Origin of the sequence: Halorubrum sp. CSM-61, from assembly GCF_003781945.1 — an archaeon.
Taxonomy (GTDB): domain Archaea; phylum Halobacteriota; class Halobacteria; order Halobacteriales; family Haloferacaceae; genus Halorubrum.
In genome coordinates, this window is the sequence record NZ_RJJW01000002.1 from 1 (window position 1) to 112930 (window position 112930).

The 112930-nt window shown below is 69.9% G+C and carries 105 protein-coding genes, 1 tRNA gene and 1 pseudogene (1 of these 107 cut by a window edge); 60 read left to right on the forward strand and 47 right to left on the reverse strand.

Annotation, left to right across the window (positions count from 1 at the left end; translation table 11 throughout):
• Nucleotides 1-1160 (reverse strand): ATP-binding protein (locus tag EDM04_RS03195; protein WP_164471076.1); only part of this gene is annotated, 1160 nt, incomplete at its 3' end.
• Between the two features lie 95 nt (nucleotides 1161-1255).
• On the opposite strand from EDM04_RS03195, the gene EDM04_RS03200 reads away from it, so the two are divergent.
• Nucleotides 1256-1732 (forward strand): carboxypeptidase regulatory-like domain-containing protein, encoded by a 477-nt coding sequence (locus EDM04_RS03200; protein WP_123619717.1) that lies wholly within the window; start codon nucleotides 1256-1258, stop codon nucleotides 1730-1732.
• A 24-nt stretch (nucleotides 1733-1756) separates the two neighbouring features.
• Here the strand turns inward: EDM04_RS03200 and EDM04_RS03205 are convergent, their stop codons facing one another.
• From EDM04_RS03205 to EDM04_RS03230, 6 genes are all read right to left on the reverse strand, one after another.
• Nucleotides 1757-2560, reverse strand: coding sequence for a protein-L-isoaspartate O-methyltransferase (locus tag EDM04_RS03205; protein ID WP_123619718.1), 804 nt, complete (start codon nucleotides 2558-2560; stop codon nucleotides 1757-1759).
• Between the two features lie 67 nt (nucleotides 2561-2627).
• Nucleotides 2628-3260: a protein-L-isoaspartate(D-aspartate) O-methyltransferase gene (locus EDM04_RS03210; RefSeq protein ID WP_123619719.1), complete on the reverse strand. Its 633-nt coding sequence runs from the start codon at nucleotides 3258-3260 to the stop codon at nucleotides 2628-2630.
• Between the two features lie 75 nt (nucleotides 3261-3335).
• Nucleotides 3336-3764 carry an Hsp20/alpha crystallin family protein gene (locus tag EDM04_RS03215; RefSeq protein ID WP_123619720.1) on the reverse strand — a complete coding sequence of 143 codons (429 nt, stop codon included), beginning with the start codon at nucleotides 3762-3764 and terminating at the stop codon, nucleotides 3336-3338.
• A gap of 120 nt (nucleotides 3765-3884) precedes the next feature.
• A complete protein-coding gene (locus EDM04_RS03220) occupies nucleotides 3885-4385 on the reverse strand; it encodes an Hsp20/alpha crystallin family protein (protein WP_123619721.1) in 501 nt (166 codons plus the stop codon).
• 106 nt (nucleotides 4386-4491) lie between these two features.
• A complete protein-coding gene (locus EDM04_RS03225) occupies nucleotides 4492-6000 on the reverse strand; it encodes a stage II sporulation protein M (protein WP_123619722.1) in 1509 nt (502 codons plus the stop codon).
• Nucleotides 6001-6051: 51 nt separating this feature from the next.
• Nucleotides 6052-7497: an MATE family efflux transporter gene (locus EDM04_RS03230; protein ID WP_123619723.1), complete on the reverse strand. Its 1446-nt coding sequence runs from the start codon at nucleotides 7495-7497 to the stop codon at nucleotides 6052-6054.
• Nucleotides 7498-7645: 148 nt separating this feature from the next.
• Here EDM04_RS03230 and EDM04_RS03235 point away from each other — a divergent pair, with 148 nt between their 5' ends.
• The gene (locus tag EDM04_RS03235; RefSeq protein ID WP_123619724.1) at nucleotides 7646-8119 is read left to right on the forward strand and encodes a gamma-glutamylcyclotransferase family protein; all 474 of its coding nucleotides are present in this window, start codon (nucleotides 7646-7648) and stop codon (nucleotides 8117-8119) included.
• A 272-nt stretch (nucleotides 8120-8391) separates the two neighbouring features.
• Nucleotides 8392-9603: a threonine ammonia-lyase gene (ilvA, locus tag EDM04_RS03240; RefSeq protein ID WP_123619725.1), complete on the forward strand. Its 1212-nt coding sequence runs from the start codon at nucleotides 8392-8394 to the stop codon at nucleotides 9601-9603.
• 509 nt (nucleotides 9604-10112) lie between these two features.
• On the opposite strand, the gene EDM04_RS18670 is transcribed toward ilvA, so the two are convergent.
• From EDM04_RS18670 to EDM04_RS03260, 3 genes are all read right to left on the reverse strand, one after another.
• Nucleotides 10113-10217 carry a zinc ribbon domain-containing protein gene (locus tag EDM04_RS18670; RefSeq protein WP_394338974.1) on the reverse strand — a complete coding sequence of 35 codons (105 nt, stop codon included), beginning with the start codon at nucleotides 10215-10217 and terminating at the stop codon, nucleotides 10113-10115.
• A gap of 170 nt (nucleotides 10218-10387) precedes the next feature.
• Complete coding sequence (locus EDM04_RS03255) at nucleotides 10388-11143, reverse strand: ABC transporter permease (RefSeq protein WP_123619728.1); 756 nt, start codon at nucleotides 11141-11143, stop codon at nucleotides 10388-10390.
• Nucleotides 11140-12222: an ABC transporter ATP-binding protein gene (locus EDM04_RS03260; RefSeq protein ID WP_123619729.1), complete on the reverse strand. Its 1083-nt coding sequence runs from the start codon at nucleotides 12220-12222 to the stop codon at nucleotides 11140-11142. Before EDM04_RS03260 ends, EDM04_RS03255 begins: the two co-directional genes overlap by 4 nt.
• Before the next feature lie 134 nt (nucleotides 12223-12356).
• Here EDM04_RS03260 and folP point away from each other — a divergent pair, with 134 nt between their 5' ends.
• The 3 genes from folP (at nucleotide 12357) to EDM04_RS03275 (ending at nucleotide 17671) form a co-directional block, all read left to right on the forward strand.
• Nucleotides 12357-15038 (forward strand): dihydropteroate synthase, encoded by a 2682-nt coding sequence (folP, locus tag EDM04_RS03265; RefSeq protein WP_123619730.1) that lies wholly within the window; start codon nucleotides 12357-12359, stop codon nucleotides 15036-15038.
• Nucleotides 15039-15074: 36 nt separating this feature from the next.
• Nucleotides 15075-16511 carry a bifunctional oligoribonuclease/PAP phosphatase NrnA gene (locus EDM04_RS03270; protein WP_123619731.1) on the forward strand — a complete coding sequence of 479 codons (1437 nt, stop codon included), beginning with the start codon at nucleotides 15075-15077 and terminating at the stop codon, nucleotides 16509-16511.
• Nucleotides 16512-16600: 89 nt separating this feature from the next.
• Nucleotides 16601-17671, forward strand: a complete 1071-nt coding sequence (locus EDM04_RS03275; RefSeq protein WP_123619732.1) for an NAD(P)/FAD-dependent oxidoreductase — start codon at nucleotides 16601-16603, stop codon at nucleotides 17669-17671.
• Between the two features lie 355 nt (nucleotides 17672-18026).
• Here the strand turns inward: EDM04_RS03275 and EDM04_RS03280 are convergent, their stop codons facing one another.
• The 3 genes from EDM04_RS03280 to EDM04_RS03285 form a co-directional block, all read right to left on the reverse strand.
• The gene (locus EDM04_RS03280; protein WP_123619733.1) at nucleotides 18027-18494 is read right to left on the reverse strand and encodes a pyridoxamine 5'-phosphate oxidase family protein; all 468 of its coding nucleotides are present in this window, start codon (nucleotides 18492-18494) and stop codon (nucleotides 18027-18029) included.
• Between the two features lie 199 nt (nucleotides 18495-18693).
• On the reverse strand, nucleotides 18694-18846 hold the full coding sequence (locus EDM04_RS18405) for a hypothetical protein (RefSeq protein ID WP_164471077.1): 153 nt from the start codon (nucleotides 18844-18846) through the stop codon (nucleotides 18694-18696).
• Between the two features lie 136 nt (nucleotides 18847-18982).
• Nucleotides 18983-19618, reverse strand: a complete 636-nt coding sequence (locus EDM04_RS03285) for a helix-turn-helix domain-containing protein (protein WP_123619734.1) — start codon at nucleotides 19616-19618, stop codon at nucleotides 18983-18985.
• A 258-nt stretch (nucleotides 19619-19876) separates the two neighbouring features.
• Here EDM04_RS03285 and EDM04_RS03290 point away from each other — a divergent pair.
• From EDM04_RS03290 to EDM04_RS03315, 6 genes and pseudogenes are all read left to right on the forward strand, one after another.
• A pseudogene (locus EDM04_RS03290) lies at nucleotides 19877-21086 on the forward strand (RNA-guided endonuclease TnpB family protein).
• A gap of 253 nt (nucleotides 21087-21339) precedes the next feature.
• Nucleotides 21340-21729: a helix-turn-helix domain-containing protein gene (locus tag EDM04_RS03295; RefSeq protein ID WP_123619735.1), complete on the forward strand. Its 390-nt coding sequence runs from the start codon at nucleotides 21340-21342 to the stop codon at nucleotides 21727-21729.
• A gap of 70 nt (nucleotides 21730-21799) precedes the next feature.
• A complete protein-coding gene (locus EDM04_RS03300) occupies nucleotides 21800-23506 on the forward strand; it encodes a PAS domain-containing protein (RefSeq protein WP_123619736.1) in 1707 nt (568 codons plus the stop codon).
• A 192-nt stretch (nucleotides 23507-23698) separates the two neighbouring features.
• Entirely contained in the window at nucleotides 23699-25837 is a 2139-nt protein-coding gene (locus tag EDM04_RS03305) for an acetate--CoA ligase family protein (RefSeq protein ID WP_123619737.1), read from the forward strand.
• Nucleotides 25834-26895, forward strand: coding sequence for a phosphotransacetylase family protein (locus tag EDM04_RS03310; RefSeq protein WP_123619738.1), 1062 nt, complete (start codon nucleotides 25834-25836; stop codon nucleotides 26893-26895). Before EDM04_RS03305 ends, EDM04_RS03310 begins: the two co-directional genes overlap by 4 nt.
• A 111-nt stretch (nucleotides 26896-27006) precedes the next feature.
• On the forward strand, nucleotides 27007-28014 hold the full coding sequence (locus tag EDM04_RS03315; protein ID WP_123619739.1) for a hypothetical protein: 1008 nt from the start codon (nucleotides 27007-27009) through the stop codon (nucleotides 28012-28014).
• A 35-nt stretch (nucleotides 28015-28049) separates the two neighbouring features.
• On the opposite strand, the gene EDM04_RS03320 is transcribed toward EDM04_RS03315, so the two are convergent.
• Nucleotides 28050-29159, reverse strand: a complete 1110-nt coding sequence (locus EDM04_RS03320; RefSeq protein WP_123619740.1) for a DUF373 family protein — start codon at nucleotides 29157-29159, stop codon at nucleotides 28050-28052.
• A gap of 123 nt (nucleotides 29160-29282) precedes the next feature.
• Entirely contained in the window at nucleotides 29283-29990 is a 708-nt protein-coding gene (locus EDM04_RS03325; RefSeq protein ID WP_123619741.1) for a DUF6517 family protein, read from the reverse strand.
• 151 nt (nucleotides 29991-30141) lie between these two features.
• On the opposite strand from EDM04_RS03325, the gene EDM04_RS03330 reads away from it, so the two are divergent.
• Both EDM04_RS03330 and EDM04_RS03335 read left to right on the forward strand, forming a co-directional pair.
• A complete protein-coding gene (locus EDM04_RS03330) occupies nucleotides 30142-31140 on the forward strand; it encodes a radical SAM protein (protein WP_123619742.1) in 999 nt (332 codons plus the stop codon).
• A gap of 551 nt (nucleotides 31141-31691) precedes the next feature.
• Nucleotides 31692-31988 carry a hypothetical protein gene (locus tag EDM04_RS03335; protein WP_123619743.1) on the forward strand — a complete coding sequence of 99 codons (297 nt, stop codon included), beginning with the start codon at nucleotides 31692-31694 and terminating at the stop codon, nucleotides 31986-31988.
• Nucleotides 31989-32392: 404 nt separating this feature from the next.
• On the opposite strand, the gene nreA is transcribed toward EDM04_RS03335, so the two are convergent.
• Together nreA and EDM04_RS03345 are read right to left on the reverse strand one after the other, a co-directional pair.
• A complete protein-coding gene (gene nreA, locus EDM04_RS03340) occupies nucleotides 32393-33718 on the reverse strand; it encodes a DNA repair protein NreA (protein WP_123619744.1) in 1326 nt (441 codons plus the stop codon).
• A gap of 95 nt (nucleotides 33719-33813) precedes the next feature.
• Entirely contained in the window at nucleotides 33814-34815 is a 1002-nt protein-coding gene (locus tag EDM04_RS03345; protein WP_123619745.1) for a transcription initiation factor IIB family protein, read from the reverse strand.
• Nucleotides 34816-35023: 208 nt separating this feature from the next.
• Here EDM04_RS03345 and rnhA point away from each other — a divergent pair, with 208 nt between their 5' ends.
• Entirely contained in the window at nucleotides 35024-35620 is a 597-nt protein-coding gene (gene rnhA / locus EDM04_RS03350; protein ID WP_123619746.1) for a ribonuclease HI, read from the forward strand.
• Complete coding sequence (locus EDM04_RS03355) at nucleotides 35607-36299, forward strand: hypothetical protein (protein WP_123619747.1); 693 nt, start codon at nucleotides 35607-35609, stop codon at nucleotides 36297-36299. Before rnhA ends, EDM04_RS03355 begins: the two co-directional genes overlap by 14 nt.
• A gap of 118 nt (nucleotides 36300-36417) precedes the next feature.
• On the opposite strand, the gene EDM04_RS03360 is transcribed toward EDM04_RS03355, so the two are convergent.
• Complete coding sequence (locus EDM04_RS03360) at nucleotides 36418-36777, reverse strand: PadR family transcriptional regulator (protein ID WP_123619748.1); 360 nt, start codon at nucleotides 36775-36777, stop codon at nucleotides 36418-36420.
• A gap of 466 nt (nucleotides 36778-37243) precedes the next feature.
• Between EDM04_RS03360 and EDM04_RS03365 the strand changes: the two genes are divergently transcribed.
• Complete coding sequence (locus EDM04_RS03365; RefSeq protein ID WP_123619749.1) at nucleotides 37244-37777, forward strand: inorganic diphosphatase; 534 nt, start codon at nucleotides 37244-37246, stop codon at nucleotides 37775-37777.
• 252 nt (nucleotides 37778-38029) lie between these two features.
• Here the strand turns inward: EDM04_RS03365 and EDM04_RS03370 are convergent, their stop codons facing one another.
• From EDM04_RS03370 to EDM04_RS03380, 3 genes are all read right to left on the reverse strand, one after another.
• Nucleotides 38030-38827, reverse strand: coding sequence for a winged helix-turn-helix domain-containing protein (locus EDM04_RS03370; RefSeq protein ID WP_123619750.1), 798 nt, complete (start codon nucleotides 38825-38827; stop codon nucleotides 38030-38032).
• 97 nt (nucleotides 38828-38924) lie between these two features.
• The gene (locus EDM04_RS03375) at nucleotides 38925-39173 is read right to left on the reverse strand and encodes a hypothetical protein (RefSeq protein WP_123619751.1); all 249 of its coding nucleotides are present in this window, start codon (nucleotides 39171-39173) and stop codon (nucleotides 38925-38927) included.
• A gap of 337 nt (nucleotides 39174-39510) precedes the next feature.
• Entirely contained in the window at nucleotides 39511-41628 is a 2118-nt protein-coding gene (locus EDM04_RS03380) for a caspase family protein (protein WP_123619752.1), read from the reverse strand.
• Between the two features lie 167 nt (nucleotides 41629-41795).
• Between EDM04_RS03380 and EDM04_RS03385 the strand changes: the two genes are divergently transcribed.
• From EDM04_RS03385 to EDM04_RS03395, 3 genes are all read left to right on the forward strand, one after another.
• Nucleotides 41796-42752 (forward strand): succinylglutamate desuccinylase/aspartoacylase family protein, encoded by a 957-nt coding sequence (locus EDM04_RS03385; protein ID WP_123619753.1) that lies wholly within the window; start codon nucleotides 41796-41798, stop codon nucleotides 42750-42752.
• On the forward strand, nucleotides 42752-43969 hold the full coding sequence (locus tag EDM04_RS03390) for a pyridoxal-phosphate dependent enzyme (RefSeq protein ID WP_123619754.1): 1218 nt from the start codon (nucleotides 42752-42754) through the stop codon (nucleotides 43967-43969). Before EDM04_RS03385 ends, EDM04_RS03390 begins: the two co-directional genes overlap by 1 nt.
• 74 nt (nucleotides 43970-44043) lie before the next feature.
• Entirely contained in the window at nucleotides 44044-44973 is a 930-nt protein-coding gene (locus tag EDM04_RS03395; protein WP_123619755.1) for a ketopantoate reductase family protein, read from the forward strand.
• A gap of 46 nt (nucleotides 44974-45019) precedes the next feature.
• On the opposite strand, the gene EDM04_RS03400 is transcribed toward EDM04_RS03395, so the two are convergent.
• Nucleotides 45020-45241, reverse strand: coding sequence for a hypothetical protein (locus EDM04_RS03400; RefSeq protein ID WP_123619756.1), 222 nt, complete (start codon nucleotides 45239-45241; stop codon nucleotides 45020-45022).
• Nucleotides 45242-45594: 353 nt separating this feature from the next.
• Between EDM04_RS03400 and EDM04_RS03405 the strand changes: the two genes are divergently transcribed.
• The 3 genes from EDM04_RS03405 to EDM04_RS03415 are packed head-to-tail and all read left to right on the forward strand — an operon-like array spanning nucleotide 45595 to nucleotide 48887.
• The gene (locus tag EDM04_RS03405) at nucleotides 45595-46443 is read left to right on the forward strand and encodes a CBS domain-containing protein (protein ID WP_123619757.1); all 849 of its coding nucleotides are present in this window, start codon (nucleotides 45595-45597) and stop codon (nucleotides 46441-46443) included.
• Nucleotides 46444-48240, forward strand: coding sequence for a glycine--tRNA ligase (gene glyS / locus EDM04_RS03410; RefSeq protein WP_123619758.1), 1797 nt, complete (start codon nucleotides 46444-46446; stop codon nucleotides 48238-48240).
• A gap of 2 nt (nucleotides 48241-48242) precedes the next feature.
• On the forward strand, nucleotides 48243-48887 hold the full coding sequence (locus tag EDM04_RS03415; protein WP_123619759.1) for a dolichol kinase: 645 nt from the start codon (nucleotides 48243-48245) through the stop codon (nucleotides 48885-48887).
• A gap of 141 nt (nucleotides 48888-49028) precedes the next feature.
• On the opposite strand, the gene EDM04_RS03420 is transcribed toward EDM04_RS03415, so the two are convergent.
• Nucleotides 49029-50240, reverse strand: a complete 1212-nt coding sequence (locus EDM04_RS03420) for a cation:proton antiporter (protein ID WP_123620168.1) — start codon at nucleotides 50238-50240, stop codon at nucleotides 49029-49031.
• A gap of 78 nt (nucleotides 50241-50318) precedes the next feature.
• Nucleotides 50319-50798 carry a cation:proton antiporter regulatory subunit gene (locus EDM04_RS03425; protein ID WP_123619760.1) on the reverse strand — a complete coding sequence of 160 codons (480 nt, stop codon included), beginning with the start codon at nucleotides 50796-50798 and terminating at the stop codon, nucleotides 50319-50321.
• Nucleotides 50799-50929: 131 nt separating this feature from the next.
• Here EDM04_RS03425 and EDM04_RS03430 point away from each other — a divergent pair, with 131 nt between their 5' ends.
• The 4 genes from EDM04_RS03430 (at nucleotide 50930) to EDM04_RS03445 (ending at nucleotide 55001) form a co-directional block, all read left to right on the forward strand.
• The gene (locus EDM04_RS03430) at nucleotides 50930-51238 is read left to right on the forward strand and encodes a hypothetical protein (RefSeq protein ID WP_123619761.1); all 309 of its coding nucleotides are present in this window, start codon (nucleotides 50930-50932) and stop codon (nucleotides 51236-51238) included.
• A 50-nt stretch (nucleotides 51239-51288) separates the two neighbouring features.
• A complete protein-coding gene (locus EDM04_RS03435) occupies nucleotides 51289-52161 on the forward strand; it encodes a hypothetical protein (RefSeq protein ID WP_123619762.1) in 873 nt (290 codons plus the stop codon).
• Nucleotides 52162-52223: 62 nt separating this feature from the next.
• A complete protein-coding gene (locus EDM04_RS03440; protein WP_123619763.1) occupies nucleotides 52224-53525 on the forward strand; it encodes a ribonuclease R family protein in 1302 nt (433 codons plus the stop codon).
• A 96-nt stretch (nucleotides 53526-53621) separates the two neighbouring features.
• Nucleotides 53622-55001, forward strand: coding sequence for an MmgE/PrpD family protein (locus EDM04_RS03445; RefSeq protein ID WP_123619764.1), 1380 nt, complete (start codon nucleotides 53622-53624; stop codon nucleotides 54999-55001).
• A gap of 51 nt (nucleotides 55002-55052) precedes the next feature.
• On the opposite strand, the gene EDM04_RS03450 is transcribed toward EDM04_RS03445, so the two are convergent.
• The 3 genes from EDM04_RS03450 to EDM04_RS03460 all read right to left on the reverse strand — a co-directional run bounded on the left by EDM04_RS03450 (nucleotide 55053) and on the right by EDM04_RS03460 (nucleotide 58123).
• Nucleotides 55053-55505: a universal stress protein gene (locus EDM04_RS03450; RefSeq protein WP_123619765.1), complete on the reverse strand. Its 453-nt coding sequence runs from the start codon at nucleotides 55503-55505 to the stop codon at nucleotides 55053-55055.
• Nucleotides 55506-55552: 47 nt separating this feature from the next.
• The gene (locus tag EDM04_RS03455; protein ID WP_123619766.1) at nucleotides 55553-56821 is read right to left on the reverse strand and encodes an MFS transporter; all 1269 of its coding nucleotides are present in this window, start codon (nucleotides 56819-56821) and stop codon (nucleotides 55553-55555) included.
• A 108-nt stretch (nucleotides 56822-56929) separates the two neighbouring features.
• Complete coding sequence (locus tag EDM04_RS03460; protein WP_123619767.1) at nucleotides 56930-58123, reverse strand: MFS transporter; 1194 nt, start codon at nucleotides 58121-58123, stop codon at nucleotides 56930-56932.
• A 158-nt stretch (nucleotides 58124-58281) separates the two neighbouring features.
• Between EDM04_RS03460 and EDM04_RS03465 the strand changes: the two genes are divergently transcribed.
• Nucleotides 58282-59484, forward strand: a complete 1203-nt coding sequence (locus EDM04_RS03465; protein WP_123619768.1) for an acyl-CoA dehydrogenase family protein — start codon at nucleotides 58282-58284, stop codon at nucleotides 59482-59484.
• A gap of 645 nt (nucleotides 59485-60129) precedes the next feature.
• Here EDM04_RS03465 and EDM04_RS03470 read toward each other — a convergent pair.
• From EDM04_RS03470 to EDM04_RS18935, 5 genes are all read right to left on the reverse strand, one after another.
• Nucleotides 60130-62448, reverse strand: coding sequence for a TRAP transporter fused permease subunit (locus tag EDM04_RS03470; protein WP_123619769.1), 2319 nt, complete (start codon nucleotides 62446-62448; stop codon nucleotides 60130-60132).
• 45 nt (nucleotides 62449-62493) lie between these two features.
• The gene (locus tag EDM04_RS03475; RefSeq protein WP_123619770.1) at nucleotides 62494-63615 is read right to left on the reverse strand and encodes a TAXI family TRAP transporter solute-binding subunit; all 1122 of its coding nucleotides are present in this window, start codon (nucleotides 63613-63615) and stop codon (nucleotides 62494-62496) included.
• Nucleotides 63616-63769: 154 nt separating this feature from the next.
• Nucleotides 63770-65284, reverse strand: coding sequence for an acetyl-CoA hydrolase/transferase C-terminal domain-containing protein (locus EDM04_RS03480; protein WP_123619771.1), 1515 nt, complete (start codon nucleotides 65282-65284; stop codon nucleotides 63770-63772).
• Nucleotides 65281-65871: a MaoC family dehydratase gene (locus tag EDM04_RS03485; RefSeq protein ID WP_123619772.1), complete on the reverse strand. Its 591-nt coding sequence runs from the start codon at nucleotides 65869-65871 to the stop codon at nucleotides 65281-65283. Before EDM04_RS03485 ends, EDM04_RS03480 begins: the two co-directional genes overlap by 4 nt.
• Before the next feature lie 62 nt (nucleotides 65872-65933).
• Complete coding sequence (locus EDM04_RS18935; protein ID WP_277424139.1) at nucleotides 65934-66062, reverse strand: hypothetical protein; 129 nt, start codon at nucleotides 66060-66062, stop codon at nucleotides 65934-65936.
• A 252-nt stretch (nucleotides 66063-66314) separates the two neighbouring features.
• Here EDM04_RS18935 and EDM04_RS03490 point away from each other — a divergent pair, with 252 nt between their 5' ends.
• Nucleotides 66315-66458 (forward strand): DUF2080 family transposase-associated protein, encoded by a 144-nt coding sequence (locus tag EDM04_RS03490; protein ID WP_123619773.1) that lies wholly within the window; start codon nucleotides 66315-66317, stop codon nucleotides 66456-66458.
• 236 nt (nucleotides 66459-66694) lie between these two features.
• The gene (locus EDM04_RS03495) at nucleotides 66695-67924 is read left to right on the forward strand and encodes an RNA-guided endonuclease TnpB family protein (protein WP_123619774.1); all 1230 of its coding nucleotides are present in this window, start codon (nucleotides 66695-66697) and stop codon (nucleotides 67922-67924) included.
• An 81-nt stretch (nucleotides 67925-68005) separates the two neighbouring features.
• On the opposite strand, the gene EDM04_RS03500 is transcribed toward EDM04_RS03495, so the two are convergent.
• Entirely contained in the window at nucleotides 68006-69541 is a 1536-nt protein-coding gene (locus EDM04_RS03500; RefSeq protein WP_123619775.1) for an FAD-dependent oxidoreductase, read from the reverse strand.
• A gap of 611 nt (nucleotides 69542-70152) precedes the next feature.
• Between EDM04_RS03500 and EDM04_RS03505 the strand changes: the two genes are divergently transcribed.
• Both EDM04_RS03505 and EDM04_RS03510 read left to right on the forward strand, forming a co-directional pair.
• Nucleotides 70153-70401 (forward strand): antitoxin VapB family protein, encoded by a 249-nt coding sequence (locus EDM04_RS03505; RefSeq protein WP_123619776.1) that lies wholly within the window; start codon nucleotides 70153-70155, stop codon nucleotides 70399-70401.
• The gene (locus tag EDM04_RS03510; RefSeq protein WP_123619777.1) at nucleotides 70391-70783 is read left to right on the forward strand and encodes a type II toxin-antitoxin system VapC family toxin; all 393 of its coding nucleotides are present in this window, start codon (nucleotides 70391-70393) and stop codon (nucleotides 70781-70783) included. Before EDM04_RS03505 ends, EDM04_RS03510 begins: the two co-directional genes overlap by 11 nt.
• 241 nt (nucleotides 70784-71024) lie before the next feature.
• Here EDM04_RS03510 and EDM04_RS03515 read toward each other — a convergent pair.
• A tRNA-Ala gene (locus EDM04_RS03515) sits at nucleotides 71025-71096 on the reverse strand.
• Nucleotides 71097-71376: 280 nt separating this feature from the next.
• On the opposite strand from EDM04_RS03515, the gene EDM04_RS03520 reads away from it, so the two are divergent.
• Both EDM04_RS03520 and ribB read left to right on the forward strand, forming a co-directional pair.
• Nucleotides 71377-72132, forward strand: coding sequence for a DUF120 domain-containing protein (locus tag EDM04_RS03520; RefSeq protein WP_123619778.1), 756 nt, complete (start codon nucleotides 71377-71379; stop codon nucleotides 72130-72132).
• Nucleotides 72132-72842, forward strand: a complete 711-nt coding sequence (gene ribB / locus EDM04_RS03525; RefSeq protein ID WP_123619779.1) for a 3,4-dihydroxy-2-butanone-4-phosphate synthase — start codon at nucleotides 72132-72134, stop codon at nucleotides 72840-72842. Before EDM04_RS03520 ends, ribB begins: the two co-directional genes overlap by 1 nt.
• Before the next feature lie 153 nt (nucleotides 72843-72995).
• Here ribB and EDM04_RS03530 read toward each other — a convergent pair whose 3' ends face one another.
• Together EDM04_RS03530 and EDM04_RS03535 are read right to left on the reverse strand one after the other, a co-directional pair.
• On the reverse strand, nucleotides 72996-73145 hold the full coding sequence (locus tag EDM04_RS03530; protein WP_095635394.1) for a 50S ribosomal protein L40e: 150 nt from the start codon (nucleotides 73143-73145) through the stop codon (nucleotides 72996-72998).
• 105 nt (nucleotides 73146-73250) lie between these two features.
• A complete protein-coding gene (locus EDM04_RS03535) occupies nucleotides 73251-73520 on the reverse strand; it encodes a co-chaperone YbbN (RefSeq protein ID WP_008002506.1) in 270 nt (89 codons plus the stop codon).
• 172 nt (nucleotides 73521-73692) lie between these two features.
• Between EDM04_RS03535 and EDM04_RS03540 the strand changes: the two genes are divergently transcribed.
• From EDM04_RS03540 to hisE, 3 genes are all read left to right on the forward strand, one after another.
• On the forward strand, nucleotides 73693-73857 hold the full coding sequence (locus EDM04_RS03540; protein ID WP_123619780.1) for a preprotein translocase subunit Sec61beta: 165 nt from the start codon (nucleotides 73693-73695) through the stop codon (nucleotides 73855-73857).
• Between the two features lie 112 nt (nucleotides 73858-73969).
• Nucleotides 73970-74563 carry a pyridoxal 5'-phosphate synthase glutaminase subunit PdxT gene (pdxT, locus tag EDM04_RS03545; protein WP_123619781.1) on the forward strand — a complete coding sequence of 198 codons (594 nt, stop codon included), beginning with the start codon at nucleotides 73970-73972 and terminating at the stop codon, nucleotides 74561-74563.
• Nucleotides 74560-74907 (forward strand): phosphoribosyl-ATP diphosphatase, encoded by a 348-nt coding sequence (gene hisE / locus EDM04_RS03550; RefSeq protein ID WP_123619782.1) that lies wholly within the window; start codon nucleotides 74560-74562, stop codon nucleotides 74905-74907. Before pdxT ends, hisE begins: the two co-directional genes overlap by 4 nt.
• A gap of 54 nt (nucleotides 74908-74961) precedes the next feature.
• Here hisE and EDM04_RS03555 read toward each other — a convergent pair whose 3' ends face one another.
• A complete protein-coding gene (locus EDM04_RS03555; RefSeq protein ID WP_123619783.1) occupies nucleotides 74962-75582 on the reverse strand; it encodes a hypothetical protein in 621 nt (206 codons plus the stop codon).
• 98 nt (nucleotides 75583-75680) lie between these two features.
• Between EDM04_RS03555 and EDM04_RS03560 the strand changes: the two genes are divergently transcribed.
• On the forward strand, nucleotides 75681-76094 hold the full coding sequence (locus tag EDM04_RS03560) for a transcriptional regulator (RefSeq protein ID WP_123619784.1): 414 nt from the start codon (nucleotides 75681-75683) through the stop codon (nucleotides 76092-76094).
• A gap of 28 nt (nucleotides 76095-76122) precedes the next feature.
• Here EDM04_RS03560 and EDM04_RS03565 read toward each other — a convergent pair whose 3' ends face one another.
• Nucleotides 76123-76557 carry a hypothetical protein gene (locus tag EDM04_RS03565; RefSeq protein WP_123619785.1) on the reverse strand — a complete coding sequence of 145 codons (435 nt, stop codon included), beginning with the start codon at nucleotides 76555-76557 and terminating at the stop codon, nucleotides 76123-76125.
• A 174-nt stretch (nucleotides 76558-76731) separates the two neighbouring features.
• Here EDM04_RS03565 and EDM04_RS03570 point away from each other — a divergent pair, with 174 nt between their 5' ends.
• The 4 genes from EDM04_RS03570 (at nucleotide 76732) to EDM04_RS03585 (ending at nucleotide 86730) form a co-directional block, all read left to right on the forward strand.
• A complete protein-coding gene (locus EDM04_RS03570) occupies nucleotides 76732-78963 on the forward strand; it encodes a hypothetical protein (protein ID WP_123619786.1) in 2232 nt (743 codons plus the stop codon).
• A 112-nt stretch (nucleotides 78964-79075) separates the two neighbouring features.
• The gene (gene leuS, locus EDM04_RS03575) at nucleotides 79076-81766 is read left to right on the forward strand and encodes a leucine--tRNA ligase (protein ID WP_123619787.1); all 2691 of its coding nucleotides are present in this window, start codon (nucleotides 79076-79078) and stop codon (nucleotides 81764-81766) included.
• A gap of 74 nt (nucleotides 81767-81840) precedes the next feature.
• Nucleotides 81841-83250 (forward strand): kynureninase, encoded by a 1410-nt coding sequence (kynU, locus tag EDM04_RS03580; protein WP_123619788.1) that lies wholly within the window; start codon nucleotides 81841-81843, stop codon nucleotides 83248-83250.
• Nucleotides 83251-83811: 561 nt separating this feature from the next.
• Nucleotides 83812-86730 carry a DEAD/DEAH box helicase gene (locus EDM04_RS03585; protein WP_206424417.1) on the forward strand — a complete coding sequence of 973 codons (2919 nt, stop codon included), beginning with the start codon at nucleotides 83812-83814 and terminating at the stop codon, nucleotides 86728-86730.
• A gap of 475 nt (nucleotides 86731-87205) precedes the next feature.
• Here EDM04_RS03585 and EDM04_RS03595 read toward each other — a convergent pair whose 3' ends face one another.
• Complete coding sequence (locus EDM04_RS03595) at nucleotides 87206-87847, reverse strand: MBL fold metallo-hydrolase (RefSeq protein ID WP_123619790.1); 642 nt, start codon at nucleotides 87845-87847, stop codon at nucleotides 87206-87208.
• 128 nt (nucleotides 87848-87975) lie between these two features.
• Between EDM04_RS03595 and EDM04_RS03600 the strand changes: the two genes are divergently transcribed.
• From EDM04_RS03600 to EDM04_RS03645, 10 genes are all read left to right on the forward strand, one after another.
• Complete coding sequence (locus EDM04_RS03600; protein ID WP_123619791.1) at nucleotides 87976-88158, forward strand: DUF5786 family protein; 183 nt, start codon at nucleotides 87976-87978, stop codon at nucleotides 88156-88158.
• Between the two features lie 4 nt (nucleotides 88159-88162).
• Entirely contained in the window at nucleotides 88163-88750 is a 588-nt protein-coding gene (locus tag EDM04_RS03605) for a DUF99 family protein (protein ID WP_123619792.1), read from the forward strand.
• Between the two features lie 107 nt (nucleotides 88751-88857).
• The gene (locus EDM04_RS03610) at nucleotides 88858-90327 is read left to right on the forward strand and encodes a glycerate kinase (RefSeq protein ID WP_123619793.1); all 1470 of its coding nucleotides are present in this window, start codon (nucleotides 88858-88860) and stop codon (nucleotides 90325-90327) included.
• A gap of 437 nt (nucleotides 90328-90764) precedes the next feature.
• A complete protein-coding gene (locus tag EDM04_RS03615) occupies nucleotides 90765-91403 on the forward strand; it encodes a uracil-DNA glycosylase family protein (RefSeq protein ID WP_123619794.1) in 639 nt (212 codons plus the stop codon).
• Between the two features lie 102 nt (nucleotides 91404-91505).
• Nucleotides 91506-92654, forward strand: coding sequence for a phosphate/phosphite/phosphonate ABC transporter substrate-binding protein (locus tag EDM04_RS03620; RefSeq protein WP_123619795.1), 1149 nt, complete (start codon nucleotides 91506-91508; stop codon nucleotides 92652-92654).
• Between the two features lie 28 nt (nucleotides 92655-92682).
• On the forward strand, nucleotides 92683-93468 hold the full coding sequence (locus EDM04_RS03625; protein ID WP_123619796.1) for a phosphonate ABC transporter ATP-binding protein: 786 nt from the start codon (nucleotides 92683-92685) through the stop codon (nucleotides 93466-93468).
• 22 nt (nucleotides 93469-93490) lie between these two features.
• Nucleotides 93491-94582 carry a phosphonate ABC transporter, permease protein PhnE gene (gene phnE, locus EDM04_RS03630; RefSeq protein WP_123619797.1) on the forward strand — a complete coding sequence of 364 codons (1092 nt, stop codon included), beginning with the start codon at nucleotides 93491-93493 and terminating at the stop codon, nucleotides 94580-94582.
• A gap of 77 nt (nucleotides 94583-94659) precedes the next feature.
• On the forward strand, nucleotides 94660-95319 hold the full coding sequence (gene hisH / locus EDM04_RS03635) for an imidazole glycerol phosphate synthase subunit HisH (RefSeq protein ID WP_123619798.1): 660 nt from the start codon (nucleotides 94660-94662) through the stop codon (nucleotides 95317-95319).
• Nucleotides 95320-95328: 9 nt separating this feature from the next.
• Nucleotides 95329-97467 (forward strand): hydantoinase/oxoprolinase family protein, encoded by a 2139-nt coding sequence (locus EDM04_RS03640; protein WP_123619799.1) that lies wholly within the window; start codon nucleotides 95329-95331, stop codon nucleotides 97465-97467.
• Nucleotides 97464-99197, forward strand: coding sequence for a hydantoinase B/oxoprolinase family protein (locus EDM04_RS03645; RefSeq protein ID WP_123619800.1), 1734 nt, complete (start codon nucleotides 97464-97466; stop codon nucleotides 99195-99197). The genes EDM04_RS03640 and EDM04_RS03645 overlap by 4 nt, the downstream gene beginning before the upstream one ends.
• A 12-nt stretch (nucleotides 99198-99209) precedes the next feature.
• Here EDM04_RS03645 and EDM04_RS03650 read toward each other — a convergent pair whose 3' ends face one another.
• Both EDM04_RS03650 and EDM04_RS03655 read right to left on the reverse strand, forming a co-directional pair.
• Nucleotides 99210-100223 (reverse strand): aldo/keto reductase, encoded by a 1014-nt coding sequence (locus tag EDM04_RS03650; RefSeq protein WP_123619801.1) that lies wholly within the window; start codon nucleotides 100221-100223, stop codon nucleotides 99210-99212.
• A gap of 83 nt (nucleotides 100224-100306) precedes the next feature.
• Nucleotides 100307-100849, reverse strand: a complete 543-nt coding sequence (locus tag EDM04_RS03655; RefSeq protein WP_123619802.1) for a CDP-2,3-bis-(O-geranylgeranyl)-sn-glycerol synthase — start codon at nucleotides 100847-100849, stop codon at nucleotides 100307-100309.
• A gap of 150 nt (nucleotides 100850-100999) precedes the next feature.
• Here EDM04_RS03655 and EDM04_RS03660 point away from each other — a divergent pair, with 150 nt between their 5' ends.
• The gene (locus EDM04_RS03660) at nucleotides 101000-101839 is read left to right on the forward strand and encodes a proline dehydrogenase family protein (RefSeq protein WP_123619803.1); all 840 of its coding nucleotides are present in this window, start codon (nucleotides 101000-101002) and stop codon (nucleotides 101837-101839) included.
• Nucleotides 101840-101982: 143 nt separating this feature from the next.
• A complete protein-coding gene (locus tag EDM04_RS03665; RefSeq protein WP_123619804.1) occupies nucleotides 101983-102705 on the forward strand; it encodes a DUF502 domain-containing protein in 723 nt (240 codons plus the stop codon).
• 6 nt (nucleotides 102706-102711) lie between these two features.
• Here EDM04_RS03665 and EDM04_RS03670 read toward each other — a convergent pair whose 3' ends face one another.
• The 4 genes from EDM04_RS03670 to EDM04_RS03685 form a co-directional block, all read right to left on the reverse strand.
• On the reverse strand, nucleotides 102712-103641 hold the full coding sequence (locus tag EDM04_RS03670; protein WP_123619805.1) for a branched-chain amino acid transaminase: 930 nt from the start codon (nucleotides 103639-103641) through the stop codon (nucleotides 102712-102714).
• A 103-nt stretch (nucleotides 103642-103744) separates the two neighbouring features.
• Nucleotides 103745-104191, reverse strand: a complete 447-nt coding sequence (locus tag EDM04_RS03675; protein ID WP_123619806.1) for a DUF302 domain-containing protein — start codon at nucleotides 104189-104191, stop codon at nucleotides 103745-103747.
• Between the two features lie 152 nt (nucleotides 104192-104343).
• Entirely contained in the window at nucleotides 104344-104640 is a 297-nt protein-coding gene (locus EDM04_RS03680; protein ID WP_123619807.1) for a DUF5789 family protein, read from the reverse strand.
• Nucleotides 104641-104842: 202 nt separating this feature from the next.
• Nucleotides 104843-105979: a Xaa-Pro peptidase family protein gene (locus tag EDM04_RS03685; RefSeq protein ID WP_123619808.1), complete on the reverse strand. Its 1137-nt coding sequence runs from the start codon at nucleotides 105977-105979 to the stop codon at nucleotides 104843-104845.
• A gap of 96 nt (nucleotides 105980-106075) precedes the next feature.
• Here EDM04_RS03685 and EDM04_RS18410 point away from each other — a divergent pair, with 96 nt between their 5' ends.
• The 3 genes from EDM04_RS18410 (at nucleotide 106076) to EDM04_RS03695 (ending at nucleotide 107966) form a co-directional block, all read left to right on the forward strand.
• Nucleotides 106076-106219 (forward strand): hypothetical protein, encoded by a 144-nt coding sequence (locus EDM04_RS18410; protein ID WP_164471078.1) that lies wholly within the window; start codon nucleotides 106076-106078, stop codon nucleotides 106217-106219.
• Between the two features lie 74 nt (nucleotides 106220-106293).
• A complete protein-coding gene (locus EDM04_RS03690; RefSeq protein WP_123619809.1) occupies nucleotides 106294-106524 on the forward strand; it encodes a hypothetical protein in 231 nt (76 codons plus the stop codon).
• Between the two features lie 104 nt (nucleotides 106525-106628).
• Complete coding sequence (locus EDM04_RS03695) at nucleotides 106629-107966, forward strand: PQQ-binding-like beta-propeller repeat protein (RefSeq protein ID WP_123619810.1); 1338 nt, start codon at nucleotides 106629-106631, stop codon at nucleotides 107964-107966.
• Nucleotides 107967-108006: 40 nt separating this feature from the next.
• Here the strand turns inward: EDM04_RS03695 and EDM04_RS03700 are convergent, their stop codons facing one another.
• Nucleotides 108007-109398 (reverse strand): tRNA(Ile)(2)-agmatinylcytidine synthase, encoded by a 1392-nt coding sequence (locus tag EDM04_RS03700; RefSeq protein WP_123619811.1) that lies wholly within the window; start codon nucleotides 109396-109398, stop codon nucleotides 108007-108009.
• A 208-nt stretch (nucleotides 109399-109606) separates the two neighbouring features.
• Between EDM04_RS03700 and EDM04_RS03705 the strand changes: the two genes are divergently transcribed.
• A complete protein-coding gene (locus tag EDM04_RS03705) occupies nucleotides 109607-110578 on the forward strand; it encodes a transcriptional regulator (protein ID WP_123619812.1) in 972 nt (323 codons plus the stop codon).
• Nucleotides 110579-110630: 52 nt separating this feature from the next.
• Here the strand turns inward: EDM04_RS03705 and EDM04_RS03710 are convergent, their stop codons facing one another.
• Nucleotides 110631-112259 carry a P-loop NTPase gene (locus tag EDM04_RS03710; protein ID WP_123619813.1) on the reverse strand — a complete coding sequence of 543 codons (1629 nt, stop codon included), beginning with the start codon at nucleotides 112257-112259 and terminating at the stop codon, nucleotides 110631-110633.
• Between the two features lie 156 nt (nucleotides 112260-112415).
• On the opposite strand from EDM04_RS03710, the gene ahaH reads away from it, so the two are divergent.
• A complete protein-coding gene (gene ahaH / locus EDM04_RS03715) occupies nucleotides 112416-112772 on the forward strand; it encodes an ATP synthase archaeal subunit H (RefSeq protein ID WP_123619814.1) in 357 nt (118 codons plus the stop codon).
• 4 nt (nucleotides 112773-112776) lie between these two features.
• Nucleotides 112777-112930, forward strand: partial view of a V-type ATP synthase subunit I gene (locus EDM04_RS03720; protein WP_123620170.1) — the start only. It continues 2033 nt past the right edge of the window; 154 of the gene's 2187 nt are visible here — the first part of the coding sequence; it begins with the start codon at nucleotides 112777-112779; the stop codon falls past the right edge of the window.

Genomic DNA, 112930 nt, shown 5'->3' on the forward strand with positions numbered 1-112930 from the left:
GGGGGGSCCCCCGVGCCCGCCTCTGCACGGCTCGCGCGTGGGCTGCCGCCGCCGTGCGGAGTCCGCCGCTCGCGGACTCGAACGGTGTGGGCGGTCTCGGTCGCGTCGTCGACGACGAGCGCCTCGCCAGTCCCGCCCGGGAGACGGGAGGCGAGGTCGCCGGCGAGGTAGGTCGCCTCCGCCTCGGCGAGCCGGTCGAGGTCGCGCTCGGCGGTGAGTCGGTGAGCGACGATGAGATCCGACTGCGAGACGGCGACGCTCGGCAGCGCGCCGGGGCGCTGCGTCGCACAGACGAGCGAGACGCCGGGCGCGCGGCCGCGGGTCAAAAGCGTCCGGAGCGCGGGGTCGGCGACCCCGCCGAAGAAGGCGTGCGCCTCGTCGACGAGCAGCCACGGGAGCCGGCCGAGGTCGCCGTCGATCCGAGCGTCGTAGAGCCCGCGAGCGACCGCCCTGACGACCGCGGCCGCGGCCGCCTCCGGGGCGCCGGCGAGGTCGAGCACGGTCGGGTCCCCGTCGCCGACGAGTCGGACGATCGGCGGCGCGTCCGCGTCGAACACGTCCCACGACTCGGCGAGCCGCAGGTGGTTCGCGGCCGCACGGCGGTCCGCCGCGGGCGCGTCCGCGTCGTCGACGCGATCGCGAAGCGCCGCGATCGAGAGCGACGGTTCGCCGGACCCCTCCGAGCCGTCTCCGGTAGCGTTGCCGGCGGCGTCGAGGGCGTCGGCGACGACCCGCCACAGCAGGCTCCCCGGGCCGCTCGACGGATCGAGGCCGAGCAGATCCGGCCACGCCTCAGGTGGGATCGCAGCCGGACGGACCCGCGGTTCGACCACCTCGCCGCCGGCCGCCCGGAGCCCGCCGAAGACGCCCATGGGATCGATCACGACCGGCGCGACGCCGCGCAACGCGGCGAGCCCCTCCGCGAGGACGCCGAGCGTGTACGACTTCCCGGTGCCGCGCTTGCCGAAGACGACGCCGGCGTGCGGGCCGTCGGCGTCCACGCCGACCGGGGCGCCGGCGCTGCCGTCGCGCGCGAGAAACGATCCGAGCCGGACGGTCGGGAGCCGTTCTCCGTCCGTCCCGTCACTCGCGCCGGTAGAGGCGGTCCCATCAGGGGCGTCCCCGTCGTCCGAACCGGAGTCGCGTCCGAGCACGTGCATAGCCGCGGTGGCCGCGGTATCGCACAAAAAGGTCGGGACCGGACGCCTACCGATCCGTCCGACCCTTTATCAGTGATACCGCGGCCACCGACGGTATGTCGCACTCGAAACGGGACGGACGCACCGCGAACGACCGATCGTTTCGCTCTGACCGTCGGGCCATCGAGGGCCTGCCGGTCAGGCTGGTGATCGCCCTCGTCGTCGGCGTCGCGAGCCTCAGCGTGATGATGGGGATGATCGGCGACATCGAGGGACTGTCGGCGACGGAGCTGGACGCGCAGCCGCAGCCGGAGGTGACGACGCCGGGCGACCAATCGATCGAGGTCGCCGTCCTCGATCCGGACGGGTCTCGGGTCGCGGACGCGACGGTGATCGTGCGAAGCGGATCGGCGCAGATAGACGGCGTGGCCACCGGAACGACGAACTCCGACGGGGTCGCGACGATCGACGTCGACCCGGAGCTCGGACCGAACCAGCCGGACGGCACGCTCACCGTCGAGGTGAAACCGCCGGCGGAAGGGGACTACGTCGACGAGCGCGGGAACACCGAGGTGCTGGTGGTCGCGGAGTGACCAGAGCTGGTGGTCGCGGAGTGATCAGAGTCGGTCGTCCCAGTCGATCCAGTCCTGCTCCCAGCCGTGGCGCGCGAAGTGGCCCTGCTCGGCGCGCTCGGCGTCCTCGCGGCGCGTGCGGTTCCGCTCGACGCCGCGCTGCTCGCCGTCGACGAGCATCGGCTGGAGCCGCGCCGGGCCGCCCGTCTCCACCGTCCGGAACCCTTTCGGTGCGTCATCGTCGTCCGCCGTGCCGCCGGACGCCGCTCCCTCCGGATCGGGTTCGATCGCGGCGATCGTCTGGACCGCGGTCCCGCGGGGGTAGACGATCCGACCCCTCTCGGCCAGCTGGTCGCGGAGCGCGCGCGGCGGCTCGACGACCCCGGCTTCGAGGAGGATCCGGTCGTACGGGGCGTACTCGGGGAGTCCGTTCGCACCGTCGCGCCGGTCGACGAGGACGGCGCCGTATCCGGCGGTCGAGAGGTTCGAACGGGCGATCGCGACCGCCTCGCGGTCGATGTCGACCGCGTGGACGCGCTTCGCGCCCGCGATCTCGGCGAGCAGCGCGACCGAGTAGCCGACGCCCGCGCCCACGACGAGCACCTCGTCGCCCTCGGCGGCGTCGAGCGCGGAGATCAGTCGCACGACGGTCGAAAGCTCGAGCGACCGGTCTCCGTTCCCGCCGCCCCCGCCTCCCGGGCTTGTCTCGTCCCCGGTCGTCGAGGCGTCGTCGACGAACGGGTCCCGGGAGACCCGCTGGAGCGCCGCCAGCACGGGCTCGTCCAGCGTCTCGCCGATCTGGTGTTCGAGCCCCTCGATCATGTCGGCCCGAAGCGACGCCTCGTCCATGGCCCGACTCGGTGCTCGGTCCTCTAAAACCGCTCGCTCGGCGCCGTGTCGCTTGCCACCACGCGCCTCACTGCATCGGGACGAACCGGACGCCGCCGTGGTCCTCGCGGTCGACGCCCTCATCGCCGATCGTCAGTCTGACGAGCCGCTGTGCGCCGGCGCGGCCGACCGGGGCGACGATCCGGCCGCCGGTCCGCACGCGGTCGACGATCTGGTCGGGAACGCCCCCCGTCGGTGCGCAGGTCAGATACGCCGCGTCGAACGGGGGCTCGTCCGGGAACGCCGTCCGCCCGTCGCCGGCACGGACGGTCACGTCGTACCCAAGTCGTCGGAGCCGCTCGCGGGCCGTCTCGGCCAGCTCCGGGACGTACTCGACGCTGTAGACGTTTCCCGGCCCGACGACTTCGGCGATGACAGCGGCGTGGTAGCCGCAGCCCGTGCCGACCTCGAACACCCGGTCGCCGGGTCCGACGTCGAGCAGATCGGTCATGACCGCGACCATGTGGGGCGCGCTGATCGTCTGGTCGTGGCCGATCGGAAGCGGCCGGTCCGCGTAGGCGCGCGACCGGTCGCGCTCGGGGACGAACGCGTGTCGCGGCACCGACTCGATCGCGGCGAGCGTCCGCTCGTCGACGTCGAGCCGACGGCGGAGCCCGGCGACGAGCGCGCGGCGCGCCGCGTCGTAGTCGGCGTCGTCCATGGGTCGATGTAGCACGCGACGCGTGGAGAAAGTGTCGGGGGAGGGGAGAAAGCGGGAGGCGGGGACAGACCGGTCCTACGCCACGTCGATCCGGTGGCCGCCGTCTGCCTCGTCGGCGGCCTTCGGAAGCGTGACCGTGAGCACGCCGTGGCGGTACGTCGCGCTCGCGTCCTCGTCGACGACGTGTCCCGGAAGGTCGACGGACCGGGTGATCGACTCGTGGCGTCGCTCGCGTCGGAGGTATCGTCGGTCCGCGTCCTCGCTCTCCGCGGCCTCTCGCTCCGCGTCGCGCTCGGCGGTGATCGTGAGCCGCCCGTCCGTCGCGCGCACGTCGATGTCCTCGCGGTCGTATCCCGGGAGGTCGGCCATGACGACGAACTCGTCGTCGTACTCGGCCACGTCGATGTCGGTGGTCCGGAGGTCACGTCCCCACGCGCGGTCGCCGCCGAAGGAGGTGCGGCCGAGGAACTGCTCGATCTCGTCGAAGGGGTTGGTTCTGTTCATAATTGCTCACCCTATAGACGAACTCTGTGGTATTAAAGACGACAGGATAAGTGATAGCTCGCGTCAGCCGGCTCGGAGGGCGCGAAACGACGGCGACGAGAGAATCCGATCGCGGGCCGATCAGTTCACGTCGATGCTGTGGCCGGCGGAGTCCGACGGCGATCGCTTGGGGAGGGTGACGGTGAGCACGCCGTCGTCGTACGAGGCCGTCGTCCCGTCGCGGTCGACCGGCTCGGGGAGGGATATCCGTCGCGACACCGCTCGACGGCGGCGCTCGCGGCGGTGGTAGCGAACGTCCCCGTCGCTTGCTGCGTCACCCTCGGTCGCGTCGCTCTCGCCGACGGTCGCCTCCGCGTCTCGCGTCTCCTCGCGGGTGGCCGCGATCGAGAGGGCGTCGTCGTGGAGCTCCACCTCGATCTCGTCAGTGTCGAAGCCGGGGAGGTCGGCGCGCACGGTGATCTCCTCGTCGTCCTCGATCACGTCGACGGCGACGTCGCGGCCGGCCGGGTATCCGGGGACGCCGGGTCCCGGGGCGTCGAGCGTGCCGCCGAGCTCCTCGAACTCCCGCCCCATTCGTTCGATCAGGTCCTCTATCTCGGTGAACGGATCGCGTCGCGTCATACAGGTCAGGATTCGGGACGGAGAGACTTGAACGTACGGGCGGGAGTCGAAGGCACGCGTCGAACGCGCGGAAACGGGCGGCGGCGGACCGCGAGGCGCCGGGCCCTTAGAGGAACGGCCGCCAGTAGTAGGGGCTGACGAATCCCTCGATGAGCGCGGCGACAGCGATCAACGCGCCGACCCCCATCAGCACCCAGAAGCCGTTCTCAAGCGCGTCGGCGAACGCCTCGCGGGACAGGCGGCCGCGGAACGCCCGCCACGAGACGATCCCGAGGTGGATCCCCAGCGCGCCGGAGACGAACAGCGCGGGGATCTCGAGGATCCCGTGGGGGACGACGAACGCGAGCAGCGCGGCGAGGTTCTCCTCTAACGCCGCGGTGGCGCCGAGCGCGAGCCCGTTGAACGCGATCGACGAGAGCGCGGGGACCACGAGCGCGACGCCGCCGAAGGAGGTCGCGATCGCGACCGACCAGTTGTTTCCGAAGAAGTTGAGCGCGGCCGCCGGCGGGAGATGGCCGACCAGCCGCGCCTCGATCGACGTGGTGACCGCGCCGACGAACGGATCGACGGCGAGCCAGCCGAGCGCGCCGAATCCGACGCCGACGAGGATGGTGATCGCGTGTAGCCCCGGCGTTCGTCTGACGAATCCGGTCATCTCACGCCAGCCGCGGCGGACGCCGCCAACGAACTGGTCGCGGAGGCGGGCGTCGACCGGCTCAACCGGGGCGACCGCGCCGCGGTGGTCGCCGTACAGGACGGTCTTGAGCAGGTCGAGCGCGGGGGCGACGACGACCGCGCTGACGAGCGCGACGACGGCTCCGCCCCCGAGGAACGCGAGCGCGGACGCCGCCGAGGAGATCGCCACGAGCACGCCGACGGCGACGACGAGGTACGCGAGGGCGTCGACGGGGTTCGACCGGATGAATCCGCCCGCGCCCTTGACGGCGCCGACCACGCCGGCCTCGTCGATGACGACCGCGGCCGGCGCGAAGGCGAACACCGCGCGGACGAGGAGCAGGACGACCAGCCCGACCAAGAGCGCGACCAGCGCGACCAGCGCGCCGAGGAAGGGATTGACGAGGAACGCCCCGGCGATCGCGAGTCCGGCGAGCAGTGACACCCCCACCCACAGCAGGAGCTCGGCGACGTAGAGGCCGAGGAACGTGAGCCAGCGTCCGCGCACGCCGGCGATCCCGGCGGTGAGCCCGCGGCCGCCGCGGACGCGTCCCGCGACCGCCGACATCTGCCCGGCGGAGACCGCGGCGTACGTGAGGATCGCCAACAGGAGGGTCGCGAGCGCGCCGACGGTCACGAGGAGGATCGCGGTCGGCGACGCGAGGGGTTCGAGCGCCGGGGCGACGCTCTCGGCCCAGGCCTGGACGGCCTCTGGGTCCTGCGCGTCGGGCGGCGTCAGATCTAGCTCGGCGAGCGCCCGGCGCGCGTCGTCGAGCCGACCGGTCAGCTCGTAGTGGAGGTACGTCCCGGCGAGGGCGACGAAGAGGCCCATCCGGGCGACGACGGGGACCGACATGCCGAGGAAATAAAACGGGAGCAGGTCGGCGGGGCGCCGTCGGAGGGTCGAGGCGGTGGCGGAGACCGCGGATGACAGATCCATGCGAACCGGTTCGGCCGTCCGGTACTTAAGAAACCCGAGCGATTCGGTCGGTCACTCCGAGGCGCGGTCCGGCGGATCGTCCGGCGCTGGGCCGTCCGCCGACGACCCGTCGCCGGCGTCGCCGCTCCCGCGCTCTGCCATCATCTCCGCGGCGCGATCGGCCCACTCGGAGTACCGGAAGCCGGCGACGACGACGAGCGCCATCCACGCGTACGCGAGGAACACGCCGACATACGCCCCCTGCGGGCCGAACCCGGCCGTGCGCCCGAGCAGCCACGATGCCCCGAGGAAGAGGCCGAACATCCCGGAGACGCGGGCGACGAGCGGGATCCGCGTCTCGCTCGCCCCCTGTAGCGCTCCGGAGAGCGCGGAGAAGCAGACCAAGGCGGTGCCGGCGAGCCCGTAGACGCGGGCGAAGTCGATCGCGTACCCAATCGTGGGGCCGTCGTCGGTGAACAGCGGGACGAGCCGGGGTGCGAGCGCGACGAGGGCGAGCCCGATCGCCCCGACAGTGAGCGCGCCCAGCCCGGCGACGGCCCACCCGTTGAACCGCGCCTCGCTCGGGTCGCCAGCGCCGAGCGACTGCCCGACCAGCACCGAAGCGGCGACGTTGTACCCGCGAGAGAGCGGCCCGGTCACCTGCTGGTACACCCGCCGTCCGATCTGGAACCCGGCGTTGACCGACTCGCCGAAGCCCAAGAGAAGCGCGTTGAAGGGGAACTCGGCGATCTCCGAGCCGAACCCCTCCAGCACGCGGGGGGCGCTCACCCGGAGGAGCTGGCTCGCGATCGTGAGGTCCCGGGGACGCGCGAACGACGCCTCGGTCCACGGACCGCGGATGGCGAGACAGAGGAGCCCGGCCGTGAGCACGTTGGCGCCGGCGGTCGCGAGGCCGACGCCGACGACCTCCAGCCGCGGGAGGCCGAACAGCCCCAACCCGAGGGCGACCGACCCGGCGATGTTGACGGAGTTGGCGGCGACGTTGACGTACATCGGGGTTCGGGTGTCGCCGGTTCCCTGCAGCGCGCGGGCGGCGACCAGGGCGACGTGGCGCGCGGGGGCCGTCGCGAAGACGATCCCGAGGTACGTCGAGCCGAGGGAGACGACTTCCGGCGAGGTCCGCTCGCCCACGAGCCGCCCGAACACGTCGATCGCCTGCTCGCCGAAGAGGAGCCCGAAGAGCGCGAAGGGGATCCCCGCGAGCGCGCCGACGAGGATGGCCTGCGTCACCGCCTCGTCGCGGGTGTCGGTCGCGCCGGCGCCGGTGTCCTGCGAGGAGAGCGCGATCGCCCCGCCGCCGAGCCCGAGCCCGATCCGGAGGGGAAACCGGGCGTAGAGGTCGGCGAGGCCGATCGCGACCACGGCCGCCGGCGAGAACAGCGCGGTGACGAGGACGTCGGTCGTCCGCATCGCGGTGCGGAACGTCTGTTCCGCCATGACCGGCCACGCGAGCGAGAACACGCGCGTCCAGACGCGCCGCAGCCGCGGGAGGTCCATGTGTCACCGCGGAGGGACGGCCGGGGTTTTTACGTGTCGGAGCCGGCGGCCCCCGCCGATACGGCTCGCTCGCCGAAAGCGGCTCGCTCTCCGCTCCGAGACGCCGCGCCGCCAGAACGTTGAAGCGTGTGAACGACACACATGGAACATGGACGTCTTCGTGTACGGAACGCTCACCGAGCCGGAGCGGGTCGCCGAGGTGCTCGACTCGTACGTGTACGTCGGGCCGGCGACGCTGTTCGGACTCCGTCTCGTCGAAGGGCGATATCCGACGCTCGCGCCCGGCGGCGAGACGGCTGGGCGGCTCCTCCGCACCGAGGAGCTGGAGACCCTCGACGAGTACGAGTGCGTCGGAGAGGGTCTCTACCGTCGGATATCGGTTCCGCTCGACGCGTCCGATGGGCATCCCGAGGAGGCGGCGGTGTACGTCGGCGACCCGGATCGGCTCGACGCGGACGCGACGTGGCCGGGCGAGGTGGACGGCGAAGCGGGAGCGGCGGAGAGCGACGGCGGCGAGGGTTACCGCGAAGGTGGCCAGGGCGGCCGCGAAAGTCTCGGGTTCGCCGAGCGGGTCGATCGCTACCTAAAACGAGAGGACGTCCGGGTCCGTCTGACCCCCTGAGATCCCGTCTGACGGAGGTATGACGGCGCCGCAGTCGTGCGGTTTCACTTTCACTCCGCTAGCCCTACCTTTTTGTATTCGGCACGTTTCGTTCTACTTGCACGTCACACGCGTGCATTCCCCCTTTCACAAACGGCGAGCCTTTGGCTCGGTCACGGACGGCGAGCCCGCGGATCGGCCTCCGCGCGGTCTCGGCTCGCCCCGTTCGTGCGTTCGGCGGCGAGACGGAACGGACCGGAACCGATTAGCGCCCGGCGTAGCGATACCCGCGCATGATCAGCCTCTCCGACGTTCGCGAGGCGCGCGAGCGCGTCGGCGACGCCGCCCGCCACACCCCCTTAGAGCGGTCGCGGACCTTCTCCGAGATGAGCGGCGCGGACGTCCACCTCAAGCTGGAGAACTTCCAGCGCACCGGCGCGTTCAAGATCCGCGGGGCGATGAACCGGATCGCGACGCTCTCCGAGAGCGAGCGCGAGGCCGGCGTGGTCACCGCGAGCGCGGGCAACCACGCACAGGGCGTCGCCCTCGCGGCCGACCGCGCGGGCGTCGACGCCACCGTCGTGATGCCGAAGTTCGCGCCCGTCTCCAAGGTGAAGGCCACCCGCGGGTACGGCGCCAGCGTCCGTCTGGAGGGCGTCGACTACGACGAGGCGCAGGCGTACGCTCACGAGCTGGAACGCGAGGAGGGCCGGACCTACGTCCACGCGTTCGACGACCCCCTGGTGATGGCCGGGCAGGGGACGCTCGGCTTGGAGATCGTCGACGACTGCCCCGATCTCGACACGGTCGTCGTCCCGATCGGCGGCGGCGGGCTCATCTCGGGCGTCGCGGTCGCGATCAAAGAACAGCTCCCGGACGTGCGGGTCGTCGGGGTGCAGGCCGAGGGCGCGGCCTCGGCCGGCGAGTCGCTGAAGAAGGGCGAGGTCCACGAGATCGACAGCGTCGACACGATCGCCGACGGGATCGCCACCCGGTCGATCGGCCAGCAGACCCTCGAAGTCATGGCGGAGTACGTCGACGAGGTCGTCACGGTCGACGACCGCGAGATCGCCTTAGCGCTCACGCTCCTCTTGGAGCGGTCGAAGACCCTCGTGGAGGGGGCCGGCGCGGTCGCGCTCGCGGCCGTCCTTTCGCAGGCGTTCGAGTACGACGACGAGGAGACGATCGTCGCCGCGCTCTGCGGCGGCAACATCGACCTCAACCGCCTCGGCACCGTGATCCGGCGCGGACTGGTCCAGATGGGCCGGTACCTCAAGATCACGATCGACCTGAAGGACCGCCCGGGGGAGCTGGAGCGGGTCTCCAGCATCGTCGCGCGCACCGGCGCGAACGTGTACGCGGTCCACCACGACCGGACTTCGCGGGACGTGGCCGTCAACGCCGCGGAACTGGAACTGGAACTGGAGACCGACGACGCCGAGCACGCCGCCGACATCGTCGATGCCCTCGAAGCCGACGGGTACGTGGTCGAGATCCTCTCGTGAACTCCGACGACTACTTATAAACATATGTGCGGTGGCGCGTGCCTCTGAGCGCCCCTCTGGGCGCGAGGAGCACGCGCGAGGGACGCCGCGAGCGCTTTTAAGCGCGAGCGGCGAGGCTGGGGAGGTGTGAGGTGCTGTGCGGCGCGGTCGGGGTGGGACTCAAAGGGGCAGCCGGCGAGGGCGACGCTCGACGACGTAAGCACCGCAACGAGGGAGCGAACAGCGTGAGCGACCGAGTGAGGAGCACAGCGAGTCGCGCGAGTCGTCGCCGGTGGGGCTTTGGAGGTGTTCACCGCGTGGTTGACGACGTGTGAACAGTTGACAGCAGCCACTTATAAGCGAGCGGCTGGGGCTTTGGAGGTGTTCACCGCGTGGTTGACGACGTGTGAACAGTTGACAGCAGCCACTTATAAGCGAGCGGCTGGGGCTTTGGACGTGTTCACCGCAACATCGGCGATCACTTATAAACAGCCGAGCGCAAAATCACCCGCCTATCGACGCTAAAGCCGCTACTCGTCGTCGAAGTCCTCCTCGCTGGCCGGGGTCGTACAGACCGGGCAGCCGGTGGCGAGGATCGTCTCCCGCATCTCGTCGTTGACCTCGATGGTCTGCATGCAGTCCGAGCAGGTGAATTGAACGGTGGGCAACGCTTTCCCTCTGGTTGTCGGGGACGGCGTCGGCCGATATAAATGACCGGCTTCCGTGTCGGGACCTGAAAATCCCGCGTCGGGATCGAGAGGAACCGCGGCGCTCGCGTCCGAGAGCTCCCAGACCGACCCGTCTCTCAGTCCGTCCGCGGGACCGCGTACGCCCCCAGCGCGAGGAACGCGACGGCGAGGCCCGACAGCACCGCCAGATCGCCGACCCACGGCCCCGGCTCGTAGACGATCGCTCGCGTCCCCCGCGCGAAGTACGTCAGCGGCGAGGCGGCGACGGCCGGCAGGAACCACTCCGGCAGCATCTCGGGCGAGACGAACGTCTCGGAGAGGAACAGCAGGGGGAGCGCGACCGTGTTGCTTGCCGCGATCACGCCGTCCTGCGAGTCCGAGAGCGCGCCGAGTAACGCGCCGAGCCCGCAAAAGAGCGCGACAGCGACCGCGACGAAGACGGGGAGCGCCGCGAGCGCGGGCGATATCACGAGCTCCGCGTCAGTCACGACCACGACGAGCCCGAGGATGAGCAGGCTCGCCGCGCCGATGATCGCGACGTTGACCAGCGTGTGTGCCAGCAGCCACTCGGCGCGCGAGAGCGGGGTCGTCGCCAGCTTCTCGAACCGACCCCCGTCGCGGTGGCGAGCGATCTCGGAGCCGACGCGCGACAGCGGCGTAAAGAGCACGACGACCGCGAGGTAGCCGGGGACGTAGTAGCCGGCCGGCTCCGCGAACAGCCCGCCGCCGGTCGGTTGCGTCTGAACCAGCGCGCCGAAGATCACGACGAGGATCACGGGGAAGAAGAAGGTGAAGAACACCGCCGTCCGCCGGCGGAGGAACGACCGCGACGCCGCGCTCGCCTCGGTCGCGATCCGCCCGAACCGGCTCATCGGTCGCCCCCGTCGGGGCTCTCCTCATCGACCGCCCCCGACCGCGGCGAATACTCTTCGCCCGTGAGCCGGAGGTACACGTCCTCGAGCGAGGGCTCGGACCACGCGAGCGACTCGAAGGCGATCCCGGCCGCCTCCAGCGCGTCGACCGCGTCGCCGATCCCCTCGGGTCGGACGCCCGCGATCCGGAGGCCCGCGCGGGTGGACTCGACTGCAGACGAGGACGCGCCCGCGACCCCCTCTGAGATCGTCCCCCGAAGCGCCTCCCGAACCGCCTCGGCGTCCGCCTCGGACGCGGGCCCGTCGAGCGTGACGTCCAAGCTCGGCTCGCCCCCGTGCTCGGCGACCAGCTCGTCGGGGGCGCCGACCGCGACGACCGCGCCGTCCCGGAGGAGCGCGACGCGGTCGGCCAGCCGCTCGACCTCGTCCATCGCGTGGCTCGTGAGGAAGACGGTGGTCCCGTCGTCGGCGAGCCGCTCGATCAGCCGGTGGATCGACCGCCGGCCGGCCGGGTCGATCCCCGTGGTCGGCTCGTCCAAAAAAAGGAGATCGGGGTCGTTGACGACCGCGGTGGCGACGCAGGTCCGGCGCTTCTGTCCGCCCGAGAGCGTCTCGTACCACGCGTCGGCGTCGTCGGCCATCCCCACGTCCCGGAGGACGGAGTCGGTGTCGCGCGCCGCGTCGTACAGCCCGCCGTAGTAGTCGACCAGCTCGGAGGCCGTGAGCCGCTCCGGCGGGTCGAACGACTGCGGGAGCAGCCCGATGCGCTGCGGGGCGACCTCTCGCGGCGGGGCGCCGAACACCCGCAGGTCGCCCTCGGCCTCGGTCGTCCCCGTCAGCGCGCGGACCAAGGTCGTCTTCCCCGCGCCGTTGGGACCGATGAGCCCGAACACCTCGCCGGGCTCGACCCGGAGGTCGACGCCGTCGAGCGCGACGACCTCGCCGTACGTCTTGCGGACGCCCTCGCCGACGACGACCGGGGAGGAGTCGGTGGCGGCGTCGGAACCGGCGGCGTCGGCGTCGCGGTCCGGGTCCCCGTCCTCGGCCGCGGACGTCGACGCGGCCGCACTCTCGTTCATGTGAACGCGTCGGGATGCCGCGCGCGTAAGGGTTGCTCTTCCGAGCGGGGCGGGTCGACGAGAGAAGCCGGGGCGTAGGGCCGCGATCGCCCCGGTCCGTTACGCATAAGCGACGGCGAGCCGACCCACGGCGTATGCACTACCACGAGGCGGCGGCGTTCCTCTTCGACCTCCGCCGCTTCTCGGTGAAGCCGGGGACCGAGCGCGTGGCGGCCCTCCTCGACCATCTCGGGAACCCGGAAGAAGACGTGTCGTTCGTGCAGGTCGCCGGCTCGAACGGGAAGGGGAGCACCGCGCGCATGACCGAGTCGGTCCTGCGCGAGGCCGGGCTCTCGGTCGGCCTCTACACATCCCCGCACCTCTCCGCGCTCGCCGAGCGGATCCGGGTCGACGGGCTGGCGATGACCGAGGCGGCGATCGCCGACTTCGTCGAAGAAGCGAAACCGTGGCTCGTCGAGCGCGCCGCGGCCGGCGAACCGCTCACCTTCTTCGAGGTCGTGACGGCGATGGCGATCCACGACTTCGCGCGCCGCGAGGTCGACGTGGCGGTCTTGGAGGTCGGGCTCGGCGGCGAGTACGACGCCACCAGCGCGGTCGACCCCGTCGCGACCGCGGTCACCAACGTCTCGCTCGAACACACCGCGGTCCTCGGCGACACGATCGCGGAGATCGCCCGCACCAAAGCGCGGATCGCCGGCGCGGGCGCGCCCCTCGTCACCGCCTGCGAGGGCGAGGCGCTCTCGGTCGTCCGCGAGGTCGCCGACGACGCGGGCGCCCCGGTCGCGACGGTCGCGAGGGCGGGCGAGGGCGGGGACGCGGACGGGAACGACGAGGCCGACCCCGCCCTCTCCGTCGCCTACGAGGGGCGCGTGAGCCCGACCGACGCCGAGGTGACGCTGTCCGGCGAGGTGACCGGGACCTACCGGATCCCCCTCGTCGGCGGCCATCAGGCGACGAACGCGGGGATCGCGGTCGCGCTCGCCCGGCGCACCGTGGCCGCCCTCGGGGGCAGATCCGGCGGTTCCTCCCCCGCCCTCCCCGACGCCGCGGTCCGCGACGGCCTCGCGCGGGCGACGTGGCCCGGCCGGTTCGAGGTCGTCGACACCGCCCCGCTGACGGTGCTCGACGGCGCGCACAACCCGGCCGCCTGCCGGACCCTCGCGGGGACCCTCGCCGAGTACGACTACGACGACCTCCACCTCGTGTACGGCGCGATGCACGACAAGGACCACGCGAGCGCCGCGAGCGCGCTCCCCGACGCCGCCTCGGCGGTCACCTGTCGCCCCGACCTCGACCGCGCGGAGGACCCCGAGGTGTTGGCCGCCGCGCTCCGGACCGCCGGCGTCGACGGCGTGACCGCCGGCGGCGACGTGGCCGCCGCCCTCGAGACCGCGGTCGAGCGCGCCGGCCCCGACGACTGCGTGCTGCTCGTCGGCTCGCTGTTCGCGGTCGCGGAGGCGCGCGCGGCGCGCATGCGGACCGTGACGCCGCGGTCGGTCGGGGGAGGGAACGACCCGGCCGCGAAGGCGGCCCGCGCGCTCGACGCCGGGGGAGTGCCGCCGGACGAGATCGAATCCGGCGCGAACCGACGGCGACGCGACGGGATCGACCACCGCGTCCTCTCCCTCCGGCTCCGCGGCGACCGGGCGGAGCGGATCGCCGCCGCCCTCCGCGGAGTCGGCGGCGCCGCCGCGATCGGCGGGCTCGGCGCCGGCGAGGGGCGCGTTCCGGGCGGCGAGCGCGTGCCGGTCACGCTCGCGGGGACGGTGGCCGAGTACCGCGAGCTGCTCGACCGGCTCCGCGAGCGCGAGGGGGAGGGGTTCGACGGGATCGCGGACGACATCGCCGACCGGCTCGGGATCGGCGGTTCCGACGGCGGCGCTGTCGGCGACGACGACTCCGACGCCGACGATTCCGCCCCCGACGACTACCCCTGGACCGACGGCACCGCGGTCATGGGCGTGCTCAACGTCACGCCCGACTCGTTCCACGACGGGGGACGACACGCCGGTCTCGACGACGCGGTCGCGGGCGTCGAGCGGATGGTCGAGGCGGGCGTCGACGTCGTCGACGTGGGCGGCGAGTCGACGCGACCGGGCGCCGAGCCCGTCCCGGTCGACGAGGAGATCGACCGGGTGGTTCCGACCATCGATGCGATCCGGTCGGTGCCGGCGGTCGCCGACGGCGACGTGCTGGTCTCGGTCGACACGCGGAAGCCGGCGGTCGCGGCGGCGGCGCTGGAGGCGGGCGCCGACGTCATCAACGACGTGACCGGGCTGGCGGACCCGGAGATGCGCGAGGTCGTCGCCGACGCCGGCTGCCCGGTCGTGGTGATGCACAGCCTCGACGCCCCGGTCGACCCAACGAACGACCCCGAGTACGACGACGCCGTCGACGACGTGATCGCGGCGCTCCGCGAGCGGCTCGCGCTGGCCGAGACCGCCGGGATCGACCGCGAGAAGGTGATCGTCGACCCGGGGATCGGCTTCGGCAAGTCGGCCGCCGAGGCGTTCGAACTGATCGACCGCGCCGGGGAGTTCGACGCGCTCGACTGCCCGGTGCTGATCGGGCACTCCCACAAGTCGATGTACGGCGCGGTCGACCGAGGGCCGGAGGACCGCGAGCACGCCACCGTCGCCGCGACCGCGCTCGCCGCCGATCGGGGGGCGGACATCGTCCGAGTCCACGACGTCGCCGAGAACCGCGCCGCGGTCGACGTCGCGGCCGCGGTGAACGGGTCCCTGCGCGGGGGCGGGGAGCGAGGGGTCAGGGAGGGCCCCGAAGACGACGCCGAGGGGAACGGCCCCGCGGAATGACGGCAGCGTTTTGCGTCGCGGACCCCTCTCGCCGGTATGGCCCGGCGTCTGCTGCTCGGCTGTAGCGCGGTCGGGAACACGCTCGTCGAGCGCACCCGCGAGGAGCGCGGCGAGCTCGTCGCGATCACCGACGACACCGGGTGGGTCTCGACCCTGCGCGACCGCAACGTCGCCACCGTGGAGGCCGATCCGACCGACCCCGCGACGTACCCCGACAGCGCCGCTGTCGTGCTGGTCGCGAGCGACGACCCAGCGCGGAACGTCGCCGCCGCGGAGGCCGCGCGGCGCCGCTACCCGGACGCGATGATCGTCGCGCACGTCGGCACGAACCCGACCGCGGCCCAGCAGGAGGCGCTGGAGGCGGTCGCCGACCGCGTCGTCGACCCCGTCGAGGCCGTCGTCTCCCGGGTCCGCGAGGCGACCGGCGTCGACGCCGACGAGGAGCCGGTCCGGCTGCTGCGAGCGCTCCGGAACCTCTCCGGCCCCCTCCTCGTCGTCGCGCACGACAACCCCGACCCCGACGCCATCGCGAGCGCGATCGGGCTGGCGCGGGTCGCCGAAGAGGTCGGCGTCCCCGCCGACGCCTGTTACGGCGGCGAGATCGCCCATCAGGAGAACCGCGCGATGGTGAACCTGCTGGACCTCTCGTTGCGGACCTTCGACGACATCGACCTCGACGACTACGACGGGGTCGCCCTGGTCGACCACTCCCGCGCCGGGATCAACGACAGCCTTCCCGAGGGGTATCCGGTCACTATCGTCGTCGACCACCACCCGCCGCGGGGGCCCGTCGCCGGGGAGTTCGTCGACATCCGGCCGGACGCGGGCGCGACGAGCACGCTGATCGAGGAGTACCTCTCGCGGCTCGGGGTCGAGCCGGACCGGGGGCTCGCGACCGCGCTGTTGTACGGGATCCGGATCGACACGAAGGACTTCACGCGGTCGACCTCGATCCCGGACTTCGAGGCGGCCGCGTCGCTGTCGACCTACGCCGACGAGTCGACGCTCGAGCGCGTCGAGAGCCCGAGCGTGAGCCCGGAGACGCTCCGCGTGCTCGCGCGCGCCATCGAGGGACGCGACGTCCGCGGCTCGACCGTCGCCTCCTGCGTCGGCGAGATCGCCGACCGGGACGCCCTCGCGCAGGCGGCCGATCGTCTCCTCGATCTGGAGGGGATCGCGGTGACGTTCGTGTTCGGCTACACGGACGGAGTGATCTACGGGTCCGCGCGGGCGCGCAGCGCGGACCTCGACGTTGGGGAACTGCTCCGCGACGCGCTCGATCCGGTGGGCTCCGCCGGCGGCCACGCGACCATGGCCGGCGCGCAGGTCCCGCTCGGCATCCTCCAAGAGGTCTCGGACGAGGAGTCGCTCGAAGACGTCGTCGAGGCGTTCGTCGCCGGGCGCTTCTTCGAGGCGCTCGACGACGCCCCCTCGCCGCCGACGGGCGGGCTGCCGGAGTTCCCGACCGACTGAGTCGGTGCGTCTCGGACGCGGATCCCGGTTTGCCGCCGCCAGCGTCCGAGGGCGCAACCTACATACTTCGCGACGGCGAAGCGGTATCCATGACCGACGACACCGTCGAACACCGCCGACTGATGATCGCCGGCACGGGAATCGCGGGGCTCTCCGCCGCGATCTACGCCGCGCGGTCGAACAACGACCCCCTGCTCATCGAGGGCGACGAGCCGGGCGGCCAGCTCACGCTCACCACCGACGTGGAGAACTACCCCGGCTTCCCCGAGGGGATCTCCGGGCCGGAGCTGATCAACGACATGAAAGCGCAGGCGACGAAGTTCGGCGCCGAGACCCGAAACGGGGTCATCGTCGACGTCACCAAAGAGCCCGCGGGCCACTTCCGCGTCGAGCTCTCCGACGGCGACGTCTACACCGCCGACGCCTTCATCGCCGCCTCGGGCGCCAGCGCCCGCACCCTCGGCGTCCCCGGCGAGGACGAGCTGATGGGGTACGGGCTCTCGACCTGTGCGACCTGCGACGGCGCGTTCTTCCGCGACGAGGACATGCTCGTCGTCGGCGGCGGCGACGCCGCGATGGAGGAGGCGAACTTCCTGACGAAGTTCGCGGACACCGTCTACGTCGCCCACCGGCGCGAGGAGTTCCGCGCCGAGGACGTCTGGATCGAGCGCACGATGGAGAAGGTCGAGGACGGCGAGATCGAGCTCCTCTTGAACACCGAGCTCACCGAGATCCACGGCACCCCCGAGGACGGGATCGACCGCGTGACCCTCGTCGAGCACCCGGACGGCCACCCGAAGGAGAAACTGGAGGACCCCGCCACCGCCGACGAGGTCGACGAGTACGACTTCGACGTGGGCGCCGTCTTCTTCGCCATCGGCCACACCCCGAACACGGACTTCCTGGAGGGGACCGGGATCGAGACCGACGAGGACGGCTACCTGATCACCGAGGGCGGCCGCGGCGGGAACCAGACCGCGACCGGCGTCGAGGGCCTCTTCGGCGCGGGCGACGTGGTCGACTTCCACTACCAGCAGGCGGCCACGGCCAGCGGGATGGGCGTGCAGGCCGCGCTCGACGTCGACGCGTACCTCACCGAACGCGAGCGCGCCGGCGAGCTGTACGAGCCGACCGCCGACGCCGCGGCCGCGGACGACTGAGCGACACCGGTAGCGACTCTTTATAAACAGATTCTGCCGTCGGCGCGCGCCTCCGAGCGCCCTGATAAGGGCGCGAGGAGCGCCGCGCGAGGGACGCCGCGAGCGAAGCGAGCGGCGAGGCTGGGGAGGTATGAGGCTGCGGTTGCTGTGCGGTGCGGGGTGGGACTCAAAGGGGCAGCCGGCGAGGCGGGCGCAGGCGACGCAAGCACTGCAAGGAGCGAGCACCGCGAGCGACTGAAGCGCGCAGCGAGCGTGCGCCCGCCTCACCGGTTGGGGCTTTGGAGGTGTTCACCGCAGTGTCACCGGAGTCCTTTTATAAGCGATCGGCGAAAAACCGATTCAAACCGACGGATTCCTACTCTGCGTCGCGATCCACCACGACCGTCCGCCCGGTGAGTCGCTCGGGCTCGAACCGGTACAGCTCGATGTCGAGGTCCGCCTTCCCTTCCGCCCAGATCTCGAACAGGGGGCGTTGGGCCTCGCCGTACTGCGCGATCGTCTCGGGCGTGAGATCGTCGAGTTCGACCCGGCGGAGGGTGCCGACGCCGACGACGCTCGCGTACTCCTCGCGGTCACCCTCGCCGCCCTCCTCGTACACCACGATCCGGGCCTGCGGGTCGGACGCGAGGAACTCCCGCTTCTCGCTGTCGGGCGTCGACACGAGCCGAAGGAAGGCGGTCCGCGACTCCTCGTCGAACCCGTACGAGATGGGGATCGCGTACGGGGTCTCGTCTCGCGCGAGGGACAGCACTCCGGTCTCGTGCCGGGACAGGAGCGCGTCGACCTCCGCGTCGGACATCTCGACCTCGCTTCTCGTCGCCATACGCTATCTCTCTGGGTACGAGGGGATAAAGGACACGAGACCGGGCGAGACGGAGCCGGCGGCCGTTGGCGGCCGTCGACGGAGGGAGGGGCCGCGGAACCGGTCCGCGGCTGCGGGGGGGATCTGCGGTGGGGCGGGATCCGCGGCGGCGGGGACCCGCGACGAGAGCGAGGGATCCGGGCGGACCCGGCGACGATCCCTACGCGGTCTGCGGCTCCCCGATGTCGCCCTCGGTGATGGGCGCGCCGCAGACGACACAGCCCGTCTCGATCAGCGTCGCCCGCATCTCGTCGTCCACCTCGATCGAGCGGCGACACTCCGGGCAGACGAAAGTGTGCGTCCGTGGGCTCATACTCCCGAGTACGTCACCGACCCACATGAAGGATGGTTCGGATTTCGAACCCACAGGAATCCGACTGATCATGAGGATCGAAGGTGAAGGATCGCCCGACTGAGGGCCCGAATGACCGCCGGGCGGCTCTCCCGACCTAGTCGAGCAGCGTCGAGAGCAGCTTCCGCTGTGCGGCCGCCATGTGCTCCGAGAACGTCGACCGGTCGATGCCGAGCGACGCCGCGACCTCGCCGGCGTTGGCCCCCTTCGGGTGGTCGAAGTAGCCGGCGTCGTAGGCGGCGGTGAGCACCTCGCGCTGGCGCTCGGTCAGCTCGCTCCGGTCGACGGTGACCAGGTCCGACTCCTCGGGCGTCGACGACGACTGGAGCAGCCGCAACACCTGCATGTCGGCACAGGACTCGCGGAACTCGTCGAGCACGGAGCGGAGCGTCGGCAGGTCGGTCGCGTGGAAGGTGACGAGCAGGCGCCCGTCCCGGATCGTGGTCTCCGAGGCGGGGACGCCGTGCCGGTCGAGCACCGCGAACGGCGACGCCTCGACCCACGGCGCCTCGAACCGGTAGGCGGCCTTGGCGCCGTAGTCGAACACGACCTCGACGCCGTCGGGGACCGTGAGGTCCGCGTCGGCGATGAACTCGAGGACGACCGTCTCCGGGTCCTCGGTCGACGCGCTGCGCGCGACGCTGTAGATCGGCGTCGACCCGTCGACCACGCCGTCGAACGGGGCGGGCGCCGCCGTCGGAAGCGAGACCTCCGCCCTGATTCCGGATCCCATCTTAATTCAAGCAGGGAATCCGGGCCTTCAGGCCGGGAGGGAATGCGACACTGTACTGAGTGACCATTATTCGATAGCAGGGCCGGAATCTAACTCCCGTTGCGCATGGAGTAGCATCCCGCGCCACGTCAGCCCGTGACGCTTTTTTGTGTCTTTCAGACTCTCGTACTGTCCTTCGTCTACCTCGATGTTGATGTTCTTCACGTCTCATGGTTTATGGCCGATGGTGTTAAGTGTAACTAACACTATCGTAGCATTGTGTCCGAGGCGGTGACAAAGACGCTACAGGCCACGCTTGCAACGCCCACGACGGGCAAAGAGCAACGCCTACAGCGACTCTTGGACACCTATCGGGAAGCACTCCACGACGCCTTCGATAACCGGGCGGACACAATGTCTGCCGTCAACGACGTTGTGACCCCCTACGACCTGCCATATCAGGCCAAAGACGCGCTCAAATCCTACGTCTCGAAACTCCGCTCGACGTACAACGCCGAGGATTTAGACGACGAGCATCCACTTCGACTCGTTAATCGAGCCGCGAAATTCGACTACTCTGACGAGCGCAAACACGGCTTTGTGTGGCAGGTTCCGCAACCCGGACGCGGGACGAACTTCTGGATTCCACTTCGGATCAATCCCGAACAGGAATCGCTGTGGTTCGACCTGCTTAACGGAGACGCGAAGGCGGGTGAATTACGGCTACAGCGACACCGAACGTCGTGGGAGTTGCATGTCACCGTCAAATACTCGGTTGACAAACCGACCGACTCGGACAATGAGACGTACATCGGTTTCGACGTAGGCGAGAGCGCGTTGATAACGGGCTGTGCCCTCAAACGCGACGTACCACGGAAACCGATGCTCGTCAGCGGCAGTCGAGCACGACACCTCCGCAAAGAGATGTTCACTACGCTCCGGCGGCTCCAGTCGAGAGACGCCGCCGAATGGCGCGTGGACAAACGATTCGACCACTACCAAAACGCACTGACCGATATTGTCGAGAAAGCCTCTCGACAAGCCATCGAATACGCCCGTTCCTTCGAGAATCCGGTTATCGTTCTCGAAGACCTGTCGTATATCCGCGAGCAGCTGGACTACGGCAAGTGGATGAACCGACGCCTCCACTCGTGGGCGTTCGCTCGGCTACAGGGTCGGATCGAAGACAAAGCGACTGAAGCGGGAATTCGCGTCGAGTACGTCAACGCGGCGTACACCTCGCAGATCTGCCACGCTTGCGGTCATCTCGGTCGGCGGAGTCAACAAGCGGAGTTCGGTGTGTCCGCATGACGACTGCCACGTATCAGAGTTTCAAGCAGATATTAACGCGGCGGCGAACATCGCACGTCGCGTCAACCCGTGGGGAGAGAGCGTCCGTTGGGAACCCGGACACGATGACTCGCCACAGGACGGGAGCGCCCGTGACAGCGCCACAGTCCACCGAGAGAGGAGCGAGACACCCTCGTAGATGACGCTCTCGGCGCACTCGGACTGAAACCTGCCAAGCCAGATTCCCCTCGTAGGGGAAGCCCCGCCGGTCACGGCGGGGAGGATGTCACCTGCGTCCGTTCGTATTCTCCCCCCGGCAAAACGTTGACGCCGTCCGCGCGTCGGCGGGGACGGAGCGCGCGTCTTCGAAGGTCGCCGATCGGCGCTTCCTTATAAAGCACCCCACATATACAGGGCCGGTGTTGGGGAGGACGGAGCCGGTACCTACATCCATGAAGCGAAACGCGCCGCAGTCGACCGGACCGACGACCGCGACGGAAGGAGACGAGACCCTCGACGACACGTTCGAGGCGCTGGCGGACCCCGACTGCCGGGCGATCCTCGGGGCCGCCGACACCGCGATGACGACGAGCGAGCTGGCCGAGGCGTGCGACATCGCGCTCTCGACCGCGTACCGCAAGGTCGAGCGGCTCAGCGAGACGCCCCTGCTGGTCGAGGGCGTCCGCTTCGACCCCGACGGCGACCACGCAGCGGAGTACACGCGCGGCGCGACCGGCGCCGCCGTCGAGCTCGGCGAGGGCGGCGTCACGCTGACCGTCGACGACTCGGCGGCCGACCCGGTGAACGCCGCGTTCGACACCACCGGCGTCTCGGCCGACTGAGCGGCGAGAAATTTCTCACGTGATAATCGGGCGAGTAGCCTTATCAATCGCCTCGGAAAGCGGTACCCGTATGGCCGAGTCTCCGGATCCAGCCGTCCTCCTGGATCTCGCCGGAGACAAGATCGCCGTTCTCGACGAAGACGGGATCTACCGCCACCTCAACGCGTCCGTCGCCGACCTGCTCGGGTTTCGATCGGACGAGCTCGTCGGGACGGACGCTTTGGCGCGAGCGCACCCGGACGACGAAGAGTGGCTCCGAGAGACCTTCGCACGGGTCGTCGACGGGGAGCTGGGAGTCGTCGAGTCGCTGGAGTACCGGTACCGCACCGCCGACGACGAGTGGGTGTGGCTCCGGACGACGGTTCATCCGCCCGACGAGACGGGAATCGACGGCTACGTGATGACCTCGCGGGACATCACGGCCGAGGTCGAGTCCCGGCGGCGACTGGAGACGATCGCGTCCGTGTCGTCCGACGTGTTCTGGATGTTCTCGGCGGAGTGGGACGAGCTCCTGTTCGTCAACGACGCCGTCGAGGAGATCTTCGGCGTGTCGCCGGAGACGCTCGAACGGCGACCCCAGGGCTTTCTCGACGCGGTCCATCCCGACGACCGTCCGTACGTCGAGCGGGCGATGACGCGGCTCTCGAACGGGGAGTCGACGCTGATCGACTATCGGCTCGGCTCCGCCGACGGGACCACGAAGTGGGTCCGGGTGCCCGGCGAGCCGGTGATCGAAAACGGCGAAGTCGTCGCCGTCACGGGGTTCGCGCGCGACGTCACCGACGAGTACCGCCGCGAGCGACAGCTCGCCGTGATGGACAACCTCCTGCGGCACACGATCCGCAACGACATGAACATCGTCGACGGGACCGCGGAGCGCATCGCCGATTCCATCGACGCCGCGGACGCGGTCGACCCCGACGCCCTCGCCGAGCTCGGCGCGGACGTCCGGGAGCACGCGGAGACGATCCGCCGGGTCGCCTCCGACCTGCTGACGACCGCGGAGAAGCAGCGCGGCGTGATCGACCTGCTGCGACAGCGCGGGTCGCCCCGGACCGTCGAGGTCGCGCCCGTGGTCGAGGAGGCGCTCGGCATGGTCGTCGACGACTGCGGCGAGGCGATCGACGTCGCGTATCGCGACCCGATCGACGACGGGGACGCCGCGGAGACCGGTCCAGGAGACGGGGCCGACATCGGGGGCTGGATGGCCGACGAGGGAACGGCGGGCGAGGGGACGGCGGATGGCGACGCGGCACTCCCGCACGTGTCGGTCTCGTACCCGCCGAACGCGAGGGCGTTCACGCACCCGGAGCTGGACTACGCGATCGCGGAACTGGTCGAGAACGCCCTCGAACACGCGGAGTCGACGCCGCGGGTCCGGATCGACGTGTGCGAGACGGACGAGGCGGTCGAGGTGTCGATCCGCGATAACTGCCCGCCGATCCCGGTCGAGGAGCGGTACGTCATCACCGACCGGTGGGAGATGGACGACCTCCGTCACACCGGCGGCATGGGCCTGTGGCTCGTGTACTGGGTCGCCAACCGGTCGGGCGGCGACCTGACCTTCGACACCCACGCCGACGGGAACGTCGTGACCCTCTCCGTCCCGAACGCGAAGTGCGACGCGACCGACGGGGGCTCCCTCGGGGCGACTCCCTCGAACCGCCCGCTGACCGCGGGTGCGGAGGGATCGGGATTCCGGATGCGAACGGACGGGTCCGCGCCTTCGGACCCCGACCGCGGTGCGGAGCCCGAGGGCGGCGACGACGCGGACTGAACGGCGGGTCGGATCGCTCGGCGGCGCGAGAACGAGGGGAGATCCGAAACGTGAGAATGCGAGATGGAGTGTGTAGACGCCTCGCCGATCCTCAAGCGAGCCGGGAGCGATTCGAACGGTCGTTCATTAATATTCAGGAGATGAGAACGCTCCCGTCGATCTTAAGCCGTCGGTGCGTATACTCACGTACCGATGGGTACGCTCAACGAGTTGTTCGACCCGGACCGGGTCGCCGTCGTCGGCGCGACCGCCCGAGAGGGGGCCGTCGGGCGCGCCGTCACGTCGAATCTGCTCGACGACTTCGACGGCGACACCGTTCCGGTCAACCCGAACTACGACGAGGTGCTCGGGACGGCCTGCGTCGACGAGGTGGCCGACGCCGACGCCGACGTCGCCGTGATCGTCGTGCCGCCGTCGATCGTGTTGGACGCGATCGAGGCGTGCGGCGAGGCCGGCGTCCGGAACGTCGTCGTGATCACCGCCGGGTTCGGCGAGACGGGAGAGGACGGGGCCGCGAGGGAACGGCGCCTCGCGGAGCTAGCCGGCGAGTACGACCTGAACCTCGTCGGCCCCAACAGCCTGGGGATCATGTCGACGCCCTCGGGCATGAACGCGACGTTCGGCCCGGAGAACGCGCTCCCGGGCGGGCTCTCCTTTATGAGCCAGTCCGGCGCGTTCGTCACCGCGGTCCTCGACTGGGCCAACGACAACGGGATCGGCTTCAAGGACGTGGTCTCGCTGGGCAACAAGGCGGTCTTAGACGAGACCGACTTCGTCGACCACTGGGGCGACGACGAGGAGACCGACGTGATCATCGGCTACCTCGAGGGGATCGAGGAGGGCCGCGAGTTCATCGAGACCGCCCGCGAGACGACGCAGGACACTCCGATCGTCGCCGTGAAGTCCGGCCGGACGAGCGCGGGGGCGCAGGCCGCCTCCTCGCACACCGGCACGCTCGCCGGCTCCGACAAGGCGTACGAGGCCGGCCTCGATCAGGCGGGCGTCATCCGCGCCGAGTCGGTCGACGAGCTGTTCGACTCGGCGGGCATCCTCGGGAGCCAGCCGCTCCCCGACACCGACAGCGTCGCCATCGTCACCAACGCCGGCGGCCCCGGCGTGATGGCGACCGACGCGGTCGGCGACGCCGACCTCGACATGGCGTCGTTCACGGCCGAGACCACCGACGCCCTCGCCGAGTCGATGCCGGAGGAGGCGAACATCCACAACCCGGTCGACGTGATCGGCGACGCCGACGTGGAGCGGTTCCGCGAGGCCTTAGAGATCACCGTCGCCGACGACAACGTCGGCGCCGCCCTCGTGTTGGCCGCGCCGACCGCCACCATCGACTTCGACGAGCTCGCGGACGCGATCACCGGCGTGAGCGACGAGATGGACGCGCCCGTCGCCGCCTGCCTGATGGGCGGCGACCGGACGCGCGAGCCGAAACAGCGGCTCCAGTCGAAGGGGATCCCCTCCTACTTCGACCCCGCTCGCGGGATCGAGAGCCTCGCGACGCTCGCGGAGTACCGCGACATCAAGGAGCGAGAGTACGCTCCCCCCATGGAGTTCGACGTCGACCGCGAGCGCGCCCGGGAGATCCTCGGCACGGTGCGCGACCGCGACGACAACCGGCTCGGCGTCGAGGCGATGGAGCTGTTAGACGCCTACGGCATCCCCACTCCCGCCGGCGAGATCGTCGACTCGCCGGAGCGCGCCCGCGAGGTCGCCGCCGACATCGACGGCGGCGTGGTGATGAAGATCGTCTCGCCGGACATCCTCCACAAGTCCGACATCGGCGGCGTCGCCGTCGGCGTCGAGGACGGGGAGGTGGCCGACACCTACGAGGACCTGATCACGCGCGCGCGGAACTACCAGCCGGACGCGACCGTGCTCGGCGTCCAGGTCCAGGAGATGGTCGACTTAGACGACGGCGTCGAGACGATCGTCGGCATGAACCGCGACCCGCAGTTCGGCCCGCTTCTGATGTTCGGGCTCGGCGGCATCTTCGTGGAGGTGATGGAGGACACCACCTTCCGCGTCGCGCCCGTCTCCGAGCCGGAGGCCCGCGAGATGACCGAGGAGATCCAGTCGGCGCCGCTGCTACGGGGCGCCCGCGGCCGCGACCCGGTCGACGTCGACGCCGTCATCGAGACGATCGGCCGGCTCTCGCAGCTGGTCACCGACTTCCCGGCAATTCTCGAACTCGACATCAACCCGCTCGTCGCACTGCCCGACGCCGACGGCGGCACGAACGCCGCCGCCGTCGACGTGAGACTCACCGTCGACCCGGAGGAACTCGACACACTCGACTCGGAGGAACTCGACCAATGACAGACACCACCACGACACTCGTCACCGCGACCGGAGACAGCGCCGGAAAGACAGCGATCACCGTCGCCTTGGCGCGGCTCGCCGCCGACCGCGACCGCAGCGTCGGCTACATGAAGCCGAAGGGGACGCGGCTCCAGTCGAACGTCGGCAAGACGCTCGACCAGGACCCCATGCTCGCCCGCGAGGTGCTCGGCCTCGACGCCGAGATGCACCAGATGGAGCCCGTCGTCTACTCGCCGACCTTCGTGGAGGGCGCGATCCGCGGCACCGAGGACGCCGGTGCGCTCCGCGACCGGATCCGCGAGGAGTACGAGGAGCTCGCCGCCGACCGCGACCACATGTTCATCGAGGGGGGCGGGCGCTGGACCACCGGCGGCGTCGTCGACCTCACCGACGTGGACGTGGCGGAGCTGCTCGACGCGCGGGTCGTGCTGGTCGCCGGGTACGACTCCCCGAACGACCTCGACGAGGTGCTCGCGGCCGCCGACGCGTTCGGCGACCGACTCGCCGGCGTCGTGTTCAACAAGGTCTCGGACGACGCGTTCGAGTCGCTCGATCAGGACGGGATCCCGTTCCTCGAGTCGAAGGGGATCACCGTGTTCGGCGCCGTCCCGTCCGAGAAGGAGCTGGCCGGCGTCACCGTCGGCGAGCTCGCCGACGAGCTCGGTGCGGAGCTGCTCACCGACGCCCCGACCGACGGCTTCGTCGAGCGCTTCCTCGTCGGCGCGATGGGCGGCGACGAGGCGCTCCGCTACTTCCGACGCGCCCGCGACGCCGCCGTCATCACCGGCGGTGACCGCGCCGACGTGCAGACCGCGGCGCTCGAGGCCTCGGGCGTCGCCTGCCTCGTGTTGACCGGCGGTCACCGCCCCTCGGGCGCCGTGCTCGGGAAGGCGGCCGACGCCGGAAAGCCCGTCCTCGCGGTGAACACCGACACGGTCACCGCGATCGACCGCGCCGAGGGGATCGTCCGCGGCGGTCGCACCCGCGACGCGCGCACCGTCGACCGGATGGCGGAGCTGCTCGGCGCGCACGTCGACGTGGACGCGCTGGTCTGAGGCGGTGACCCGAGGCGGACCGGCCGCCGATCGGGGGGCACCCCCCTCGCGTCCCCCGTCGCGGGCGAACGTCTGACATACTGTTTTCAGTGAGGACGACGTAGGGCTCGTATGACCAGTCTCTCGGAGGCGTACGGCGGGCGGGGGCGCTCCGAGGTCGACCCGCGCCGACTGTACCTCGGTGTGGGCTCGTTCGTCGCCGGAACGCTGCTCCTCGTCGCCGGAATCCTCGTGGCCGCGGAGGTCGTCCTCCCGAGCGGCTACACCTCCGGCGAGGCGCGGCAGCTGGGCGGCGTGCTCGGCGGCGTGGGCGTCCCCCTCGTGTTGCTCGGCGTGATGACCGTCCTCCCGGCGGACCGCAACACCCGCGTCGCGGCGATCGTCGGCGCGGGCGTGATGTGTCTCGGCGTCGCGCTGTTCGCGTACGCGTACCCCGAGCGATGGGTCGGCGGCCCCCGCCCGGACCTCCCGAACCTCACCCTCCATACCGCGGGGCTGTACTTCGTCGGCGCCGCGACGACGCTGTGGAGCGTGTTCGTCGGCGTCGCCAACTTCAAGACCCGGAACGACCCCGGCGGCACCGTCACGATGCAGGTGACCCACAAGGGCGAGACGAAGGTGATCGAGGTCGACCGCGCCGATCTCAACCGCGGCGGCGGCGTCGGCCTGCTCGGCGGCACTCCCGACGGCAACGTGGAGACGCAGACGAACCGGCAGAGCGGCTCCGGGTCCGGTTCCGACTCGCGGTCCGGATCGAACTCGACCGGATCCTCCGGTTCCCCCGGCACCTCCAGTTCGAACGGGTCCGCCGGCGGATCGCGCTCGGCCGGGACGAGCCGGCCGGCCGGCGTGAGCGACGGCGGCGCGACCGAGACCGACATCCGGTCCCCGCTCGACGGAACGGGCGGCGGGACCGATCCCGACGGCCCGTCAGGTCCCGACGGGCCGGTCACCCCCGGCGTCTCGCCCGAGGCGCGCGACGGCCCGGGCGACACCTACTGCGGGAACTGCGCCCAGTTCGACTACGTGCGCACGGATCAGGGGATGCAGCCGTACTGCGGGCACCACGACGCGCTGATGGAGGACATGGACGCCTGCGAGGAGTGGACGCCGCGGTGACTCGGTCGGAAGCGGGCGCCTGAGTCGTCGCCTTTTCAAGCCGGATCCGCCGACGGGAGCTGCGACTCCGCGACCGCGAACGCGAGCGTGCTCAACACGGCGGTGAGCGTTCCCGCCGCGAGCGCCATCGCGAGGTCGGGGAGTCCGAGCGAGGTCACGCCCGGGGCCGCCGGCAGGAAGAACCCGGAGACGGCGTACAGCACGACCGCGATCGAGAGCACGTAGAAGGGCGCGTTGAGGTACCGCCACCGGAACCGACCCGCGAGGTACTCGTCGGTGATCTGGCCGAGGCTGGAGGTGATCCCGGCGACCGCGAGCCACTGGACGAACCCGTGGACGAACGCCGCGAGCGCGACGCCGACGGTGACGCCCCCGCCGCGGACGCCGCGGACGGTATCGATCGTCTCCATCCCCTGGACGCCGCCGACGACGATCAGCGCGAGCGCGACGACGTAGGTGACGAGCGTCACCCGCCCGGTGTAGAGCACGTTGCGGACGGACGCAGCCGCGCCGTCGACGGTGTCCTCCAGTCCGAGCCCGCGGAACAGCGAGTAGAGTCCGACGACCCCGGAGAGGATTCCGAGGACGGCCGCGCCGGCGACGTCGAACAGGTTGGCGACGACGACGAGCGGGTAGATCAGGAGGAGGACGCCGAGCGGCACCAGGATCGTGCCGCGGGTCTCCGGGTCCGCGAGCACCTGCTTGATCGTGTAGTAGAGCGACTCGAGGTCCTGCGCCTGCCGCACGACCACCCGGCGCATCCCGTCGATCGGCATCCGCGAGCGGATCACCGGGAGCACTGACTCGTCCTGTGCGCCGTCGGTGATGACGACCGCCGAGACCTCCTCGCCGGTCGACAGCTCCGCGAGCACGCGGTCGACCTCCTGTCCCACCGCGCGGTTCGCCTTCACGTCGGAGCCGTCGACGCCGGTGACCGCGGCGACCTCGACCGCCTCGCCGCCGGCCGCCAGCTCGTCGTAGACGTTGACGCCCTGAAACAGGACGTTCACGTCGGAGTCCTCCGGGTCGGCCGTCGCGAGCGCGACCGCGGCCTCGGTGACCTCGTCGGCGCCGATAACGGGGGTGGGGATCCCCGTCTTCCGGCCGAGGTCGTCGTCGAGGTCGACGCAGAGGACGAGCAGCATCGTACGAAGGTACGCGGGGGGTCGGCATATGTTTTCGGCTCGGCGCGACGCGTCGCAAATCCGCCGACCGCTTCGGCGTTTCCGTCAATTCTCGTCGCGCTCCGCTGGTTCTCGCCGGGTTCGTCAGTTCTCGTCGGACTGCTCGTGTTCGATCCCGTTCATCATGGCGCGGACGTTCTCGCCGTCGCCGAACGACGCCGGGTACGCGGCCAGCGGGACGACGTAGTCGTCGCCGGCCTCGACGGCGGACCCGACGTGGAACTCGAGCTCGACGCTCACGCCGGTTCCCCGGATCTCCCCGTCGGCCGAGTACACGACGACCTCCGCGTCCGAGCCGAGCACCTCCGTGGTGTACTCGGAGCCGCGTTCGAGGTCGCTGACGCCCTCGTACCGGTCCGCGATCAGCGCGGCGCGCTCGTCCGGGCTCATGTCGGCGACCGGATTGAACGTCTGGCCGAGGACCTCCACGCGCGGGGTCGCGAGCACGGAGAACACGGCCGCCTGGTAGCGCTCGCCGAACAGCTCAACCGCCTTGTCGTACTCGGCGACGGTGTTCGTCACCCGAACCTCTCGGGTCGAACCGGCCACCTCGAACTCGCGCGTGACGGTCTCTTCCGAGACCTCGTTGAGCTCGTAACCCGTCTCGGAGAGGGTCTCGTCGGCGACCGTCGCCGTGCCCGCGGCGAACTCGGCCGGCTCGCCGGTGGCGACGTCGAGCGCGGTACAGCCGGCGAGGCCGGCCGCGCCGACCGCGCCGCCGGCGGCGAGCGCGCGGCGGCGGGTGAACGCTCCGGTATCGGTCGTCTCGTCGGCGATCGGCTCTCTGCTCATACCCGTCGTCGCGCGGGCGGAGGTACATACTTTGTGATCGTTTCGGGGAACGGAAGCGATACGCGGCCCTGCGGACTCCCCGTGACAACGGATCACCCGGGAACGCGCGGTTCGGACGCTTTTTGAGGCCGCGGCCGGTAGAAGGGGGTAGATGATCTCCAAGGGCTGTGAACAGTGCGCCAAGGGCGGGAAGATGGTGCTTTTCGTCTACGGGTACTGCGACCAGCGGGACTGCTTCTACTGCCCCCTCGGAGAGAACCGGAAGAACGTCACCGACGTGTACGCCAACGAGCGGAAAGTCGAGTCCGACGAGGACGTAATCCAAGAGGCCAAGCGCATGAGCGCGCTCGGCACCTCGATCACCGGCGGCGAGCCGCAGGAGGCGATGGCGAAGACCTGCCGGTACCTCGAACTGCTGAAAGACGAGTTCGGCGAGGACCACCACACGCACCTCTACACCGGGATCACGGGCGGGCGCGAGAACATGCGCCGCCTCTCGGAGGCGGGGCTTGACGAGATCCGCTTCCACCCGCCGCTGGAGATGTGGGGCGACATGCACGGCACCGAGTGGGAGGAGATCCTCCACATCGCCCGCGAGGAGGGGCTCACGCCCGCCTTCGAGATCCCCGGCATCCGCGCGGAGCCGGAGTTCCTGGACTTTTTGGACGAGGGCGCCGCCGAGTTCTGTAACATCAACGAGTTCGAGATGTCCGACGGGAACTACCGCCGGATGCAGGAGGAGGGCTTCGAACTGCAGGAGGGTCACATGTCCGCCGTCGAGGGGTCGAAGGACGACGCGATCGTCTCCGAGATGGCGAGCCACGAGAAGGTGTACTTCTGTACGTCGGTGTTCAAGGACGCCGCCCAGCACCGGAACCGCCTGAAGCGGATGGCGAAGAACATCCGGCGCGAGTTCGACGAGGTGACCGACGACGGCACCCTCGTCTACGGGAAGGCGTTCGCCGACGCCGACCGCTTCGAGGCGCTCGGCGTCCCCGAGGAGTTCTACACCGTCAAGTCCGAGCACGTCGAGGTCGCGTGGTGGCTCCTCGAGGAGATGGTCGAGGACGGCGACTTAGCGGAGGGCGAGATCGTCGAGCAGTACCCGACCGTGAACGGCACGGTCGTCGAGCGCACGCCGGTCGCCTGAACAGACGTTTGAGGTCTGTTCGGGTCGGTTGTTCGGTGTTATAGGGCGACGTGTATTAGGGGCGAGTGACCACGCGATTTCGGTGCGGCGCGTGCCGGCGAGCGGCCGAAGGCCGCGAGCCGCACGCGCGAGGGAGTCGGCCGGCGCTTATAAGCGCCGGCCGACGAGGCTGGGGAGGCGTGAGGTGCCGTGCGGTGCGGTCGGGTGGGACTCAAAGGGGCAGCCGCGAGGCGGGCGCAGGCGTTCACGAGAGCGGAGCTCTCGTGAGCCAATCAGAACGCGGAGCGTTCTGATGACGACGTAAGCACTGCAGGGAGCGAGCATCGCGAGCGACTGAAGCGCGCAGCGAGCGTGCGCCCGCCTCGCGGCTGGGGCTTTGGAAGTGTCCACCGTCGATCCGCGATCAACTACGTATGGCCGAGCGGTTAGAGCTTTGCAGTCGTCCACAGCCTTTCAGCCGTCAACGCGGGGCGTCGCCGACACTGACGCTTCGTCGATGTGTCGCGCTATCGACTACCACACTTATGAAGGATCGACGCGTAGAGCCGCGCATGGCCTCCGAAGACCCCGTATTCGCCGACGTGAGCATCGGACAGGCGGTGTACGACGAGGACGGCGAGAAGCTCGGGTCGGTTCGCGGCGTCGACGACGACGGCTTCTACGTCTCGTCGCCCTCCGGTTCGGAGCCGCTGACGCTCACGGACGCCCGCGACGTGTTCGGCACCGCCTACGTGATGTGGCGCTGTTGGGAGTGCGGCGAGATGGGCGAGATCGGGAAGGAGCTCCCCGCGAACTGCCCGAACTGCGACGCGCCCCGCGAGGAGCTGTACTACTGGGCCGAGGACTGATCGGGAATCGGCGTCGTAGCCGGAGAGGCGGTCGTTTTTATGCGATCGGTGGCGTTGTAACTACGTCCGAAGACCCAGCCGTTCGGCTGTACGAGGCTGTTCTTGCTTAGAAACCGCCGATCGACACGAACGCTCCCGAAGCCCCAGCCGCGAGGCGCAAAGCGCCTCTGGCAGCGAGGGACACTGTCCCTCGGGCAACCGGGCGAAGCCCGGTGACAGCCGGCGGCGGAGCCGCCGGCGACTGCCCCTTCGAGTCCCGCCCCGCACCGCCCCGCACAGCACCTCACGCCTCCCCAGCCTCGCGGCTCCCTCCGCGTCGCTCCGGTCGCCGCGTCCCTCGCGGGCGGTTCGCGCCCGAAGGGCGCGAACCGGCGCGCCACCGCCTCGATCGCTTAAAAGGGTCGCTATCCGGCGTCGACGAAGTCGCCGAGGTTCGCCTGCAGTCCGGCCGCCATCGTCGACTTCCGCCGCAGGCGACCCAACGGGACCGGGAGGTGCTCGGCGACGCCGCGGACCGCCTCCCCGAACGTCTCGGCCGTGCCGCGCTCGCCTTCGAAGGCGTTCCGGACCGCCTCGCGCACCTGCCAGACGCCGACGGGGCCCCAGTAGTCGTCGGAGACGTGGCGTAAGACGAGCGCCTTCGCCTGTCGCCCGCGGTCGTCGAGGTGCTCCAGAACTCCCAGCCGGGACGCGTAGTAGGCGCCCGCGGTCTCCTCGACGTAGCCGGTCCGGCCCTCGCGGCCCTCGCTCGCGGCCGCGAGGTAGACGCCCGCCTCGGGGTCGGGGTTCCAGATCGAGCCGGGCGACTTCATCTCGACGAGCTCGTACTCCCACCGTCCCGGCACGAGAATCACCCAGAAGGCGTTGCCGAGGTACTCGTTCCGGTGGACCTCGATCCGGTCGACCGTCGGGTTGTCGCGGATCGACCCACGGAGGAACTGCCCGACCGTGTCGTCGACCGCCGTGATCGACCAGCGCGTCGGGACGAGCCGTCGGTTCTCCCCTCGCCCGAGCGCGCCCGCGGAGAGGATCGTGTTTATCTCGTACACGTCGAACCCGCGCCGGTAGAGGTACGTCATGGCCCCCTCGGCACGCCAGTCGTCGTCCTCGAGCGTCTTCTTCACCGGGCGGGGGACGTGCGGGTTCTCGCCCAAGTCGGCGGTCCGGGCCGCAGCGCGCGGGCCGGTCGGCGTCTTGATGTCCTCCGCGCCGATCTCGAAGTCGAGGTCGGGAGTGCCGTCGAGTCCGATCTCCACGTCGACCGGGCGGTCCGCGATCGCGACCTCGCGTTGAACGCCGAGCCAGCCGTTCCACGCGTCGTGGACGCTCTCGGCCGGGCCGTCACCACCGACCGACTTCACTCCGCCGGTCGCGCCGGCGTCCGCCACGTCGACGCCGCGCGTCGAGTTGAGCAGGCTCGTCCGCCGGTCGAACACGTCGGCGATGGAGACGCCCTCGTCGTACCACGCCGCGGAGGTCTCGAAGCTCGCGGCGCGCTCCTCGCGACCGACCGGCGAGAGCAGCCCGGTCGAGACGTTGGGGTAGTTCGAGCGCCCGACGAAGATGGAGGGCGAGACGCTGCCGACCACGGCGTCGTCGGAGACGTGCTCCTCGAAGCGCCGCTCGAAGGAGTCGAGGTAGTCGAGAATCCCGTAGTCCTTCTCGGCGGCGAGGCGCCGCCGCTCGGCGCGCTCGTTCGCCTCGAACTCGATGAACTCGTCGAGCCGCATTCGGATCGGAGTTGGCGGCGCGGCGGCTTGAACGTTGCTGGCGAGCGCGACGACGAAGAGAAGATACAACGAGGAGACGGAGCCGCCGCCGACGCCTAGCTGTGGATCCCCATCGCTTCGATCTGCTCTTGGTACCGGTTGCGGATGGTGACCTCGGTGACCTGCGCGACGTCGGCGACCTCGCGCTGGGTCTTCTTCTCGTTACACAGCAGGGAGGCGGCGTAGATCGCGGCGGCCGCGTATCCGGTGGGGGATTTCCCGGAGAGCAGTCCCTTCTCGGCGGTCGTCTCGATGATCTCGTTGGCCTTCGACTGCACCTCCTCGCTCAGTTCGAGCTCGGAGGAGAAGCGGGGGACGTACTTCTTCGGGTCTACCGGGCGCATCTCTAAGCCGAGCTCTTGGGAGATGTAGCGGTACGTGCGCCCGATCTCCTTGCGCTCGACCCGAGACACGTCGGAGATCTCCTCCAGCGAGCGCGGGATTCCCTCCTTGCGACAGGCGGCGTAGAGGGCGGCGGTGGAGACGCCCTCGATCGAGCGCCCGCGGATGAGGTCCTCGTTGAGCGCGCGTCGGTAGATGACCGAGGCGACCTCGCGTACCGATCGGGGGACGCCGAGGGCGCTCGCCATGCGGTCGATCTCCGAGAGCGCGAACTGGAGGTTGCGCTCGCCGGCGTCCTTTGTCCGAATGCGCTCCTGCCATTTCCGCAGGCGGTGCATCTGTGACCGCTTTTTCGAGGAAATAGAGCGCCCGTAGGCGTCCTTGTCCTTCCAGTCGATCGTCGTCGTCAGCCCCTTGTCGTGCATCGTCTTCGTCGTCGGGGCGCCGACGCGCGACTTCGACTGCCGCTCCGAGTGGTTGAACGCGCGCCACTCCGGGCCGGGATCGATCTGCTCCTCCTCGATGATGATCCCCGTCTCCTCGTGTATCAGCTCCCCGTCGGCCGTCCGGGTGAGCTCCTCCGGGTCGAAGTCCTCGGGGTCCAACTCGTCGGCGTCGACCCCCTCGACCCCCTCGGCGTCGGTTTCAGTCTCGTCGGCGTCCTCGTCCCGCACACGCTGCCGGTCGTGATCCCGTTGCCGGGTTGGCCGTGTCATCGCATTTATATACTATCCAAACGAATTAACTTAAAAGTTCGTGGGAATTGCGGTTTGTGACGCCTAAATTCTTCTTGATATAAACAGCCAGCGGCGAGATCGACTCGCCGACGCGGCCACCTCGTCGGCCGTTCCGCACATGTTCGGCACCGCGGATCGGCGCGGCGGACGGACAGCCCTTTGTCCCGCGAGCGCGGACCCCGATCGAATGCCGACGATCGACTGCGACCCGACGACCGCGCGCTCTCGGTTGGCGGACGCCGGCGTCCGGATCGAGGAGGGGAACACCGCCCACGAGCGGTGGCGCGCCGAGCGGGAGGGCGCCGTCGCCGTCGCGTACGACGACAAGGTCGTCGTGCAGGGGAGCGATCCGACCCGCCTGACGGCCCTCATGAGCGAGGGCGGCGGACGCGCGCACGTGTACTTCGACGGCGCCTCGCGCGGGAATCCCGGCCCGGCCGGGGTCGGCTGGTGTCTGGTCACCTCGGACGGGATCGTCGCCGAGGGCGGCGAGCGGATCGGCCGCGCCACCAACAACCAGGCCGAGTACGCCGCGCTGATCCGGGCGCTGGAGGCCGCCGACGAGTACGGGTTCGACGAGATCGACGTGCGCGGCGACTCCCAGCTGATCGTCAAGCAGGTGCGCGGCGAGTGGGACGCCAACGACCCGGAGCTCCGAGAGAAGCGAGTCCGCGTTCGGGAGCTGTTGGAGCGGTTCGACCGGTGGTCGATCGGCCACGTTCCGCGAGAGATAAACGAACGCGCCGACGATCTGGCGAACGAGGCACTCGATGACGCGAACTGACGACGAACCACCGGAGTGGGCGAAGGAACGGGCGCGCGAAGTGATGGCGGCGGAAGAATCGGGCGAAGACGGGGAGACGGGAGGAGCCGACGACGACGGCACAGAGGGCGCCGACGACGACCGCGTCCCCGACGTGCCGGCCGAGACCGTCGACGAGGCGGAGCGGCTCACCCGGCTCGCTCGGCAGACCGAGGACGAGGCGGCCGCCGAGTTCTACCGCGATCGCCGCGACGAGCTGGTCGAGAGCCACGACTACGTCCCGCGGCTCCGCGAGGAGGACGACACGCTCGTGTTGTACCCCGACGAGTGGATGGACGACGGGACGGTGCAGCTCGACCGGATCGAGACAACCGACCGGGCCGTCGAGGTGTCGCTGTCGGGACCGGGCGACGCCGACCGCTACCGCGAGGTCGCCGCGTACAACGACGCGGTCGCCGACGCGGTCGCCGACGCGCACGGCGAGCCGCACGCCGAGACCGCCCGGAGCTTCGCGGCGTTCATGAGCAACCACTACGTGCGCGCGGTGGACGACGCAGCCCCCAACGTGCGCGCGGAGTTCCGCGAGGAGTACTTCCCGCGGAACGGCTGGCCGAGCGACGAGCAGCTGGCCGTCGTCGACGAGTCGCTGGACCTGATCGAGTCGGTCGCGGCGGACGTGGACGGTCCCGAGGAGTCGTGAGGGAGGCGATCGGAGGTCGATAGGGCCGACGCTCGCCGATCGAGCGTGCGCGGCTTTCGCCGCGCGCGTGTGCCAAAAGTGTCGGTTACCGCGCGAGACCTCCACGAGGCGGTCGCCGTTACTCGCCGAGCAGCGCACGGACCTCGTCCGCGCGCTCCTCGTCGGTGGCGAACCGGTCGAGGACCCACTCCAACTGGCCGAGAACGGCGTCGTGTCCCGCCTCGGTGAGCTCGTACTGGTTGGTCCGCTTGTCCAGCTCGCTCTTCTCGACGAGCCCGTCCTCGACGAGGTCGTCGAGGTTCGGGTAGAGCCGCCCGTGGTTCACCTCGGAGCCGTAGTACGACTCCAGCTCGCGTTTGATCGCGAGCCCGTACATGGGCTCTTCCGCGAGGATCGCGAGGATATTCTGCTGGAACGCCGTCAGGTCCGCCGCCGTCCGCGTCGTCGAGTCGTCGGTAACTGATTGTGCCTCTGACATAGCTTGATGAAGGTAACCCGAACTTATAACCTTTCTCAAGGTTCACGAACGTTTTAATGCTTCATCGCCCGTGGAACCAGTGATTCGTGCCGATATCTATGGGAGGAGCGTCGAGCGCTCCGATTTGTCGCTATCTCGCTATCGAGTGATCTGCCATCGTAAACGCGGATACACGACAATTCGTCGACGGAATCGGGCCGTTTGTATACGATAAGTCACCCGTGGTAGCGGTGTATCTCGCCGGAAACAACGTGTCTCACGGGAAACATACGGCGTTGTGGGGGGCGATATCGACCCGTAGAGCGCGGTTTTGAGCCGTGTAGTGTCGTATTCCTCCCACAACGTGCGGCGTTCGGTCGAGACAGGGAGATCCACGCCCGAAAGCCGTGAAGGAGGGAGACCGACGACGGGAGTCACGGCGAGAACCCGAAAGGACTTTGCGACCGATGGACGGAGTACGCCGTACATGGCCAACCTCTGGGAAGATCTCGAGACGGGACCGAACGCGCCGGACGAGATCTACGCAGTCGTCGAGTGTCTCAAAGGCGAGCGGAACAAGTACGAGTACGACAAGGACATCCCCGGCGTCGTCCTCGACCGCGTGCTCCACTCGAACGTCCACTACCCGTACGACTACGGCTTCATCCCGCAGTCGTACTACGACGACGAGGACCCGTTCGACGTGATGGTGCTCGTCGAGGACCAGACGTTCCCCGGCTGCGTGATCGAAGCCCGTCCCGTCGCGCTGATGAAGATGGACGACGACGGCGAGCAGGACGACAAGGTGATCGCGGTGCCGACCGAGGACCCGCGGTTCGACCACATCGACGGCCTCGAAGACATCCCCCAGCAGACGCTCGACGAGATTGACGAGTTCTTCTCGACGTACAAGAACCTCGAAGCGGGCAAGGAGGTCGAGACCCTCGGGTGGGAAGACAAGCAGGCCGCCAAGGACGCGATCGAACACGCGCAGGACCTCTACGACGAGGAGTTCCGGTAGATCGACTGCGGGTCGGACGGCTCCGACTCGCCGCGATCCATAACCGTTGGGCATACCTACCCGCGCCGGGCATACGTTATGCCCATGGGTAATTTTTAGAGGGTGGACCGGGTACGCGTAGGTAGAGCCATGAGCGCACACAGCCAGCCGTCCGTCGGCATCGACCACCCGACGGTCGTCCCCGCCAACTTCGATCCCGAAGACGATCTCGACGAGGCGCCCGACGGTGAGGAAGAGGCGTAGCTGACCCGACTAAGCGTTCTCGACGACCCCGGAGAGACACTGCGCTTCGGAGACGAACGACTCGAACCGGTCGTTGACCCACTCGATCACCGCTTGGTCCGTCGATTCGAGCACGCATCGTGGGTTGTTTCTGCGGTCGTAGGCGGTCACGCACGCGACGTCGTCGTACCGGAAGAGCCCGTATTCGATCGGCTCCGGGGAGACGTACACCTTCGCGCGGTCGTCGTGAAGCGCCCGGTCGGTCGCCGGGCCGAACTCCGCGATCGACTCCTCGACCACGTCGCGGTCGATGACGAGTTCGATCTCGGCGCCCGCGTCGATCGCCTCCGCCGCCGCGTCGTTGAACTGCTGGATGACGACGGGCGAGACGGCGAATATCTCCGAGCCGCCCCCCTCGCGCAGCAGTTCGGTGAGCCGATCGACGGCGGCGAGGGGGTTCCGGTCGGCCGCGACGGTCAGCTCCCCGGCGTCGATCGCCGAGGGCGGGAAGTCGGCGCCGACGCGCTCGAGGTCGGCGGCGAACTGCCCGTACCGGTCCGCGACCTCGACCTCGTCGAGCAGCGCCTCGTACGCGTCGTGGACCCGCTTCCCGGTCGGCGTCACGCGGTAGGCGGCGTCGCGCTTGACGACCCAGTCCCGCTCGCCGAACCCGGAGAGGATGCGCTGAACCGTCGTCCGCGTCGCGTCGACCGCGGCCGTGAGGTCCGCCGGACGGCGGGGTTCCTCTCGGATCGCTCGGAGCATCGCGACCCGGACGGGTGACCCGGCGAGGTACTGTGCGCCGTCGTGTCCGTCGTCGGCCGTCATCCTGTGATCCCCGTGTACGGACACCGAACGGTTAACAATACCGCGTTATCCTGTGACGGAGCGATGATGAACGGCGTCGAACTGGCCCGCGACCCGCTCACGGTCGGTACCGGAACGAGACGACGGTGCCGATGGTGTCCTCGCCGTCGATGGCCTCGGTGGCGACGGTCGCGGCGACGACCGCGTCCGCGCCGAGCGCCTCCTCGATCACCGCGGTGAGCGCGTCGGGGTCGGCGCCCTGCTGGAGCACCGGCACCCGGACCTGTCGCCGGTTGACGGCGACGTCGCCGAGGTCGTAGTCGGTGTGCTCGAACGCGTCGCGGATCGCGGCGTGAACGTCGGTCATGGCACCACCTCGGCCGGGGAGGCTGAAAAAACGGTGGGGGAGAGCCCGAAACCGGCTTCACGATGCGGGTCGTAAACCTGGACGGAGAAACGGACCAAGTAGCGTCTCGAAACGGAGCATTAATTTATTATTTATTTAGTATTCAAATATCTGAGAACGGTTGGCGCAAAACGGGTTCGATGTTAATATCACGCGATATCTTGTGTAATATGCACGAAAGTGTTGCAGACTACGTGGCAGAGCACCCGAAGATGGCCGGCGTCCTGTTCACCGCGCTCCTTCTGCTGACGCAGGCGGCTCCCGCGGCGGCGAACATTGCTGGCGCAAACCCGGGCCCTTAATCAAATTTTAGATTTTCACTCCAAACAAGTTCGTCATTATAGAAAACCGGTACTAGCTCCAAGTCGAGGAGATCAGACAGTTCTCCTTTGTGTACGTCCTTGTGCTCGAATTTCTCCGGGACATAATAATTAGAGTTGGCTACATCCAAATTAAGCCACGCAAGAGATCCCACTCCATGGTTTCTATTTGGGAAAAATTGTGCTGATAAGTCCCATTTCGAATTATCTTTTTTTGATGCATTGCACACAACTGCGATTCCGCTGCGGCTCTGACAGATCGTCGTCCCCCCGTCACCAACCACGATGTACTGGTGGCCGGTGATCAGCTCCCGCTTGGCGACGTGGAGCGCGGTGCGCAGGTTGAATCCGCTGTTCATCAGGCGGGCGACGATGCGACCGAGCTGGGTCGCCGGCGAGTTCGCCACGTCGGAGAGGGTGACGATACCTCCGCGGGAGCCGCGGTGGACGAGGGCCTCGCCCTGCTGGTAGGACTGGCAGGCGTTGAGCAGGAAGGCGCTGACGCCGACGTCGAGGTCCTCAGTAGTGAGGTCAAGATAGCTATCATCACACTGCATCCCGCGGTCGTCGACGTGGCCGATGTAGTGGAGGAAGTCCACGTCGGACCGTAGGGCCTCGCGCATCTCCTCGCGGGTGAGGTCGTGGCGAACCTCGATGTCGAACTGGACCATGTCGCGGAGGCCGTACAGGTCCGCGACCTCCCCCTCCTCGCGCATCTGCTCGTCGTTGCAGACGACGAGGACGGAGATCCGCGACTGCTCGACCGCGCCGGCCTCCAACCGACGGTGGTACGCGTCGAGGGTGGCCTTGTTGGCGTCGAGCGGGACGCCGGCGCCGACCCACGCGTGCTCGACGGTGTCGACGGGCTCGGGCCGCACGAAGTCGGCGTCGGTCGGCACCGCGCCGCGCTCCGCCGAGGCGTCGGCACCGCGGGTGGGTTCGGTCCCGGCGGCGCCGCCCCGGACGAACTCGTCCGGACCGAGGGGTGCCTCGTTAGCCTGGGGCCCACGGAAGAACCCGACCCCGTCGCCCTCGCCGGCCGTCGCGGGGGTAACCGTCTCCGGCGACCGGACGATCGACAGCTCGCCGGCCACGAACGGGAGCATCTCCACGTTCTCGGGGTCGGGGCGCACGTCGGTCGTCAGCGTCCACTGGGGGAGCTCCGGCTCGACGCGCTCGAAGGCGACCGCGAGGTACTCGCCGAGCCGCTCCGTGAGCGGGAGGCCGTACAGCCGGCCCCAGTCGAGGTCGAGGTCGGTGGCCTCGCGCTCGTGGAGGTCGACCGGGTAAAAGCCCTCCGTGCGCGCGAGGCAGTCGAAGTGGAACGCCTGCCGGAGCACCTCGGCGGTCCGACGTTCGAATTCGGGCTCTAGGGGATGGGTCCAGCCGTCTCCCTCGATTCGGGGCGCGTCGCCCGGGACCACGTCGGCAGCGAAGTAGTACGCCAGCGATACCACCGGGTAGAGGTAGCGGTACTCCGGGGGGACGACGATCCGAATCCCGGAGTCGAGCGGCTCGACCCGATCGGGGACGCGGAGCTCTTCGCCCGGCTCGATCAGCGGCGGGTGCCCGCGGAGGGTGGGGAAGGAGCGCTCCGGGCTCGTCGTCTGAAGCGCGGAGCCGAGCAGGGAGACCGCGTCCATCAGCGACTCGGGGTCGGTCGGCGTCTCGATCGTCCCCGCCGGCACCTGGTGGAGCGACCGGAACCCGAGCGTCACCTCGGCGGGGGCGTCGAGGTCGATCCGAGTCGTCCGCTCCGTCGTCGACACGGAGAAGGGCGACGCGAACGCGAGGTACAGCTTCGTCGGCGCGGGGTCGATGCCGACGTGGTACGTCCCCGCCGGCATCGCGTAGGAGTCGCCGCGGGTGAGCAGCGTCCCGTCGCCGGAGCGGGTCTCCACGACCGCGACGCGGGGGATCTCGACGGATCCGGTCTCGACGGTCACGCTCGCGTCGACCGGGAAGTAGTGGGCGTCCTCGGGGCTCGCGGTCGGCTCGACCGGTCGGTCGGTGTACACCTCGAACTGCGTGTTCTCGATGTGGTCCGTGACGGTGAGTCCGGCCGCGTCGGACAGCGGGTCGATGTCGATACTCATGAGGGGGACCGCGTTCGGTCGGCGTCGGGGTAGTCGCGACGAGGGTGACGCGACGAGGGTGACGCGGCCGTCGTTACCGAATTCTGGAGCGATGCGGCGATAAAGCTTGTGTCGGTGGATCGCCGCGGACCGAACGGATAAAGGGGCGGCCGGCCCACGTTCGCGTAATGATCACGCTTGGAACGGCTCGCGCCCGGCCGGGCGAGACGGACACGGGCCGTCTCGAAGTCGGCGAGACGCGGGACGGGAGTCCCGTCCGACTGCCGGTGGCGGTCGTCAACGGCGCCGAGGACGGCGAGACGCTGTACATGCAGGCGGTCAGCGACGGCGACGAGCTCAACGGGCTCGGCGTCGTCAACCGCGTCGTCCCCCGGCTCGATCCGGCGGAGCTGTCCGGGGCCGTGCTCGTCGTCGGCGTCGTCAACTACTTCGGGTTCCAGGTCGCCGAGCACCGGAACCCGATCGACGACCGGAAGATGAACCGCGGGTACCCCGGCGACGAGAACGGAACGACGAGCGAGCGCATCGCTCACGCGACGTTTCAGGCCGCGAAGCGGGCCGACCTCATCCTCGACCTCCACCAGGGATCGACCAGCCGGATGATAAACGAGACGCGGGTCCGCTGCGGGATCCGCCACCACCTCCACGGCGACTGCTTAGAGCTGGCGAAGGCCTTCGGCTGCGGTCACGTCCTCGACATCAAGGGACCGGACGGACAGCTCGCGCGCGTCGGACCGGAACACGGCATCCCGACCGTCGACCCCGAGCTCGGCGGCTGCGTCGGCTGGGACGAGGAGTCGATCCGGTACGGCGTCGAGGGCGTGTTCAACGTGCTCCGCCACTACGGCTTCCTCGACGGCGGACACGACCTCGAACGACAGACGAGGGCGCGCGGCTTCGACCAGTACGGATCGCCGGCGGGCGGGCTGGTCCGGTTCGAGCGCGAGCTCGGCGAGCGCGTCTCCACCGGGGACCTTCTCTTCGAGGTAACCGACGTGTTCGGCGAGCTCAAGGGGCGGGTGACCGCCGACGACGACGGCGTCTTCTGGCGCACCCGTCGCCTCCCGCAGGTCGCCGCGGGCGAGTACGTCTGCTCGGTCGGGACCAACGTCGACTCGTACTAATGGCCGGCGACCCCGGCCGGGGATCGATCCGATCCCTCGCCTGCCCCGAGTGCGGCGCGACCGTCCGAGACCGGTGGCGCTGCGAGTGCGGCGCCCCGCTGGAGTTCGCCGACCCGCCGGTTCCGGAGGGGTCGGCCCCGGATTCGGAGGGCGGAGGGGGCGACGCGGTAGACGCCCGCGACGGCCTCTGGGCGTTCGAGTCCCTGATCGCCGTCGGCGACGACCCCGCCGACCGGGTGACGCTCGGCGAGGGGATGACGCCGCTTGTCGACGCGGACGCGGCGGCGAAGGGCGACGAGAGCGACTCGTCCGACGCCGACCGCTGGAACGCCGCGTTCAAACTGGAGTACGTCTTTCCCACCGGCTCGTTCAAGGACCGCGGGGCGACGACGACGCTCACGCGGGCCCGCGAACTGGGGGTCGAGCGCGTCGTCGAGGACTCCTCCGGCAACGCCGGCGCCGCGATCGCGACGTACGCGGCCCGCGCCGGGATCGACGCCGCGGTGTACGTCCCGGCCGACGTCAAGGATTCGAAGCTCCGCGCGATCCGCCGAGCCGGCGCCGAGCCGATCCGGATCGAGGGCTCTCGCGCGGACGTGACCGAGGCGTGCGTGGCCGCGCTCGGCGAGGGCGGCGAGGGCGGACGAAAAGGCGACTCCGCCGACTCCGCGTGGTACGCCAGCCACGCGTGGAACCCGGCGTTCTTCGAGGGGACCGCCACCGTCGCCTACGAGATCGCCGCCCAGCGCGGCTGGGAGGCCCCCGACGCGGTCGTGACCCCGCTCGGGCACGGCACCCTGTTTCTCGGCGCCTATCGCGGCTTCCGGCGGCTGGAGCGCGCGGGCTGGATCGACGAGGTCCCGCGCCTGTTCGGCGCGCAGGCCGCCGGGATCGCGCCGATCGTCCGCGAGCTCCACGGGGCGGACGCGGCCGATCCAGAGGGGCGCGTCAACGCGGCCGCCGACGGGATCCAGATCGCCGAGCCGGTCCGGAGACGGGAGATCCTCGACGCCGTCGCCGACACCGACGGCGACGCCGTCGCGGTCACGCAGTCGGCGGCCGAGCGCGAGCTCGACCGGCTCCACGCGGCGGGGTTTTACACCGAACCGACCTGCGCCGTCGCGCCGGCGGCACTTTGCGAGCTCCGCGAGCGGGGCGTCCTCGCGCCCGACGGCGACGTGGTCGTCCCCCTGACCGGGAGCGGGCTGAAGGGGTAACTCGGAGCGACCGACGGGCGTCGACCCCCGGTCCCACCGCCATCGCTTTTCGGTCTCGCCCCGTGGGAAGGGGTATGGAGATACTCGTCTACGGCGCGGGCGCGCTGGGGGGCCTCGTCGGCGGGCTGCTGGCGCGTGCCCACGAGGTCACGCTCGTCGGGCGCGACCCCCACATGCGACGGGTGCGGGAGGACGGGCTCCGGATCGACGGCGAGATCGACGCGCACGTTCGCCCGCGCGCGCTCACCGACGGGACGCACCGCTCCGCCGACCTCGCGGTGGTCACGACGAAGGCGTACGACACGGACGCGGCCGCGCGCACGCTCGCGACCGGCGAGTACGACGCGGTCTGCTCGCTCCAGAACGGCTTCACCGAGGAGCGGCTGGTCGCGGCGCTCGACCCCACCGTGCTCGCGGGCACCGCGAGCTACGGCGCCCGGTTCGTCGAGCCCGGTCGGGTGACCTGCACCGGCGTCGGCGAGGTCGTCGTCGGGCCGCTTTCGGGGGGCAACGACCCGCTCGCGCAGCGCGTCGGGGGCGCGTTCGACGAGGCCGGGATCGAGGCGACGGTCGCCGCGGACATGCCCCGGCGCCGGTACGAGAAGCTCGCGGTCAACGCGGGGATCAACGGTCCCTCGGCGCTCGCGCGGCTCACGAACGGGGAGACCCTCGACGGGCCGGGCGGCGAGGCGGCCCGGGAGGCGGCCCGGGAGGTCGCGCGGGTCGCCCGGGCCGACGGGGTCGGCCTCGGCGACGACGAGGCGGTCGCCGCCGTCGAGCGCGTCGCCGCCGACACCGCCGCCAACCGGTCGTCGATGCGCGAGGACGTGGCCGCGGGCCGCCGGACCGAGGTCGACGCGATATACGGCGCCGCGACCGAGCGCGCCGACCGGTTCGGGGTGGCGGCGCCGACGTGTCGGACGGTCGCGTCGCTGATCAGGGCCTGGGAAGTCGGTGCCGGCGTTCGGCCCGCGGCCGACGCCGACGAAGCGGGCGGGGAGTGACCGCGAGCGGCAGAGAAGGGGGACTTCTACGGCGGAATCGTCGAGGTCAACACCACTCTTCGAGGACGGTGGCGTCGGTCTCGTCCACCGAGACCCACGCGTTCTCCCGCGAGACGTCCGCGATCACGAGCTCCGGTCGCGACGCCGAGGAGTCGATGGACGCCATCACGTCCGGCGACTCGTCGGCGTCGAGGGCCGGATCCGTCGGCAGCGCCGTCCGGCGGTGATCGGGGTCCGGGTCGTCCCATGGAGTGGAACTCCGTGACATGATTGTGAATTGTTCACAGTACGTATAAGGGTTCCGGACCGGGGGCGTCCGCCGTCGGCGGATCGGCGTTTCGAGGCGATAATCGGGGACGAGACGCCCTGTCAGCCGTCGATCACGGGGGAATTGTCGGCATAGAGCGTCGATCCGTCGAACAGATCGGATCGTTGTCAGGGTCGCGGTTCGTCGGCGGCGAGACGCACACGCGCCGCGAGGGCCTTCGGGGCCCGGCGATCGCCGCGTTCTCCCCTCCCCCGCGGGAGCGACTCGCGGACCGCCATCGCGGTTACGGACCACCTTCGCAGTTACGGACCACCTTCGCAGTATACAAGAGGTGCCACGCTGAAAGACGGTGCATGAACGTATCAGACGCCATGACGCCGCGGTCGGATCTCGTCGTCGTCGAGATCCCGGGGAGCCGGAACGACGTGCTGGAGTACATCCAGGAGTACGGTTTCTCGTCGGTGCCGGTCGTCAAAGACGTCGACGGCGACGAGGTGTACCGCGGGCTCGTCTCCCGCGACGACCTGATCGAACAGCCCGACGAGGACCAGCTCGCGCTGCTGATGCGCGAGGTGCCGACGGTGGGCGCCGACGACGCGATCGGCGACGCCGCCGCCACGATGGCCGCCGAGGACTCCCGGCGGCTCCCGGTCGTCGACGGCGACGAGCTGGTCGGCATCATCACCGTCACCGACGTGGTGCGGGCCATCGCCCGCGGCGAGATCGACGGCGACACCGAGGTCGGCGGGCTCGCGACCAGCGCGATCAACGCGACCTACACGGAGACCCCGCTGCCGGTCGCGGAACGCGAGATCGGGTTAGCGAACGTCCCCTACGCCGTGGTTCTCGACGACGACGCCGGACTCGCCGGCATCCTCACCGAGGTCGACGTGCTGGAGGTCGCCCGGGTCGTCGAGGGCGAGGCCAGCACGGGCGACTCCATCGCCGAGCAGGACTCCGAGTGGTCGTGGGAGGGGATCAAGGCGACCGGCGCCCGCTACCTCCCGACCCGCAACGTGGAGCTTCCGGTGGGGGCGGTCCGCCACTTCATGACCGGGGACCTCGTCACCGTCAGCGGCACGCGGACCGCCAAGGAGGTCGCACAGGAGCTCATCAGCAACGACATCGAGCAGGTCCCGCTGGTCAACGGCACCGACCTCGACGGCATCGTGCGCGACGTGGACCTGCTGGAGGGGTTGTAGATGGCGTCCGAGGAGATCGTCGAGCTGGCGAAGCGGCGCGGGTTCTTCTTCGGCTCGAACGGCGCGTACGGCGGCACCGCCGGCTTCTACACCTTCGGCCCGCAGGGCGCGGCGCTGAAGAAGAACCTCGAGGACGCGTGGCGCGACCGGTTCACCATCCGCGAGGGGAACCGCGAGATCGAGGCGCCGACGGTCATGCCGGAGCCCGTCTTCGAGGCGTCCGGCCACCTGGAGGGGTTCGACGACATGCTCGTCGAGTGCCCCGAGTGCGGCGAGTCCCACCGCGCCGACCACCTCGTCGAGGCGGTCACGGACATCGAGGACGCGGAGGCGTTGCCCGGCGAGGAGGTCGAGGAGCTCATCGCCGACAACGACATCGCCTGCCCGTCCTGCGGCACCGCGCTCGCGGGCGTGACGGCCGAGGACTTCAACCTCATGTTCGCGACCGACATCGGCCCCGGCGACGGCCAGCCGGGCTACCTGCGACCGGAGACGGCACAGGGGATCTTCGTGGAGTTCCCGCGGCTGAAGGAGTACGCCCGCGGGAACCTCCCGTTCGGGATCACCCAGATCGGTCCCGCCTACCGCAACGAGATCTCGCCGCGCGGCGGGCTCCTCCGGCTGCGCGAGTTCACGCAGGCCGAACTCGAGCAGTTCATCGACCCCGAGGACGACGAGCCGCCGCTGGACCGCGTGCGCGACGTCGAGGTCCGGCTGTACCCCGCCGCCGAGCAGGAGGCCGAGGACGGCGAGTACGTCGAGACCACCGTCGGCGAGGCGGTCGACGAGGGGGTCATCGGCTCCCCGTGGGTCGGCTACTACCTCGGCGTCGCGAAGCGGTGGTACGACCGGGTCGGCGTCGACCTCGACCGCTTCCGGTTCCGGCAGCACCTCGCGGGCGAGCGCGCCCACTACGCCGCCGACTGCTGGGACGCCGAGAGCGAGGTCGACGGCGACTGGATCGAGATCGCGGGCTTCTCGTACCGGTCCGACTACGACCTCTCGAAACACGACGCGCACGGCGACGACGCCTTCACCGTGTTCAAGCGCTACGACGAGCCGAAGACGGTCGAGCGCGCGACGGTCGACCCCGACATGTCCGTGCTCGGTCCCGCGTTCGGCGGGGACGCCGCCGCGGTGGCCGAGGCCCTCGAGACCCTCGCCGAGCGCGACCCCGACGCGTTCGACGGCGAGACGGTTTCGGTCGAGGTCGGTGAGGGCGACGGCGCCGAGACCCACGAGGTCGACGCCGACGTGGCGAACTTCTCGGTCGAGACGGTGACCGAGAACGGCGAGCACCTCACCCCGCACGTCGTCGAGCCCTCCTTCGGCGTGGGGCGGACGGTCCAGACCCTGCTGGCGCACGCCTACAGCGAGGACGAGGTCGACGGCGAGGAGCGGACCTACCTCTCCTTGGAGCCCGAGATCGCGCCGCAGGACGCCGCGGTCTTCCCGCTGGTGACCAACGACGACCGGCTCACCGATCTGGCCGACCGCGTCGCCGCGGACCTCCGCGAGGCGGGGCTGGCGGTCGCGTACGACGACTCCGGCTCGATCGGGCGGCGCTACCGCCGACAGGACGAGGTCGGTACCCCGTTCTGCGTCACGATCGACCGCGACGGGATCGAGGGCGACGGCGACGACACGGTGACCGTCCGTGAGCGCGACTCCGCGGCGCAGGTCCGGGTCCCGGCCGCGAAGCTGGCCGAGGAGCTGGCCGCGCTCCGCGCGGGCGGCGAGTTCGACGCGCTGCTGGACCGCTACGAGACCGTGGCGACCGACGTCGAGACCAACTGACCGTGCCCCTCCCGGCGGCGGAGTGGCGGGCCGAGGTGGAGTTCGAGCGACGGCTGGTCCACGCGAGCGGCACGCTCTTCCCGGTCCCGTACCTGCTCGGGTGGCTCACGTGGACCGAGACGGCGGCGGTCCTCGCGCTCGGCGTCGCGGTCGTCGGTCTGCTCGAGTTCCTCCGGCTCGTCGTCGGGTTCGATCACGCCGTCTACCGGCATCTCACGCGGGAGTACGAGTCCGACAGCGTCGCCGGCTACGCGATGTACCAGGTCAGCACCGCGGCGGTCGGGGTCGCCGCGGTCCCCGCGCTGGGGATCCCCGGCATGACGCCGACGCTCGCGGTCCCCGCGATCTGGATGGTGTCGCTCGGCGACCCCGTCAGCGGCGCGCTCGGGGACAACGACGCGACCGAGTCGAAACGGCCCGTCGCGTGGATCGCGATGTTCCTCGTCAGTCTCGCCTTGGCGATCCCCTTTACCGTGCCGGCGTTCGGGGCCGGCGTCGGCGTCGCCGTCGCGCTCGCCGGCGCGGTCCCCGCCGCGGTCGCCGACGGCCTCCCGCCGGTCATCCGCGGCGTCGCCGTCGACGACAACCTGACCATCCCGCCGGCCGCGGCCGGCGGGATGCTCCTCGCCGTCACGGTGTTGGCGTAGGCGGTCGATCGGCGGACTGGCGGCGGTCACGAGAGCTGTGAACGGGATCGTACTCCGAGATTTTTATAACCCACAGCGGTGGCCCGCGCCGCCGAACGGCCGGGGTTTGGAGGTGTTCACCGCCGATCCGGCATCAACGGCTTATAAGCGATCACTCTCGCCGTCCCCCGCGTCCCGTTCCAGCCACGAGGTCGCGACCGACTCGAACGGATCGGAGTACTGCATCAGCGTCGTGCCGAGAATCGCCATCACGAGCACGTAGCCGACCGCGAACGCGTTGATCGTCTGTGCGACCGCCGGGTCGAACGCCCCGGCCTCGCCGGCGGTCACCGCGATCGTCGCGATGATCAGCGAGAACTCCCCGCGGGTGGTCATCCCGAGCGCGACGCGGGTCGATCGGCGGGCGTTCAGGTCGAACGCGCGCCCGGCGAGGAAGCCGGTAACGAGCTTCGTCGGCGTCGTCACGACCACCGCGAGCGCGATCAGCGCCGCCACCCCGCCGAACAAAAGCGGGTCGGTGACGAGCCCGATCCAGAAGAAGAACACCGCCGCGAACGTGTCGCGGACGGGTTCGAGCAGCGCCTCGATCTCGTGGGCGTACTCCGTCGAGGCGAACGCCATCCCGACGAAGAAGGCGGCGACCGCCTCGCTGACGCCGAGCGCGAGCGCGCCGCCCGCGACGAGCACCACGGCCGCGATCGACCGCAGCGCGACGAACTCCCGGTTGTCCGTCTCGACGAGCCGGTCGAACGCGGGCGTGCCGAACCACACGAGCCCCAAGAGGCCGAAGATGAACCCGATCGCGATCCCGATGTCGGCGAGGGCCGCGCCCACGTCGCCGCCGCCGAGCGCGAGCGCGGACGCGACGGCGAGGTACACCGCGATGAACAGGTCCTCGTAGACGAGGGTTCCGAGCATCGGCTCCGCCTCGTCGTTGGCGATCCAGCCGAGGTCGATGAGCGACTTCGTGATCACCGCCGACGAGGAGATGTACACGATGCCGGCGATCAGAAACGCCGGCAGGAACGCGCCGAAGACGAGCCAGCCGAGGACGAGCCCGGCGCCGAAGTTCGCCAGGTCGATCGTTCCGGCGGTCCCGATCTGGCGCCGCCGCGCGAGCAGGCGATCGATGTTGAACTCCAGTCCGAGGAAAAACAGGAGGAAGACGATTCCGAGCTCCGCGCCGATCGCGATGAACTCCGACTCGGGGACGTACGCGGTCCCGAGAACCGGCAGCGAGAGGCGTCCGAGCACGAACTCGCCGAGCGCCATCCCGCTCACGATGTAGAAGGGGATCACCGACTGGCCGAGCCGATTGGCGAGGGCCCCGACGCCCGCGATCGCGGCGAACATGATCCCCAGTTCGAGGAGGGCGTCAGCCACCGGTCGGTACCTCCGCGGTGGTCGGGTCTGTCGCGATGAGTCCGACGCTCATCCGGTGAGAAGCTCCTCGAACGCCTCGCAGTTCTCCGGCGTCCCGACCCCGATCAGCGTGTCGCCCTCGCGGAGGGTGGTCTCGGCGTCCGGGCTGTCGATGACCTCGTCGCCGCGCTGGATCGCGACGATCGCGAGGCCGGTCCGGTTCCCGATGTCGGCGCTCTCCAGCGTTTCGTCGATGAGCGGAGAGCCCGGGGGGAGCTCGTACCACTCCAGCAGAATTCCCCCCGGCAGGGTCGTCTCGCGGGAGTCCGGTTCGATCGGCTGGAAGTACGCCCCCTCGATGATCGACCCTATCGTCCGAGCGAGGTCGTCGCCGAACTCGAACACCTTCTCGGAGTCGGCGTCCGAGTCCGGCCGGCGGAACACCTCGCGTTTCCCGGTGTTGTGGATGACGACGATCATCTCGCCGTCCCTGAGGTCGATCTCGAACTTCTTCCCGACGCCCGGGAGGTCGGATTCCGTGATCGGCATACCGGAGGCAAACGGGGCCACGGTATTAGTAGTGTAGTTCGGCGGCGGCCGAGCGGCTCGGAGCCGCGCTCCGTCCGACGGGCGTCTGCCGCGCACCAAACGCTAAGTGCGCCGGGTCCGAGGGAACGGACATGTGGCGCTCCCGGAAGAACCGGGACCGGCGGACGGTGATCTGCATCGCGTGCGGCGACTCCGTGCTGCGCGAGGACGCGCGCGAGTACGACAAGGAGGGGGACCGCTGGAACCGGCGCGACAAGGAGTTCGAGTACCTCTGTACCGACTGCGACGACCAGATCTGCCACCAGCCGCGCGACGGGCTCGAATCGCTGCTCCTCTCGATCGAGTCGGACGGGCTCTCCCGCGAGGAGTTCCTCGACCGCTACGCCGACGCCGTCTCCGACGCCGGCGAGTCGCCCGGTCGCTCGGAGCGCGACCGGTAGCGACCCCGACCGACACGCCTTCCTTCCGCCGTTCGAAACCCGAGTGACGCATGCCCCTCCACTCCACGCCCGCGGCCCCTCCGAGTCCCCTCCAGACCGCGATCGATCCCCTCCCGACCCTGATCGGCGTCGCCGCGCTGCTCGTCGGTCTCGCGTTCCTCGCCCGCGGGGGACGCGGATCCCTCGACGCCGTCCGCGTCGCCCGCGCGACCGCGACCGATCCCCGATCGCTGCAGGCCGGCGACCGCCGGGTGCAGATTACCGGGCGCGCCGAAACCGTCTCGGAGGCACGCGGCGGACCCGACGGCGACGGAGGCGCTTCCGAGACCCTCCCCGCCCCGTTCACCGACGAGGACTGCCTCTGTTGTTCCTACGACGTGTCGGAGTACCGCAGTCAGGGGAAGGGTCGGTCGTGGGTGTCGATCGACTCCGGCGAGGCGGGAGTCCCGTTCCGCGTCGTCGTCGACGGCGTCGGCGTCCGCGTCGACCCCGCGGCCGCCGACTTCGCGTTCAGCGTCGACGAGGACGTCGAGGTCGCGGCCGACGAGACGCCGCCCGAGCGCGTCCGCCGGTTCACGGACGCGGTGGAGGCGGTCGACGAGTCGGAGGCGGGCTGGAAACTCGGTCCGCTCACGGTCGGAAACGACCCCGAGCGCAGGTATCGCCAGCGAGTCCTCCGCTCCGGCGACGACGTGACGGTGGTCGGCGACGCGACCGCCTTCCCGGCGGCTCCGGTCGGCGAGGTGAAAGCGCGGATCGAGGGCGGTTCGCCGTTCGTGATCGGGGACGCGAGCGCGCGCCGGACCGCGCTCCGGCTGGTCGGGCGGTCGGCGGTTCCGGTCGTCCTCGGTCTCGTCGCGCTGACGGTCGCGGCGCTGGCGCTCTCGCCGGTCCTCGGCGCGGTCGTCGGGATCGCCGGATGAACGGGGACGCCCCTGCTCCCTTCCCCGACAGGCCTTTCTAACGGACACGCGTTGGTCACCGTATGTCAGACGACGAGCCGAAACCGGGGTCCGCGGAGGACCAGGGGCCCGTGACGATCACGCCGGAGCTGGCCGACCGCCTCGCCGAGAAGCGGGCGGAGCTGTTCGAGGAGTTCGAGATCCGCGACGAGTTCCCGAGCGAGGTCATCCGCGAGGCCGAGGCCCGGACCGAGGACGTGTACGAGGAGATCGAAGCCGAGATCGACGAGCGCGAGGACCTCCGCGATCTCACGACGTGGACCACCGACCCGGTCGACGCGCAGGACTTCGACGACGCCATCTCGATAAAGCGGGAGGAGGGCGCCTACCGCCTGTGGGTCCACATCGCCGACGTGACCCACTACGTCACCCCGGACACCGCGATGTGGGAGGAGGCGGTCCAGCGGGCCAACACCGTCTACCTGCCCGACTACACGATCCACATGCTCCCGCCGGTGCTCGCGGAGACCGTCTGCTCGCTCGTCCCGAACGAGGACCGGCTCGCGCACACCGTCGAGATGGAGATCGACGACGAGACGCTCTCGTTCGAGGACATCGACATCTACAAGTCCGTCATCAACTCCGACGAGCGGCTCACCTACTCGGAGTGTGAGAACCGCCTCGAAGACCCCTCGCTCCCGCTCGGCGAGGAGAACGCGCTCGCCTTCGAGCTCGCCGACAGCATGCACGAACAGCGCAAGGAGGACGGCTCGCTCGTGTTAAACCCCCGGCGGGACCGCGCACACACCATCATCGAGGAGTCGATGCTGAAGGCGAACAAGGCGGTCACGCACACGCTGATGTGGGACCGCGGCGTCGAGGCGATGTACCGCGTCCACCCGCAGCCGACCCCCGATCAGTGGAGCGAGGCGCTCAAGGAGATCCAGGAGCTCGACGGCGTCTCCATCCCCGGCGACGCGTGGGGCGACGACCCGCGGAAGGCGGTCAACGCCGCCCTCGAAGAGTCGCCCGACCGCCAGCTCAACAAGATCCAGCGCGCCGTGCTGAAGGTGATGCCCCGTGCGAAGTACATGAACGACCCGTTCGGCGGTCACCACGCGCTCAACTTCGACATCTACGGGCACTTCACCTCGCCCATCCGCCGGCTCTCGGACACGATCAACCACTGGATCGTCCACGAGAACGACGTGCCGGAGAATATCCTCGAACTCTGTGACCACGCCAGCGACAAGCAGAAGGACGGCGAGACCGCGGAGCGGCTCTACAAGCAGTTCCTCCAGGAGGTCGGCCTCGATCCCCACGCCGTCAACAACCGCGGCGTCGAGGTCGTCGACGACCCCGAGGAAGCGAAGCACACGGTCTGAACGTCTCGGACATCTCTTCGCGCTCGCCTTCTCGCGCCCGTCGCCCCCGCCTGCCGTCAGCCGAACCTTGATGCGGTCGGCCCTCCACCCGTCGACATGGTTACCGACCGCATCGTCGACCACTGCGCGACCGTCGACGGCGACCGTCCGGACCTGCCGGCGCACCTCCTCGACTGGTTCGCCGTCGCGATCGGCGGGGCGGCCCACGCCGACTCCTCGCCCGCCGTCCGCGACGGGATCGACCGGATCGCGGGGCCGACTCCCGACCCGGCGACCGACGAGACGGCCACCGTCCTCCCGACCGGCGAACTGATGACGCCCGCGGACGCCGCGTTCGCGAACGGCGCGCTCGCGCACAGCCTCGACTTCGACGACACGCACCTCCCCTCCTCGCTGCACCCGGGCGCGCCGACGGTCGCGGCCGCGCTCGCGGCCGCCGAGGCCGCCGACGCGAGCGCGGACCGATTCCTCGCGGCGGTCGCGGCCGGCTACGACGTGGCCTGCACCGTCGGCGAGGCGGTCGGCCCCGACTCCCACTACGACCGCGGGTTCCACGTGACCGCCACCTGCGGGACCTTCGGCGCGGTCGCGGCCGCGGGGGTGGCGCGCGGGCTCGACGGCGACGCGCTCCGGAACGCCCTCGGGATCGCCGGGAGCCAGGCGGCCGGCTCCCTCCAGTTCCTCGCGAACGGCGCGTGGAACAAGCGGCTCCACCCGGGGCTCGCCGCCCGCCGCGCGATCGAGGCGACGGATCTGGCGGCCGCCGGCGTCGTCGGCGCGGCCGACCCCCTCGACGGCGAGCACGGCTTCTTTACGGGCTACAGCGACGACCCGAACCCCGCGGCGTTCGACCGGCTCGGCGAGCGCGACGCGGTCGCGGAGACGGGGCGCAAGCCGTACCCCTGCTGTCGCTACCTCCACTCCGCGATCGACGGGCTCCGGGAGATCGCGCCCGCGGTCGACCCCGCCGACGTGGAGTCGGTCGAGATCGCGATCCCGAGCGCCGGCGTCAGGCTCACCGGCGACCCGATCGAAGCGAAGCGGCGCCCCGAGAGCTTCGTCGACTGCCAGTTCTCGGGCCCCTTCGCCGCCGCGCTGACGCTGACCGAGGGGTCGGCCGGCGCCGAGCCGTTCCTGCGCGCCGTCGGCCGGTTCGACGACCCGCCGCGCTGGGACGACCCCGAGATCCGTCGGCTGATGGACGCCACGACCGTGACGACCGACGAGGCGATCGAGCGTCGGTTCCCGGAGGAGTGGGGCGCGGAGGTGGCCGTGACCGCCGGGGGCGAGACGCACGAGCGCTCCGTGAGCGTCCCGCTCGGCGAGCCCGAGAAGCCGATGTCCGACGCCGACGCGCGGGCGAAGGCCGAGGGGTTACTCGCCGGGACCGGCGTCGACGCCGACCGCCTGACGGCGGCGATCGAGTCGCTCGGGGACCGGTCGCTCGCGGAGCTGGTGGACGCGGCGACTGCCTGAAAAAGGGGTTCGGTCGGCGATCTTGAGACCGTTCGCCGACGGCCCGGAGCCCTACTCGTCCTCGTTCGGCTTCCCGACGATCACCGGCCGGTCGGCGTTGAGCAGGACGGTCTGGCTGACGCTGCCGAACAGCGCCTTCCCGACCGGCGAGCGCTTGCGCATCCCGAGGACGATCGCGTCCACGTCTCGGTCGCCGGCGACCGCGAGGATCGCCTCGGCGGCGTCGCCGACGTGGAGCTCCCGGTCGTGGGCGATCCCGAGCGCGTCGAGCCGCGCCTCCACGTCGGTGAGCGAGTCGGGGATCCCGCGGAGCTCCTCGATGGACTCGTTGACCTCGTCGATGACGGACGACCCGGCCTCATCGGCCGGCGCGTCGACCGACTCGTACACGTGCAACAGCGTGACCTCGACTTCTTCCGGGTCGACGGGGAGCGATTCGAGGATGTCGACCTGCGAGAGCGCGCGCTTCGCCTCGATGTCGACCGGCAACAGGACGTGGTACATATCCCACGATTCATCACGGGCGCTCTTAAAATCGGTCGTCGCCACAATCAGTCTCGCCGCGTCGCGAACCGCGAGACCGCGGCGGCCGAGAGCGCGCCGAGCGCCGCGATCCCCGCGAGGACGAGGAACAGCTCTCGCGGACCGGCTCGGGTGAGGACCGCGCCCGCGAGCGCGGCGCCCAGCGACCCGACGCCGAAGATCCCGAGGTACGTGTAGCCGAACGAGATCCCGCGCGCCTCGCTCGGGGAGTAGGCCGCGACCGTCGCCTGCGAGAGCGGCTGGACCGTGAACAGCGCGACGCCGAGCGCGAGCGCGGCCGTGACGAACGTCGCCGTGGTCCGCCCGGCGGGCACGAACAGGAGCGCGAGGACCGCCAGAATTCCCATCAACGCCATCAGCCCGCGCTCCGGCGGCACGCGGTCGGCGATCCGTCCGCCGAGGTACTGGCCGAACACGCCGACGGTGAGGACCGCCACATACAGGTACCGTCCCACGTCGAACTCCTCGGCGTACGGGCTCTCGGGGTCGATGAGCTGCACGTCGATCAGCCCGCCGAGCACGTCGCCGAGGAGGTCCGGGAGGAACGTGAGGAACGTCCGGTAGTAGAGCCCACTGAACGTGACGAACGCGAACACGATCAGGAATCCCCCGGCGAGCAGCACGCGGGTGTCCTCGGCGATCGTCGAGACCGATACCTCGCCTTTGGTGCCGCCGGAGCCGCCGTTACCGCCACCGTCGCCGCTCTCTTCCTCCGTATCCGGCATCGCGTCGTCGACGTCGACGGTCGCCCCGTAGGCGGCGACGACGACCACGGGGGCCGTGAGCGCGGCCGCGACGATCCGCCAGTCGAAGGCCAAGAGGAGGAGCGCGGTCGCCAGCGGTCCCAGCGCGATCCCGAGGTTCCCGCCGATCCCGTGGTAGCCGAGCGCGGTTCCCCGCTGGTCGACCGCCTTCGAGAGCAGGGACAGCCCGGCCGGGTGGTAGACGCTCGCGGTGACGCCCCACGCCCCGATCGCGACCGCGAGCGTGAGGAGGTTGGGCGCGACGCTCACCAGCAGGAACGAGCCGGCCATCCCGGCGAGACACGCGAGGATGAGCGGTTTCGACCCGAAGCGGTCGACCAGGATGCCGCCGGGGAGCGCACCGACCCCGAACAGCCCGTACCCCACGGTCACGACGAGCCCGAGGGCGGCCGCAGTCGTCGAAAACTCCCCGATCCACACGGTCAACAGGATCGGGATCGACAGCTCGTAGGTGTGGACGAGCCCGTGGGAGCCGGCGGTAAAGGCCACGATCCGTCGTTCGGCCGAGTCCATTGGAAGCCGGTTCTCCGTCGCTCGTGAAAGGTCCGGGGGTACCCGCCGCCGTTGCCGCGAGGCGGGGGATGGCGGATGCGGTCGCGGGGGCGGGGACGGGTGCAGGGGTCACTCCGCCATCGCCGTCTCCCCCACCGGCGGGTCAGACCGGATGACGGCGACGACGAGGACCGCGGCGACGAGACACACCCCGGAGAGCAGCGTCCAGCTCGCCTGGTAGTCGAAGACGTCCGCGAGGTAGCCGAACGCCGGCGGCGCGAACAGCGCACCCGAGGTCAACGCGAGCTGGCAGCCCGCGGTCGCGCTCCCCATCTGATCGGAGGGAACGAGCGTCGCCATACAGGAGTAGTAGACGCCGGTGAAGCCGAGGACGAAGAAGCCGAGCGCCGCGAACGCGACCCCGGCGTTGGTAGGGGTCGAGGTCCGCGCGACCACGAGGAACAGGACCGCGCTGGCGACCGTCTGCACCAGCAGAATCGCGCCGATCCGGGTCTGGGGGTCGCCGGGGAGGTGATCGGAGAGCCAGCCGCCGAGCAGCCGCCCGCCGCTCCCGAACAGCTGGACGATCGCGAGCACGACGCCGCTGAACGCGACCGACGCGCCGATCGATTCCTCGACGTAGAGCACGGTGTACCCCGTCGTCGTGAACAGCGCGGCGCCGAGGAACAGCCCGGAGACGGCCAACAGCGCGTACGGGCGGTTCGACGCCAGCCCGTGGAGGTCCGGGTAGCTGCTCGCCCCGCCGCCCGCGCCGCGGTAGAAGGCGTAGAAGCCGGCGGCGACGACGACGCCGAGCGCGGCCGCGATGAGGAACCCGATCTCCCAGAAGAAGTAGCCCGCGAGCCCGGTGACGAGCAGCGCGCTGATCCCGCTGCCGCCGGTGACCCCGACCTGCTTGATCCCCATCGCGGTGTTCTGCCTGCCGGGCGCGACGCTGTCGTACACCGCCTTGTTCGTCCCGGGCATCGCGGTGCTGTACACGGAGCCGAGCAGGAAGACGGCCGCCAGAAGCAGCGCGTACGTGGGCGCGCCGGCGACGAGCACCATCCCGGCCGCGAGCCCGACGAGCCCGAGAGAGAGGGTCCGCCGCTCGCCGAACCGGTCCGTGAGCGCGCCCACCGGAAGCAGGAACACCGCGTAGCCGAGGGTGAGCGTCGTGACGACGATGCCGACCCTGAACCGCGAGAGCCCGAACTCGTCGCGGAAGAAGGGCGTCGCCGCGAAGACGGTGTAGTAACAGATGCTCGCCGACACCTGCCACAGCGTGACCAGCGAGACCGTCCGCCAGTAGGCGCGATCCATTCACCATCAGGCACCGCATCCCGATTCATAAGCGGTCCGCTCTCGGCAAACGGCGGCCGTCGCGGCCGGGGATTTCGGACGGCCGCGGGCCCCGCCGCCGGCTCGCACGGATCGCCACGACGCTAACCCTTATGCGACGCCGTAGCCCACGTGGGCGCATGCCACGAGACTGGCGCGACTCGGTCGATCTCACCGAACGGCAGGCGCTCGTTCGGCGGAGCGTCCGCGACCTCTGTTCGGAGTTCGACGACGAGTACTGGCGGGAGCGCGACCGCACGGCCACCTATCCGCAGGAGTTCGTCGACCGGCTCGCGGCCGACGGCTGGCTCGGCATGCTGATCCCAGAGGAGTACGGGGGCGTCGGGATGTCGACCAGCGAGGCGGTCGTGATGATGGAGGAGATCGCGGCCAGCGGCGGCGGGTTCGCGGCGCCCCAGTCGATCCACGGCGGGATCTACAACTCCGTCCCCATCGTGAAGTACGCCGACGAGGAGCTGAAGGAGGAGCTGCTTCCGAAGGTCGCCGCGGGCGAGGAGACGATTCAGGCGTTCGGGCTGACCGAGCCGAACGCGGGCTCCGACTCGACGGCGATGGAGACTCGAGCACGACGCGACGGCGACGAGTACGTGATCAACGGCGAGAAGGTGTGGATCTCGCGGGTCGAGGACAGCGACTACCTGCTGTTGATGGCGCGGACGACCCCACGCGAGGAGGTCGAGAAGCGCACGCGCGGCATCTCGATGATCCTCGTCGACCTGGAGGACGCCTACGCCGACGGGCTGGAGATCGAGCGCATTCCGAAGACGGCGAGCCGGGCGGTCCACTCCTACCAGCTCTACTTCGACGACGTGCACGTCCCGGCGCGGAACCTCGTCGGCGAGGAGGGCGAGGGGTTCTATCAGATGCTCGACGGGCTCAACGAGGAGCGGCTGGTGATCGCCGCGGAGTGTCTGGGGCTCGGCGAGACGGCGCTGGAAAGCGGGATCGACTACGCCAACGAGCGCGAGGTGTTCGGCGGTCCGATCGGCGCCAACCAGGCGATCCAGCACCCGCTCGCGGAGGCGTACGCCGACTTACTCGCCGCGAAGAAGGTGATCTACGACGCGGCCGACCGGCTCGACGACCTCGACCGGACCGAGGCCGGCGCCGAGGCGAACGTCGCGAAGTACCTCGCGGCCGAGGCCGCGTTCGACGCGGCCGACGCCGCGGTCCAGACGCACGGCGGCTTCGGCGTCGCCCGCGAGTACGACGTGGAACGGTACTTCCGCGAGGCGCGGCTGACCCGGCTCGTCCCGGTGACCCAGCAGCTCGCCTTGAACTACCTCGGCGAGCGCGTGCTCGGGCTCCCGCGGTCGTACTGACTCACCCGCTTCCGTTCGATATCGACCCGTCGACGAACGATACCGGGAGTGAGTATTGCAGATCGGTGGCGGCGAAACAGTACTTAAACGAGCTACGAGCGACAGCGACGATCGCTTATAAATGACAGGCGGTGGCGTCGCCGGCGGCAGAGCCGCCGGCTGCAAGAGGCGCGTTGCGCCTCCCTGCGTGCCTCCGAGCGGCCGACAGGCCGCGAGGAGCACGCGCGAGGGAGTCGCTGGCGGCTATCGCCGCCAGCGACGAGGCTGGGGAGGTGTGAGGCTGCGGTGCTGAGCGGTCGGGTGGGACTCAAAGGGGCAGCCGCTGTGGACGGCGCAGGCGACGCGAGCACCGCAACGAGGGAGCAACGCGACCGAGTGAGGCGCGCGGCGAGCGTGCGCCGTCCACAGCGGCTGGGGCTTTGCAGGTCTTCACCGCAATACCGTCGATCACTTATAAACAGCCGCCAGCAACACCACTCGATCGCTTATAAACAACCGATCAACCAATGTGCTATACCCACTCCCGCCATCGATCAAGGGCTGTTTCGCGAGAGGAGACCGCCAAAGAAGCGGATCGCGACGGCGTCGAACTCCTCTCTCGCCTGACGATCGAGCGACGAAAGCGCCCGCTGCCGCTTTCGCCCGCTACTGCTTCCGGCCGGGAAGCATGCCGGCCGCCCCGCGGATGGCGCCGAGCGGGTTCGGCCGCCCGACGGCGATCTGTAGGGCGTACAGTGCGCCGACGGCCGCGAGCGCACCGACCTGCACGATCTGTGTCGGGTGGACCATCGCCACTACGCCGGCGACGAAGAAGGCCACGCGGAGCCCGTACGTCTGGCCGCGGCCGAAGACGAACCGGTAGTTGATCCCGTGGATGATCGCCAGCGCGCCGACCATCGCGATCGCCCCGGCCGACAGCGACGCGTAGTCGAACGTCCCGGAGACGAGCTCCGGGTGGTAGACGAAGGCGAACGGGAGGACGAACAACGGCGCGGAGATCCGCAGCGCCTCCTTACAACTGCCCCAGAACCCGCCGCCGGAGATGCCGCAGGTGACCGCGACACACGTCGCGATCGGCGGCGTCAGCCCGGCCAGGATCGCGGCGTAGAACACGAAGAAGTGCGCCGCGAGCTCCGGAACGAGGAACTGGCTGATGAGCGTCGGCGCGACCAGTAGCGCGACCACGGTGTACGCCGCGGTCGTCGGCATCCCGAGCCCGAGGATGATACAGATGATCATCGCCAGCACGAACGCGACGATCGGGATCCCGCCCGACAGGTCGAGCAGGGTGAGCGAGATCGCCGTCGGAACGCCGGTCGCCATCAGGATGTCGACGACGCCGTTGATCGCCGCGAGGATGATAGTCACCGGCGCGACGACGATGACGCCCTCTCGGAACCCGTCTACCGTCTGCTCTAAGGTCTCGAACAGCGCCTCCTTGTTGCTCTCGCCGTCGAGCGCCGCCTGGACCTGGGGGATCCCGATCCCGAAGGCGATCATCGACACCGCCGTGTACAGCGCGGCGGTCATCACGGTGTACTGCAGGACACCGAGGATGTAGATCAGGATGAGGAGCGGAACCCCGTACTTCACCGACTCCAGCGCCATCGTGCGCCGGTCCATCTTGTCGCCGATGAGTCCCTTCATCTCGGGGTTCTCGATCTGCGGGGCGGCCACGTAGTGAACCGCGATGACGATGGAGACGACGAGGATGGCCGCCGGGATCAGCCCGGCGACGATGACGTCGACGTAGGTGATCCCGGTGATGAGCGACGCCATGATGAACGCGCCGGCCCCCATCACGGGCGGGAGCACCTGTCCGGACGTGGAGGCGACCGCCTCGATACCGCCGGCGGTCTCCGGTTTGATCCCGTTCTCCTTCATCAGCGGGATCGTGAACGAGCCGGTCATCCCGGCGTTGGCGGTCTGGCTCCCGTTGACCGAGCCGATGACCGCGCTGGCGACCACGGCGGTCTGGGCGATGCCCGAGTCGACGTACTTCGCCGAGCGCACCGCGAGCCGGAGGATCAGGTCGAACGCGCCGTACGCCTTCAACAGCCCGGCGTACAGGAGGAAGAGGGCGATCCACGCCGCCACGAGGCGCGTGAGGAACCCGTAGAACCCGTCGACGCTCACCACGAGGATCCGGAGCATGCGCGTGCCGGAGAGCCCGCCGTGGCTCAGCGCGCCGGGCATGAACGGACCGGCGAACCCGTAGCCGATCCCGATGAGGACGACCGCGAGGAAGGTGATTCCGAACGACCGCCACGTCAGGTAGATCATCGCGAGCGTGAACGCGAACGCCATCGCGAGCTGCGGCTCGGACGCGCGTCCGACCGTGGAGACCGCGACCTCCTGGTAGTTCACGAAGAGGTACCCGCTGGTGCCCAGCGAGACGAGCCCGGACCCGATCAGCAGCGCCACCTCGCCCCAGTTACGCTCGATGAGCGGGTCGTCGAGCTCCGAGATCACGTACAGCCCGAGGATGCCGCCGAGGAACGCGACCGCGTACTGCCCGCGGGGCATCAGCTGGGTGTACGAGTACCACATCACGATCATCCAGAACGGGATCGAAAAGGAGATGAGCGCCATCCGGAGCCGCTCTTCGATCCCGGACCCGAGCCGGAGGATGAGAACCGACACCCCCGCGACGCCGAGCGCGGCGCCGACTCCGAGGATCGTGGTCGCCGACTCTTCGAGCGCGGTCGCGAGTCCCGCCGGATCGTCGAACAGGAGCGAAGGCAGCGCGGCGCCGTACGCCCCCGACAGGAAGTTCGGGACGATCAGCGTCGGCAGGAAGATGACGAGGAACCAGAACGGGAGCGAGAGGAGGTACAGCCAGAGCTGTTTGCGACCGCGGTCGTCGGGAGCGAGTTCCAGCGATACCTGGTCATCGAGCAGTCCCGCGTCCGGGTCCTCGGACGGGTCTATCGGATCGGTCGTATTGTCGGGATTGGTGGCCATCCGTCGTGAAATATGGGAGGTGTTCGGGTAGTCAGGCGGCCGGTACTACTCGTCGCCGCGGCTCCAGGAGTCGTCCCAGACGTCGTTCTCCTCGAAGAAGTTCGCGACGCCGGCGTGGATGTCGATCTCCGGGATGACCGTCTGCGTCATCGCCTCGGGCGAGTACTCGAGGGTCGTCGGGTCGGACTCGCGGAGCGTGTCCTCGTGCTCCATGGCGAGCCGGCAGACCTCTTCGGTCGCCCGCGCCGGGATGTCCGGGCTGAACGCCCACTGACCGGCCAGCGACCACGTCGTCATCGTGTCGGTGTAGGCGGTGACCTCCTGCTCGTACCCGTACGGCTCGATCTCCTCTAAGATCGCGCCGGGGTGGTCCTCGATGACCTGGCGGAACTCGTCGTCGACCTCCAGCAGGTTCAGACCGCCGCCGCTACGCACGTCCACCTCCTGACACCAACCGGAGAGGTTGACGCCGTTGGCGCCGTACAGACAGAGCGCGTCGACGCGCCCCTCCTCGACGGCGCCCGGGATGTCGCCCGTGTCCACGTTGAGGATCTCGTTCGGCTCCCACATGCCGGCCTCCTGGAGGATCTCCTCGGTGAGCAGTCGCGTCCCGAACCCGGGCTGGATCGGATAGATCGTGTAGCCCCCCTCGCGGAGGTCGGCGACCGACTCGACGTCGCTGTCGTCGAGCCCGACCCAGTGAATCTGCAGCGACGTGAACAGGAATCCCTGGTTCGGGAGGGTGTCAACCGGGTCCTCCGCGAACGGCCCCTCCTCGTTGAGCGCCTTCGCCAGCGAGTTGTTGTCGACGCCCATCGCCGGGATCTGCCCGCTGTCGTACTCGTAGAGGTTCGCGGTCCAGCCCTGCGTCTCCTGGACGGAGATGTTGAGGAAGTCGCTGTGCTGCTGTGCCGCGCGGGCGAGGGCCTGTCCGGCCGCCTGCGTCGAGCTGCCGGTCGACGTGCCGCCGATCGTGATCGTTACGTCTCCGCCGCCGTCGCCGCCGTCGCCGCCGTCGCTACCGTCCGAACCGTCCGAGCCGTCCGAGCCGTCCGAGCCGTCCGAACCGTCACCGCCGTTTCCGGAACAGCCGGCCAGTCCGACTGTGCCGAGCGTCGCCGCACCTTTTACTACGTCGCGCCGCGTCGTCTTGTCACCATCTATCATGTAGCTCAGCCCTACACGTCGATTAATAAAAGCGTGTCGTAGGAGGGGAGAATTTCACCGCCGCCGCCGGTCGATTTGACTGTACTCACTAGGGACCGAGTCAATCCTCCGTTATTTCTCCGATTCACTGTGTGAAACCTTCTGAAACGGGCTGTTAGTTGTCACCTCGTTTCCACGAGAACGCCGTCTCGAGATCGTGCGGCGTGTTGCCGCCACCGCCCGCGGCCCGCTCGCGGTACGCGTCGAGGTCGTCGCGGAAGGACGGGTCGGCCACCGCCACGAGCGCCTCGGCCCGCTCCCGCGGCGAGAGTCCGCGGAGGTCGGCGACGCCGTGTTCCGTGACGATCACGCTCGCGTCGTGTTCCGTGTGGTCGACGTGCGGCGTCAGCGGTACGATCCGGGACACGTCGCCGCCGACCGCCGTCGACGGCAGCGCGACGATCCCCAGCCGGCAGTTGCGCGCGAAGTCCCCGCCGCCGCCGATCCCGTTGACGACGCGGGTGCCGCCGATGTGGGTGGCGTTCACGTTGCCGTACAGGTCGACCTCCACCGCGCTGTTCACCCCGACGACGCCGAACCGGTCGATCAGCTCCGGCGCGTTCGAGACGTCCGCCGGCCGCAACACCACGTCCTCGGCGTAGCGCTCCACGTCGTCGAAGAGCCGTTCCTGCCCCTCCGCCGACAGCGCCAGCGAGGTCGCGCTCGCGCCCCGGAGATCGCCCGCGTCGAGCATGTCGAGGAGGCCGTCCTGCACGACCTCGCCCACGTACGACACCGGGCGGTCGCCGAAGTCGACGTCCGCCAGCGCGCCCATCAGGGCGTTCCCGAGGCTCCCGACGCCGAACTGGAGGTTCGCCGCCTCGTCGAACAGGGGGTTGCGGTCGAGTTCGACCTCTAAGAATCCGCCGAGGTTGTCGGCGATAGCCTCGTCGGTGGCGGAGACCTCGCGGAACTCGTAGGGGTCGTCCGCGCGGTCGGTCTCGACGACGGCCGCGAGCTTCGCGGGGTCGAACCGGACCGCCGGCCCGTCCGTCTCGCCGAGCGGATCGTCGAGGGGGATCGGGCTCCGGTTCGGCGGGTCGTCGCGGACGTGCACGTCGTGGACGCGGGCGAGCTCGACGGGCTGTGCGCGGTTCACCTCGACGATCACGCGGTCGGCCGCGCCGACGTACGCGGGGGTGTGGCCGATCGACGTCGAGGGAACGAGCCAGTCGGGGCCGACCGCGACCGCCTCGACGACCGCGACGGTCTCGCCCCGCATGCCGGCGCGGATTCCCCCGAAGCGCACCTCGTCGGCGAGCCGCGAGATGTGGCGGTCGTGGAACTCGATCCGGCCGTCGTTGGCGGCCGCCCGCGAGGTCTCGTTCGGGACGAACGGGTACCGGCGGGCCATGTCGCCCGACTTCACGAGCGCCCGGTCGATCTCGTCGCCGACGCCGCCGCCGGAGACGACCGTGAGATCCCGCTCGCCGTCGGCCGCCGCCAGCGCCTCGGGGACGAGCTTGGGGTACCCGACGCCGCCGAACCCGGAGACGAGCAGCGTCGCGGTCTCGGGCACGAGCGCGGCGGCCTCCGCGGGCGACGCCAACGGGAGGTCGCCCCCGAGCCGCCGCTCCGGGACCGGGTCCTCGGGCGTCGGAGCCGCGGGACCGGATGGGGGCGGCGTCACTCCAGGTCCTCCGGCTGAGTGCCGATCCCCTCGGGCCAACCCGTCGGCCGCGCCGCGCTCGGTTCGGCGTGCGACCGCTTGAGCACCATCGGCGTGCGCTCCAAGGAGAGCACCAGCTCGTCGTTCTGATTGTACGCGCGCAGCTCGGTGGTGACGATGCCGACGTGGTCGCGCGAGGAGGACTCTCGCTTTTCGAGCACCTCCGACTCCGCGAACAGCGTGTCCCCGTGGAAGACGGGGGCGTGGTGGCGGATGTCGTCGTAGCCGAGGTTCGCGGTCGCGTTGGCGCTCACGTCGATGACGCTCATCCCGACCGCCAGCGCGATGACGAAGGTGCCGTCGACGAGGCGCTCGCCGAACTCCGTCTCGGCGGCGTACGCCTCGTTGAAGTGCATCGGGTTGAGGTTCATCGAGAGGTTCGTGAACCAGACGTTGTCCGTCTCGGTCACGGTCCGGCCGTACGGGTGTTTGTACACGTCGCCGACCTCGAAGTCCTCGTAGTAGCGCCCCTCCCAACCGCCGACGAGCCGGCGATCTCCCTCCCCCTCGTCGTCCTCGTCGTCGCGTGCGCCGCTGTCGCGTGCCATACGCCCTCAGACAACGAACGGCTAAAAGAGGGTTGCGTTCGCGGCCCCGTCCGCCGGATCGGCTACAACGCCGACGTGTACAGCAACAGCCCGACGGAGATGATCACGACGAGCAGGATCCACCCGATCATGATGGCCCCCATCTGGCGGTGCGTGAGGTTCTGGCCCTCAAGGAACTCGGAGATGCCCATGTCCCGACCAATTCGCCGAGGGTATTTAACTGTAATTAAGCGCTAAGTTCCCTTCCTCAAGGAGCAACGCAGGAAGCGACGCGACCGAGTAGCGCAGTAGGGAGGGGATACAGCGTCCCCAGAAATCAGAGATTTCTGGTGTGCGAACGAGACGCTGCGCGTCTCGTCAACGCCGCACGGTTCTCATACACCCGCGACACTCGGCCCACAGGACCACCCCTATCTTTATGTCTATCCAAAGTATATACACAGATGATGGATAGATTTGAAATCGAAGGCGAGGAAGTCCTCAATGGAACGGCAAAACCGTCGGGAAATAGCGCCCACGTCATCGTCCCGAAACGCTGGCGCGGGGCCGACGTGAAAGTTGTCCGCGTCTCCGACTCAGACGAATAGGCCATCCGTCTTTAGTTAATACTATCAGTAATACTCGGTAGCCGTGGTTTTCGCCCAAATACGGCCTAGCCACACCAGCTACGGCAATAGAAGGGCGTTTGTGATGGTTACTTATCGCTCGATCTCGCCAGTACTGGTGTCTCATCTGTATCTTCTCCCGCCTCTAATACTGACAAGCATACTTTTGAGAATTGTATCACTCTCAAGCTTAACTAAAGACGAATGACGAATAGGCTATGCAATACAACTACAAGTATCGACTCGACCCGCCGGAACCCGTCGCCGAGACGCTTCTGTCCCACATCGATACTTGTAGGCAACTCTACAACCACGTCCTCTACCTGCTCAACGAGGAAGATGACATTCCCGCCCGCTACGAGGTGCAGGGGCAGCTCCCCGACCTCAAATCGTGGTGGGGCGACCTCGGGGACGTTCACTCGAAAGTTCTCCAAATGGTCGTCAAGCGCGTCTACGACAATCTCTCCACGCTCAAAGCACAGAAGGAGAACGGACGCGCCGTGGGAATGCTCAAGTGGAAACCCCCTCGGGAGTATCGGTCGCTCACCTACAACCAGTCCGGCTTCAAACTCAAGAATACGAGTGGTCGGCCCGTATTGTGGTTGAGCAAAATCGGTGAGGTTCCGATTCACCTCCACCGCGACATTCCTGAGAACGCGACCATCAAACAGGTCACGGTCAAACGAGAACCGACGGGTGAATGGTACGCCACGTTTGGCATCGACGTGGAGGAAGCCACGCCTGAAAAACCAGAAACGCCCGAGAAGGTCGTTGGTATCGACGTAGGGATTCTCAAGTACGCCCATGACACCGATGGGTACGCCATCGAAAGCCCCGACTTCAGCGACGAGCGCGAACGGCTCGAACGCGCCCAACGCGACCTCTCACGCAAGGAACACGGCTCTGCGAATTGGAAGAGACAGCGCCGAGTTGTGGCCGAACGACACGCCGATCTCAAGCGAAAGCGACGCGACTTCCTTCACAAGTTGTCGAACCACTACGCGAGAGAATACGACCTTGTGGCGGTCGAGGACTTGGATGCGAAGGGACTGGTGGAACTCCCCGGTAACTCACGGAATCGAGCAGGTGCGGCGTGGGGGACGTTCCTGCGGATGCTCGAATACAAGTGCGAGCGTGAAGGAACGCACTTCGTCGCCGTGAATCCGCGCGGTACGACGAAGGAGTGCGCGTCGTGTGGTGTCAAGACAGACAAGCCGCTGTGGGTGCGCGAACACTCGTGTCCCTCGTGTGGGTTCGAGGCAGACAGGGATGCAAATGCGGCGTGGAATATCCTTTCTCGCGGCCTCGAAGACGTAGGAGTGGTTCACTCCGAATCAACGCCTGTGGAGACTAAGCTCCCTGTAGACACCGTTGTGTCTGCAAAGCGCGTCGTGGAAACAGGAAGCCCCACTCTCAAAGAGCGAACGGCGTCAGCCGTGAGCGAATAGGGTAGGGCAGTTCACTCGCTTTCAACGGAACGAGACCGACTGCTCGACGGCGACGAGGGGCGTCTCGCGGTCGCTTATCAGTTACCCGTCTCGATCGGCGTTCGGTGGGCGCCTGGGCAGGTCGTCCACGGCCGGCCCGGAGAGGACCTCGCCCTCGTGGGTGAACCGCGAGCCGTGACAGGGGCAGTCCCAGGTGCGCTCGGCGTCGTTCCAGCGGAGCACGCACTTCATGTGCGGACAGACCGCCGAGACGCCGTGGACGCGGCCGTCCCCGTCGCGATAGACCCCGTAGGGCCGGCCGCCCTCGCGGATCACCGTCGCCTCGCCGACCGAGGGGAGGTCGGCGGACGAGCGCAGCGCGTCCGCCCAGTCGCCCACGAAGTGACCCGCGGTGTCGGCGTTCTCCCGCACGAACCGCTTCGCGGAGGCCCGAGGCGCCACGCGGAGCGGATCGAAGACGTCGGCCCACGGGTGGGCGCCGGCGCGCACGAGCTCCGAGAGGATCAGCCCCGCCGCCGTCCCGCCGGTCATCCCCCACCCGCCGAACCCCGTGCCCACGTAGACGTTCTCCGTCGTCGGGCCGAGCGGGCCGACGAAGGGGACGCGGTCGACCGAGTAGTAGTCGTGCGTCGACCACCGGTACTCGACGGACTCCACGTCGAAGTGCTCCCGCGCGAACGACTCGCAGCGTCGATACCGCTCCGACGTCGGCGGGTCGTTCTCGCCGGTCTCGTGGCCCTGCCCGCCGACGAGCAGCAGGTCCTCGCCCTCGACCGGGTGCGAACGCAGCGTCCACGGCGGCGAGCCCGCGCCGTAGTACATCCCCCTCGGCGGCGTCCCGTCGATCCGGACCGCGAGCAGGTACGCCTGTTTCGGGTGCATCCGCGCGAAGTAGCCGTTCCGGTCGAAGAAGGGAAACTGGGTGGCGACGATCACGTCGTCGGCGACGACCGCGCCCCGGGAGGTCTCCACCTCGCACGGGGAGCCGGGGTCGACGTCGCGGGCCCGCGTCTCCTCGAGGACGTAACTCCCGTCGCCGCGGACCTCCTCGGCGATCGCCAGCAGGTACGACCGGGGATGGAACTGCGCCTGATCGTCGAACCGGACCGCCCCCGGAACGTCGAACGGGAGCTCGGTCGCTTCGACGACCTCCGCCGGTAGCCCGAGCGCGGCCGCGGCCTCGGCCTCCGCCCGGACCGCGTCGAGGTCGCCGTCCTCCGCCGCGTAGGTGTAGGCGGGGCGACGCTCGAAGTCGCAGTCGATCCCCAACTCCCCGACCCGCGTCTCGACCTCGTCGATGGCCGCCTCGTTGGCGGCGGCGTACTGCCGGGCCTTCTCCCGCCCGAACGTCGACAGCAGGTCGTCGTAGATCAGCCCGTGCTGAGAGGTGACCTTGGCCGTCGTGTACCCCGTCGCGCCCGTGACGATCCGGTCGGCCTCGATGACGGCCACCGTCTGCCCGGCCTCGACCAGCTGGAGCGCCGCGGTCAGGCCGGTGATCCCGCCGCCGACGACGGCCGTATCGACCTCCAGTCCGCCCTCGAGGGGGTCGTAGTCCGTCGCCTCCGTCGTCGCCAGCCACAGCGACTCCGGCGGCCGTGCTCCGCGTTCACTCATGGCGGTTCCTTCGGCGCTGGCCCCGAAAGCTACCGAGTGGTTATACCGCGTTACGGAACCCGATACGGGACGCCGTTCCGTGGGAGAGCGCCGTCGTCTCGTCCGACCGACCGCGTCGCTGTCGGGCGTATAAGGCGAGGTTTCGGGTCCGGACCGGTACGTGACGCGAATCCGCGCGGAGGTGTCGCGACCGGGTTCGAGCCGTCGCCGCTCGACTCGCGTCGAGACCTCCGAGCCGCAGGCGCTCCGATATCGCGGACCGGCGCCGCGCGGCGAAGTCCGACAGGTCGCGGCCGGTGAGGTCGTTGAGATCGCGGACGCCCGTCTCCTCGCACCAGTCGAGCCAGACGCCCGCCCGGTGGACCGCGTTCTCGTGGGTCGCGTTCCGTCAGCGTGCCGCCCGGTGCGACAGGTCCGATCGACGCCGTCCTTCGCTCGGGATCTGGTCGCCCTCACGGCGTGACCGCCCCGCTGTGACGGTGTGGCCTCCCTCCTTGCGAGCGTGGGCGTCGACGACGTGATGGACGAGCACACGGACCCGGAAACGAAGCAGTTCGCCTAGTCCTTTCTCGGAGGAAGTTTCAAGTTCGCTCGTATACGACGTATACACAATGAGCACCCGAAACGTTCGGCTCGACGAGGACGTTTACGAGCGCATCAAGAGCGAGAAGCGACCGGGTGAGACGTTCTCCGAGACCGTTGAACGGCTGATCGGCGGGTCGTCCCTGCTCGATCTGGCCGGCATCCTGAGCGACGAGGAGGCCGACGAGTTCCGGCGCGCTATCGAGGAGTCGGACGAGGCCGGCACGCGTGAGGTTGACGAGTTGGTCGACCGGTTCGACGGTGTCGATGATACTTGATTCGTCATTTCTCATCGATCTGATGAACGGCGACGAGGCGGCGGTTGAGGCCGCACGCGGCATCGAGCGCAGCAACGTTCCCCAGAAAGTTCCGACACAGGTCGTTTACGAGCTATACGTCGGCGTCGGCTACTCGGAGAACGCCTTTCGAGAAGTCGAGAACATCCGAGCCGTCCTGCGATCGCGCCCCGTCATCGACTTCACTGAAGGCGTTGCGAAACACGCCGGACGGATCGACGGGCAGCTCCGGCGCGAGGGCAGTCGAGCCGGACAGGGCGACGTCAAAATCGCGGCGACGGCGATACGGCACGACGAGCCGATCATCACCGGGAACCCGAAGGACTTCAACCGGATCCCAGACGTAGAGGTGCGCGAGTACTGAGACGCCGAGAGCGTCGCGTAAACGGCGCGCGCTTACGGTCGGCGTCGCCGTCGACCGGGCGCCGGCTCTTCTCACACCTCACCACCTCGCATTTCCTTCGCGGGACGGCGAGGGGATGATGCGGCCGCCTCTTTCACTCGGATCGCGGATCTTCTTCTTTCCGCTCTTCTTCTATCTAAAACCGGACTGACGGCTCCTCTTCTTGCCGTCTGGGTACCTTCGCGAGAACGTAGGACTGCTATGGACTCGCGGGGATTTGAACCCCGGGCCTCTTCCTTGCGAAGGAAGCGATCTGCCGCTGATCTACGAGCCCGCACCCGGAACCAATCGCCGTTCGTATTTGTACCTTACCTTTCGGCGACCCGCACGCGGGTGATTCTCTCACGCCGGCTCGACCTCTCAGGCACACCTGACTGCCGCCGTCATAGCTTGCGACGACGACCGCCGATACCGATGGGGTTAGGTACGAGGCCGCACGACTTTCAGTAACTTCGGGGGCGTCCTCGACGCTCCCCACTCCCAACCCGATTAACGTTTTTGGGACGCATCTCACATCCGTTACCCTTTTGCGTACGGGCGGCCCAGATCCGGACATGGCAGAAGCGACGTCGACGGCGGACCCCGACCCGGCCGCGATCGCGGCCCTGAAACACGTCGGGCTCGTCGGCGGCCTGACCGAGACGAAGGTGTCGTGTGCGGCCCTCGGCGACCGGCTCGACGCCTCGACGCAGACCGCCTCGCGGCGGCTCCAGACGCTCGAGTCCGCGGGGTACATCGAGCGCGACGTGGTCGGCGACGGCCAGTGGGTGCGCGTCACCGACGCGGGCGAGGCGGCCCTCCGCGCCGAGTACGCCGACTACCGCCGGCTGTTCGAGACCGACGTGGAGCTGGTGCTCCGCGGCGCGGTCACCGGCGGGATGGGCGAGGGGCGCCACTACATCACCCTGTCCGGCTACGCCGAGCAGTTCCGCGCGCGGCTTGGCTACGAGCCGTTCCCGGGCACGCTCAACGTCGACCTGACCGAGGAGAGCGTCCGCCGGCGCGGCGAGATGACCGGCATCGACGCGGTCCCGATCGACGCGTGGGAGGGCGAGGACCGCACCTACGGCGCGGCCTCGTGTTACGGCGTCACCCTCGTCGCGGGCGACGAGCGCTACGAGGAGGTCCACGCGATCGTCCCGGACCGGACCCACCACGACGACGACCAGCTCGAGCTGATCGCCCCCGAGCGGCTCCGCGACGCGCTCGACCTCGACGACGGCGACGCGGTCGAGGTCCGGGTGGCCGCCACGAGCCGGGCCGACGCGCCCGAGGACGACGCGGCGGCGGAGACGACGGAGGTCGCCTGATGCGCGCCGACACCGACGTCGACGCCGAGGCGGTCCCCGATTCCGACGCCGACTCCGTCCGGCGCGCCCTCGACGCGTTTCGCGCGGGCGACCCGGTCTGCGTCCACGACTTCGCGGACCGCGAGGGCGAGACGGACATCGTCTACCCGGCCGGCGCCGTCGACGAGGCGGCGGTCGCGCACATGCGCAACGACGCGGGCGGGCTGATCTGCGTGGCCGTGAGCGACGCCGTCGGCGACGCGTTCGGGCTCCCGTTCCTCGCGGACGCGCTCGACCACCCCGCGGTCGACGACGACCCCGAGTACGACGACCGCTCCTCCTTCTCCCTCCCCGTGAACCACCGCGAGACGTTCACCGGGATCACCGACGAGGACCGCGCGCTGACGATCGTCGAGCTCGGGAACGCGGCCGCGGCGGCCGACGCCGACCCGGGGAACTACGGTCCCGACGACTTCGCCGCGGAGTTCCGTGCGCCCGGCCACGTCCACGTGCTCCGGGGCGCTCGCGACGGGCTTCGCGGGCGGACGGGCCACACGGAGCTCGGGCTCGCGATGGCGGCGGCGGTCGACGCCGCCCCCGCCGCCGTGGTCTGTGAAATGCTCGACGACGAGACCGGCGCCGCGTTGGCGCCCGCGGACGCCGAGGCGTACGCCCGCCGGCGCGGAATCCCCTACGTGGAGGGCGCGGCGCTCGTCGAGGCGCTCGCGTAGCCGCCGGCGAGCGCGCGGCTTCGGAGCGGCATTTTAAATACTGCCGAGTTCGCACAGTTCGATCCTCGATCAGTTCGGACCTCGATCGGCCCGCACCGATGGCTCTGCGGGAGTGATCTGCAGGAGAAACGAAGGGGGTGATCGGCGACCGATCTACGCCGCGCGGCGTTCCTTCGCCTTGGGGCGAAGCTTCGTGTAACCGCACTTGCGGCAGCGGTTCGCGTCCGGGGAGTTGCGGGCGTTACAGCGCATGCAGATGTGTCGGTCGAGGTTGCGGCGTTCCGCGGCGTCGAAACTGGCCATACCGCTACTGTCGGGCCGACGCTGTAAAAGGTTGCGAGACGCGGCGGGCCGGGTCGGTCGTCGTCGAGGGTCGCAGCCGCCCCGAGTGCCCGCGGTATGTTGCCGTTACGCGCCGGCTTCGGAGAGCGCAGCCTCGATGTCCTCGCGCTGGGTGACGCCGACGAACCGGTCGACGACGCCGTCGTCGTTCTCGATGATGAGGGTCGGCAGCGATCGCACCTGGTACTGGTTGGCGACGTCCTGCTCCTCGTCGACGTTCACCTTCTGCAGCTCGAAGGCGTCGCCGAGGTCCTCCTGGATCTCCTCCAGAATCGGGTCCTGCGTCTTACACGGGCCGCACCAGTCAGCGTGAAAATCCAGCAGTCGAACAGTCATTATCCGGCGTAATCTACCGCCGGGCGGCGCATAAGGGTTTCCCACTTGTGCACGCGGCGACGCGAACCGTGGCGGTCGATCCGAACTTGCCGCTCCGGACTCGCCGCTCCGGGGATCCGCGGCGTCGACGTCGAACGAAACGTTTAGAACGCCGCGAAGCGCATCGTCGGGTATGAGCAGTGGTTCCAACTCCGGCGGGCTGATGTCCAGCGCGGGGCTCGTCCGCTACTTCGACACGCAGGACCGGAACGCGATCGCGATGGATCCCAAGACCGTCCTCGCGTTCTGCGTCCTCTTCGGCGTGTTCGTCCAGATCCTCTCGCTGACGGTCGCGTAGGTCGGCCGACCCGAGTTCCGGTTCCTCTCGCCGCTCCATCGCCGTCGTCAGCGCCCCGCTTCGCCCGCACCGTAGCGCGCCCTTTTTGCCCGTCCCCCACCCACCGATCCCTATGCAAGCAGGCGTCATCGCCGTCCAGGGGGACGTTGCCGAACACGCCGCCGCCGTCGAGAGCGCCGCGGCCGCCCACGGCGAGCCCGCAGACGTGGTCGAGGTCCGGGACGCGGGGATCGTCCCCGACTGCGACGTGCTCCTCATGCCGGGCGGGGAGTCGACGACCATCTCGCGGCTGATCCGCCGGGAGGGAATCGACGAGGAGATCCGCGACCACGTCGCGAGCGGGAAGCCAGTGCTGGCCACCTGCGCGGGGCTCATCGTGTGCTCACGGGACGCGAAGGACGACCGGGTCGACGCGCTCGGCGTCGTCGACGTCTCCGTCGACCGCAACGCGTTCGGCAGGCAGAAGGACTCCTTCGAGGCGAAGATACCCGTGACGGGGCTCGACGACCCGTTCCACGCCGTTTTCATCCGCGCACCGCTCATCGACGAGGTGGGCGCAGGCGTCGAGACGCTCGCGACCGTCGAGGGTCACCCGGTCGCGGTCCGGGACGGCCCCGTCGTCGCCACCGCGTTCCACCCGGAGCTCACCGACGATCCGCGGCTCCACGACCTCGCCTTCTTCCCCGAGCGGGAGGTGGTCGCGTGAGCGACCCGGACGCGGGCGGTGACGGAAACGGCGAAGTGTCGGAAGATCGGGAAGTCCCCTCCGAGGCCGTCCTCGACGAGCTGTTCGCCACCATCGAGTCGCGGAAGGCGGAACTCCCGGAAGACTCGTACACCGCCTCGCTGTTCACCCACGAGAAGGGCGAGAACGCCGTCTTAGAGAAGATCGGCGAGGAGTCAACGGAGGCGATCCTCGCGGCGAAGGACGACGACCTCGACGAGCTCACCTACGAGAGCGCCGACCTCGTCTACCATCTGCTGGTGCTGTTCGCGATGAAGGACCTCGACCTCGACGACCTGCGCGAGGAGCTTCGGGAGCGTTTTTAAACACCGCAGGCTGTCGACACGACGCGACTCGGATCTGTCAGTTCGGCCGAAAATTCACTCCGGTCGATCGAGTTCGCCACGGCGCTCTCTGTGCATGATCTCGCCGACGAATATTCGGAGCTTCGACGCGAGTTCGGCCTCCGTCTCGTACGTTTCGACGCGCACGTCCCACCGAACGCTCGCCGAGCGGATCATCGCGCTCGTGACGTTGTCCTCGTGGACGAAGATCAGCCGGTCGCCGTGTGTCTCGGAGAGCGCTTCGAGGATGCTTCCGGCCTCCTCTCCGACACCGAAATTGTGTCCGAGAAACGGCAGTGCGAACGCCGTCGCGTTGCTGTGTCGAGCGAACTCGATGCTCTGTGTCGCCGCGTCGACGGTGTCGATATCCACGTCGACATCGAGGGCGAGAAACGCGTTGACTCCGGGGCGGACCCGAAGTTCTCCCTGCAAACGGCGGAGGAGAGCCTGTGCCGCATCGACCTCGTCTTTGCTTCGAAACAGACGACGCAGCGGTCCGGGGAGGTCAGCCGTGTCGATCTCGCGCCGTTCCCGTTCGTCAAGGAAGTAATTGAGATTGAACGATTTATAAGGTCCCATCAGATAAAACAGAAACTTGTCGTGCCGGACGCGACCCAACCGATCGACGATCAGATCGCGGGTTATCTCAACGCTCATGCAAACGATTTGTGCAGTATAATATATAAAAAGGCGAGTTTTTGAGAAATCTCGGCTTGAGAAAGACTAAGCTGAATGGGAACGAATCGCTCGATAAGATGTCGACGAACGATACGCGAACCGTCGGTGGAGAGTTCCCCGAGGACCCGTCTGATCTCCTGCCGGAGGAGAGCGTCCTCAGCCTCGACGAGTACCTCGCGATGCACGCCGCCGTGGGGCACCGAACCCGTTACGAGATCCTTTACCGTCTCGTCCACGGGGGAGAGATGAGCCCCAAGGAACTGGAAGCGGCGATCGACATCGACGACAGCACGCTCCATTACCACCTCAACAAGCTTGTTGACGTCGGACTCGTCGAGAAGCGTCAGCGAACCGATCGAGGTCAAGACGGGCTGTACGCGTACTACCGGGCGACCGTGTTCGGTGAGGTGACGCTCACCGACGGAATCGACGAGCTGATCCGCGGAGAGCGCGAGTTCGGTGAGATGTACGACGGGTCCGAGGAATACTGATCGGCGGTCTCTCCTGCGGACTGACGCGCTACCGCTCCCGTTCGAGTTCCCGATTGATATCGTCGAGCTCCCGGTCGATGTCGTCGCGCTCCCCGGTCTCCAGCTCGCTCGCGATCCGCCGCTCGAACTCCGCCTCGCTGATCTGTCCCTCGACGTACTGCCGGCGGAGCCGGTCTCGCCGGCTCTCCGAAGCGTCAGCGGCGGACGCGGTCGATGTCGAGGACGACCGCGACCCACCGAGGGAGTCGCTCGCGAAGTAGCCGGCGTCGTCGCCGCCGAACAGCCACGCACCGGCCCTATAGAGGGCGTAGACGATGCCGGCGAACACGGCGAGCGAGACGATCCCGGAGAGGATCGCCCACATGAGACTCAGGAACCACCAAACCACGGAGACGACGACGCTGACGCCGATGAAGACCGCGACCGCGATCGCGCCGTAGGAGAGGGCTTTCTTACCGTCCATACCGGGGAGTCGCGCGTCCGGCCGCAAATACCTTCGGCCGCGGTCCCGATCGGCGACTGTGTTCGTTCTCCGTCAGAAGACTTATTCGCCGGTGTGGTTGTTACACTGAGAAATGGTTCTGGAACCGCGCACACGACCGAGCCGCGTCCGCGTGCGGCCCCGCGGAGGGCCGGCGTGACTGAGAGATCCGACCGCCGAACCGTCGACCGGCGGACCGTCCTCGGCGCGCTCGCGGGGGCCGGGAGCGCCGCGGTCGCGGGCTGTTCCGGCTCCGGGTCCGACTCGATGCCGAGCGACGCCGAGACGGGCGGCCTCGATCCGGACACGCTCGACGAGCTCGTGGCCCGGTTCGCGCCGACGCTGTACTTCGATTCCGCGGAGCCGTGGTTCCCCACCGACCCGCGGCCGTACACCGTCGAGGAGGACGGCGAGACGGTCGTCGACGGGTTCAAGGCGTTCGACGGCTACCACGAGCGGTACGACGAGGCGGGCGAGCCGCCGAACCCGACCGTCTTCTACAACGGGGTCCGGTACGAGGACTCCCCGCTCGCGGTCGTCCAGTTCTGGCTGTACTCCGCGTTCGACCAGTTCACCGCCAACTTCCACTGGCACGACTGGGAGGTGCTCCACGTCTTCGTCGACCTCGACACCGGCGACCCGCAGCTGTACGTCGCCAGCTCGCACTCCCGCAGCGTGCCGAACAACGAGTTTCTCGACCCGGATCCCGACGCCGTCCCGCGGATCCTCTCCGAGCTCGGCTCGCACTCCAGCACGCTCTCGGTCAACGAGAACCTCGACCGGTTCCAGCGCGTCGGCGAGGAGGGACTGCTCGCGGACATCACGAATAAGACGATCGACACGGTCGAGGACCTCCTCGGGGTCCCGATCGCCTACGGGCTCCCCCGCGACGAGGGAGCGCGGCTCCCGTTCGTCGTCCCCGAGTACGAGGGCGCGCCGATCTACGACCACCCGGACCTTCCTTCGGTCACTCCCGAGTCGCTGGTCGACGGCGCGCTCACGGTCCGGTCGCTCGACGCGCTGCGCTCGCCGCCGACCGACCTCCCGCTCCGGGAGACGGGGATCGCCTTCCGGCACCGCGACCGAGACGACGACGAGGCGGTCGCGGACGAGACCGCCGAGGCAGTGATCGGGTACGAGCTCGTCGAGACCGCCGAGCTGGAGGACATCTCGGCGTTCACCGGTCCCCAGCTGAGCTTCGAGTTCGCGGTTCCGGAGGCGGTCGAGGACGCCGTCGCCGGCCACATCACGACCACGGGCGTCCCGTGGGAGCAGCCGCGCTACGAGAACCCCGCGCTCGACGTGACCGCCGGCAACCACCGGTCGGAGCTCGCCGCGCGGTACGACGCCATCGCCGACGAGGAGTCGTTCGGCGACGCCGCGACGGCCGAACTCGACGGGGTCGTCGCCCGCGTCACCCGGGCGACCGAGAGCGACGACGCCCCCGACGGCGAGGGGCTGACGACCACCGAGGCGGTCACCGAGTCGTTCGTCCTGATCGAGAGCGACCCGGAAGCGGTCCCGACGTTCGCCGGCGGGGTCGCGGTCGCGAACGGGATCCCCGAGGGCGACCACCGGCTCACGGTCAACGGCGCGGGGCAGGCGCCGCACAGCGAGGAGCTGACGGTCTCCGGAGACGAGCCCGTGACGACCGCGGGCGTCGACGGCGAGATCCCCCTCGTCGCCCGCGAGAACGCGACGAAGGTGGAGCTGTCGGACGCCGAGAGCGACGTCGACGTGGCCCGTACGGCGATCGAGGACGACTTCGCCGGCCGGATCTACGACTCGGCGGTCGACGGGAGCGACGCCGTGTACGTCCACGCGGGCGGCGCGTACACGACCGAGGTGCGCGACGCCGACGACGAGGTGGGCGCGTACCGGGTGAATCCGGACTCGGGATCCCCCGACACGGAAGAACCGATCCGGATCGACCGCCCGGAGACCGGCGCGGCGTCGCTCGCCGGCTTCGTCGCCGACGTGGCCGAGGAGACCCGGGCGGAGGTCGCGGCCGCGGCGGCCGAGGGCGGCGGCGACGGGGGAGGCGGCGATGATGACGGCGATAGCGATGACGGCGATAGCGATGACGACGATGACGACGGAAGCTCCGGTGGCTCCGAGGGCGGCCCGTCGAACGCGGTGAACGGCCTCGAACGCGCCCTCGCCGCCGCGGTCGATCAGGCGGAGCGGGCCGAGGAGCGCGCCCGCGAGGGTGACGGCGAGGGGACCGAGCGCCAACTGGAGAACGTGCTCGGTCGGATCGCCCGGATCCGGGAGCGGCTCGAGGCGGCGCGAGACGGGCTCCCGCCCGGCCTCGCGAACGCGACCGACAGGCGGGTCGAACAGGCGACGCGGCGGGTCGAGCAGGCGCGGAACGCGGGGAAGCTGTAAGGCGCGCGACCGCTTTTCCCCGGTCCGATCACCGCCTACGGGAGGGTGTGCCACGCCGCACCAGTGGATGGAAAGCTATACGACGCCGACCCGACCACGAGTATATAAGCAGATGTCTCAGGAGGGCTACGACCACACCGCGGTCGAGAAACGGTGGCAGGAGGCGTGGGACGACGCCTCCGTGTATCGCACGCCGGACGAGGTGGACGATCCCACCTACGTGCTGGGGATGTACCCGTACCCGTCCGGGAAGCTCCACATGGGCCACGTCCGCAACTACACGATCACGGACGCGTACGCCCGGTACCGCCGAATGTGCGGCGACGACGTGCTCCACCCGATGGGGTGGGACGCGTTCGGGCTTCCGGCCGAGAACGCCGCCAAGGAGCGCGACACGAACCCCCGTGACTGGACCTTCGACTGCATCGACACGATGCGGGGACAGATGAAGTCGATGGGGTTCGGCTACGACTGGGACCGCGAGATCACCACCTGTACCCCCGAGTACTACCGGTGGAACCAGTGGCTGTTCCGGCGGTTCCACGAGGCGGGGCTCATCGAGCGCCGCGACGCCGAGGTGAACTGGTGTCCCTCCTGCGAGACCGTCCTCGCCGACGAGCAGGTGGAGGGCGACGACGAGCTGTGTTGGCGCTGTGATACCCCCGTCGAGACTCGGGATCTGGACCAATGGTTCCTGTCGATTACGGAGTACGCCGACGAGCTGATCGACGCGATCGACGGGCTGGAGGGATGGCCCGACTCCGTGCGCCAGATGCAGCGCAACTGGATCGGCCGCCAGCACGGTAGCGAGGTCGAGTTTGCCGTCGAGGGGCACGGTTCCGTCACGGCGTTCACGACGCGGATCGACACGATCCACGGCGCGACGTTCTTCGCGCTCGCGCCGGATCACCCGATCAGCGAGGAGCTGGCCGCCGAAAACGAGGACGTGCGCCGGTTCGTCGAGGAGGAGGCCGACCCCGAGGGCGACGAGCCGAACGGCGTCGCGACCGGGCTCACCGCCACCAACCCGGCCACGGGCGAGGAGATCCCGGTCTTCGTCGCCGACTTCGTCCTCTCGGACGTGGGGACGGGCGCGCTGATGGCGGTGCCCGGCCACGACGAGCGCGACCACGCGTTCGCCGAGAAGATGGGCGTCGAGATCAAACCGGTGATCGCCCCGGAGCCCGACGACTGGGACGGCGAGACGGTCCCGGACGCGCCCGACGTGAGCGAGGCGGCGTTCACCGACGACGGCGTCGTGATCGACTCCGGCGAGTACAGCGGCCTCGCCAGCGAGACGGCCCGCGAGCGACTGACCGAGGACATCGAGAGCGCCGAGGCGACCACCCAGTACCGCCTGCGCGACTGGGGGATCTCCCGCCAGCGCTACTGGGGGACCCCGATCCCGGTCGTCCACTGCGACGACTGCGGCTCGGTGCTGGTGCCCGAGGCGGACCTGCCGGTCGAGCTGCCGGAGTTCATCAACACGACCGGGAACCCGCTTGACGCCGCCGAGGAGTGGAAGCAGACGACCTGTCCGGAGTGCGGCGGGCCGGCCACCCGCGAGACGGACACGATGGACACGTTCGTCGACTCCTCGTGGTACTTCCTGCGCTACGTCTCGCCGGGACTGGACGACGCGCCCTTCGATCTGGACCGCGCGAACGACTGGATGCCGGTCGACCAGTACGTCGGCGGCATCGAGCACGCCGTGATGCACCTGCTGTACTCGCGGTTCGTCACCAAGGTGCTGGCCGACGAGGAGGGACTGGAGCACCGCGAGCCGTTCACGAACCTGCTGGCGCAGGGGATGGTCCAGCTGGAGGGCGAGAAGATGTCGAAGTCGGTGGGGAACACCGTCTCCCCGCAGCGCATCGTCGAGGAGTACGGCGCCGACACGGCCCGGCTGTTCATGATGCAGGCGGCCCAGCCCGAGCGCGACTTCGACTGGTCCGAGGAGGGCGTCAGGTCGACGCACCGGTTCCTGGCCCGGCTGACCGATCTCGTCGAGGAGCACAAGCGGCAGTTCATGTTCTGGGACAAGGACGACACGGACGACCGCGACGCGCCCGACCGCGACGAAATCGACGACTACGTCGCCGACGAGATCGACGCCGCCGTCGCCATCGCGGGCGGGGAGTACGACGACCTCACCTTCAACGTCGCGCTGCGCGAGGCGCAGGACCTCGTGGGAACGCTCCGGAGCTACCGGGGCCACGCCGAGCCGCACCCGGAGACCTACGAGCGCGGGCTGGACGTCGCCGTCCGCCTCCTCGCGCCGGTCGTCCCGCACCTCGCCGAGGAGCTGTGGGCGACGCTGGACCGCGACGGGTTCGTCGTCGAGGCGGACTGGCCGACCGCGACGGTCGACCGCGAGACGGTCGAGCGCCGCCGCCGACTGGTCGAGAACACCCGCGAGGACGTGCGCGACATCGTCGAGGTCGCCGGCATCGAGGACCCCGAGCGGATCGACGTGGTCGTCGCGCCGGACTGGAAGTTCGACGCGCTGGAAATCGCGATCGACAGCGACGCCGACAACCTCATTTCGGAGCTGATGGGGGAGAGCCACATCCGGGAGCGGGGCGACGACGCGGCCTCGTACGGGCAGGACCTGCAGGCCAACCGCGAGGCGCTGCAGGAGACGCTGTCGGGCGACGAGGAGTACGACGCGCTGCGCGCGGCCTCGTGGCTGATCGAGCGCGAGTTCGACGCCCCGGTCCGCGTCGAGCGCGCCGCGGACGCCGACGATTCGGTGGTTCGGAAGGCCGAGCCGGGACGGCCCGCGATCGACATCGTCGAGTAGCGGCTCTCGGCTGGTCTTTTAAGTGTATCACCCGACCCCGGAAGCGATTAGTCGGCGGCGGCGTCCGATCGCGTATGGACGACCCCTACGCTCCCGCCCGCGACGCCCTCGACGGGGAGGGACTCGCGGGTGAGGAGGCGGATTCCGACCCCCCGATCCTCGCCGCCCGCCTCGACGACGCCGACCCGCTTTCCGGGTTCGCAGACCGGTATCACGTGCCGGACGGCGTTCTCTACATGGACGGCAACTCGCTCGGCCCCGCCAGCGATGCGGCCCTCGCGAGCCTCGACCGCGTCGTCGACGAGTGGCGGGACATGTTGATCTCGGGGTGGACCGACGCCGACCCGCCGTGGTTCGAGGTCGGCGAGCGGCTCGGCGACGCGCTCGCGCCACTCGTTGGCGCCGACCCCTCGGAGGTCGTCGTCGGCAACTCGATCACCGTCAACGTCCACACGCTGATCGGCACCTTCCTCGACGAGCTACTGGCGGGGAACGGCCCGGAGCGCGAGGGGATCGCGGCCGCGGACGGGACGTGGGCGCCGGGGGGAGACCCCGACGTCGACCCCGCGGTCCTCGTCAACGAACTCGACTTCCCCTCCGACCACTACGCGATCCGCGCGCAGCTCCGGCAGCGCGGGATCGACCCCGAGGAGAAGCTCCGGGCGGTCGAGAGTCGAGACGGGCGGACGATCGATCCCCGAGACGTCGAGGCCGCGCTGGCGGCGCACGACGACGTCGGGATCGTTTTCATGCCGACCGCGCTGTACCGCTCCGGCCAGCTGTTCGACGTGGCGCGGATCGCCGAGGCAGCCCACGAGGCGGGGGCGTTCGCGGGGTTCGACGCGGCCCACTCCGCGGGGGCGGTGCCCCACGAGTTCGACGAGGCCGGCGTCGACTTCGCGGTGTGGTGCACCTACAAGTACCTCAACGCCGGTCCCGGATCCGTCGGCGCGCTGTACGTCGCGGAGCGGCACCACGGGCTCACGCCCGCGCTGGCGGGGTGGTGGGGCCACGAGAAGGCGACCCAGTTCGAGATGCACATGGAGTACACCCCGGCCGACTCGGCGGGCGCGTGGCAGATCGGAACCCCGCCGCTGCTCGCGGCCGCGCCCCTGGAGGGGTCGGTCGAACTCCTTCGGGAGGCCGGGATCGACCGCCTCCGAGAGAAATCGCTCGCGCTCACGGACTTCCTGATCGCCCTCGTCGACGACCGACTCCCGGAGGTCTCGGTCGGGACCCCGCGCGAGCACGCGGCTCGCGGCGGTCACGTCGCCCTCGAACACGCCGACGCGGAGCGACTGAGCGCGGCGCTCACCGACCGCGGCGTGGTCGTCGACTTCCGGCCGCCGAACGTGGTCCGCGTGTGTCCGGCCGCGCCGTACACATCCTTCGCCGACGCCCTCGAAGTCGTCGACGAGATCGAGGCGATCCTCGACAGCGGCGCGCACGAAAAGTACACGGTGAGCGAGGGCGGCGTGACGTAGCGACGCGAGCGACTGCTTATAAGGGATGTGCGGTGGCGCGTGCCTCCGAGTGGCCGCCCGAGGGCGGCCGCGAGGAGCACGCGCGAGGGACGCGGTGAGCGCTCGCAGAGCGCGAACCGCGAGGCTGGGGAGGTGTGAGGTGCGGTGCTGAGCGGGTGGGTGGGGCTCAAAGGGGCAGTCGCCGGCGGCGAAGCCGCCGGCTTCCAGAGGCGCGAAGCGCCTCGCTGTCACCGGCGCTACGCGCCGGTTTCAAGCGAGAGCTTCGCTCTCGCCCTGCCGCGAGGGCGAAGGCGGCCGTAGCAAGCACCGCAGCGAGCCACGCGAGCAAGGAGCGCAGCAAGGCCCCCGAGTCCTCGCGACTGGGGCTTTGGAGATGTTCACCGCCGATCTGCCGACAACAACCACTTATAAGCGAGCGACTGGCACTTTGGAGGGAGTCACTGTCGATCGACCCTTTGCGTTCCGAAAGACATCATCGACCGCACTACCACCCACTTATAAACAAACCTCGTACAGCGACGGGCTTAATCGCCCGAGCCCCCAACGTCCGACGATCAGATAATGGCGGAACCGTCGGGCATGGACGCGTTCGCGCACCTCGGGAACGAACTCCGCGAGGCGCTCTCCGAGCAGGGGTTCTCGACGCCTACCGAGCCCCAACGCGAGGCGATCCCGCCGCTCGCCGAGGGGAAGAACGCGCTCGTGCTCGCCCCGACGGGCACCGGGAAGACGGAGACCGCGATGCTTCCCGTCTTCGACGCCATCGTCGACGCCCGGAGTTCGCCCGGCGACCCGCCGCGATACGGAATCTCTGCCCTCTACATCACCCCGCTCCGCGCGCTCAACCGCGACATGATGGACCGGCTGGAGTGGTGGGGCGACCGGCTCGACGTCGAGGTCGCGGTGCGCCACGGCGACACCACGCAGTACGAGCGGAGCAAGCAGGCCGACGACCCCCCGGACGTGCTGATCACGACGCCGGAGAGCCTGCAGGCCATCCTGACCGGCTCGAAGATGCGGGTCGCGCTCGAAGACGTCGCGCACGTCGTCGTCGACGAGGTCCACGAACTCGCCTCGGCGAAGCGCGGCGCGCAGCTCACGATCGGGCTCGAACGCCTCCGTCGGGTGGCCGGGCCCTTCCAGCGGATCGGGCTCTCCGCGACCGTGGGGACTCCCGAAGAGGTCGGGAAGTTCCTCGTCGGGTCGGGGAAACGCGACCCGAATCGCGAGGGCGACCGCGAGTTCGAGATCGTCGAGGTCGCGGCCGGGACCCGGACCCACGTGCGGGTGCTCGACCCCGAGATCACGGACCGGGACGCGACCCTCGCCGGGGAGCTCGCGGTCGACGAGACGACCGCGAGCCACGTCCGGACGATCCGGGAGATCGCCGCCGACCACGAGTCGACCCTGATCTTCGTCAACACGCGACAGACGGCGGAGGCGCTCGGTTCGCGGTTCAAGACGCTCGCGGAGCGGGAGGAGAAGGACGGGGAGATTACGGACCCCACCGAGATCGAGGTCCACCACGGCTCGCTCTCGAAGGACGTGCGGATCGACGTGGAGGACCGGTTCAAGGCGGGCGATCTCGACGGGCTCGTCTGCACCTCCTCGATGGAGCTCGGGATCGACGTGGGGCGCGTCGACCACGTGGTCCAGTACGGGAGCCCGCGCGAGGTCGCCCGCCTGCTCCAGCGCGTCGGGCGCGCGGGCCACCGCCGCGACCTCGTGTCGGAGGGGACCGTCGTGACGCAGGGCGGCGACGACACGCTCGAAGCGATGGCGATCGCCCGGCGCGCCGGCGCCGGGCTCGTGGAACCGGCCGCGATCCACCACGGCAGCCTCGACACCGTCGCCAACCAGATCGTCGGGATCGTGATGGACGAGGGCGAGGTCCACGCCCGCGAGGCGTACGAGATCGTCACGAGCGCCTACCCGTTCGCGGACCTCTCCGAGCCCACGTTCCAGGAGATCGTCCGCGAACTCGACGGCAACCGCCTGCTGTGGCTCGACGAGGCGTCGGACACCCTCGAAAAGTCGGGCGGCACGTGGCAGTACTTTTACGCGAACCTCTCGATGATCCCCGACGAGTCCACCTACGAGGTGTACGACATGTCCTCGCGGCGGGGTATCGGGACCTTAGACGAGCGGTTCGTCGTCAACTTCGCCGGCCCGGGCGAGACGTTCATCCAGCGCGGTGAGATGTGGCGCATCACCGAGGTCGACGAGGAGGAGGAGCAAGTGAACGTCACGCCGATCGCCGACCCCGCGGGCGAGGTGCCCTCGTGGATCGGCCAGGAGATTCCGGTCCCGAAGCCCGTGGCAGAGGAAGTGGGGAGACTTCGGGGCGAGGTCGCCGAGGCGCTCGAAGCGGGCGCCACGCCCGAGGCCGTCGCGGGCGATCTGGCGGGCCGGTACCCCGCCGACGAGGCGACGATCGCGACCGCGCTGCAGCCGGTCGTCGACCACGTCGACGCCGGCCACCCGGTCCCCACGGACCGCCGGATCGCGATCGAGGGGAGCGCGCGCACCGTCGCGGTCAACGCCGCCTTCGGCCACGAGGTCAACGAGACGCTCGCGCGCCTGCTCGCGGCGCTCGTGGGTCAGCGCGCGGGCTCGTCGATCGGGATGGACGTGGACCCGTACCGGATCGAGTTCGAGGTCCCGCACGACGTCGGCCCCGGCACCTTCCGCGAGGTGCTGGAGACGACCGACCCGGATCGCTTAGAGGCGTACCTCGAACTCGCCCTGAAAAACTCCGACGCGCTCAAGTTCACGCTCGCGCAGGTCGCCGCGAAGTTCGGCTCGGTCAAGCGCTACCGCGAGGGACGGGGGCGGTTCGGCGGCGACCGCCTGCTCGCAGCGCTGGAGGGGACGCCCGTCTACGACGAGGCGCTCCGCGAGGTGTTCCACGCCGACCTCGCGGTCGCGGAGACCGCGGCGGTGCTGGAAGCCGTGCGGGACGGATCGATCGAGACCGCGATCGCCCGCGAGCGCACGCCGCTGGGGACCGCCGGGCGGTCGTCCGGGACCGAGTTCCTCGTCCCCGAGAACGCCGACGCCGACGTGATCGAGACGATCCGCGAGCGCATCCGGAACGACCGCGTGATCCTCCTCTGTCTCCACTGCGCCGACTGGAAGCGTACGACGAAGGTCCGGCGCGTCCCCGACCAGCCGGAGTGCCCCGAGTGCGGCTCGACGCGGGTCGCCGCGCTGAACCCCTGGGACGAGGAGACGGTCGCGGCGGTCCGGGCGACCGAGAAGGACGAGGAGCAGGAGCGGCGGACGGAACGGGCGCACCGGGCGGCGAGCCTCGTCCAGACCCACGGGAAGCGCGCGGTGATCGCGCTGGCGGCGCGGGGCGTCGGCCCGCACAACGCCGCGCGGATCATCAACAAGCTGCGCGAGGACGAAGACGAGTTCTACCGCGACGTGCTCCGACAGGAGCGCGAGTACGCGCGGACGCAGTCGTTCTGGGACTAGATCGGTACTTGGATCGAGTTGGCGGTTCGGTTGGTCGTTTATAAACCGTTGTCGTCGACGTCACGGTGAACATCTCCAAAGCCCCAGCCGCTCGGCCGTACGTGATCGATGACTCTGCGGTGAACACTGCCAAAGCCCTAGCCGCTCGGCCGTACGTGATCGATGACTCTGCGGTGAACATCTCCAAAGCCCCAGCCGCGAGGACTCGCGCGGCTCGTTGCGCTCCTCAGTCGCTCACTTCGTTCGCTCCCTGCGGTGCTTACGTCGCCGAGCTTCGCCCTCGCGGCTGCCCCTTTGAGTCCCACCCGACCGCGACCGCACCGCACAGCCTCACGCCTCCCCAACCTCGCCGCTCGCTTCGCTCGCGGCGTCCCTCGCGCGTGCTCCTCACGGCTGCCGAGGGCAGCCGCTCGGAGGCACGCGCCACCGCACATTCTTATAAATAGCTACAGAAGCCAGCTATTCGATTCGCCCGCTACTCGTCCGGGTATTTCGGCTCGCGGCGCTCGGCGCGCTCGGTCGCGCGCTCGATGACCTCCCGGACCGTGTCGGGACCGTCGCTCGCGCGGTACGCGTCGCCGTGACCGGGATACATCGCCTCAACGGTGTCCGGGAGCACGTTGAGAATCGTGTGCAGGCTCTCGATCAGCGCCTCGCGCGACTGGCCCGCCATGTCGGTGCGGCCGAACGAGCCGTCGTCGAACGCGCCGTCGTTGTAGACGACCACGTCGCCGGAGTAGAGCCGTTCCTCGCCCACGAGTGCGACGTGGTCGTCGGCGTGACCGGGCGTCTCGACGACCTCGCAGGGCTCGTCGCCGACGAGGATCTCGTCGCCGTCGACGACGGCGACGTCGCGTCGCGGGTGGGCGGCGTTGGCGTAGAGCGTCGCGTCGAAGCGGTCGAGCACCGCGTCGAGCTCGCCCACGTGGTCGTGGTGCTGGTGGGTCAACACGACCCGGTCGAGCCCGTCGACGCCCGCCTCGTCGAGCGCGTCGGCGATCACGTCGTCGACGCCCGGCATCGTCCCGGCGTCGACGAGGGTCGTCGCCTCGCCGGGCACGAGGTACGCGTTGCAGGTGAACTCCTCCGCGTCCGCGGTGACGGTGATCGGCTCCATACGCGCACGAAGGGCGTCGAACGGGTAAAAGCGTGCAGTCCCGCAGAGACGTGTCGTCGGATCTCCCCTCTCCCCACCCCCTAGCGCCCGGGGATTTATCAGTCGCGGCGTGTTAGCTTCACTCACATATGGGCTTCGGAAGCTACGACGAATCCGAACAGGAGAACCAGGACCTGGACGCGGATTTCGACGACGAGGACGGAGTCCGAGCCGCGGAGGAAGTACACGAGGGGTCCGTCGACTACGAGCCCGGCGCGTCGAACGACGAGCTCCTCGACCGGCTGCAGGAGATCAAGTCCGAGGAGACGTAATCGGGTGACGGCGCCGAGTCGGACGCTCGGTATCGCGTTCTCAGACGGCGAACGAATCGGTCGCTTAGCCGGCGCTGTCGTCAGGGACGACGGCACCCTCGACGGGCTCGGGTTCGCGGCGTGTACGGTCGGGGGGACCGACGCGACCGACGCCGCGATCGCGCTCTTCGACCGGCTCGGCCGCGAGGACGTGCGCCACGTCGCCGTCGCGGGGGTCGCGCCCGCGTGGTTCAACGTCCTCGATCTGCCGCGAGTTCACGACGCCCTCGACCGCCCGGTGTACGCCGTGAGCTACGAGGCGAGCCCCGGGCTCGAACCGGCGCTCCGCGAGGCGTTCGACGGCGAGGCGCTCGCGCGGCGGCTCGACACCTATCGATCGCTCCCGCCCCGGATTCGGGTGGAACGGGGCGAGTCGGGGAGAGTCGCGGGCGACTCTCCCGAACCCCTGTTCGTCCGCGCGGTCGGGATCGACGCCGACGAGGCCGCCGCCGCGGTCCGCGGGCTGGTGCGCGAGGGGTTCCGCCGCCCGGAGCCGCTCCGGGTCGCCGCGATCGCGGCGAGCGCCCATCGGGAGGCGCTGACGGAGGAGTAGCCGGGGCCCCGGCCGAGGCTCTCCCGCCGCTTCCGTCTCTCCCGCCTCTCCCGGCTCCCCCGGCCCTTCCGCGCCGGATATATGTCGCTCCGCCGAGAGCAACCGCTATGAGCGACGACCCCCGCGTGACGTTCCGCGACCGCGAGCGACTCGCACGCACGCCGGCGCACGGGACGGCCCTCGACTGCCTCGCGGCCGGGATCGAGGCCGCGCTCCCGGAGCGGTTGATCCGCGACGCCGCCTCGGTCGAGAGCGGGACCCTCAGGATCGAGGGCGTCGACGGCGCGGTCGGCGAGTACGACCTCGACGCGTACGACCGGGTGGTCCTCCTCGGCGCGGGGAAGGCGACCGCGGGCGCGGCGGGGGGCGTCGACCGCGTGCTCGGCGAGGACGACCGGGAGATCGACGAGGGGATCGCCGTCACGGACGACCCGCCGGACGAGGGGGCCGGAGACGCGACCGACTCGCCGTCTACTCCCCTCACCGCGATCGAGATCCTCCCCGGCGACCACCCCCTCCCGAGCGAGCGGGGCGTCGAGAGCGCCCGGCGGGTCATCGACGCGGCCGAGCGCGCCGGCCCCGACGACCTCGTGCTCGCGGTCATCACGGGCGGAGGGAGCGCGCTGCTGGCCGCGCCCGCGGACCCGATCTCGGTCGGCGAGCTCCGCGCGCTCACCTCGGAGCTGCTCGCGTCGGGCGCGTCGATCGAGGAGATCAACGCGGTCCGGAAGCACTGCTCGGCGGTGAAGGGCGGTCGACTGGCGCGCGCGACCGCTCCCGCGACGACCGTCACGCTCGCGGTCAGCGACGTGATCGGCGACCCGCTCGACGCGATCGCGAGCGGCCCGACCGTCCCCGACCCCTCGACGTACGCGGACGCGCTCGCGGTCCTCGACCGGTACGACCTCGACGTTCCCGCGACGGTGCGCGAGCGCCTCCGTGCGGGCGCCGACGGCGAACTGCCGGAGACGCCGACCGCGGGTGACCCGGCCTTCGACCGGAGCGCGGCGTTCGTCGTCGGCAACGCGCGGACCGGGCTCGACGCGGCCGCGAGCGCCGCGGCCGATCGGGGGTACGAGCCGCTGGTGCTCTCCGCGAGCATTCGGGGCGAGGCGCGCGAGGCCGGGGCGACCCACGCCGCGATCGCCGAGGAGTGCGTCGCCCGCGGGTCGCCGGTCGAGCCCCCGGCCGTGTTGCTCTCCGGCGGCGAGACGACCGTGACGCTCGCGGACGCCGAAGACCCGGGGACGGGCGGCCCGAACGCGGAGTTCGTCGCGAGCGCGGGACTGGCGCTCGCGGAGGGGCCGGTAGAGGGCGAAGGCGACGGGGATGGCAGCGGCGAGCGCGACCCCGGAGTCGTCGTTGCCAGCGTCGACACCGACGGGCTCGACGGCCCCACGGACGCCGCCGGGGCCGTCGCGGACGCGACGACGCTCGACCCCGACGCCGCCCGCGACGCGCTCGACCGCCACGACGTCTACCCGCTCCTCGACGAGGCGGACGCGCTCCTGCGGAGCGGGCCGACCGGGACGAACGTCAACGATCTGCGGGCGATCGTCGTGGAAGAGCGGGACTGAGCGCCGGGAAGAACGTCGATTGCTTATAAATGAGGTGCGGTGGCGCGTGCCGAGGATGCGGTGGCGCGTGCCGAGGAGCGCCCGGAGGGCGCGACTCGCACGCGCGAGGGAGTCGGTGGTCCGGAGCAACGCGGAGGACCACCGACGAGGTTGGGGAGGCGTGAGGTGCAGTGCTGTGCGGGGCGGGACTCAAAGGGGCAGCCGCGAGGACGACGCAGGCGACGTAAGCACTGGAAGGAGCGAGCGAAGCGAGCGACTGAAGCGCGCAGCGAGCGTGCGTCGTCCTCGCGGCTGGGGCTTTGGAGGTGTCCACCGCCGGATCGCCGTCAGCAACCGTTGATAAATAGCGACACCGATCACGCGATCGAGACGCCACCCAACGGAGACGTCGTCGGAAGGCGGACGGACTTATGTCGCCCCCGGCCGCACTTCGCTCCATGACCGAGAACGGGGACGAGGGAGACGCGCCCGCCGGCGACGCCCTCGACGAGGACCTCTGCGTGACGTCCTGCCAGCGCTGTCCGGCGCTCGTCGAGTCGCGGAGTCAGATCGTCAACGGGACCGGCCCGACGGACGCGGACCTGCTGTTCGTCGGCGAGGGGCCGGGCGCACGGGAGGACGAGCGGGGCGAGCCCTTCGTGGGCCGTTCGGGTGACGTGCTCGACGACGCGCTCCGCGACGCCGGGCTCGCGCGGGCGGACGTGCGGATCACCAACTGCGTGCGGTGCCGGCCGCCGGACAACCGGGACCCGAAGAAGGGGGAGTTAGCGAACTGCCGGGGGTACCTCGAGACCGAGATCGACCGCGTCGATCCGGAGCTGATCGTCACCCTCGGGAAGGTGCCGAGCGAACACCTCCTCGACCGGTCGGTGGCGATCACCTCGGAGTCGGGCGACGTGGTCGACGAGCGGATCGGGGGGGCCTCCCGGCGGGTGCTGCTGTCCGTCCATCCGGCGGCGACGCTGTACGACCGGAGCCAGCGCGAGGGGTTCTTCGAGACCATCGCGCGGGCGGGCGAGCTGAGCGGGACCGCCGGCGGCGGGTCGGGCGGTCAGTCGAGGATCGGGGAGTTCTGAAACGGACGGATCGACGCGAAAACCCGTGCGAATGTCCGTCACAGTACCTCTGTATATGAAGCATAGAAAATAATATACCATGCGAGCCGAACGCACAATCGTATGTCCGATAACACGTGGTCGGCGGATCGGCGAACGTTCGTCAAGACGGCCGGGGCGGCCGGGGTAGTCGGGCTCGCCGGCTGTTCCGACAGCAGTGGCGATGGCAGCGACGGCGGATCGGAAGACGGAGGCGACGGTTCGGACGGCGGCACCGCGGGAGACTCCGGGAACTCGGCGACGGAGGTCACGTGGGTGATGAACCCCGCGGAAGAGGAGATCGACATCCAGGTCCAGTACCAGCCGCTGTTCGAGTACCTCGAGTCCGAGGCCGAGATCGAGATCGTCGAACAGCCGACCGCGAGCTACTCCGGGACGGCACAGGAGCTCCGGCGGGCGAGCGAGGGCGACCGGCTCTTCGCGGACACCTCGCCCGGGGCGGTCGCACAGATCCCCGAGGAGCTCGACGTGACGGGAATGCGAGTGGCGTACGGCGCGGAGCAGTACTTCTCGCTCATCACGACGACGGCCGACAGCGGCATCGAGTCGCTCTCGGACCTCGAGGGCGAGGTCGTCGCGTCGGCCGCGCCGACCTCGGTCTCCGGGACGCTGTTCCCGCTGTTCATGCTCAGCAACGCCGGGCTCGACATCGGGAGCGCGCCCTCCGGCTCGCCCGAGGACTTCGAGCTCCGGACCTCTGACCACTCGACCGCCCGCGAACAGCTCATTCAGGACGACCGGATCGCGGCCGCCGGGACGGGCGCGTTCTCCACGGCCGGGCACGTCCCGCAGGAGCAGTTCGACGAGATGTCACAGGAGTTCGTCGACGTCTCCGCGGAGTACGACGGCGCCGGGGAAAGCGACCCCGAACTCCAGCTTCTCGCCGTCTCCGACCCGATCCCGCGCGCGCCGATCGTGAGCAACGCCGCGTGGGAGGAGTCGCTCAAAGACGACATCCGACAGCTGATGATCGACGCGGAGCAGGAAGCGTTCGAGCACGACTCGCAGGCGGACATCGCCGAGGCGCTCAACGTCGACCCCGAGATCCTCGACATGGACGAGTCCGAGCTCAGCGAGGAACAGCAGGACGATCTCGAACTGGTCGAGGCGCACTCGCTCTGGTTCAGCGGCGTCGTCGAGGCGACCAAGGAGGACTACGACCCCGTCGCGGAGCTCGGTCGAGAGCTCGGCCTGGAGTGGAGCGAACTGTAGGCGACGCGACCAACTACACCCTCCCTTTATGACTTACATCGAAGTAGACGGTCTCACGAAGCGGTTCGGCGACACGGTCGCGCTCGACGACGTGTCCTTCGAGGTCCCCGCGGGCGAGTTCGTCATCGTGCTCGGGGTCTCGGGATCCGGGAAGTCGACGCTGCTGCGAACGCTGAGCGGGCTGCTCTCGCCGACCGAAGGAGAGATCCTGATCGACGGCGAGCCCATGGTCGAGCCCCGCCCGGAGGTCGCGATGATCTTCCAGCAGCACAACATCATCGGCGACATGACGGCGTACTCGAACTCGCTTTCGGGCGGCGTGCACCGGTCCGGGTTCCTCTCCAGCGTCCTCCAGCTGCAGGACGAAGGAGAGAAGCACCGGGCCCTCGACGCGCTCGACACGGTCGGGCTCTTAGACGAGGCCGAACAGAAGGCGCGGCGCATGAGCGGCGGCCAACAGCAGCGCGTCGGCATCGCCCGCGCGCTCGTCCAGCAGCCGAACGTCTTACTCGCCGACGAGCCCGTCGCAAGCCTCGACCCCGGCAGCGCCCAGAGCGTGATGGACTACCTCCGGACGGCCTCCGATGACCGCGATCTGACGACCTTCTGTAGCCTCCACCAGGTGAACATCGCCCGGAAGTTCGGACACCGGTTCATCGGTCTCAGGGACGGCGAGAAGGTGTTCGACGGGTACCGCGACGATCTGACGATCGACGTCATCGACGACCTCTACGGCGACATCGACACCGAGGGGATGTTCGTCCGCGACGACGGTGACGCCGACGTCCCGACCGACGAGGTCGCGACGTCGTGACGAGAACGGAGCTGATCTACGAGTGACAACAGACACCACGGATTCCGACGGAGCGAGCGGAGCGGCCGCCGCCGGTGCCGACTCGGCCGCCGACGTTCCGAACCGCATCACCGAACAGTTCGAGAACATCAAGCGGACGCGTCGCCGGCGGGCGCTCGGGTGGACCGGACTGCTGGCGTTCCTCGCGTTCGCCACGCTGCAGGCGTTCGCCGCGACGGAGCTTCTGAACCCGGACGCCAGACTGGAGACGTTCACCGACTCGCTGACGGGCTTCTTCCCGATCACGAACTACTTCGGCGTGATCCCGTTCCTCGATTTCGGCCAGTACATCGAGTTCATCAGACAGGAGAACCTGCTGTACGACCCCGAGATCGGCGGCCTGCTGTTCCAGTTCCCGCCGAACCCGGTCGACATCTACGCCTTTTTCTTCCGGGAGCTCGGGATCTTCCAGATATTCGGCGAGGCCGGTATCACGCTCGCGATGGGGTTCGTCGGGACGGTCCTCGGGTTCCCGTTCGCGCTGGTGTTCGGGACGCTCGGCTCCGAGCGCGTCACCCCGTTCCCCTTCAACTTCATCTTCCGCGGGACGATGTCGTTCATCCGGGCGATCCCGGCGATCATCTGGACGCTCATCTTCATCCCGTTCCTCGGGCTCGGTCCCGCCTCGGCCGCGATCGCGATCGCGTTCGACACGATCGGGAACCTCGGCCGCCTGTTCGTCGACGAGCTCGAAGAGATCGAGGACGGGCCGATCGAGGCGATGCGGACGACCGGGGCGAGCAAGCCCCAGATCGTCTTCTTCGGCATGTTGAGTCAGGTCCGGACGGCCTTCATCGCGTGGACGCTGTACATCTTCGAGATCAACGTCCGGATCGGCGTCACCGTCGGCGTCATCGGCGCGGGCGGGCTCGGCTACGTGCTCACCTCCCAGCAGAACCTGCTGCGATTCACCAACATGATGGCGACGCTGCTCGCCATCTTCCTGCTCATCATCTCCGTCGAGCTGTTCAGCCAGCGGCTCCGGTCGCGGCTGCGCTCCGACGACGTGGAGATGGGCATCTGGGAGCTCGTCACGGGCTTCCCGCGCCGGATGGCCGACTCGATGCTGAAGTGATCGGGTAGCGCCCCGGACGCCCACTTCCCGGCTGCCACAAAGGAAACCGACTTTTCCGTTCCCCTCCGAGGGGACGTATGAGCACTTTCGAACCGCCCGCGGAGACGCTGGCGGACGTCGTTTTAGTCGACTACGGGCTCGGAAACCTCCGGTCCGCGACCCGCGGGTTGGAGCGCGCGGGCGCGTCGGTCGAGATCACCGACGACCCCGAGGCGTTCGCGGCCGCCGACGGCGTCGTCCTCCCCGGCGTCGGCGCGTTCCGCGAGGGGATGGAGAACGCCGGCCCCTTACGCGAGGCGCTGACCGACCACGCCGCCGCCGGCCGTCCCCTCTTCGGGATCTGTCTCGGGATGCAGATGCTTTTGACCTCCAGCGAGGAGGCCGTCCACGAGGGGGAAGGCGACGTGACAGGTCTCGATCTGGTCCCCGGCACCAACGTCCGGTTCGACGTGGACCGGAAGGTCCCGCACATGGGCTGGAACGAGCTCGAAGTCGAACGCGAACACCCGCTGGTGGAGGGAGTAGATGGCGAGTACGCCTACTTCGTCCACTCCTACTACGCCGAGCCCGACGACCCGAACGCGGTCGTCGCCACCGCGGACTACGGGATCGACTTCCCCGCGGTCGTCGCCAACGAGGCGGGCAACGTGTTCGGCACGCAGTTCCACCCCGAGAAGAGCGGGGAGACGGGGCTCCGAATCCTCCGGAACTTCGTCGAGTACTGCGCGGACCGGTAGCGTCAGCGAATGGCCGACGACAGCCCGACCGTCAGGCTCGGCGTCGACGTGGGCGGCACGTTCACCGACGTGGCGCTCGTCGTCGACGACGACCTCGCGACCGCGAAGGTGCCGACGACGACCCCCCAACACGCCGGCGTCCTCGACGGGATCCGCGAGGCCTGTAGCGCGGCCGGGATCGCCCCCGCCGACGTGGACGCCTTCGCGCACGCGGCCACGGTCTCCGTCAACGCCCTCCTCGAGCGCGACGGCGCGCGGACCGCGCTCGTGACCACCGCCGGCTTCCGGGACGTGCTGGAGATCGGCCGGCAGGCCCGACCCGCCCTCTACGACCTCGACGCGGAGAAGCCGGAGCCGCTCGTCCCCCGGCGGCGACGGTTCGAGGTCGACGAGCGCGCGACGACCGAGGGGATCGAGCGACCGGTCGACCCCGAGGCGGTCCGCGATCTGGCCGCGGAGATCGCCGAGAGCGACGCCGAGAGCGTCGCGGTCTCGCTGTTGCACGCGTACGCGCACCCGGAGAACGAGGCCGTAGTGGCCGAGCTCCTCCGCGAGGAGCTCGACGTTCCCGTCTCTGCCTCTCACGACGTGCTGGCGGAGTTCCGCGAGTTCGAGCGCACGGCGACGACCGCCGCGAACGCGTACCTGACGCCCGAGTTGGACGACTACCTCGGGCGGATCGTCGCGGGCGCCGCGGACCTCGGGCTCCCCGAGCCGCGGGTGATGCGCTCGAACGGCGGCGTCGCCGACGCGGAGACGGTCCGGGAGAGCCCCGTGACGACGGTGCTTTCGGGGCCCGCCGCCGGCGTCGTCGGCGCGGCCGCGGTCGCGGGCGGCGCGACGCTCGGGGGTGCGACCGAGGGGGACGGGGCGGAGAGCGACCCCGAGCGCGATCGGTCCGCCCCGGCCGCCGTCACCTTCGACATGGGCGGCACGTCGAGCGACGTGAGCCTCGTGCGCGACGGGCGCGCCGAGCGGGCCGCGGAGACGACGATCGCCGGCGTCCCCCTCCGCACCCCGACGGTCGACATCGAGACGGTCGGCGCGGGCGGCGGGTCGGTCGCGTGGACCGACGCCGGCGGCGCGCTCCGCGTCGGCCCGGAGTCCGCCGGCGCCGAGCCGGGGCCGGCCTGCTACGGGCGGGGCGGAACCGAGGCGACCGTCACCGACGCCGACGTGTGCCTGGGGTACATCGGCCCGGAGGCGGCGCTCGGCGGCGACCTCTCGCTCGACGTCGGCGCCGCCCGCGAGGCGCTCGAACGGCTCGCCGAGGAGGCCGGGATCGAGGCGGAAGACGGCCTCGACGCGCCCACCGCCGCCGCGCGCGGCGTCTACCGCGTCGCCAACGCGACGATGGCGCGGGCGATCCGGTCGGTGACCGTCGAGCGCGGCCGCGACCCCCGCGCGTTCGACCTCGTCGCCTTCGGCGGGGCGGGGCCGATGCACGCGGCCGCGCTCGCGGACCGCCTCGGGATGGAGCGCGTGCTCGTCCCGGGTCCGGCCGGCGTGCTGTCGGCGTACGGGCTGCTCGCGGCCGACGAGACCCACGACGCGGCCCGCACCGTCCGGCTCGCGCTGGGAGACGGGACCGAAACCGACCTCGCGGACGCGTTCGCGGAGCTGACCGACCGGGTCTTCGCGGACGTCTCGGACCCCGAGGCGGCGCGGATCGAACTCGCCGCCGACTGCCGGTACGCCGGCCAGAGCTTCGAGCTGACCGTCGACACCGGGGGCGGCGAAGGCGAATCCGGTTCCGCGGTCGCCCCCGACGCGCTCGCCGAACGCTTCGCGGCGGCCCACGAGCGCGCCTACGGCTACCGGCTCGACGCCGCGGTGGAAGCGGTCACGCTCCGGGCCACGGCGACCGTCGAAGTCGAGGCTCCGACGGTCTCGCGGACCGGCGCGGTCGACGCGGAACGAGGGGAGCGCGAGGTCGTCTTCCCCGACGCCGGCGCGGTTAAGTCGACCGTCTACGACCGCGACGCGCTGGCTCCCGGGGCGACCCTCGACGGCCCCGCGGTGCTGGCGGGGACCGAGAGCACGACCGTCGTCCCGCCCGCGTGGGGCGGTCGCGTCCGGCGGGACGGGACGGTGGTGCTGGAGCGGGACGCCGGCACCGGGGGACCGACCGGAGGTGACGAGCGATGAGCGGCGATGAGAGCGGAAGGGGTTCCCCGAACCCCGAAATCGACCCGGTGACGCTCGAAGTCCTCCGCAACCAGCTCGAGGGCGTCGCCGAGGAGATGGGGACGGTGCTGATCCGCGGGGCGTACTCGCCGAACATCACGGAGCGGCGGGACTGCTCGACCGCCCTCTTCGACGCCGGCGGACGGATGGTCGCGCAGGCGGAGCACATCCCGGTCCACCTCGGCGCGATGCCGGAGGCGGTCGCGGCCGTGAGGGAGCGCGATCCCGCCCCCGGCGACGTGTTCGTCCTCAACGACCCGTTCACGGGCGGCACGCACCTCCCCGACGTGACGCTCGTCTCGCCGCTGGCGCTCGACGGCGACGTGGTCGGCTTCGCCGTCTCCCGCGCCCATCACGCTGACGTCGGTGGGATGACCCCCGGGAGCATGCCGGCCGGCGCCCGCGAGATCTATCAGGAGGGGCTCCGTATCCCGCCGATCCGACTCGTCGAGGGGGGAGACCGGGCCGATGGCGGCGACCGAGTCGACGACGCCTTCGACCTGATCTTCGCGAACGTGCGGAACCCGGCGGAGCGGCGCGCCGACTTCGAGGCGCAGCTCGCCGCCAACGAGCGCGCCGGCGACCGGCTCCGCGACCTCGCCGACGAGCACGGCCGCGACCGGCTCGAGGCCGCCTTCGACGCCGTGATCGACTACTCGCGCGAGCGGACGACCGCCGCGATCCGCGACCTTCCGGACGGGAGCTACGAGGCAGATGACGTTCTGGAGGGCGACGGCGTCACCGACTCCGATATCCCGATCCGCGCGACGGTGACGATCGACGGCGGGTCGCTCGCGGTCGACTTCGCGGGGAGCGCCGACCAAGTCGCGGGGAACTGCAACGCCCCCCTCGCGGTCGCGAAGAGCGCGGTCTACTTCGCCGTGCGCTGCGTGACCGATCCGGAGATACCGCCGAACCACGGCTGCTACGAGCCGGTGTCGGTGTCGGCGCCCGAGGGATCGATCCTGAACCCCGAGCCGCCCGCGGCGGTCGTCGGGGGGAACGTCGAGACGAGCCAGCGCGCGGTCGACGTGGTCCTCGCGGCGCTCGGCGGGGCGGCCCCCGACCGGGTGACCGCCGGGGGACAGGGGACGATGAACAACCTCACGATCGGGAATCGAGACGGGGGCGCTGGGGGCCGCGGTGAGGGCGGCGGCCGTGGCGAGGGCGGCGACCGCGACGGTGACGCCGAAGAGTCGTTCACCTACTACGAGACGATCGGCGGCGGGTTCGGCGCGCGCCCGGACGCCGACGGGATGGACGGCGTGCAGGTCGGGATGACGAACACGCTCAACACGCCCGTCGAGGCGCTGGAGGCGGCGTACCCGCTCCGGGTGGAGCGGTACGCCTTCCGCCCGGACAGCGGCGGCGACGGACGCCAACGCGGCGGACTCGGACTGGAGCGGAGCGTCCGGGTCGAGACCGCGGCGACGGTCTCGCTTCTGACCGAGCGACGCCGACACGCGCCCGCGGGACACGAGGGCGGCGAGCCGGGCGCGCTCGGCGAGAACCTGATCGACGGCGAGCCCGTCCCGGCGAAGGCGACCGTCGACGTGGAGCCGGGGACGACGGTGACGGTCCGGACGCCGGGCGGCGGCGGGTACGGCGACCCCGCGGAGCGCGACCCGGCGGCGAGGGAACGGGACCGGACGGACGGGAAGACGACCGAGGGCGACCCGACCGAAGAGTGAGAGCGCCGCGCCCTACAGCCCGTCGTACGGGCCGGGCTTCGCGGCGGTGAGCCGGTCGACCTGTTCGTCGGAGAGATCGATCTGGGCGGCCGCGAGGTTCTCCGCGAGCTGGTCGGTCGTGCGCGCGCCGACGATGGGCGCGGTGACGCCGTCCCGGTGGGCGAGCCACGCGAGGGCGGTCTGCGCGGGCGTGGCATCGACCTCCTCTGCGATCGCGTCGAGCTCGTCGTGGAGGTCGAAGTTCTCCTCGGTGAGGTACGCCTCCTGGAAGCGGCTCGACTCGGCGGCCTTCGACTCCTCGGGGAGGTCCTCGTCGCGGTCGTACTTCCCGGTCAGGAAGCCCTGTCCGAGCGGGCTCCACGGGGAGACGGCCAGGTTCCGCTGGCGCGCGAACTCCAGGTAGTCGCCCTCGACCTCGCGGTCGACGAGGTTGTAGCGCGGCTGGAGCACTTTGAACGGCTCCCACCCCTCGTTCCGGGCGATCTCGTTGGCGCGGGCGACCTTCCACGCGTTCGGGCGGAGCGTCGAGGCGCCGAGGTAGTGGACCTTGCCGGACTCGACGAGCCCGTTCAGGGTCTTCATCAGCTCGCGGGCCGGCGTCTCGTCGTCCCAGCGGTGGATGTAGAGCACGTCGACGTAGTCGGTGTCGAGCCGGTCGAGGAGAGCGTCGACGCGGTGTCGGACGTTCTTGCGGTTCGTGCCGCGGCTGTTCGGGTCGCCGTCGCGGATCTGCCAGTACACCTTCGACGCGATCGTGTAGCGCTCGCGGTCGCGATCGGCGAGCCAGTCGCCGATCCAGCGCTCGCAGTCGCCGCCGCCGTACACGTCCGCGGTGTCGATGTAGCGCCCGCCGGCGGCCTCGTACCCGTCGAGCAGCTCGTGGGCGCGGGCCTCGTCGATCTCCACGTTGCCCGCCTCGGTCACGCGGCCGAACCGCCACGTGCCGAGCTGGAGCTCGCTCGTCCGGAGGCCGGTTCGGCCGAGCGGGACCGTGTCGAGGTCGATCTCGTCGAGTTCGGGAGTCATCGATCGATCGGTAGTCCCCGTCGCCGCAAAAACCTACAGCAAGCGGATGTGGCGTGAGAACAACTGTCGGGAGTCCGGGATCCCTACCACGGCTCGTTCTTTAACCCGAGCGCGTACGCGCCGACGTTCGTGACGACGTGGAGAATCGGCGTCATCACGAGCACGACGACGAGGACGGACGGGGTGAACACCGCGAGCGCCCAGTCAGTGTCGACGGCGAAGACGGCCGCGAGCGCGACGACGACGAAGTCGAGCTGGTCGAGCCCCGGGAACGCCGCCCCCCGCTCGCGGCCGGACCGGCGCTTGAGGAAGGAGGCGCCGATGTCGCCGCACATCGCGCCGAACGCGAGCGCGACCGCGGCGGGGAGCGCGAACATCGGGAGGTCGACGCCGAGCGCGGCGCTCGCGGGTTCCGCGATGCGGTTGAGCGCGAGCGCGAGGGCGACCCCGGCGAGGGTGCCGACCGCGGTGCCGCGCCACGTCTTCCCGTCGCCGAGCAGGCGAGCGCCGCGCCACTCGCGCCCGCCGTCGATGGGCCGGCCGCCGCCGGCCAGCACCGCGGCGTTGTTCGGCACGTAAGCGGGCAGCATCGCCCAGAACGCGGTCGCGACGAGCGAACCGATCATACCTGCGTCGTCGCTCGTCGGGAGTATATAAATCCCGGATCGCGGCGACATTCGGCTGTGGGGACGGCGCTCACCGGCGCCCGCACGCGTCCGCCCCCGAACCCCCTCCGGTCGGCAACAGTGAAGTCGCTACCGCCGCGAGTGTGACCCATGATCCCTCCGATCGCGCGGCGGTTCGTCGCCGGCGAGAGCGTTCCCGAAGCCATCGAGCACGCCCGAGCGCGCAACGAGGACGGGGTCGCCGTCGTCCTGAACCTGCTCGGCGAGCACTACGACGATCCCGGAGACGCCCGCGCCGACGCCGACGCGTACCTCGCGCTCTTGGAGGACGTCGCCGACAGCGGGCTCGACGCCTGCGTCTCGGTGAAACCCTCCCAGATCGGCCTCGACGTGTCCGACGAGCTGTTCGAGGAGCACTACCGAGAGATCGTCGCCCGCGCCCACGAGCTGAACGCGTTCGTCTGGTGTGACATGGAAGACGCCGACACCACCGACGCGACCCTCGACGCCTTCGAGTCGATCGCCGCGGAGTACCCGTGGAGCGTCGGGCAGTGTCTCCAGTCGAACCTCAAGCGCACCCGCGAGGACCTCGATCGCCTCCGGGACGTGCCGGGGAAGATCCGGCTAGTGAAGGGCGCGTACGACGAGCCGAAGTCGATCGCGTACAAAGAGAAGTCGCGCGTCGACAGGGCGTACCGCGAGGACCTCGAGTTCCTCTTCGAGCGCCGCGACCGCGGGATCGCGGTCGGCTCGCACGACCCCGAGATGATCGCGCTTGCCGATCGGCTCGCCCGGGAGCACGGGACCGACTACGAGGTCCAGATGCTGATGGGCGTCCGCGACGACGCCCAGCGCGACCTCGCCGCGCAGGGGGTCGCCGTGGCTCAGTACGCCCCCTACGGGAGCAAGTGGCTCTCGTACTTCTACCGGCGGGTCCGCGAGCGCAGACAGAACCTGACGTTCGCGCTGCGGGCGGTCGCGGGTCGATGAGGGCGGCGACGGTCCGCGGACCGCCGACCGCCCGCCGAGGCCGCTCGAGGCGTGAACCGCCTCGGGGTCGAGCCCCGAGGCACTCGGCCTGCTCAGCGTGTAGAAGCCCCTTTAAGGATTGCCGACTGATACGGACTCGATAGATGTCCACGTGGAAACGCGACTTCGCCAGCGGCCTCATCGTGCTGGCCCCCCTGTTGGTGTTACTCTTAGTCCTCCAGTGGATCTACCGGTACATCGCGTCGATCCCGCTGATCGAGGGGCTCCAACCGGCGATCATCCCCGCGCCCCTCGAACCGGTCTCGCGGGTGATCATCGCGCTGGCGGTGTTCGCGACCGTCGTCCTCGCGGTCGGCTACTTCATGCGGACGACGCTCGGCCGGCTGGCGGAGTCCGCCGTCGACGGCGCGATAAACCAGATCCCGGCGCTGCGCGTGGTGTACAACGCCTCGAAGCTCGCGATGGAGACGGCCGTCTCCGGGACGGACGAGCTACAGAGCCCGGTGTACATCGAGACGTGGCCGGGGATCCGCATGACCGCCTTCCGCACCGGGAAGAAGACACGCGACGGGAAGATCGTCCTGTTCATGCCGACCGCCCCGAACATCACCACCGGCTTCGTCATCGAGGTCGAGCCGGAGCGCGTCGAGGAGACGGGCGAGACCGTCGAGGAGGGGATGACCCGCGTCCTCTCGGCCGGGTTTGCCGAGTCCGCGCATCAGGTCCCCGTTCAGGAGGAGAGCCCCCCGGACGGAACTACCGGCACGCCCGGCGGCGTCGGCGGCGTCCGCACCGACGGGACGCCGGGCGAGTCCGACCGCCCGTCCACCGACGGCGGCAGCGACGCCGAGAGCGACGGGAACTGATTTCTTTTATACGTAGGTGAACCAGTCGTCGTGGGCGTCGGTCCGGCGCTCCACCAGATCGAAGAAGGCGCTCTGCAGCTCCTCGGTCACCGGGCCGCGGGTGCCCGCGCCGATCTCGGTGTCGTCGACCGACCGGATCGGGGTCACCTCCGCGGCGGAGCCGGTGAAGAACAGCTCGTCGGCGGTGTACAGCTGGCCGCGGGAGACGACCGCCTCGTCGTGGACGGTGTAGCCGCGCTCCTCCGCCAGTTCGATGACGGTGTCGCGGGTGATCCCCTCGAGGATCGACTGCGCGGGGCCGGTGGTGTAGATCTCGCCGTCGTTGACCATGAAGACGTTTTCTCCCGGCCCCTCCGCGACGTTGCCCTCCTTGTTCAGGACGATGGCCTCGACGTAGCCGTTGCGGCGGGCCTCCTCGCCCGCGAGCATGGAGTTGACGTACAGGCCGGTGGTCTTGACGTTCGTCGGCACCTGAGAGGAGGCGTGTTTCCGCCACGAGGAGACCATCACGTCGACGCCGTCCTCGAGGGCCTCCTCGCCGAGGTACGCGCCCCACGGCCACGCGGCGACGACGAGGTCGGTCGGGCACTCCTTCGGCGAGACGCCCAGCGAGTCGTAGCCGTAGTAGGCGATCGGCCGGATGTAACAGGACTCCAGGTCCTGCCGGCGGAGGAGCTCCATCGTCGCCTCGGTGATCTCCTCGCGGGAGTGTTCGATGTCGAGGTCGTACATCTTCGCGGAGTCGAACAGCCGGTCGAGGTGCTCGTCCCACCGGAAGACCGCCGGGCCCTGCTCGGTGTCGTAACAGCGGACGCCTTCGAACACGCCGCTTCCGTAGTGGAGCGCGTGCGTCAGAACGTGAGTGGTCGCGTCCTCCCAGTCGAGGAACTCACCGTTCTTCCAGATCGTGTCGACGTCCATCTCGTCGAATCCCATGATCGGGGGTTGCGGTCGGCGGGCTTAAAACTGTAACAACCGGACGGCGGCTGCCGGAACGGTGGCCGTCGAACTCGTTTATAAATTCGCTGGCGGCGGTCACCTACTTCTCTAACTCCCCGAACACGGCGTCGACCATCTCGCCGGTGTCGCCGATGATCGCGTCCATCTCCTCGTCGTCGGTCGGGAGCCCGAGCAGTCGGGCGATCTTCATGATCGAGACGTGGTACACCTCCTGCGTGCCGGGCTCGACCTCCCGGACGATCATGTTACAGGGGAACAGGGCGCCGATCCGCTCGTCGGTCGCGTCGAGCGCGCGGTCCGCCATCTCGGGGTTGCAGGCGCCGAGGACGTAGTAGGGGTCGCGGTCGGCCGCGACCTTCTCGTTGAGCAGGTCGGACGGGGAGAACTCGACGGGAATTCCGAACCCCTCGTCGAGGCACACCTCGCGGACGCGCTCGATCGCCGACTCGTGGTCGGTTTCGAGCGTCGTCTGCGTCTCGCCGTACTCCTCGGGGTCGAGCTCGTGCGGATCGAAGGGGATCGTCATACGAGAAGTCGGCGCCGCCCGAACAAAAAGCTCGCGACGGTCGAGAGGCGAAACGGAGGAGGGCCCGGAGAGCGGAAGCGAAAACGGGAGAGCGGAAGCGAAATCGGAAGAACGGAAGCGAAATCGGAAGAACGGAAGCGATCGGGAACCGGCTACTCGGTCGCGACCGGTCCGCGGCCGACGACCGCCTCGATCTCGGTCACGAACTCGCTCCGGCTCTCGAAGAGGGGAACGTCCGACTCCGCGAGCACGTCGTCGAGGTCGCGGGCGCCCTCGGGCGTCCGAATCGTCGCGTCGCCCTCCTGTGCGCGCAGGTCGCTGCGCTTCGCGGGCCACGTGAGCCGCGACGCGACGCGGGCGATCGGCTCGCCCGCCACGTCCGGCCCCTCTCCCAGCTCGACGGCCGGCTCCTCCGGCTCTTCCGCCTCGGCCTCGTCGGTGTCGCTCATGCCCCGCGCTTTCGCTCCGTCGACACTAATGGTTTCGATGCGGACCGGGGCGTCGGTACGGAACCGACCCGAAATAATTTGGTGTTAGGGTTATGCGATCCGGGTCCAAGTTGAGAGTGGGATCACGCACACGATTCCCACGGACCGCGCGCCGGATCGGCACGCCAAGGTTCCCGCGCGGTCTTTTCGAGAGGGATTCTCCTCACCGCCAGCCGCGGTCGGTGTCGTTCAGCCGCTCGCACCCGTTTTCGGTGACGACGACGAGGTCCTCGATCCGACAGCCGAACCGGCCGTCGAGGTAGATCCCCGGCTCGACCGAGACGACCATCCCCGGCTCCAGCGCCCGGTCGTTACCGGCCACGACGTACGGCTCCTCGTGCACGTCGAGCCCGACCCCGTGGCCGGTGCGGTGGACGAACGCGTCGCCGTAGCCGGCGGCTTCGATGACCTCGCGGGCCGCCCGGTCGACCGCCTCGGCGGGGACGCCCGGTTCGACCGCCTCGACCGCGGCCGCCTGCGCCTCGCGGACCGCCTCGTGGACGCGTTCGTACTCGGCCGGCGGCTCGCCGTCGAAGACCAGCGTTCGGGTCTGGTCCGAGGGGTACCCGTCGACCCGGGTGCCGAAGTCGAGCACGACGGGTTCACCCGCGCGGATCTCGCGGTCGCCGCTTCCGTGGTGGGGCTTCGCTCCGTTCGGTCCCGCGCCGACGATCGTCTCGAAGGCGGTCCCCTCGCCCCCGTGGACGGCCAATCGGTCGGCGATCCGGTCGGCGAGGTCGCGTTCGGTCATCCCGACCGCGTCCGCGCCGAGGTCGCGGAGGTCCCGGACCGTCTCGTCGGCGGCCGCCGCGGCCGCGCGCATCGCGTCCAGCTCCGCCTCGTCCTTCCGCACCCGGAGGTCGGCGAGCGCCTCGCTCGCGAGGCCCCACTCCGCGTCGGGCGCGGCGTCCCGGAGGTCCTGCGCGAACGTCGCCCACATCGTGTCGTCGACGAGGAGCCGACCCTCGCGGAGCCCGAGGTCGCCGAGGAGGTCCCGGACGGCGGCGGTCGGGTCGTCGCCGTCGGCCCACGTCCGCACCGCGCCGACGGTGGTCTCCTCCCGGACCTGCGTCTCGTAGAGGGCGGGGACGAGGAGGGTCGGCTCGGTGGCGGTGGCTCCGTCCGCGGGAGGGTCGTCCGCCGGCACGACGAGCAGGAGGTGCCGCTCGCCCGGCTCCTCGGCGAAGCCGGTGAGGTACTGGAGGTTTCGACTGGGGAAGCAGACGAGCCCGGCGGCGCCGGTCTCCCGGAGCCGCGCCGTCGCGCGCTCGCGCCGTTCTGCATGGACGTCTTCGGTCACGGTCGCAGTCGGACCGGTGGTCGTTTATAAGTAAGGATGCGTTGCGAACGAGCAGGCGGCGCATAACGATACGCGAAGCGGCGGAACGGATTCGGTATGAGCATCCAGAAGGGGTCGACGTTCGACTGCCCCGAGTGCGACGTGACCGCCCCCTCGGCGTCGGTGCCGTACGACGCCCTCGGCTACGCGGTCTGTCCGGTCTGTTCGCACGCGACGGTGCCGACGGGCGACGACGCCTGACCGGCCCGGCCCTGACCGGACGGGACCGACGCCGAACCGCTGCCGCTTTAGCCGCGCCGCGCACGCTCTCCGGTATGCCCTGGTCACTGGGACGCGAGGACGACGTGATCACCGAGTGGGAGCGCTCCGACGGCTACGCGACGGTCCGGATCCGCGAGCGCGGCGACGGCGGGTTCGTCGCCCGCCTCGACGTGATGGAGCAGGCCGACGACGAGTCGGTCTACGAGCGCGAGCGGTTCGGCGACCGCGAGGCCGCGCTCGACCGCGCGGCGGCGTGGCGCGAGGCGCACGATATCGACGACTGACTACCGGCGACGGGCGGACGCCGACTGCGGGACCCGCCGATCGACTCGTCGGCGCACGACCGAGGAGCGTGGCTTTTTATCCTCGCTCCGGGTAGGGAGCCACCATGACCGAACGAACGCGTCGGGAGTGGCTGCGGGTCATCGGTGCCGCGAGCGCCGCGGGCGCCGCGGGACTGGCCGGGTGCTCCGCCCTCGACACCGACGGGACCGGCGAAGGCGACACGCCCGGAAACGGGGGGACTGGAGACGGGAGCGACGGCGGCGACTCGGACGGAAGCGACCGCCCGACCGAAGCGCCCGACGACGGGCTGAAGACGCAGTTCCGGCAGGGGCTCCGGAACACCGGGTACATCGACGCGACGATACCGGACGCCGTCGAGGTCGCGTGGGAGCTCCCGGCCAATCGCGGCGACCACTCGGCCTCCAAGGGGAGCCCGGTGGAGGCGCCGAACGGGGCGATCGTCCTCGCCGACGACACGGGCCGAGTGCAGTCGATCGCGCCGGACGGCTCGGTGAACTGGGCGACCTCGATCAGCGACGACGACCGCGGCAGCCACGGGACGCCGGCGATCGCGGACGGGAGCCTGTACGTCGGCACCTACGACGGCGTGGTCTCGGCGCTGACGCTCGAGGACGGCGAGATCCTGTGGCAGAACAAGGTCGGCGGCTCGGCCGCCGCCAGCCCGACCTACCTCGACGGGAAACTCTACGTCGCGGTCGAGCACCCGACCCCGAGCGGGAGCGTGGTCGAGATGGACGCGGAGACCGGCGAGATCGAGTGGCGCGACGAGCGCCCCACCGACCACCCGCACTCGACCGTCGCGATCGACCGGGAACGGGGGCGCCTCATCTTCGGCTCGAACGACGGCAACTGCTACGCGTGGTCGTTCCCCGAGCTGGACCGGGAGTGGACCTACGACACGGGCGGCGAGGTGAAGCTCCCGCTCGCGATCAGCGAGGGGATCGCGGTCGTCCCCTCGTGGGCGGGGACCGTCACCGGGGTCGACGTCGAGGACGGCTCCATGCTGTGGGAGTTCGAGACCGAGGGCGGCGAGACGTCGAAGGACGAGCCCAGTCCGCTGGACACGGGCGGCGTCATGTGCGCGCCCGCGGTCCACGACGGCGAGGTGTACGTGGGGAGCCACGACGGCAACGCCTACGCCATCGACCTCCAGACCGGCGAGAAGCTGTGGTCGACCCCGACGGGCGGCTGGATCACCGGGAGCGCGGTCGCCACGAACGACCACGTGCTCGTCGGCGCGTACGACGCGAAGCTGTACGCGCTCGACCGCGACGACGGCTCGGTCACCTGGACCTCTCAGGGCCGCGGCGACGTGACCAGCGCGCCCGCGGTGACCGACGACGGGATCTACTACGCGGAGCGCGCCCCGGAGGACTCCGACGAGGCCGGGATGTGCTACAAGCTGGTCGCGAGCGAGTAGCGACGTACGACATCGCTCGGCGGCACTCGACCCCGCCGACTCACCGCTCCGGGTGGGTGGGGGCGTCGAACCCGCCGCGAACCAGCGGCTTCGCGACGTGGCGCCGGGCGCTCGGCGGGACCTCGTACCAGCCGGCCGCCAGCTCCCGCTCGATCGGCTCGTCGACTTTTCCGGGGGCGTCGGTGCCGCAGTCGCGACAGCGGTAGCCCTGGTCCCGTCCCGCCGAGGACATCGACCGCCCGCAGTCGGGGCAGGTCGGCACGGCGGGTTCCGTCTCGACGAGGTCGCGCGCGGCGAACTTCTCCAGTTTCAGCGTGGCTTTGGCCCCGTCCTCGACCCGCCGCACCTCGTGCTCGCCGCACACCGTCACCCGGTCGCCGGGGCGGAGGGCGCGCACGCGGTCGCGGAACCGGCCGGTCGGCTTGAACGCGACGCATCGGAGGCGGGGGACCCGGTCGTCGTCGGTCGCCGAGCCGTTCGGGGCGCTCGGCGCCGTCACGTCGACGTGGACGTGCCCCCCGCGTCTCGTCTCCGGCTCGCTCGCGACGACGACGTCGACGCGGTAGCCCGCGCCGTCGCGCAGGTCACCGATCGCGCCGGGCGCGAGGTGCGCGTCGGTGCCCTGATTCGTGACGAACGTCGCGGCGCGCTCGACCGGCTCGGAGGCGATCGCCGCGGCGACCTCGCGGCACGCCTCGGCGTCGTCGCCGCGGATCCCGTGGAGGATCGGGCCGGGGGCGTTCGGCACGCAGACCGCCTCGCCGGTCCCGCGGTCGACGGTGTCCCAGACGGTCGGGTACCCCCGGTCCGCGGCCGCGAAGACGCTCTCGACGTCGACGTCGCGGGGGGTGCCGCAGCGGTCCAGCTCGCGGTAGGAGATGCGCTCGACGGTCCAGTCGTCGAACGCGGCGGGGGCGCCGACCGCCGCGAGCGCGCCGATCCGGCCGCGCCCGGCGACGCTCTCCGCGTCCGTCTCCCCGCCGGACCCGAACGCCGCGTGGCGGAAGCCGTGGCCGTCGGCGAGCGCGAGGGCCTCGTCGAGCGAGAGGCGGTGCCGGAGCGCGCGGCGGGCGAAGTCGCCGACTCCGGCGGGGATCGGCGAGCCGTCGGAATCGGCCGGATCGAAGCTGCTCGCGTCGATATCGGCGACGACGACGCCGGGGGAGGTCCGGGGGTCGTCGGCCGCGGCGAACTCCCGAACGGCCTCCGCGGCGAGGTCGAAGGCCGTCTCCGCGCCGACGCCGGCGACGTGGAGCGCGACCGCGGCGTTGCCCCGGGTCTTGTGTTTCACCGCGGGGTTGAGCCGGACGAGGAGCCGGCGGCGGACGCGGCCGCCGGCCGCGTCGAGGCGCTCGGCCAGCCGCGCGCCGACGTAGGTCGTGCACATCCCGCGCTCGCGGGAGTCAGTGTCGTCGACGGCGACGATGGGCATACGCGCCCTTTCGCGCTCCCGGACAAACCGGTTTCGGGGCGGGGACGGGGCAGGGTCGGGGCGGGGACGGGGCAGAGAGAGCGGAGAAGGCCGTTAACCGGTATATAACTGCATCGGCATCCCGATCGGGAAAATCGCAAGCTGGCGGGCGTTTCGGGCGCGTACGACTGACACAACGCATATATACGGCGAGCCGCTTATCTCGACTATGTCCCGGACTGCGCTGATCGATAACGTCACCGCGATGCTGGAGGACGCGGGCTTCCTCGTCAGCGACCGGTGTGCGGTCCGGCCCAAGAGCTTCGACGTGGCTGCCCGGCGCGACGAGGACCTCGTCCTCCTGAAGATTCTCGGCAACGTCGACGCGCTCGACGCCGAGACCGGCGCGGAGATGCGCCGGCTCGGCGAGTACCTGCAGGCGACGCCGATGGTGATCGGGATCCGGACCCGCGACGAGGAGCTGAAGCCGGGGGTCGTCTACTTCCGGCACGGCGTCCCCGTGATCAACCCCGATACGGGGTACGACCTGTTCGTCGAGGGGATGCCTCCGCTCATCTACGCGGCCCCCGGCGGGCTCTACGTCAGCCTCGACGGCGATCTCCTGGCCGACGAGCGCGAGGAGCGCGGCTGGTCGCTCGGGCGGCTCGCCACCGAGCTCGGCGTCTCGCGCCGCACCGTCTCGAAGTACGAGGACGGGATGAACGCCTCCATCGAGGTGGCGATCCAGCTGGAGGAGCTGTTCAGCGAGCCGTTCTCCAGCCCGGTCGACGTGCTGGAGGGCGCCGACGACGTTCGCGACGCCGACCCAACTCCCTCGGCGCCCGAGACCGATCCCGACGACGAGCACGTCCTCCACGTGCTCACGAACGCGGGCTTCACGGTCCACCCGACCGCCCGCGCGCCGTTCAAGGCCGTCTCCGAGGACGAGGGGAGCTCCGTGGCGCGAGTGCTCACCGGTCACTCGGCGTTCACGCCGGCGGCCGAGAAGCGCGCCCGGATCATGTCCTCGATCGGCGAGGTGGCCCGGACCCGCTCGGTCTACTTCACCGAGGAGGACGAGAAGCGCGAGTCGGTCGACGGCACCGCCCTCGTCTCCTGCGAGGAGCTCGCCGGCATCTCCGATCCCGAGGAGATCCGCGAGCTCATCCGCGACCGCGCGGAGGCGCCGTCCGAGGCCTGATCGGTCCGCGACCTCGTTCGCGCTGATCCGACCGCCGAGAGCGCCGCGCTCGCTACCGGCCGAGCAGGCGACTGAAGAAGCCGCCGCTCTCCTCTTCGTCGTCCTCGTCGTCCTCCCGTGACTCCGTCTCCTCCGAGAGGGCCGTGTTCATCGTTCCCGTGTCGTCGTCGCGGAAGGGGACGCTGCCGGCGAGCTCGTCGTCCGGGTCGGGGTCCGGGTCCGGGTCTGGCTCCGGGTCTGGCTCCGGGTCCGGGTCTGGCTCCGGGTCCGGGTCTGGCTCCGGGTCCGGGTCTGGCTCCGGGTCCGGGTCTGGCTCCGGGTCCGGGTCTGGCTCCGGATCAGGATCAGGTTCCGGATCAGGATCAGGTTCCGGATCAGGATCAGGTTCCGGATCAGGATCAGGTTCCGGATCAGGATCAGGTTCCGGATCAGGATCAGGCTCCGGATCGGGCTCTCCGTCTGGTTCGGGAACGTCACTCGGCGACGGCTCCACGGGACGCTCGGTGCCCGTGGCCTCGTCGTCTCCCTCGTCGAACGTCTCCGGTTCGAGGTCCTCTTCGATCATCGATTCGAGGTCGTCGCCGTCGACGTGGCCCTCGCCGACCGTCTCGGTCTCGCCGTCGACGGCGTCGATCTCCGAGCCGATCGGGCCGTCGTCGGGGCCCGCGGACGCGTCGACCGCCGCGTCGGCTTCGGGGGGCTCGGCGGGGTCGGCCTCGGTGTCCTCGACGGGCGATTCCGCGGCGACGATGATGTCCTCCTCGTCGCCTGGCTCTCCGAGGCCCGCCCGCTCGGAGTCGGCGACGATGATGTCCTCATCCTCCAGTGAGACGTCGTTCCCCCCGGAACCGTCCGGCTCGTCCGGTTCGTCCGCTTCGTCGGATTCGTTCGATTCGTCGGTCTCGATCGGTTCGTCCGGTCCCTCCGCGTCGACCGCCACGTCGCCGGCGGCGAGTCCGAGACCGTCGATCGGCGCGCCGGTCAGCGTCCGGGTCAGGTCCCGGTACGCGCGGGTCGCCGGGGCGTCCGGGTCGAAGACGGGGAGGGGCCGCCCCGACTCCACCGCGCCCAACACCGCGTCGTCCTCGGGGATACGCCCGATCACGGGCACGTCGAGGGTTTCCGTGACCGCCTCGATCGGCGCGTCGTCCGCGGCGGTCGCGGGGTCGAGGCGGGTGATCGCGGCGCCCGCGACGGAGCCGCCGAGCCGCTCGGTCAGCTGCCGGGTCTTCTCGGTGTCGCCGAGGGCGCTTCGCTCCGCCGTGGAGACGAGGAGCGTCTCGTCCGCGATCCCGAGCGGGAGCGTGGAGTCGTGCGAGAGCCCCGCGCCCGCGTCGACGAGCACGTAGTCGGCGTCGTCGAAGGCGTCGATGACGTCGCGGAGCCCGGAGGGATCGGCCGCCGCGTACGCCTCCAGGTCCGCCGCGCCCGGGACGACGCGGAGGCCGGCGGGCCCCTCGTGGACCGCGTCGGAGGGGTCGGCCGCCCCCGCCAACACGTCGTGGAGGGTGATCCCGCCGGGGGCCACGCCCACGGCAGCCGCGAGGTTCGCCATGCCGAGGTCGGCGTCGATCGCGACGACGTCGGCGCCCGAGTCGGCCAGGAGCGTCGCCACCGCCGCGGTCGTGGTGGTCTTCCCGACCCCACCTTTCGCCGACGCGACCGCATAGACCGTTGCCATACGGAGAGGGTCCGGCGACTGGTACTTAAATGTAGGCGGCGAGGGCGCGATCCCGGCGGCGTTGCGGGTCGATCGACCGCCAGATTCGGCGGAACCGCGCGGGCACTTTCGCAAACACCTTATACGTCGCTTGTGGAGTTTCAGGCGATTAGTAGCATGGCGAGACCAGAGGTGCTCGACCGGATCAAGGAGGCTGAAACGGAGGCGGACGAGATCATCGCGGAGGCGGAATCGGACGCCGACGAGCGCCTCGCCGAGGCTCGACGACGCGCGGAGGAGATCCGCGCGGAGGCCGAGGAAGAGGCGGACTCCGAGGCCGACGACCGGCTGGCGGCGGCCCGCGAGGAGATCGAGGAGCGCCGCGAGGAGATCCTCGAATCGGGTCGTGCCGACCGCGACGAGCTCGAACGCGAGGCCCGCGACCGCGTGGACTCGGCCGTCGACTACGCCGTCGAACGGTTCGAAGAAGCGGTGAACCAACAGGCCGAGGAGGCGGTGGATGCTCAGGCCTGAGCGGATGAGCAAGGTGTCGGTGACGGGCTCGAAGCGCGTCATCGACGACGTGATCGAGGCGACGTACGAACACCACTCCCTGCACGTCACGGACTACGACGAGCGCTACGAGGGGTTCTCCCCCGGTGAGTCGCTCGACGGCGCGGAGACCGTCAACG

Coding starts and splice junctions, on each gene's coding strand:
- EDM04_RS03625 (WP_123619796.1), top strand. CDS start 92,683: ATGACTTACATCGAAGTAGACGGTCTCACGAAGCGGTTCGGCGACACG.
- EDM04_RS03295 (WP_123619735.1), top strand. CDS start 21,340: ATGAAGCGAAACGCGCCGCAGTCGACCGGACCGACGACCGCGACGGAA.
- EDM04_RS03645 (WP_123619800.1), top strand. CDS start 97,464: ATGAGCGGCGATGAGAGCGGAAGGGGTTCCCCGAACCCCGAAATCGAC.
- EDM04_RS03695 (WP_123619810.1), top strand. CDS start 106,629: ATGACCGAACGAACGCGTCGGGAGTGGCTGCGGGTCATCGGTGCCGCG.
- EDM04_RS03530 (WP_095635394.1), bottom strand. CDS start 73,145: ATGGCCAGTTTCGACGCCGCGGAACGCCGCAACCTCGACCGACACATC.
- ribB (WP_123619779.1), top strand. CDS start 72,132: ATGCGCGCCGACACCGACGTCGACGCCGAGGCGGTCCCCGATTCCGAC.
- EDM04_RS03210 (WP_123619719.1), bottom strand. CDS start 3,260: ATGGACGACGCCGACTACGACGCGGCGCGCCGCGCGCTCGTCGCCGGG.
- EDM04_RS03255 (WP_123619728.1), bottom strand. CDS start 11,143: ATGAGCCGGTTCGGGCGGATCGCGACCGAGGCGAGCGCGGCGTCGCGG.
- EDM04_RS03585 (WP_206424417.1), top strand. CDS start 83,812: ATGGCGGAACCGTCGGGCATGGACGCGTTCGCGCACCTCGGGAACGAA.
- EDM04_RS03690 (WP_123619809.1), top strand. CDS start 106,294: ATGCCCTGGTCACTGGGACGCGAGGACGACGTGATCACCGAGTGGGAG.
- EDM04_RS03370 (WP_123619750.1), bottom strand. CDS start 38,827: ATGACGGCCGACGACGGACACGACGGCGCACAGTACCTCGCCGGGTCA.
- kynU (WP_123619788.1), top strand. CDS start 81,841: ATGGACGACCCCTACGCTCCCGCCCGCGACGCCCTCGACGGGGAGGGA.
- EDM04_RS03315 (WP_123619739.1), top strand. CDS start 27,007: ATGACCAGTCTCTCGGAGGCGTACGGCGGGCGGGGGCGCTCCGAGGTC.
- EDM04_RS03680 (WP_123619807.1), bottom strand. CDS start 104,640: ATGAGCGACACCGACGAGGCCGAGGCGGAAGAGCCGGAGGAGCCGGCC.
- EDM04_RS03225 (WP_123619722.1), bottom strand. CDS start 6,000: ATGGATCTGTCATCCGCGGTCTCCGCCACCGCCTCGACCCTCCGACGG.
- EDM04_RS03430 (WP_123619761.1), top strand. CDS start 50,930: ATGTGGCGCTCCCGGAAGAACCGGGACCGGCGGACGGTGATCTGCATC.
- EDM04_RS03220 (WP_123619721.1), bottom strand. CDS start 4,385: ATGACGCGACGCGATCCGTTCACCGAGATAGAGGACCTGATCGAACGA.
- EDM04_RS03330 (WP_123619742.1), top strand. CDS start 30,142: ATGATCTCCAAGGGCTGTGAACAGTGCGCCAAGGGCGGGAAGATGGTG.
- EDM04_RS03260 (WP_123619729.1), bottom strand. CDS start 12,222: ATGAACGAGAGTGCGGCCGCGTCGACGTCCGCGGCCGAGGACGGGGAC.
- EDM04_RS18935 (WP_277424139.1), bottom strand. CDS start 66,062: ATGGGCATCTCCGAGTTCCTTGAGGGCCAGAACCTCACGCACCGCCAG.
- EDM04_RS03610 (WP_123619793.1), top strand. CDS start 88,858: ATGAGCGACGACCCCCGCGTGACGTTCCGCGACCGCGAGCGACTCGCA.
- EDM04_RS03390 (WP_123619754.1), top strand. CDS start 42,752: ATGGCCGGCGACCCCGGCCGGGGATCGATCCGATCCCTCGCCTGCCCC.
- EDM04_RS03450 (WP_123619765.1), bottom strand. CDS start 55,505: ATGTACCACGTCCTGTTGCCGGTCGACATCGAGGCGAAGCGCGCGCTC.
- EDM04_RS03365 (WP_123619749.1), top strand. CDS start 37,244: ATGGCCAACCTCTGGGAAGATCTCGAGACGGGACCGAACGCGCCGGAC.
- EDM04_RS03200 (WP_123619717.1), top strand. CDS start 1,256: ATGTCGCACTCGAAACGGGACGGACGCACCGCGAACGACCGATCGTTT.
- EDM04_RS03440 (WP_123619763.1), top strand. CDS start 52,224: ATGTCAGACGACGAGCCGAAACCGGGGTCCGCGGAGGACCAGGGGCCC.
- EDM04_RS03215 (WP_123619720.1), bottom strand. CDS start 3,764: ATGAACAGAACCAACCCCTTCGACGAGATCGAGCAGTTCCTCGGCCGC.
- EDM04_RS03385 (WP_123619753.1), top strand. CDS start 41,796: ATGATCACGCTTGGAACGGCTCGCGCCCGGCCGGGCGAGACGGACACG.
- EDM04_RS03510 (WP_123619777.1), top strand. CDS start 70,391: ATGATACTTGATTCGTCATTTCTCATCGATCTGATGAACGGCGACGAG.
- rnhA (WP_123619746.1), top strand. CDS start 35,024: ATGCCGACGATCGACTGCGACCCGACGACCGCGCGCTCTCGGTTGGCG.
- EDM04_RS03285 (WP_123619734.1), bottom strand. CDS start 19,618: ATGGGATCCGGAATCAGGGCGGAGGTCTCGCTTCCGACGGCGGCGCCC.
- EDM04_RS03660 (WP_123619803.1), top strand. CDS start 101,000: ATGATCCCTCCGATCGCGCGGCGGTTCGTCGCCGGCGAGAGCGTTCCC.
- EDM04_RS03270 (WP_123619731.1), top strand. CDS start 15,075: ATGGCCCGGCGTCTGCTGCTCGGCTGTAGCGCGGTCGGGAACACGCTC.
- EDM04_RS03535 (WP_008002506.1), bottom strand. CDS start 73,520: ATGACTGTTCGACTGCTGGATTTTCACGCTGACTGGTGCGGCCCGTGT.
- EDM04_RS03700 (WP_123619811.1), bottom strand. CDS start 109,398: ATGCCCATCGTCGCCGTCGACGACACTGACTCCCGCGAGCGCGGGATG.
- EDM04_RS03355 (WP_123619747.1), top strand. CDS start 35,607: ATGACGCGAACTGACGACGAACCACCGGAGTGGGCGAAGGAACGGGCG.
- EDM04_RS18405 (WP_164471077.1), bottom strand. CDS start 18,846: ATGAGCCCACGGACGCACACTTTCGTCTGCCCGGAGTGTCGCCGCTCG.
- EDM04_RS03380 (WP_123619752.1), bottom strand. CDS start 41,628: ATGAGTATCGACATCGACCCGCTGTCCGACGCGGCCGGACTCACCGTC.
- EDM04_RS03460 (WP_123619767.1), bottom strand. CDS start 58,123: ATGGATCGCGCCTACTGGCGGACGGTCTCGCTGGTCACGCTGTGGCAG.
- EDM04_RS03665 (WP_123619804.1), top strand. CDS start 101,983: ATGTCCACGTGGAAACGCGACTTCGCCAGCGGCCTCATCGTGCTGGCC.
- EDM04_RS03335 (WP_123619743.1), top strand. CDS start 31,692: ATGGCCTCCGAAGACCCCGTATTCGCCGACGTGAGCATCGGACAGGCG.
- EDM04_RS03300 (WP_123619736.1), top strand. CDS start 21,800: ATGGCCGAGTCTCCGGATCCAGCCGTCCTCCTGGATCTCGCCGGAGAC.
- EDM04_RS03655 (WP_123619802.1), bottom strand. CDS start 100,849: ATGATCGGTTCGCTCGTCGCGACCGCGTTCTGGGCGATGCTGCCCGCT.
- EDM04_RS03345 (WP_123619745.1), bottom strand. CDS start 34,815: ATGACACGGCCAACCCGGCAACGGGATCACGACCGGCAGCGTGTGCGG.
- EDM04_RS03395 (WP_123619755.1), top strand. CDS start 44,044: ATGGAGATACTCGTCTACGGCGCGGGCGCGCTGGGGGGCCTCGTCGGC.
- nreA (WP_123619744.1), bottom strand. CDS start 33,718: ATGCGGCTCGACGAGTTCATCGAGTTCGAGGCGAACGAGCGCGCCGAG.
- EDM04_RS03555 (WP_123619783.1), bottom strand. CDS start 75,582: ATGAGCGTTGAGATAACCCGCGATCTGATCGTCGATCGGTTGGGTCGC.
- EDM04_RS03310 (WP_123619738.1), top strand. CDS start 25,834: ATGACAGACACCACCACGACACTCGTCACCGCGACCGGAGACAGCGCC.
- leuS (WP_123619787.1), top strand. CDS start 79,076: ATGTCTCAGGAGGGCTACGACCACACCGCGGTCGAGAAACGGTGGCAG.
- EDM04_RS03485 (WP_123619772.1), bottom strand. CDS start 65,871: ATGGCACGCGACAGCGGCGCACGCGACGACGAGGACGACGAGGGGGAG.
- EDM04_RS03475 (WP_123619770.1), bottom strand. CDS start 63,615: ATGATAGATGGTGACAAGACGACGCGGCGCGACGTAGTAAAAGGTGCG.
- EDM04_RS03505 (WP_123619776.1), top strand. CDS start 70,153: ATGAGCACCCGAAACGTTCGGCTCGACGAGGACGTTTACGAGCGCATC.
- EDM04_RS03470 (WP_123619769.1), bottom strand. CDS start 62,448: ATGGCCACCAATCCCGACAATACGACCGATCCGATAGACCCGTCCGAG.
- EDM04_RS03445 (WP_123619764.1), top strand. CDS start 53,622: ATGGTTACCGACCGCATCGTCGACCACTGCGCGACCGTCGACGGCGAC.
- EDM04_RS03540 (WP_123619780.1), top strand. CDS start 73,693: ATGAGCAGTGGTTCCAACTCCGGCGGGCTGATGTCCAGCGCGGGGCTC.
- EDM04_RS03455 (WP_123619766.1), bottom strand. CDS start 56,821: ATGGACTCGGCCGAACGACGGATCGTGGCCTTTACCGCCGGCTCCCAC.
- hisH (WP_123619798.1), top strand. CDS start 94,660: ATGAGCACTTTCGAACCGCCCGCGGAGACGCTGGCGGACGTCGTTTTA.
- EDM04_RS03705 (WP_123619812.1), top strand. CDS start 109,607: ATGTCCCGGACTGCGCTGATCGATAACGTCACCGCGATGCTGGAGGAC.
- EDM04_RS03520 (WP_123619778.1), top strand. CDS start 71,377: ATGGCAGAAGCGACGTCGACGGCGGACCCCGACCCGGCCGCGATCGCG.
- EDM04_RS03280 (WP_123619733.1), bottom strand. CDS start 18,494: ATGGCGACGAGAAGCGAGGTCGAGATGTCCGACGCGGAGGTCGACGCG.
- EDM04_RS18410 (WP_164471078.1), top strand. CDS start 106,076: ATGAGCATCCAGAAGGGGTCGACGTTCGACTGCCCCGAGTGCGACGTG.
- folP (WP_123619730.1), top strand. CDS start 12,357: ATGCACTACCACGAGGCGGCGGCGTTCCTCTTCGACCTCCGCCGCTTC.
- EDM04_RS03640 (WP_123619799.1), top strand. CDS start 95,329: ATGGCCGACGACAGCCCGACCGTCAGGCTCGGCGTCGACGTGGGCGGC.
- EDM04_RS03600 (WP_123619791.1), top strand. CDS start 87,976: ATGGGCTTCGGAAGCTACGACGAATCCGAACAGGAGAACCAGGACCTG.
- EDM04_RS03325 (WP_123619741.1), bottom strand. CDS start 29,990: ATGAGCAGAGAGCCGATCGCCGACGAGACGACCGATACCGGAGCGTTC.
- EDM04_RS03615 (WP_123619794.1), top strand. CDS start 90,765: ATGACCGAGAACGGGGACGAGGGAGACGCGCCCGCCGGCGACGCCCTC.
- EDM04_RS03490 (WP_123619773.1), top strand. CDS start 66,315: ATGATGGATAGATTTGAAATCGAAGGCGAGGAAGTCCTCAATGGAACG.
- EDM04_RS03235 (WP_123619724.1), top strand. CDS start 7,646: ATGGACGTCTTCGTGTACGGAACGCTCACCGAGCCGGAGCGGGTCGCC.
- EDM04_RS03320 (WP_123619740.1), bottom strand. CDS start 29,159: ATGCTGCTCGTCCTCTGCGTCGACCTCGACGACGACCTCGGCCGGAAG.
- EDM04_RS03305 (WP_123619737.1), top strand. CDS start 23,699: ATGGGTACGCTCAACGAGTTGTTCGACCCGGACCGGGTCGCCGTCGTC.
- EDM04_RS03565 (WP_123619785.1), bottom strand. CDS start 76,557: ATGGACGGTAAGAAAGCCCTCTCCTACGGCGCGATCGCGGTCGCGGTC.
- EDM04_RS03650 (WP_123619801.1), bottom strand. CDS start 100,223: ATGACTCCCGAACTCGACGAGATCGACCTCGACACGGTCCCGCTCGGC.
- EDM04_RS03205 (WP_123619718.1), bottom strand. CDS start 2,560: ATGGACGAGGCGTCGCTTCGGGCCGACATGATCGAGGGGCTCGAACAC.
- EDM04_RS03560 (WP_123619784.1), top strand. CDS start 75,681: ATGTCGACGAACGATACGCGAACCGTCGGTGGAGAGTTCCCCGAGGAC.
- EDM04_RS03375 (WP_123619751.1), bottom strand. CDS start 39,173: ATGACCGACGTTCACGCCGCGATCCGCGACGCGTTCGAGCACACCGAC.
- ahaH (WP_123619814.1), top strand. CDS start 112,416: ATGGCGAGACCAGAGGTGCTCGACCGGATCAAGGAGGCTGAAACGGAG.
- glyS (WP_123619758.1), top strand. CDS start 46,444: ATGGCGTCCGAGGAGATCGTCGAGCTGGCGAAGCGGCGCGGGTTCTTC.
- EDM04_RS03275 (WP_123619732.1), top strand. CDS start 16,601: ATGACCGACGACACCGTCGAACACCGCCGACTGATGATCGCCGGCACG.
- EDM04_RS18670 (WP_394338974.1), bottom strand. CDS start 10,217: ATGCAGACCATCGAGGTCAACGACGAGATGCGGGAGACGATCCTCGCC.
- EDM04_RS03675 (WP_123619806.1), bottom strand. CDS start 104,191: ATGACGATCCCCTTCGATCCGCACGAGCTCGACCCCGAGGAGTACGGC.
- pdxT (WP_123619781.1), top strand. CDS start 73,970: ATGCAAGCAGGCGTCATCGCCGTCCAGGGGGACGTTGCCGAACACGCC.
- EDM04_RS03670 (WP_123619805.1), bottom strand. CDS start 103,641: ATGGGATTCGACGAGATGGACGTCGACACGATCTGGAAGAACGGTGAG.
- EDM04_RS03465 (WP_123619768.1), top strand. CDS start 58,282: ATGCCACGAGACTGGCGCGACTCGGTCGATCTCACCGAACGGCAGGCG.
- EDM04_RS03500 (WP_123619775.1), bottom strand. CDS start 69,541: ATGAGTGAACGCGGAGCACGGCCGCCGGAGTCGCTGTGGCTGGCGACG.
- EDM04_RS03495 (WP_123619774.1), top strand. CDS start 66,695: ATGCAATACAACTACAAGTATCGACTCGACCCGCCGGAACCCGTCGCC.
- EDM04_RS03595 (WP_123619790.1), bottom strand. CDS start 87,847: ATGGAGCCGATCACCGTCACCGCGGACGCGGAGGAGTTCACCTGCAAC.
- EDM04_RS03620 (WP_123619795.1), top strand. CDS start 91,506: ATGTCCGATAACACGTGGTCGGCGGATCGGCGAACGTTCGTCAAGACG.
- ilvA (WP_123619725.1), top strand. CDS start 8,392: ATGATCAGCCTCTCCGACGTTCGCGAGGCGCGCGAGCGCGTCGGCGAC.
- EDM04_RS03405 (WP_123619757.1), top strand. CDS start 45,595: ATGAACGTATCAGACGCCATGACGCCGCGGTCGGATCTCGTCGTCGTC.
- EDM04_RS03360 (WP_123619748.1), bottom strand. CDS start 36,777: ATGTCAGAGGCACAATCAGTTACCGACGACTCGACGACGCGGACGGCG.
- EDM04_RS03420 (WP_123620168.1), bottom strand. CDS start 50,240: ATGTTCGCCGCGATCGCGGGCGTCGGGGCCCTCGCCAATCGGCTCGGC.
- EDM04_RS03710 (WP_123619813.1), bottom strand. CDS start 112,259: ATGGCAACGGTCTATGCGGTCGCGTCGGCGAAAGGTGGGGTCGGGAAG.
- EDM04_RS03425 (WP_123619760.1), bottom strand. CDS start 50,798: ATGCCGATCACGGAATCCGACCTCCCGGGCGTCGGGAAGAAGTTCGAG.
- EDM04_RS03230 (WP_123619723.1), bottom strand. CDS start 7,497: ATGGACCTCCCGCGGCTGCGGCGCGTCTGGACGCGCGTGTTCTCGCTC.
- EDM04_RS03435 (WP_123619762.1), top strand. CDS start 51,289: ATGCCCCTCCACTCCACGCCCGCGGCCCCTCCGAGTCCCCTCCAGACC.
- EDM04_RS03400 (WP_123619756.1), bottom strand. CDS start 45,241: ATGTCACGGAGTTCCACTCCATGGGACGACCCGGACCCCGATCACCGC.